This window comes from Bosea vaviloviae, from assembly GCF_001741865.1.
GTDB classification, from domain to species: domain Bacteria; phylum Pseudomonadota; class Alphaproteobacteria; order Rhizobiales; family Beijerinckiaceae; genus Allobosea; species Allobosea vaviloviae.
The window spans coordinates 5,550,981-5,666,323 of sequence record NZ_CP017147.1 but is presented as its reverse complement, the minus strand read 5'-3'; the positions used below and the strand labels follow the sequence as shown (position 1 = coordinate 5,666,323).

Annotated in this window: 96 protein-coding genes, 2 tRNA genes and 3 pseudogenes (1 of these 101 only partly in view); 52 read left to right on the top strand and 49 right to left on the bottom strand. The window is 65.0% G+C overall.

Features of this window, described 5'->3' with window-relative positions:
- A protein-coding gene (gene carA / locus BHK69_RS26100) for a glutamine-hydrolyzing carbamoyl-phosphate synthase small subunit (RefSeq protein ID WP_069692651.1) crosses the window boundary here: on the bottom strand, positions 1 to 975 show its 5' portion. The gene continues 234 nt to the left of window position 1, outside the view; only the first 975 of its 1,209 coding nucleotides appear in the window; the start codon lies at positions 973 to 975; the stop codon falls past the left edge of the window.
- A gap of 175 nt (positions 976 to 1,150) precedes the next feature.
- Between carA and BHK69_RS26095 the strand changes: the two genes are divergently transcribed.
- Positions 1,151 to 1,612, top strand: a complete 462-nt coding sequence (locus BHK69_RS26095; protein ID WP_069692650.1) for a GatB/YqeY domain-containing protein — start codon at positions 1,151 to 1,153, stop codon at positions 1,610 to 1,612.
- A 14-nt stretch (positions 1,613 to 1,626) separates the two neighbouring features.
- Here the strand turns inward: BHK69_RS26095 and BHK69_RS26090 are convergent, their stop codons facing one another.
- Positions 1,627 to 2,016: a type II toxin-antitoxin system VapC family toxin gene (locus BHK69_RS26090; RefSeq protein ID WP_069692649.1), complete on the bottom strand. Its 390-nt coding sequence runs from the start codon at positions 2,014 to 2,016 to the stop codon at positions 1,627 to 1,629.
- Positions 2,013 to 2,288 carry a type II toxin-antitoxin system VapB family antitoxin gene (locus tag BHK69_RS26085; protein WP_069692648.1) on the bottom strand — a complete coding sequence of 92 codons (276 nt, stop codon included), beginning with the start codon at positions 2,286 to 2,288 and terminating at the stop codon, positions 2,013 to 2,015. The genes BHK69_RS26090 and BHK69_RS26085 overlap by 4 nt, the downstream gene beginning before the upstream one ends.
- Before the next feature lie 117 nt (positions 2,289 to 2,405).
- On the opposite strand from BHK69_RS26085, the gene dnaG reads away from it, so the two are divergent.
- The 3 genes from dnaG to BHK69_RS26070 all read left to right on the top strand — a co-directional run bounded on the left by dnaG (position 2,406) and on the right by BHK69_RS26070 (position 6,879).
- The gene (gene dnaG / locus BHK69_RS26080) at positions 2,406 to 4,310 is read left to right on the top strand and encodes a DNA primase (protein ID WP_069692647.1); all 1,905 of its coding nucleotides are present in this window, start codon (positions 2,406 to 2,408) and stop codon (positions 4,308 to 4,310) included.
- 203 nt (positions 4,311 to 4,513) lie between these two features.
- Positions 4,514 to 6,541, top strand: a complete 2,028-nt coding sequence (gene rpoD / locus BHK69_RS26075) for an RNA polymerase sigma factor RpoD (RefSeq protein WP_069692646.1) — start codon at positions 4,514 to 4,516, stop codon at positions 6,539 to 6,541.
- 92 nt (positions 6,542 to 6,633) lie between these two features.
- Complete coding sequence (locus BHK69_RS26070; RefSeq protein ID WP_069692645.1) at positions 6,634 to 6,879, top strand: hypothetical protein; 246 nt, start codon at positions 6,634 to 6,636, stop codon at positions 6,877 to 6,879.
- A 165-nt stretch (positions 6,880 to 7,044) separates the two neighbouring features.
- Here BHK69_RS26070 and BHK69_RS26065 read toward each other — a convergent pair whose 3' ends face one another.
- Positions 7,045 to 7,476: a winged helix-turn-helix transcriptional regulator gene (locus tag BHK69_RS26065; protein WP_069693974.1), complete on the bottom strand. Its 432-nt coding sequence runs from the start codon at positions 7,474 to 7,476 to the stop codon at positions 7,045 to 7,047.
- 89 nt (positions 7,477 to 7,565) lie between these two features.
- Between BHK69_RS26065 and BHK69_RS26060 the strand changes: the two genes are divergently transcribed.
- The 3 genes from BHK69_RS26060 (at position 7,566) to BHK69_RS26050 (ending at position 9,771) form a co-directional block, all read left to right on the top strand.
- The gene (locus BHK69_RS26060) at positions 7,566 to 8,381 is read left to right on the top strand and encodes an oxidoreductase (RefSeq protein ID WP_069692644.1); all 816 of its coding nucleotides are present in this window, start codon (positions 7,566 to 7,568) and stop codon (positions 8,379 to 8,381) included.
- Between the two features lie 338 nt (positions 8,382 to 8,719).
- The gene (locus tag BHK69_RS26055) at positions 8,720 to 9,331 is read left to right on the top strand and encodes a LysE family translocator (protein WP_069692643.1); all 612 of its coding nucleotides are present in this window, start codon (positions 8,720 to 8,722) and stop codon (positions 9,329 to 9,331) included.
- Between the two features lie 14 nt (positions 9,332 to 9,345).
- A complete protein-coding gene (locus tag BHK69_RS26050; protein WP_069692642.1) occupies positions 9,346 to 9,771 on the top strand; it encodes a secondary thiamine-phosphate synthase enzyme YjbQ in 426 nt (141 codons plus the stop codon).
- A gap of 21 nt (positions 9,772 to 9,792) precedes the next feature.
- Here the strand turns inward: BHK69_RS26050 and BHK69_RS26045 are convergent, their stop codons facing one another.
- Together BHK69_RS26045 and BHK69_RS26040 are read right to left on the bottom strand one after the other, a co-directional pair.
- On the bottom strand, positions 9,793 to 10,047 hold the full coding sequence (locus BHK69_RS26045; RefSeq protein ID WP_069692641.1) for a DUF2798 domain-containing protein: 255 nt from the start codon (positions 10,045 to 10,047) through the stop codon (positions 9,793 to 9,795).
- A gap of 264 nt (positions 10,048 to 10,311) precedes the next feature.
- A complete protein-coding gene (locus BHK69_RS26040) occupies positions 10,312 to 10,650 on the bottom strand; it encodes a hypothetical protein (protein ID WP_069692640.1) in 339 nt (112 codons plus the stop codon).
- 329 nt (positions 10,651 to 10,979) lie between these two features.
- On the opposite strand from BHK69_RS26040, the gene BHK69_RS26035 reads away from it, so the two are divergent.
- The 3 genes from BHK69_RS26035 to BHK69_RS26025 all read left to right on the top strand — a co-directional run bounded on the left by BHK69_RS26035 (position 10,980) and on the right by BHK69_RS26025 (position 14,913).
- Positions 10,980 to 11,267: an HlyU family transcriptional regulator gene (locus tag BHK69_RS26035; protein WP_069692639.1), complete on the top strand. Its 288-nt coding sequence runs from the start codon at positions 10,980 to 10,982 to the stop codon at positions 11,265 to 11,267.
- A 264-nt stretch (positions 11,268 to 11,531) separates the two neighbouring features.
- Positions 11,532 to 13,340 carry a putative bifunctional diguanylate cyclase/phosphodiesterase gene (locus tag BHK69_RS26030; protein WP_083269693.1) on the top strand — a complete coding sequence of 603 codons (1,809 nt, stop codon included), beginning with the start codon at positions 11,532 to 11,534 and terminating at the stop codon, positions 13,338 to 13,340.
- 328 nt (positions 13,341 to 13,668) lie between these two features.
- The gene (locus BHK69_RS26025) at positions 13,669 to 14,913 is read left to right on the top strand and encodes an MFS transporter (protein WP_069692638.1); all 1,245 of its coding nucleotides are present in this window, start codon (positions 13,669 to 13,671) and stop codon (positions 14,911 to 14,913) included.
- A 273-nt stretch (positions 14,914 to 15,186) separates the two neighbouring features.
- Here the strand turns inward: BHK69_RS26025 and BHK69_RS26020 are convergent, their stop codons facing one another.
- Positions 15,187 to 15,609, bottom strand: a complete 423-nt coding sequence (locus BHK69_RS26020; RefSeq protein ID WP_069692637.1) for a VOC family protein — start codon at positions 15,607 to 15,609, stop codon at positions 15,187 to 15,189.
- Positions 15,610 to 15,711: 102 nt separating this feature from the next.
- Here BHK69_RS26020 and BHK69_RS26015 point away from each other — a divergent pair, with 102 nt between their 5' ends.
- From BHK69_RS26015 to BHK69_RS26000, 4 genes are all read left to right on the top strand, one after another.
- Entirely contained in the window at positions 15,712 to 16,071 is a 360-nt protein-coding gene (locus tag BHK69_RS26015; protein WP_069692636.1) for a hypothetical protein, read from the top strand.
- A complete protein-coding gene (locus tag BHK69_RS26010) occupies positions 16,064 to 16,474 on the top strand; it encodes an acyl-CoA thioesterase (RefSeq protein ID WP_069692635.1) in 411 nt (136 codons plus the stop codon). Before BHK69_RS26015 ends, BHK69_RS26010 begins: the two co-directional genes overlap by 8 nt.
- A gap of 307 nt (positions 16,475 to 16,781) precedes the next feature.
- On the top strand, positions 16,782 to 19,193 hold the full coding sequence (locus BHK69_RS33465) for a methyl-accepting chemotaxis protein (RefSeq protein ID WP_069692634.1): 2,412 nt from the start codon (positions 16,782 to 16,784) through the stop codon (positions 19,191 to 19,193).
- A gap of 433 nt (positions 19,194 to 19,626) precedes the next feature.
- Positions 19,627 to 19,702 (top strand) — tRNA-Ile (locus BHK69_RS26000).
- 114 nt (positions 19,703 to 19,816) lie between these two features.
- Here BHK69_RS26000 and BHK69_RS25995 read toward each other — a convergent pair.
- A pseudogene (locus BHK69_RS25995) lies at positions 19,817 to 20,119 on the bottom strand (ATP-binding cassette domain-containing protein); the annotation flags it as partial.
- Positions 20,120 to 20,348: 229 nt separating this feature from the next.
- Positions 20,349 to 20,837, bottom strand: coding sequence for a helix-turn-helix domain-containing protein (locus tag BHK69_RS25990; RefSeq protein ID WP_158516281.1), 489 nt, complete (start codon positions 20,835 to 20,837; stop codon positions 20,349 to 20,351).
- A gap of 287 nt (positions 20,838 to 21,124) precedes the next feature.
- Between BHK69_RS25990 and BHK69_RS25985 the strand changes: the two genes are divergently transcribed.
- From BHK69_RS25985 to BHK69_RS25970, 5 genes are all read left to right on the top strand, one after another.
- Positions 21,125 to 21,625, top strand: a complete 501-nt coding sequence (locus tag BHK69_RS25985; RefSeq protein WP_069692633.1) for an MOSC domain-containing protein — start codon at positions 21,125 to 21,127, stop codon at positions 21,623 to 21,625.
- 4 nt (positions 21,626 to 21,629) lie between these two features.
- Positions 21,630 to 22,583: a PDR/VanB family oxidoreductase gene (locus BHK69_RS25980; protein ID WP_069692632.1), complete on the top strand. Its 954-nt coding sequence runs from the start codon at positions 21,630 to 21,632 to the stop codon at positions 22,581 to 22,583.
- A gap of 33 nt (positions 22,584 to 22,616) precedes the next feature.
- The gene (locus tag BHK69_RS25975; RefSeq protein ID WP_069692631.1) at positions 22,617 to 23,834 is read left to right on the top strand and encodes a trans-sulfuration enzyme family protein; all 1,218 of its coding nucleotides are present in this window, start codon (positions 22,617 to 22,619) and stop codon (positions 23,832 to 23,834) included.
- A 107-nt stretch (positions 23,835 to 23,941) separates the two neighbouring features.
- Complete coding sequence (locus tag BHK69_RS31695; protein WP_425285530.1) at positions 23,942 to 24,103, top strand: hypothetical protein; 162 nt, start codon at positions 23,942 to 23,944, stop codon at positions 24,101 to 24,103.
- 91 nt (positions 24,104 to 24,194) lie between these two features.
- On the top strand, positions 24,195 to 25,886 hold the full coding sequence (locus BHK69_RS25970; protein ID WP_069692630.1) for a cyclic nucleotide-binding domain-containing thioredoxin-disulfide reductase: 1,692 nt from the start codon (positions 24,195 to 24,197) through the stop codon (positions 25,884 to 25,886).
- An 88-nt stretch (positions 25,887 to 25,974) separates the two neighbouring features.
- Here the strand turns inward: BHK69_RS25970 and BHK69_RS32380 are convergent.
- The 3 genes and pseudogenes from BHK69_RS32380 to BHK69_RS25960 form a co-directional block, all read right to left on the bottom strand.
- Positions 25,975 to 26,073, bottom strand: a pseudogene (locus BHK69_RS32380) (alpha/beta fold hydrolase); the annotation flags it as partial.
- Positions 26,074 to 26,139: 66 nt separating this feature from the next.
- Positions 26,140 to 28,446, bottom strand: coding sequence for a S8 family peptidase (locus BHK69_RS25965; protein ID WP_158516280.1), 2,307 nt, complete (start codon positions 28,444 to 28,446; stop codon positions 26,140 to 26,142).
- Between the two features lie 175 nt (positions 28,447 to 28,621).
- A complete protein-coding gene (locus BHK69_RS25960; RefSeq protein ID WP_083269691.1) occupies positions 28,622 to 29,623 on the bottom strand; it encodes an AAA family ATPase in 1,002 nt (333 codons plus the stop codon).
- A 519-nt stretch (positions 29,624 to 30,142) separates the two neighbouring features.
- On the opposite strand from BHK69_RS25960, the pseudogene BHK69_RS33660 reads away from it, so the two are divergent.
- Positions 30,143 to 30,436 (top strand): annotated as a pseudogene (locus BHK69_RS33660) (restriction endonuclease); the annotation flags it as partial.
- A gap of 42 nt (positions 30,437 to 30,478) precedes the next feature.
- On the opposite strand, the gene BHK69_RS33280 reads toward BHK69_RS33660, so the two are convergent.
- Both BHK69_RS33280 and BHK69_RS25950 read right to left on the bottom strand, forming a co-directional pair.
- Positions 30,479 to 30,697 carry a hypothetical protein gene (locus BHK69_RS33280; RefSeq protein ID WP_244548328.1) on the bottom strand — a complete coding sequence of 73 codons (219 nt, stop codon included), beginning with the start codon at positions 30,695 to 30,697 and terminating at the stop codon, positions 30,479 to 30,481.
- A 340-nt stretch (positions 30,698 to 31,037) separates the two neighbouring features.
- Positions 31,038 to 31,868, bottom strand: a complete 831-nt coding sequence (locus tag BHK69_RS25950) for an alpha/beta fold hydrolase (protein ID WP_069692626.1) — start codon at positions 31,866 to 31,868, stop codon at positions 31,038 to 31,040.
- Between the two features lie 119 nt (positions 31,869 to 31,987).
- Between BHK69_RS25950 and BHK69_RS25945 the strand changes: the two genes are divergently transcribed.
- Positions 31,988 to 33,034: a GlxA family transcriptional regulator gene (locus BHK69_RS25945; protein WP_069692625.1), complete on the top strand. Its 1,047-nt coding sequence runs from the start codon at positions 31,988 to 31,990 to the stop codon at positions 33,032 to 33,034.
- Between the two features lie 114 nt (positions 33,035 to 33,148).
- Here BHK69_RS25945 and htpG read toward each other — a convergent pair whose 3' ends face one another.
- Entirely contained in the window at positions 33,149 to 35,023 is a 1,875-nt protein-coding gene (gene htpG, locus BHK69_RS25940; protein WP_069693971.1) for a molecular chaperone HtpG, read from the bottom strand.
- A gap of 229 nt (positions 35,024 to 35,252) precedes the next feature.
- On the opposite strand from htpG, the gene BHK69_RS25935 reads away from it, so the two are divergent.
- Entirely contained in the window at positions 35,253 to 36,026 is a 774-nt protein-coding gene (locus tag BHK69_RS25935; RefSeq protein ID WP_069692624.1) for a sterol desaturase family protein, read from the top strand.
- 112 nt (positions 36,027 to 36,138) lie between these two features.
- On the opposite strand, the gene BHK69_RS25930 is transcribed toward BHK69_RS25935, so the two are convergent.
- Both BHK69_RS25930 and BHK69_RS25925 read right to left on the bottom strand, forming a co-directional pair.
- On the bottom strand, positions 36,139 to 36,420 hold the full coding sequence (locus BHK69_RS25930; RefSeq protein WP_069692623.1) for an acyl carrier protein: 282 nt from the start codon (positions 36,418 to 36,420) through the stop codon (positions 36,139 to 36,141).
- Positions 36,421 to 36,450: 30 nt separating this feature from the next.
- Positions 36,451 to 38,211, bottom strand: a complete 1,761-nt coding sequence (locus BHK69_RS25925; protein WP_069692622.1) for a fatty acyl-AMP ligase — start codon at positions 38,209 to 38,211, stop codon at positions 36,451 to 36,453.
- 254 nt (positions 38,212 to 38,465) lie between these two features.
- Here BHK69_RS25925 and BHK69_RS25915 point away from each other — a divergent pair, with 254 nt between their 5' ends.
- Complete coding sequence (locus tag BHK69_RS25915; protein ID WP_069692620.1) at positions 38,466 to 40,241, top strand: WcbI family polysaccharide biosynthesis putative acetyltransferase; 1,776 nt, start codon at positions 38,466 to 38,468, stop codon at positions 40,239 to 40,241.
- Positions 40,242 to 40,290: 49 nt separating this feature from the next.
- Here the strand turns inward: BHK69_RS25915 and BHK69_RS25910 are convergent, their stop codons facing one another.
- From BHK69_RS25910 to BHK69_RS25900, 3 genes are all read right to left on the bottom strand, one after another.
- The gene (locus BHK69_RS25910; protein ID WP_069692619.1) at positions 40,291 to 40,797 is read right to left on the bottom strand and encodes a GNAT family N-acetyltransferase; all 507 of its coding nucleotides are present in this window, start codon (positions 40,795 to 40,797) and stop codon (positions 40,291 to 40,293) included.
- Positions 40,794 to 41,081, bottom strand: a complete 288-nt coding sequence (locus BHK69_RS25905; protein ID WP_069692618.1) for a type II toxin-antitoxin system TacA family antitoxin — start codon at positions 41,079 to 41,081, stop codon at positions 40,794 to 40,796. Before BHK69_RS25905 ends, BHK69_RS25910 begins: the two co-directional genes overlap by 4 nt.
- Positions 41,082 to 41,242: 161 nt before the next feature.
- The gene (locus BHK69_RS25900) at positions 41,243 to 41,929 is read right to left on the bottom strand and encodes a CDP-alcohol phosphatidyltransferase family protein (protein WP_069692617.1); all 687 of its coding nucleotides are present in this window, start codon (positions 41,927 to 41,929) and stop codon (positions 41,243 to 41,245) included.
- A gap of 181 nt (positions 41,930 to 42,110) precedes the next feature.
- Between BHK69_RS25900 and BHK69_RS25895 the strand changes: the two genes are divergently transcribed.
- The 4 genes from BHK69_RS25895 to BHK69_RS25880 all read left to right on the top strand — a co-directional run bounded on the left by BHK69_RS25895 (position 42,111) and on the right by BHK69_RS25880 (position 53,947).
- On the top strand, positions 42,111 to 43,388 hold the full coding sequence (locus BHK69_RS25895) for a glycosyltransferase family 4 protein (protein WP_148663593.1): 1,278 nt from the start codon (positions 42,111 to 42,113) through the stop codon (positions 43,386 to 43,388).
- Between the two features lie 32 nt (positions 43,389 to 43,420).
- Positions 43,421 to 50,998 (top strand): type I polyketide synthase, encoded by a 7,578-nt coding sequence (locus BHK69_RS25890; protein WP_148663592.1) that lies wholly within the window; start codon positions 43,421 to 43,423, stop codon positions 50,996 to 50,998.
- A gap of 56 nt (positions 50,999 to 51,054) precedes the next feature.
- Positions 51,055 to 52,350, top strand: coding sequence for an aminotransferase class I/II-fold pyridoxal phosphate-dependent enzyme (locus tag BHK69_RS25885; RefSeq protein WP_244548327.1), 1,296 nt, complete (start codon positions 51,055 to 51,057; stop codon positions 52,348 to 52,350).
- A gap of 271 nt (positions 52,351 to 52,621) precedes the next feature.
- Positions 52,622 to 53,947 carry a glycosyltransferase family 4 protein gene (locus tag BHK69_RS25880; RefSeq protein WP_158516279.1) on the top strand — a complete coding sequence of 442 codons (1,326 nt, stop codon included), beginning with the start codon at positions 52,622 to 52,624 and terminating at the stop codon, positions 53,945 to 53,947.
- 53 nt (positions 53,948 to 54,000) lie between these two features.
- Here BHK69_RS25880 and BHK69_RS25875 read toward each other — a convergent pair whose 3' ends face one another.
- From BHK69_RS25875 to BHK69_RS25865, 4 genes are all read right to left on the bottom strand, one after another.
- Positions 54,001 to 54,789, bottom strand: a complete 789-nt coding sequence (locus BHK69_RS25875) for a hypothetical protein (RefSeq protein ID WP_069692613.1) — start codon at positions 54,787 to 54,789, stop codon at positions 54,001 to 54,003.
- A gap of 61 nt (positions 54,790 to 54,850) precedes the next feature.
- Complete coding sequence (locus BHK69_RS25870; protein ID WP_069692612.1) at positions 54,851 to 55,675, bottom strand: SDR family oxidoreductase; 825 nt, start codon at positions 55,673 to 55,675, stop codon at positions 54,851 to 54,853.
- On the bottom strand, positions 55,654 to 55,815 hold the full coding sequence (locus BHK69_RS32755; RefSeq protein ID WP_158516277.1) for a hypothetical protein: 162 nt from the start codon (positions 55,813 to 55,815) through the stop codon (positions 55,654 to 55,656). Before BHK69_RS32755 ends, BHK69_RS25870 begins: the two co-directional genes overlap by 22 nt.
- Before the next feature lie 17 nt (positions 55,816 to 55,832).
- Complete coding sequence (locus BHK69_RS25865) at positions 55,833 to 57,344, bottom strand: cytochrome P450 (RefSeq protein ID WP_244548326.1); 1,512 nt, start codon at positions 57,342 to 57,344, stop codon at positions 55,833 to 55,835.
- A 258-nt stretch (positions 57,345 to 57,602) separates the two neighbouring features.
- Between BHK69_RS25865 and cysD the strand changes: the two genes are divergently transcribed.
- The 3 genes from cysD to BHK69_RS25850 all read left to right on the top strand — a co-directional run bounded on the left by cysD (position 57,603) and on the right by BHK69_RS25850 (position 61,008).
- The gene (gene cysD, locus BHK69_RS25860) at positions 57,603 to 58,496 is read left to right on the top strand and encodes a sulfate adenylyltransferase subunit CysD (RefSeq protein ID WP_069692611.1); all 894 of its coding nucleotides are present in this window, start codon (positions 57,603 to 57,605) and stop codon (positions 58,494 to 58,496) included.
- Positions 58,496 to 60,397 (top strand): sulfate adenylyltransferase subunit CysN, encoded by a 1,902-nt coding sequence (cysN, locus tag BHK69_RS25855; protein WP_069692610.1) that lies wholly within the window; start codon positions 58,496 to 58,498, stop codon positions 60,395 to 60,397. The genes cysD and cysN overlap by 1 nt, the downstream gene beginning before the upstream one ends.
- A 206-nt stretch (positions 60,398 to 60,603) precedes the next feature.
- A complete protein-coding gene (locus BHK69_RS25850; RefSeq protein WP_069692609.1) occupies positions 60,604 to 61,008 on the top strand; it encodes a baeRF12 domain-containing protein in 405 nt (134 codons plus the stop codon).
- Positions 61,009 to 61,315: 307 nt separating this feature from the next.
- On the opposite strand, the gene BHK69_RS25845 is transcribed toward BHK69_RS25850, so the two are convergent.
- The 11 genes from BHK69_RS25845 to BHK69_RS25795 form a co-directional block, all read right to left on the bottom strand.
- Entirely contained in the window at positions 61,316 to 62,557 is a 1,242-nt protein-coding gene (locus BHK69_RS25845) for an allantoate amidohydrolase (RefSeq protein WP_158516276.1), read from the bottom strand.
- A 221-nt stretch (positions 62,558 to 62,778) separates the two neighbouring features.
- A complete protein-coding gene (locus tag BHK69_RS25840; RefSeq protein WP_069692607.1) occupies positions 62,779 to 64,482 on the bottom strand; it encodes a flotillin family protein in 1,704 nt (567 codons plus the stop codon).
- Positions 64,479 to 65,147 (bottom strand): OB-fold-containig protein, encoded by a 669-nt coding sequence (locus BHK69_RS25835; protein WP_069692606.1) that lies wholly within the window; start codon positions 65,145 to 65,147, stop codon positions 64,479 to 64,481. Before BHK69_RS25835 ends, BHK69_RS25840 begins: the two co-directional genes overlap by 4 nt.
- On the bottom strand, positions 65,147 to 66,274 hold the full coding sequence (locus tag BHK69_RS25830; RefSeq protein WP_069692605.1) for a PspA/IM30 family protein: 1,128 nt from the start codon (positions 66,272 to 66,274) through the stop codon (positions 65,147 to 65,149). Before BHK69_RS25830 ends, BHK69_RS25835 begins: the two co-directional genes overlap by 1 nt.
- A gap of 105 nt (positions 66,275 to 66,379) precedes the next feature.
- The gene (locus tag BHK69_RS25825) at positions 66,380 to 67,807 is read right to left on the bottom strand and encodes an AMP-binding protein (protein ID WP_069692604.1); all 1,428 of its coding nucleotides are present in this window, start codon (positions 67,805 to 67,807) and stop codon (positions 66,380 to 66,382) included.
- A 4-nt stretch (positions 67,808 to 67,811) separates the two neighbouring features.
- The gene (locus BHK69_RS32375; RefSeq protein ID WP_148663591.1) at positions 67,812 to 68,681 is read right to left on the bottom strand and encodes a hypothetical protein; all 870 of its coding nucleotides are present in this window, start codon (positions 68,679 to 68,681) and stop codon (positions 67,812 to 67,814) included.
- Positions 68,678 to 69,991: a diacylglycerol/polyprenol kinase family protein gene (locus BHK69_RS25815; RefSeq protein ID WP_069692602.1), complete on the bottom strand. Its 1,314-nt coding sequence runs from the start codon at positions 69,989 to 69,991 to the stop codon at positions 68,678 to 68,680. The genes BHK69_RS32375 and BHK69_RS25815 overlap by 4 nt, the downstream gene beginning before the upstream one ends.
- The gene (locus BHK69_RS25810) at positions 69,988 to 71,091 is read right to left on the bottom strand and encodes a BtaA family protein (protein WP_069692601.1); all 1,104 of its coding nucleotides are present in this window, start codon (positions 71,089 to 71,091) and stop codon (positions 69,988 to 69,990) included. Before BHK69_RS25810 ends, BHK69_RS25815 begins: the two co-directional genes overlap by 4 nt.
- On the bottom strand, positions 71,084 to 73,552 hold the full coding sequence (locus tag BHK69_RS25805; protein ID WP_069692600.1) for a PEP/pyruvate-binding domain-containing protein: 2,469 nt from the start codon (positions 73,550 to 73,552) through the stop codon (positions 71,084 to 71,086). The genes BHK69_RS25810 and BHK69_RS25805 overlap by 8 nt, the downstream gene beginning before the upstream one ends.
- Positions 73,549 to 74,493 carry a UbiA family prenyltransferase gene (locus BHK69_RS25800; protein ID WP_199578984.1) on the bottom strand — a complete coding sequence of 315 codons (945 nt, stop codon included), beginning with the start codon at positions 74,491 to 74,493 and terminating at the stop codon, positions 73,549 to 73,551. The genes BHK69_RS25805 and BHK69_RS25800 overlap by 4 nt, the downstream gene beginning before the upstream one ends.
- Positions 74,490 to 75,770, bottom strand: coding sequence for a hydroxymethylglutaryl-CoA reductase (locus tag BHK69_RS25795; RefSeq protein WP_069692599.1), 1,281 nt, complete (start codon positions 75,768 to 75,770; stop codon positions 74,490 to 74,492). Before BHK69_RS25795 ends, BHK69_RS25800 begins: the two co-directional genes overlap by 4 nt.
- A 499-nt stretch (positions 75,771 to 76,269) precedes the next feature.
- On the opposite strand from BHK69_RS25795, the gene BHK69_RS25790 reads away from it, so the two are divergent.
- A complete protein-coding gene (locus tag BHK69_RS25790; RefSeq protein ID WP_069692598.1) occupies positions 76,270 to 77,328 on the top strand; it encodes a DUF2252 family protein in 1,059 nt (352 codons plus the stop codon).
- Positions 77,329 to 77,496: 168 nt separating this feature from the next.
- Here BHK69_RS25790 and BHK69_RS25785 read toward each other — a convergent pair whose 3' ends face one another.
- Positions 77,497 to 77,787, bottom strand: a complete 291-nt coding sequence (locus BHK69_RS25785; RefSeq protein ID WP_148663590.1) for a hypothetical protein — start codon at positions 77,785 to 77,787, stop codon at positions 77,497 to 77,499.
- 59 nt (positions 77,788 to 77,846) lie between these two features.
- Here BHK69_RS25785 and BHK69_RS25780 point away from each other — a divergent pair, with 59 nt between their 5' ends.
- Both BHK69_RS25780 and gst read left to right on the top strand, forming a co-directional pair.
- Complete coding sequence (locus tag BHK69_RS25780) at positions 77,847 to 78,125, top strand: hypothetical protein (protein ID WP_148663589.1); 279 nt, start codon at positions 77,847 to 77,849, stop codon at positions 78,123 to 78,125.
- Between the two features lie 523 nt (positions 78,126 to 78,648).
- On the top strand, positions 78,649 to 79,368 hold the full coding sequence (gst, locus tag BHK69_RS25775) for a glutathione transferase, Atu5508 family (RefSeq protein ID WP_069692595.1): 720 nt from the start codon (positions 78,649 to 78,651) through the stop codon (positions 79,366 to 79,368).
- A gap of 515 nt (positions 79,369 to 79,883) precedes the next feature.
- Here gst and BHK69_RS25765 read toward each other — a convergent pair.
- From BHK69_RS25765 to BHK69_RS25740, 6 genes are all read right to left on the bottom strand, one after another.
- Positions 79,884 to 79,958, bottom strand: a tRNA-Thr gene (locus BHK69_RS25765).
- A 116-nt stretch (positions 79,959 to 80,074) separates the two neighbouring features.
- Positions 80,075 to 80,785, bottom strand: a complete 711-nt coding sequence (gene pdeM, locus BHK69_RS25760) for a ligase-associated DNA damage response endonuclease PdeM (RefSeq protein ID WP_069693967.1) — start codon at positions 80,783 to 80,785, stop codon at positions 80,075 to 80,077.
- Positions 80,786 to 80,790: 5 nt separating this feature from the next.
- Positions 80,791 to 83,292, bottom strand: coding sequence for a ligase-associated DNA damage response DEXH box helicase (locus BHK69_RS25755; protein WP_069692593.1), 2,502 nt, complete (start codon positions 83,290 to 83,292; stop codon positions 80,791 to 80,793).
- A 46-nt stretch (positions 83,293 to 83,338) separates the two neighbouring features.
- The gene (locus BHK69_RS25750; protein WP_069692592.1) at positions 83,339 to 83,650 is read right to left on the bottom strand and encodes a type II toxin-antitoxin system RelE/ParE family toxin; all 312 of its coding nucleotides are present in this window, start codon (positions 83,648 to 83,650) and stop codon (positions 83,339 to 83,341) included.
- Positions 83,650 to 83,901: a type II toxin-antitoxin system ParD family antitoxin gene (locus BHK69_RS25745; RefSeq protein ID WP_069692591.1), complete on the bottom strand. Its 252-nt coding sequence runs from the start codon at positions 83,899 to 83,901 to the stop codon at positions 83,650 to 83,652. Before BHK69_RS25745 ends, BHK69_RS25750 begins: the two co-directional genes overlap by 1 nt.
- A gap of 68 nt (positions 83,902 to 83,969) precedes the next feature.
- Positions 83,970 to 84,929, bottom strand: coding sequence for a class I SAM-dependent DNA methyltransferase (locus BHK69_RS25740; protein WP_069692590.1), 960 nt, complete (start codon positions 84,927 to 84,929; stop codon positions 83,970 to 83,972).
- A gap of 23 nt (positions 84,930 to 84,952) precedes the next feature.
- Between BHK69_RS25740 and BHK69_RS25735 the strand changes: the two genes are divergently transcribed.
- A complete protein-coding gene (locus BHK69_RS25735) occupies positions 84,953 to 86,026 on the top strand; it encodes a ligase-associated DNA damage response exonuclease (protein ID WP_069692589.1) in 1,074 nt (357 codons plus the stop codon).
- 7 nt (positions 86,027 to 86,033) lie between these two features.
- Here the strand turns inward: BHK69_RS25735 and BHK69_RS25730 are convergent, their stop codons facing one another.
- The gene (locus BHK69_RS25730; RefSeq protein ID WP_158516275.1) at positions 86,034 to 86,807 is read right to left on the bottom strand and encodes an SGNH/GDSL hydrolase family protein; all 774 of its coding nucleotides are present in this window, start codon (positions 86,805 to 86,807) and stop codon (positions 86,034 to 86,036) included.
- A gap of 113 nt (positions 86,808 to 86,920) precedes the next feature.
- On the opposite strand from BHK69_RS25730, the gene BHK69_RS25725 reads away from it, so the two are divergent.
- The 3 genes from BHK69_RS25725 (at position 86,921) to BHK69_RS25715 (ending at position 89,779) form a co-directional block, all read left to right on the top strand.
- On the top strand, positions 86,921 to 88,555 hold the full coding sequence (locus tag BHK69_RS25725) for a cisplatin damage response ATP-dependent DNA ligase (protein ID WP_069692588.1): 1,635 nt from the start codon (positions 86,921 to 86,923) through the stop codon (positions 88,553 to 88,555).
- A gap of 184 nt (positions 88,556 to 88,739) precedes the next feature.
- Entirely contained in the window at positions 88,740 to 89,420 is a 681-nt protein-coding gene (locus BHK69_RS25720; protein WP_069692587.1) for a response regulator, read from the top strand.
- A gap of 89 nt (positions 89,421 to 89,509) precedes the next feature.
- A complete protein-coding gene (locus BHK69_RS25715; RefSeq protein WP_069692586.1) occupies positions 89,510 to 89,779 on the top strand; it encodes a DUF6460 domain-containing protein in 270 nt (89 codons plus the stop codon).
- Between the two features lie 238 nt (positions 89,780 to 90,017).
- Here BHK69_RS25715 and BHK69_RS25710 read toward each other — a convergent pair whose 3' ends face one another.
- Both BHK69_RS25710 and BHK69_RS25705 read right to left on the bottom strand, forming a co-directional pair.
- Positions 90,018 to 91,115, bottom strand: a complete 1,098-nt coding sequence (locus BHK69_RS25710) for a quinone-dependent dihydroorotate dehydrogenase (protein WP_069692585.1) — start codon at positions 91,113 to 91,115, stop codon at positions 90,018 to 90,020.
- Positions 91,112 to 91,456: a DUF952 domain-containing protein gene (locus BHK69_RS25705; protein ID WP_069693965.1), complete on the bottom strand. Its 345-nt coding sequence runs from the start codon at positions 91,454 to 91,456 to the stop codon at positions 91,112 to 91,114. Before BHK69_RS25705 ends, BHK69_RS25710 begins: the two co-directional genes overlap by 4 nt.
- Before the next feature lie 222 nt (positions 91,457 to 91,678).
- Between BHK69_RS25705 and BHK69_RS25700 the strand changes: the two genes are divergently transcribed.
- Positions 91,679 to 92,308: a S24 family peptidase gene (locus BHK69_RS25700; RefSeq protein ID WP_069692584.1), complete on the top strand. Its 630-nt coding sequence runs from the start codon at positions 91,679 to 91,681 to the stop codon at positions 92,306 to 92,308.
- 42 nt (positions 92,309 to 92,350) lie between these two features.
- Here BHK69_RS25700 and BHK69_RS25695 read toward each other — a convergent pair whose 3' ends face one another.
- From BHK69_RS25695 to BHK69_RS25680, 4 genes are all read right to left on the bottom strand, one after another.
- Positions 92,351 to 93,808, bottom strand: a complete 1,458-nt coding sequence (locus BHK69_RS25695) for a sensor histidine kinase (protein WP_083269681.1) — start codon at positions 93,806 to 93,808, stop codon at positions 92,351 to 92,353.
- Between the two features lie 11 nt (positions 93,809 to 93,819).
- A complete protein-coding gene (locus BHK69_RS25690) occupies positions 93,820 to 95,319 on the bottom strand; it encodes a dihydrolipoyl dehydrogenase family protein (RefSeq protein WP_244548325.1) in 1,500 nt (499 codons plus the stop codon).
- Positions 95,320 to 95,481: 162 nt separating this feature from the next.
- Positions 95,482 to 97,773 carry a putative bifunctional diguanylate cyclase/phosphodiesterase gene (locus BHK69_RS25685; protein WP_158516274.1) on the bottom strand — a complete coding sequence of 764 codons (2,292 nt, stop codon included), beginning with the start codon at positions 97,771 to 97,773 and terminating at the stop codon, positions 95,482 to 95,484.
- 180 nt (positions 97,774 to 97,953) lie between these two features.
- On the bottom strand, positions 97,954 to 98,916 hold the full coding sequence (locus tag BHK69_RS25680; protein ID WP_069692582.1) for an enoyl-CoA hydratase-related protein: 963 nt from the start codon (positions 98,914 to 98,916) through the stop codon (positions 97,954 to 97,956).
- A gap of 762 nt (positions 98,917 to 99,678) precedes the next feature.
- On the opposite strand from BHK69_RS25680, the gene murA reads away from it, so the two are divergent.
- From murA to BHK69_RS25610, 14 genes are all read left to right on the top strand, one after another.
- Entirely contained in the window at positions 99,679 to 100,968 is a 1,290-nt protein-coding gene (gene murA / locus BHK69_RS25675; RefSeq protein ID WP_069692581.1) for a UDP-N-acetylglucosamine 1-carboxyvinyltransferase, read from the top strand.
- A gap of 31 nt (positions 100,969 to 100,999) precedes the next feature.
- Positions 101,000 to 101,446: a DUF2948 family protein gene (locus BHK69_RS25670; protein WP_069692580.1), complete on the top strand. Its 447-nt coding sequence runs from the start codon at positions 101,000 to 101,002 to the stop codon at positions 101,444 to 101,446.
- 33 nt (positions 101,447 to 101,479) lie between these two features.
- Positions 101,480 to 102,772, top strand: coding sequence for a histidinol dehydrogenase (hisD, locus tag BHK69_RS25665; RefSeq protein ID WP_069692579.1), 1,293 nt, complete (start codon positions 101,480 to 101,482; stop codon positions 102,770 to 102,772).
- Between the two features lie 39 nt (positions 102,773 to 102,811).
- Complete coding sequence (locus tag BHK69_RS25660) at positions 102,812 to 103,285, top strand: UPF0262 family protein (RefSeq protein WP_069692578.1); 474 nt, start codon at positions 102,812 to 102,814, stop codon at positions 103,283 to 103,285.
- Positions 103,286 to 103,332: 47 nt separating this feature from the next.
- Entirely contained in the window at positions 103,333 to 103,737 is a 405-nt protein-coding gene (locus tag BHK69_RS25655; RefSeq protein WP_069693962.1) for an arsenate-mycothiol transferase ArsC, read from the top strand.
- 414 nt (positions 103,738 to 104,151) lie between these two features.
- Positions 104,152 to 105,165 (top strand): iron ABC transporter substrate-binding protein, encoded by a 1,014-nt coding sequence (locus BHK69_RS25650; RefSeq protein WP_069692577.1) that lies wholly within the window; start codon positions 104,152 to 104,154, stop codon positions 105,163 to 105,165.
- A 79-nt stretch (positions 105,166 to 105,244) separates the two neighbouring features.
- A complete protein-coding gene (locus BHK69_RS25645; RefSeq protein WP_083269679.1) occupies positions 105,245 to 106,837 on the top strand; it encodes an ABC transporter permease in 1,593 nt (530 codons plus the stop codon).
- Positions 106,834 to 107,889: an ABC transporter ATP-binding protein gene (locus tag BHK69_RS25640; protein ID WP_069692576.1), complete on the top strand. Its 1,056-nt coding sequence runs from the start codon at positions 106,834 to 106,836 to the stop codon at positions 107,887 to 107,889. Before BHK69_RS25645 ends, BHK69_RS25640 begins: the two co-directional genes overlap by 4 nt.
- A 388-nt stretch (positions 107,890 to 108,277) precedes the next feature.
- Positions 108,278 to 109,873: an ABC transporter substrate-binding protein gene (locus BHK69_RS25635; protein WP_069692575.1), complete on the top strand. Its 1,596-nt coding sequence runs from the start codon at positions 108,278 to 108,280 to the stop codon at positions 109,871 to 109,873.
- A gap of 196 nt (positions 109,874 to 110,069) precedes the next feature.
- The gene (locus tag BHK69_RS25630) at positions 110,070 to 111,083 is read left to right on the top strand and encodes an ABC transporter permease (protein ID WP_069693960.1); all 1,014 of its coding nucleotides are present in this window, start codon (positions 110,070 to 110,072) and stop codon (positions 111,081 to 111,083) included.
- 13 nt (positions 111,084 to 111,096) lie between these two features.
- Positions 111,097 to 112,050, top strand: coding sequence for an ABC transporter permease (locus tag BHK69_RS25625; RefSeq protein ID WP_083269905.1), 954 nt, complete (start codon positions 111,097 to 111,099; stop codon positions 112,048 to 112,050).
- A 178-nt stretch (positions 112,051 to 112,228) separates the two neighbouring features.
- The gene (locus BHK69_RS25620; protein WP_069692574.1) at positions 112,229 to 113,929 is read left to right on the top strand and encodes a dipeptide ABC transporter ATP-binding protein; all 1,701 of its coding nucleotides are present in this window, start codon (positions 112,229 to 112,231) and stop codon (positions 113,927 to 113,929) included.
- Between the two features lie 114 nt (positions 113,930 to 114,043).
- Positions 114,044 to 114,424 (top strand): oxalurate catabolism protein HpxZ, encoded by a 381-nt coding sequence (hpxZ, locus tag BHK69_RS25615; protein ID WP_069692573.1) that lies wholly within the window; start codon positions 114,044 to 114,046, stop codon positions 114,422 to 114,424.
- Positions 114,425 to 114,630: 206 nt separating this feature from the next.
- On the top strand, positions 114,631 to 115,311 hold the full coding sequence (locus BHK69_RS25610) for a GntR family transcriptional regulator (RefSeq protein WP_069692572.1): 681 nt from the start codon (positions 114,631 to 114,633) through the stop codon (positions 115,309 to 115,311).
- Positions 115,312 to 115,343: the final 32 nt, after the last annotated feature.

Sequence of the window (115,343 nt, the reverse complement as noted above, 5' to 3'; positions counted from 1 at the left end):
CTCGACCTTGCCCGTGGTCTTGTCCTGCACAGGGTGGTTGGCGCCGTGGTGGCCCTGCTTCATCTTCATGGTCTGGCCGCCGATGGCGAGCGCCATCATCTGGTGGCCGAGGCAGATGCCGAAGGTCGGGATCTTCTTGTCGAGCAGCGCCTTGATCACCGGCACGGCATATTCGCCTGTTGCGGCCGGGTCGCCCGGTCCGTTCGAGAGGAAGATGCCATCGGGCTGCAGCGCCAGGATGTCCTCGGCGCTGGCGGTCGAGGGCACGACGGTGACCTCGCAGCCGGCCTTGGAGAGCAGGCGCAGGATGTTGCGCTTCACGCCGTAGTCGATCGCGACGACCTTGTGGACCACGCTCTCGCGCTTGCCATAGCCCACGGGCCAGACCCAGGGCGTCTCGTCCCAGCTATAGCGCTGGGCGGCGGTGACCAGCGGCACGAGGTCGAGCCCGGCCATGTCGGGCAGGGCCGCGGCCTCGCGCTTGAGCCGCTCGATATCGAAGACGCCGTCGGGGCTGTGGGCGATGATCGCGTTGGGCATGCCGTTGTCGCGGATCAGGGCGGTCAGCGCGCGGGTGTCGATGCCGCTGATGCCGACGATGTTGCGGGCCTTCAGCCAGGCGTCGAAATGCCGGTTGGCGCGCCAGTTCGAGGGCTCGGTGATCGCGGCATGCAGCACGAGGCCGCGAACGCCCGAGGAGGCGGCGGCGTTGACCGTCTCGACGTCGTCCTCGTTGACGCCGACATTGCCGATATGGGGGAAGGTGAAGGTGATGATCTGCCCGGCATAGGACGGGTCGGTCAGGATCTCCTGATAGCCGGTCATCGCCGTGTTGAAGCAGAGTTCGCCGGGCGCCTGGCCGGTCGCGCCCAGGCCGAAGCCCTCGAGCACCATGCCGTTGGCCAGCACCAGGAGCGCGGTCGCGCGCGGCTCGATCCAGCCGCCGGTCGCGGGGTTTCCTTCGGGAGCGGTCATGTCTATGTCTCGGTCCAGGCCGCGAAAGCGCGGCGATGTTTCAGGCGGGACAGCGGTTCTGCGCTTGCGCCCATGTCTGGAGCGCGAGCCTTAAAGACGTGGTTCCGCCCCGTCAATCGAAGCAGGCGCAGAGTCTCTGCAAAACGAGCCTGCGGCACAAAAAGGGAATATCACCATGACAAGCCTGCGCGAGCGCTTCACGGCCGATCTCAAGGAGGCGATGAAGGCCGGCGAGAAGGGCAAGGTCTCGACCATCCGGCTGATCACCTCGGCACTGAAGGACAAGGACATCGAGGCGCGCGGCCTGGGCAAGCCGGAGACGACGCCCGACGAAATCCTCGCCTTGCTGCAGAAGATGATCAAGCAGCGCCAGGAATCGATCGCGATCTACGACGCCAATGGCCGCCCCGAGCTCGCCGCAGGCGAGCGCGCCGAGGTCGAGGTCATCAACGCCTATCTGCCCAAGCAGATGTCGGAGGACGAGGTCAAGGCCGTGATCGCGGCGGCCGTGACCGAGAGCGGCGCAGCGTCCGTCAAGGACATGGGCAAGGTCATCGCGATCCTGCGCGCGAAATTCGCCGGCCAGATGGATTTCGCCAAAGCGAGCGGGCTGGTGAAGGCGGCGCTGGGCGACTGATTACGGGGGCGGGCTCAGGCCCGCTCGATATCCGTCAGCGAAAAATCCTCGCCCTTGAACAGAAGCGGCCAGCCACGCGCTTTTGCCAGCGCGTAGGCGGCGCAATCGCCCATGTTGAGCTTGGCGGGATGTCTGCCCTTGCCGAAGCGGCGATAGGCGTCGAAGGCGAGATCGGAGAGGGCTGAGTCGAACGGGACAACGGCGACGTCATAGTCTGCGAGGAAGTCGTCGATCAACGAGACGGGCAGCGCCTTCGCGAAGGCGATAACGAGGCGTGCTTCCAGCAGATTGACCGCCGAGACGACCCGCTCGTTGGCCAACTGCAGGCGGTCGACGAAAATCGTTCGCTCGGCTTCGCCGGTCAGGCACGCGACGATCGCTGACGTGTCGACGACGAGCTTCACCAGAAGCCGTTCTCGTCATAGCCGATGGCGTCGTCCATCTCCTGCTTGGTCATGCTGTGGTCGGTCGGCGTGATATTGTATTTCCTATACAGGGCGGCAAGTTTGCGGCGTCCCTCGGCAATCCTGTGCGCTTTCTCCTCCTCGGACATCGCATCCTTCTCAAGCTCGTTGCCAACAGCCTGGCGCACGGCTTCCGTCAGTGTCAGGCCGCGCCGGCGCGCAAGGGTACGCACGAACCGCTCCGTCTCCGGATCCTTGATGTTGAGGGCCACAGCTTTCTTCCTTTTGCCGCTCTTTCTTTATCATGGCGCTGTGGATTGCGCCAATAATGCGGTCGGCGGCTACATCCATGATTGGCTTCCGCCGCGCACACGCCCACATAGAAGATCATGAAGTTCCCGCCCTCCATCCTGGAAGAGATCAAGGCGCGGCTGCCGGTCTCGGCGGTCGTGGGCAAGCGCGTGCGCCTGGCCAAATCAGGCCGCGAATGGAAGGGCCTGTCGCCCTTCAACGCGGAGAAGACGCCCTCCTTCTTCGTCAATGACCAGAAGGGCTCATTCTTCGATTTCTCCTCGGGCAAGAACGGCGACATCTTCAAATTCGTGATGGAGACGGAAGGGCTTTCCTTCCCGGAAGCCGTCGAGAAGCTCGCTTCCGAAGCCGGCGTGACGCTGCCCAAGATCACGCATGAGGCGCAGGTCCAGGAAGAGAAGCGCAAGGGCTTGCATGAGGTCGTCGAGCTCGCGGCGCGTTTCTTCGAGGCCGAGCTCATGGGCGATCGCGGTTCAGGCGCGCGGCGCTATCTCTCGGGCCGGGGGCTGGAGGGCGAGGCGCGCAAGCTCTTCCGCATGGGCTATGGTCCGCCGGACCGCTTCGCCCTGCGCGATCACCTCGCAGCCAAGGGCGTCGACGCCGCGCTGATGATGGAGACGGGGCTGCTCGTGCATGGCGACGAGATCGCCGTGCCCTATGACCGTTTCCGTGACCGCATCATGTTCCCGATCCATGATGCGCGCGGCCGGGTGATCGCTTTCGGCGGCCGGGCGATGAGCGCCGAGGTCTCGGCGAAATATCTGAACTCGCCGGAGACGCCGCTCTTCCACAAGGGCTCGCTGCTGTTCAACCACCACAATGCGCGCAAGGGCTCGCATGACACCGGCCAGGTGATCGTCGTCGAGGGCTATGTCGACGTGATCGCGATGACGCTGGCGGGCTTTCCGCAGACGGTCGCGCCGCTGGGCACGGCGCTGACCGAGGATCAGCTCGGCCTGCTCTGGCGCATGGCCGACGAGCCGGTGATCTGCCTCGACGGCGACAAGGCCGGGCGCAAGGCGGCGAGCCGCGCGATCGACCTCGCGCTACCCATGTTGGAGCCGGGCAAGTCGCTCGCTTTCGCGACCTTGCCTGACGGGCAGGATCCCGACGATCTGGCGCGTTCGGGCGGCAAGATGGCGGTCGCCGAGGTGCTGCAGGCGGCGCGCCCGCTGGTCGACATGCTCTGGACGCGCGAGGTCGAGGCCGGCCCTCTCGACACGCCCGAGCGTCGCGCCGCCTTCGAGCGCCGGCTGAAGGAGCCGCTCGGCCAGATCAAGGACGAGGCGACGCGCCGGCATTACCGCCGCGAGATGGATGAGCGCCTGAGCCAGCTTTTCGCCAGCGCCGCTCCCGCGCGGGCCGAGCGTGGCCGTGACGGCGGCTTTCAGCGCGGCCGCCCTCAAGGCGGCGGTGCCGGGCGCGGCGGTTTCCGGCAGGCCGTGGCGCCCTGGGCTGTCGGTCCGCTCAAGGCGAGCAGCCAGTTGACGCAGTCGCGGATGATGGCGGGCCGCCGTGGCGAGGATGTGCGCGAGGCCTTCATTTTGCTGGCGCTGGCGAGCCATCCCGATCTGATCTTGCGCTGCGCCGACGAGATTGCCGAGCTCGCGCTCGATGGCCCCGCCGCCGAGCGCTTCCGCCAGGTGCTGCTCGAGGCTGCCATGGATGACAGCCTCGACGAGAATGCGCTTGCCGATCGCCTGCTCCAACCGCGTGTGCAGGAGGCCCAAAGCGCGCTATTGGCGATCACCGGGCCGGCGGAGCGCCAAAAATTGACGCAAGCGGCTGATCCAGAATCGGTTTTCGACTCAATTCGACAGGCTATCGTCTTGCATCATCGCGCGCGAACGTTACATAGCGAGCTGAAGGCAGCCGAGCGCGCATTGGCTGACGAAGCGACCGAAGCCAATTTTGCCTGGATCAAGGACGTCAAGGCCCGCCTCGAGACGATCGAGGGCACGGAGGCCATGTCCGGAGATTGAGGGCTAGCTGCTCCGGCTTCCGCCGTCATGCTGTGCGTGCCGATTGCAGGTGGTTTACGATTCATCAACGATGATCGGCGCCATCTGGCCGAAGTGATTTGGGTGGGGTGAGCGCGCCGGACCAGCGGCCGCGCCGCCCTTTTATGCGTCTGCATGTGGCTTCTTCCGAGCCGTGGCGACGCGCGAGTGCGGAGCGCTGATTGATGGCGACAAAAGCGAGCGAACGGGAAAAGACCGACCAGGTCGCGCCGGAAGCCCCCCCGACGTCCGATGGACCGTTGCTCGATCTGACCGATCAGGCCGTAAGGCGGATGATCAAGCTCGCTAAGAAGCGCGGCTATGTCACCTATGACGAACTGAACGAAGTCCTGCCCTCGGAGGAGTTCTCCTCCGAGCAGATCGAGGATGTGCTCGGCCAGCTCAGCGAGCAGGGCATCAACGTTGTCGACAATGAAGACCCCGAAGCCTCGGGCGAGGAGCGCGCGGCTGCGCGCACCGGCACGAATGGCGACGAGGAGGAGAGCGAGGGCGAGCTCGTCGAGACGCAGCGCTCGGCGTTGCCCGTCGAGGTCAAGCGCAATCTCGAGCCGACCGAGCGCACCGACGATCCGGTGCGGATGTATCTGCGCGAGATGGGCTCGGTCGAATTGCTCTCCCGCGAGGGCGAAATCGCCATCGCCAAGCGCATCGAGGCCGGCCGCGAGGCGATGATCGCGGGGCTCTGCGAGAGTCCGCTGACCTTCCAGGCCATCATCATCTGGCGCGACGAGCTTGTCGAAGGCAAGGTGCTGCTGCGCGACATCATCGATCTGGAAGCGACCTATGCCGGCCCCGACGGCAAGAATCCGTCGCAACTGCCCGGCGAAGGCGAGGAGGGCGAGCCCGCTGAGGCCGCTGCGCCTGCCGGCGAGGTGCCGGAAGGCGAATTGCCGTCCGACATGGACGATGACGACATCGAGAACAACGTCTCGCTCTCGGCCATGGAAGCCGAGCTCAAGCCGCGCGTGCTCGAGACCTTCGATTCGATCGCCGACAACTACAAGAAGCTGCGCCGCCTGCAGGACCAGGATATCGCCAACCGGCTGGAGAACACCAAGCTCTCGCCATCGCAGGACCGCAAATACAAGAAGCTGAAAGACGACATCATCACTGCGGTGAAGTCGCTCTCGCTCAACAACAACCGCATCGAGGCGCTGGTCGAGCAGCTCTACGACATCAACAAGCGGCTCATCTCGCACGAGACGCGCCTGCTACGGCTCGCCGAGAGCTATGGCGTCGGCCGCGAGGACTTCCTCAAGCAGCATGTCGGCGGCGAGCTCGACCCGAAATGGGTTCTGCGCGTCTCCAAGCTGGGCTCGCGCGGCTGGCGCGAATTCGTCGGTGCCGAGCTCGACCGGATCAAGCAGCTGCGCGAGGAGATCCATACGCTGGCCTCCGAGACCGGCCTGGAGATCCAAGAGTTCCGCAAGATCGTGCTGATGGTCCAGAAGGGCGAGCGCGAGGCCCGGCAGGCGAAGAAGGAGATGATCGAGGCCAATCTGCGCCTCGTGATCTCGATCGCCAAGAAGTACACGAACCGCGGCCTGCAATTCCTGGATCTGATCCAGGAAGGCAATATCGGCCTGATGAAGGCGGTCGACAAGTTCGAGTACCGCCGCGGCTACAAGTTCTCAACCTACGCGACATGGTGGATCCGCCAGGCGATCACGCGTTCGATCGCCGACCAGGCCCGCACCATCCGCATCCCGGTGCATATGATCGAGACGATCAACAAGATCGTCCGGACCTCGCGCCAGATGCTGCACGAGATCGGCCGCGAGCCGACCCCGGAGGAGCTGGCCGAGAAGCTCGCCATGCCGCTGGAGAAGGTGCGCAAGGTCCTCAAGATCGCCAAGGAGCCGATCTCGCTCGAAACCCCGATCGGCGACGAGGAAGACAGCCATCTCGGCGACTTCATCGAGGACAAGAACGCGATCCTGCCGATCGACGCGGCGATCCAGAGCAATCTGCGCGAGACGACGACGCGGGTGCTGGCTTCGCTGACGCCGCGCGAGGAGCGCGTGCTGCGCATGCGCTTCGGCATCGGCATGAACACCGACCACACGCTGGAAGAGGTCGGCCAGCAGTTCAGCGTCACGCGCGAACGTATCCGCCAGATCGAGGCGAAGGCGCTCAGGAAGCTGAAGCATCCGAGCCGGAGCCGGAAGCTCAGGAGCTTCCTGGACAATTGAGGTGATCAAGGCGGGTCGAGAGACCCGCCTTTTTTCTTGGCCTTTTTTCTAGGCCGGGACGGTGCCAAGATGGCGGCTTCAGGGGGGCAGCTATGACCGACAAGCCTGATCTGACGGAGATCGAAGCGGCGGTGCAGGCCGCCCAAGTGCAAGCCGAAGCGCAGCGGAAGCAGCCCGCCGCGGCGAGCGATACGGGCAGCACGGCGAGCGATGGCGTCGGCGACGTCGTCAGCGCCGTCCTTGACGGCACGCTCGAAACCGTCGGCAGCGTACTCTCCAGCGCCGGCGAAGCCGCCGCTTCGGTGATCGGCGGCATCTTCGAAGGCCTGGGCTCCTGATCTGACCTGCGGCTCGCACGTTTGGACGCTTGGCGCCGTGCCGGGCAGACCATCGGTGCGCGCAACATCCCCTATCTCAAGGCGCTGTTCGCACCTTATCTCCACCTGCCGGGACAGCCGATCGTCTGATCCGCCGCGCCCTGGCTTGATCTGCCGTGGGGCGATTCATTCGGCTGCAGCGATGCGAATGTGGCGTGTTCCGATCGGAGCGCCGGTCTCCCGGTCGATGGTGACGGCATCGATCTCGGTTCCGGTCTCTGCGTCGAAGAACCGTGTCACCTTGCCCCCGCCGCGATGCTTGCGTCCCCAGGCGCCGATCGCAAACAGCACCGGCAGAAAGTCGCGGCCGGCTTCCGTCAGCACATATTCGTCCCGCGGCGGACGCTCGGAATAGCGGCGTTTCTCCAGCATCCCCTCTTCGGTCAGGGCCGAAAGTCGCACCGTCAGCATCGTTGGCGCGATGCCGAGGCTTTTGCGGAAATCATCGAAGCGGGTCAGCCCCGCATGGGCGTCTCGCATGATCAGCATGCTCCACGCGTCCCCCACGAGTGCCAGGCTCCGGGCGATCAGGCATGGCTGGTTCGAAAGATTCTTCATGTCCATATCTTTTTGATAGTGACTTAGTACTGATTTGATAGTAACAGGGCGCCCATCGCAATTCCACGGAAAAATGAAAGCGAAATCCGATGAGCAAGACAGAACGCGGCATTGCCCTGGTCACGGGGGCGTCCTCCGGCATCGGGCTGGTGACGGCACAAGCGCTGCGGCGCGATGGCTATCGTGTCTTCGGCACCAGCCGGAAGCCGGCACCCGATACCGCGGACGGGGTCACGATGCTGATCTGCGACGTGATCGACGATGCATCCGTGCAGGGCGCCGTCGACGAGGTGCTGAGCCGGGCAGGGCGGATCGATCTTCTCGTCAACAATGCCGGCATCGGCTTGCTGGGCGGCGCCGAGGAATCCACGACGGCACAGGCGAAAGCGGTGTTCGACGTGAACGTCTTCGGCACCATGCGCATGACGAATGCGGTTCTGCCCGTGATGAGGCGGCAGCGTGGCGGCCGGATCGTCAACCTCAGCTCCATACTCGGGCTGATCCCTGCGCCCTATAACGCGCTCTACGCATCGACCAAGCACGCCATCGAAGGCTACTCGGAATCGCTCGACCACGAAGTGCGAACGCAAGGCATCCGCGTCGTGCTCGTCGAGCCCGGCGTGACCCGCACATCCTTTGAGGAGAACATCACACGGCCGGACCGGCCGCTGGCCGTCTACGATACGGCTCGCACCGAGGCGGAGAAGCTGATGCGCGCGATCGTGGCAAAAGGCGATGCCCCCGAGGTGGTTGCCGCCGCCGTCGTCAGGGCCGCCAATGCGGCCTCGCCCAGGAGACGCTACACGGCCGGAAAAGCCGCAGGGCAGATTCGCTTCATGCGCCGCTTCCTGCCTGAAGCCTTCGTCGACAAGAACCTTCGGAAATTCAACGGGCTTCCCGCTTGAGCCGTCACCGCTGCATAGCCGGTGCTGCCGGCTCACCACGGGGGCGCGCGAAGGGTAAAGTCGTCGTCAGAGTGAAGTAAGGTTCGACAATCACACCCCGGCTGACGCGATATCGAAGCGTCAGACCGGGGCGCTTCGACGTCTCTCGAGGTCTCGTTTGGTGTCGTCCTGGGCTGCCTGTGCATCAGCGCGGGGTTCCTCGATCAACCGTCGGAGCCGCCCGCAATTGATCGGCGAGGCAGCCACATCCTATCAGCAGTTGCAGGGAAGGCCGCTTGGCATTTGAATGAGGGCTGACCTTCGCGCGGGCGATCTCGACCGCAGCAGCCGGAGCCGCCATGTCCCCCGAATTCCTTCTGACCTCGCTGATCATCGTCGCTTCGCCCGGCACGGGCGCGATCTATACGATCGCGGCGGGCCTCACGCGCGGCTCCCGCGCCAGCGTGTTGGCGGCCTTCGCCTGCACGCTCGGCATCGTGCCGCATCTCATCGCTGCGATGATGGGGCTGGCGGCGCTGCTGCATGCGAGTGCGCTGGCCTTCGAGATCGTGAAATATGCCGGCGTCGCCTATCTGCTCTGGATGGCCTGGCAGACATTGCGTGAGCAGGGCGCGCTCAAGGTCGAGACCCAGGCCGATCCGCGCTCAGGGCTGCGCGTGCTGACCGACGGCATCGCGATCAACGTGCTCAATCCGAAGCTTTCGATCTTCTTCGTCGCCTTCCTGCCGCAGTTCATCGCCGCCGACGAGGCCGCGCCGCTCGCGCGCATGCTGGAACTCTCCGGCGTCTTCATGGCGATGACCTTCGTGGTCTTCGCGCTCTACGGCCTCTTCGCTGCTGCGATGCGCGACAAGGTCGTCAGCCGTCCAGCCGTGATGGCCTGGCTGCGCCGCAGCTTTGCCGCCGCCTTTGTCGCGCTGGGCGCCAAGCTCGCGTTGACCGAGCGCTGACGGCCGCGGCGGGAATGAGCTCGCAATCGGTCGTCACCATCGAGACGCATGGCGCAGGGCTCTATGAGTTCACGGACCGCGTCATGGTCTTCATCCGCTCGGCGCGTATCGAAAGCGGGCTGCTGACGCTGTTCCTGCGCCATACCTCCTGCTCGCTGCTGATCCAGGAAAATGCCGATCCCGATGTGCGGCGCGATCTCGACGCGTTCTTCCGTCGTTTGGTGCCACAAGCCGATGATCCGGCGATGGCCTATCTGACGCATCGGGCGGAGGGGCCCGACGACATGCCGGCCCATATCAAGGCGGCCTTGATGCCGGTCTCCCTCTCGATTCCGGTCATGGACGGACGCCTTGCGCTGGGAACCTGGCAAGGCGTCTATCTGTTCGAGCATCGCCGCAGGCCACATCGGCGCGAGGTCGTGCTGCATCTGGGCGGTTAGAGGTTGTTAGGGGCTCTGCCGTCAGCCGGGCGGCGCCACGATCAGCGCCATGATCCGCCGCACCAGCGGCAGGATCAGAAGCAGCGTCGGGAAGGCGACCAGCCAGGACAGGCCCCAGGAGACCGGCCAGGTCGAGAGGAAGTCCGGGGAGGGGCCGAGCGCCCGCAGCGTCGCGATGGCCGAGACGACGAAGGTCATCACGATCGACAGCAGGAAGGGCAGCACGACAGTGCCGTAGCGCGCCGGAAGCCGGCGACGGGACGATAGGTTGGACATGGGACGATAAGCTTTCGTAAGCGGGCCGTGCCGTGGGGGATTGCAAGGCACTTTGGCAAGACATCTTGGCAAGGCATCCTGACGGCGACAGCCGGGTTGGATGCGTTGTCTGACGTGAGACGCTTACGACCGGCCTATCAGGCCGATGCCGCCTTCTAGCGGCTGCCGGGCCTGTCGCCAAGCCTTTCCTTACTCGCCAAGTCTTTCCTTACTCGCCAAGTCTTTCCTTACTCGCCAAGTCCTGCCTTGCCGCGCTTCGCCTCTTCATTCGCGCCCGGCGAAGATGTCGGGCTTTGGCACCGGTTCCCAGGCCTCGCCGGCTGCGATGAAGCAGCTCATGCCTTGCGGCGTGGTGGCGATGAGGGTCCAGGAGCCGGACCGGCCGGCGAGGATCTCGAAGACGAAACCGCCATTGGCGAGGCCGCGGCCGATGACCATCTCGCCGAAGGAATTGTGCAATTGCGCGATCAATTGGGTGCGATCGATGCAAGGCGGGCCGCGCGGCGCCTGGGGTTGCGCGGCGCTGGACAGGCTGAGCGCGATCAGGCCGAGTCCCGCGAACGACAGAGATTTTGCGAACGACAGAGATTTGATGAGTCTCATGACCACCTCCCTATTCAGGGGTGGCCGCGGGAGCAGGTTGGGCGTAAAGGGGCCGTGCGGTCGCCCTGAACACCCTGAATCTGGGGATTTTGCCGCTGTTCTTCAAGTCCTGCGGTGTATCTCGGGTCGGGCGCTCCGATCGTGGACGAGTGCAAACTGGGCTCCCCTTGGCGTCGATCCTGCTCTCGATCACGTCGCATTCGGACGGTTCCGTCCGAATGCGAAAAACGTGATCGACACTAAAGTTTAGAGCATTGCTCCCGCGAAAAACCGGTGCCCATTTTTTCGCGCAATGCTCTATATCAAGTCGCAATGAATGCGGAGGCTCCATGTCGTTTTTGAAATCCCTGTTCGGGCTGGGCGGCAAGGCCAGCGAGACGCCGGCCGGCCCGCTCAAGAGCATCGAGCATAATGGTTTCACCATCCATGCGACGCCCTATCAGGAGGGCGGGCAGCACCAGCTCTGCGGCGTGGTCGAGAAGGAGATCGACGGGGAGCTCCGCCAGCATCGCTTCGTGCGGGCCGACCGCTTTCCCGGCGCCGAGGAGGCCGCGGATTTCGCGCTGGTGAAGGGCAAGCAGCTCGTCGATGAGCAAGGCGACGCGCTCTTCAAATAAATCGGCTGCGGCGCTGCTGCAGGGTGATGCCGATTACGTTAAGGCATACCGGCGTACTGCTCTGCGGCATAGAAGATAATTTCTGGACCGTTTCTTTAATTTTTTGAGATTTTCATTTTTTATTGATATCCTTGCTTCATCCTTTAGAATGAGAGGCAATCCCGCTGAAGTGGCCCGCTGGGCTGCTGCTTTAAGCATTTGTTGTGATCTCTACGGCTTCTATCGAAAGCGCAGAGTTTCAAGAATGTTCAGCGGATTGCCCCAATGTCCAAGGCTGTCACCAGCCCCGACGCAGCTGCCTATCGCCGGTTCTCCGCCGATCGTCAGATCGCGTCGGGCTTCGCGGCGCTGAGGGAAGGTGGTGTCGATCTCTCCCAGATCGCGCCAGCGGCGGCGAAGAACGACAAGCCGGCCCATCGCGACGCCTGGTTCGAGGGCGTGCTCGATCAACTGCCGATCTGCGTCTATATGACCGATGCCGAGGGGCGGGTCACCTATGTCAACCGCGCCGCCGGCGCCTTTGTCGGGCGCGAGCCGCGCATCGGCGCGGATCGCTGGTGCGTCACGCACAAGCTCTTCACCATCGAGGGCGCGCCGCTCGCGCCCCAGGACGGCCCGATGGCGGTCGCGCTGCGCGAAAGCCGGCCGGTGCGCGGCGTCGAGGCCATGCTCGAACGCCCGGACGGGACGCGGACGCCCGTCCTGACCTATCCGACGCCGCTGTTCGGGGATGACGGCGCGCTGACCGGCGGTTTCAACCTGCTGGTCGACATCAGCAAGCGCAAGCAGGCCGAGCAGAAGCTGGCGGACACGCTGCATCACGACGGGCTGACCGGGCTGCACAACCGCCCGGCACTGAGCGCCCATCTCGACCGGAGGCTGATCCAGGCGCGGCTCGCCGGCGAGGGGCTGGTCGTGATGCGCATGGACCTCGACGGCTTCAAGGCGCTGAACGACGAGCATGGCCATGCAGTGGGCGATGCCATCCTGGTCGAGGCGGCGCAGCGTCTGCGGACCAGCGCCGGTGATGCTTTCCTGGCGCGGATCGGCGGCGACGAGTTCATGCTGGTCTCGGGCGCGCTGCAGACCGAGGGCGAGGCGCGGGCGCAGGCCGAGCGTGTGCGCTGTGCCTTTGCGCAAGAGTTCTTCACAGGCGACCATTCCTTCAAGATCAGCGTCAGCGCCGGCTGTGCGCGCTTTCCGGGGGATGGCGAGGATCAGATCCGCCTGATCGCTGCCGCCAACGCCGCCTTGAACCTCGCCAAATCCGAGGGGCCGGGCGCGATGCGCATGTTCGATCTCGCCGAGCAGGCGCGCGAACAGGAGCGCCTTACCTTCAGCCGGCATCTGCGCCAGGCGATCGAGCGCAACGAGATCCATCCGCATTACCAGCCGCTGTTCCGGGCCGATGGCGCGATTGCGGGCTTCGAGGCGCTGGCGCGCTGGAAGGATCCGGTGCGCGGCATCGTCGCGCCGGCGAGCTTCATTCCGGCGGCGGAGGAGGGCGGTCTCATCGCCAAGCTCGACGCCTATGTGCTGCGCAGCGCCTGCATCGAGGCGGCGCGCTGGACACAGCCCTTGCGGATTTCCGTCAACATCTCGGCGCTGGAGTTCCAGTCCGGCGACCTGCCCGGCCGTGTGGCGGCGGTGCTGGCCGAAACCGGCCTCGACCCCGAGCGGCTCGAGCTCGAGATCACCGAGGGCGTCATGGTCACCGATGCCGACCGCGCCATGGCGACCTTCGGCAAATTGCGCGCGCTCGGCGTGCGCATCGCGCTCGATGATTTCGGCACCGGCTATTCCTCGCTCTCCTATCTGCATCGCTTCCCGCTGACGACGCTGAAGATCGACCGCAGCTTCATCGCCAAGCTCGGCGTGACGCTGGAATCGGTTGCGATCACGCGCGCCGTCATCCAGCTCGGCCATGCGCTCGGCATCGAGGTGGTGGCCGAAGGCGTCGAGACGCCCGAGCAGCTCGACTTCCTGATCCAGGAAGGCTGCGACCTGACGCAAGGCTTCCTGCTCGGCCGCCCGCTGGACGCCAGCGCCTACGCGCATGTGACGGGCGCCTGAGAGGGCTCTGCTCGAAGTCCAGTACGCGCGGGGAACCCTCTCCCGTAGGGAGAGGGCAGGGTGAGGGGTCGGCCGTTTGACGCTGTGGCCGTAACCTCACCGCTGCTTCGCTGTGGGGTTTCCACTCAACTGGTCCAGGGGCCTACACCTCACCCCTGCCCCTCTCCTTACAGGAGAGGGGTTCCCCGCGCCTTTCCGTTATGGCCAGGCACATCTCTTCCGCCAACGCCGTCCCGCCCTGCGGGGCGTGCGCTTGTCGCTCGAGGCGTCCCCGCCTAATCCTCGCTCCTGGAAAAGTCGTTCTCTGAAAACGACGGCGCGAGGAAACATGGCTTCCCTGGATGCGCGTTATGCGCCGGATTCCTCCTATGCCTGGCTCAGGCTGGCGATGTCGCTGCTGCTCGGCACTGTCGCTTGCGTCGGCACCTGGTCGGTCGTGGTCGTGCTGCCTTCGGTGCAGGCCGAGTTCGGCACGCTCAGGGCAGGTGCTGCGCTGCCCTATACCTGCGTGATGATCGGCTTCGGCTTCGGCAACATCGCCATGGGCCGCATCGCCGATCGCTACGGCATCGTCGTGCCGGTGGTGATGGGCGCGCTCCTGCTCGGCAGCGGCTATCTGCTGGCGGCGCTGGCGCAATCGCTCTGGCAGTTCGCGCTCGTCCATCTCGTCCTGATCGGCATCGGCGGCGGAGCCGGCTTCTCCCCGCTGATCGCCGATCTGTCGCATTGGTTCCGCAGGCATCGCGGGCTTGCCGTGGTGTTCGGCGCATCGGGAAGCTATCTCGCCGGGGTGATCTGGCCGCAGCTCATCACCTGGGGCGTGGCGCATCATGGCTGGCGGACGACGCATGTCGCCATCGGGCTGACGGTGCTCATCATCATGCTGCCGATGTCGCTGTTCTTCCGGCGGCGTCCCTCGGTCGAGCACATGGCTGCCGACGATGCGGCGAGCAGCAGCGCGCGCGGCGATCTCGGCCTCTCGGCGAACCAATTGCAATGGCTGCTCGCGACCGCCGGCTTCTGTTGCTGCGTCGCCATGGCGATGCCGCAGGTCCATATCGTCGCCTATTGTGGCGATCTCGGTTACGGCGTGGCGCGCGGCGCGGAAATGCTCTCGCTCATGCTGCTGCTGGGCATCATCAGCCGCATCGGCTCAGGCTTCGTCGCCGACCGCATCGGCGGAACGGCGACGCTGGCATTGGGCTCGGCGATGCAGGGCGCGGCGCTTTTCCTCTATCTCTGGTTCGACGGTCTGACCTCGCTCTACATCGTCACCGCCATCTTCGGCCTGTTCCAGGGCGGCATCGTGCCGATGTATGCGGTCATCATCCGCGAATACCTGCCGGCCAAGGAGGCGGGCGTGCGCATCGGCATCGTGATGTCGGCGACGGTCTTAGGGATGGCCTTCGGCGGTTATGTCTCGGGCGCGATCTTCGACTATTTCGCCTCCTACCGCGTCGCCTTCCTCAACGGACTGGCCTGGAACCTCGTCAATCTCGGGCTGGTGTGCTGGCTGATGATGCGGGCGCGACCGCGGAATTCGCTTGGACACTCTACTCCGGCGGCTGTCTGACACGGCTTTCTGCGCTTCCGGTGCTCACGGACGAAAAGTCCGCTCCGCGCCGGTTCTCGAAAGCCACGCCAGTCGACTCGCCGGAGCGAGTTCCAAATCGAATTCCGGGCCGGTGGTGGCGTGACGCGCCACCCGTCATTGCGAGCGCAGCGAAGCAATCCAGCGTCTCGCGCTACGCCCCCTAGATTGCTTCGCGGAGCCTGTACTCGGGCTTGCCGAAGGCAAGACCCGGGTGCTCGCAATGACGGTGAGGGTATGTCGCTGGTTTGCGCCTCACGCCGGCTTGTCTCCCGGCCGGTACGTCCCAAAGCACCAGATATGCCCTTCCGGGTCCTTGCAGATGAAGTCGCGGCTGCCATAGGGCTGGTCGGTCGGCTCCATGCAGATTTCGGCTCCGGCCGCGCGGGCGCGCTCGCAACGGGCATCGATGTCGTCGGTGGCGATATAGGGCGAGGCGGTGGTGCCGCCGAGTTCGGCGGGCCTTGCGACCAGCTTGCCGAATTCGTTGTTCTCGGCCGAGCCCAGCATGACGAAGCTCTCGCCCATGCGTAGCTCGCCATGCAGCAGGGTTTTGCCGTCCGGCGAGTAGTAGGCGGCGTGTTTCTCGAAGCCCAGGGCCTCGATCAGCCAGTCGTACATTCTGGGCGCATCGGCATAGCGTAGCGAGACGCAGATCATGGCGGGCGATGCAGTCATGGCGCTTGTCCTCCCACGGGGTTTTGCGGTCTTCGCCGCGCTTGACGCAGCATGCCGCGTCCTCAATGTCGGCTCAACCGGCAAGGCCTGAAGGGAGCGGCGATGAAGGGCGTGACGCAGTTCGAGCATCGCACCCAGACGGTGATCCCCGCGCACCGCTTCGCCTGGCGCATGGGGCGCGCCATGCTGACCTATGTGGGGCTGGCCACGGTCGGCATGGCGGGCTACATGGCGACCGAGGGCATGAGCGCCGTCGACGCCTTCGTCAACGCGGCGATGATCCTGTCGGGCATGGGGCCCGTCGACCAGCTCAAGACCGATGGCGGCAAGCTCTTCGCCGGCGCCTATGCCTTGTTCTCGGGATTGTTCGTGGTGATCGCGACCGGTTTCGTGCTGGCGCCGGTGCTGCATCGTGTGCTCCATTCCTTCCATGTCGAACAGGGGAAGAGCAGCGATGATTGAGCCGGGCCTGACGCCAGATGAAGCACCGCGCGGTAGTCTCACCGTGCGCGTCAACGCCATGCCGGCCGACACCAACGCCAATGGCGACATCTTCGGCGGCTGGGTGATGTCGCGGATGGACGCCGCCGGCGGCATCGCCGGGGTGGACCGGGCGCAAGGGCGCGTGGTCACGATCGCGGTCGATGCGATGACCTTCATCAGGCCGGTCAAGGTCGGCGATGTGCTCAGCGTCTATACCGAGGTCGAGTCGGTCGGTCGGACCTCGATGAAGATCCATGTCGAGGCCTGGGCGCGCCGCTTCCGCACGACGCTGCACGAGAAGGTCACCGACGCGACCTTCACCTTCGTGGCGATCGACGAGGAGGGCCGGCCGCGCCCGGTGCCGAAGCCGCCGGAGGCGTGAGGCCAGGCCTCGCGCCCGCCGCCTCGCTTCCGCCGCACAGCCTAACGAATGCTGAAGCGTTGGTGCGGGCGAGTGATTCAGAAGAATCCGCCCGCTTAAACGTTCCTTAAGTGCATATCCGCGATCTTCAGCTTCGGAAGGCCTTGTCCTGCCTTCTGAAATCGGGGCTGTGCACGCATGCGCGATCGTCGCGAGGTTCTCGCTCTGCGCGAACCTGCGCCTGGTGGCCGGCGGCGCGGTCTGCCGCTTTCCGTCCATATTTCCTGATTCTTTCCACGCGTTGCGTCAGCATTTCGGAGAGCGATTCATGACCAAGGCTACGAAGCCCGCGCGCCAGCGCACGCCGCTTCGCATCGGCATCGCTGCGCGCATCTATGCAGCGCTCGGCCTGCTCACGGTGCTGACGATCGTGGCCTCGCTGGTGGCATGGTTCTCCTATGATCGCGTCAACCAGACCGTCTCCGAGACGGTCGAGCGCAAGATGCCGACGGTGGAGCTTTCGCTCGAGCTTTCGCAGGCAGCGACGCAGTCGACGGCGCTGGCGCCCCGCTTCATGGATGTCACCACGGTGCAGCAGCGCGCGAAGCTGACCGGCGAGCTCGACACCATCGAGGCCCGCCAGTTCGATCTCATCCGCCGCATCGCCACGCTCGACGCCATCGACATGAAGCCGATCCAGACCGGCGTCGATGAATTGTCGCGCCAGATCAACGACATCAACGACCTGACTGGAGAGCGGCTGCGCAATGCGGCGGCGATGCAGGCCTCGCTCGAACAATTGTCGAAGGCGCGGGGCGTTTTCGTCGGAGTGGTCGGGGCCGAGGCGGATGAGGCCCGGTTCAACATCCTGATGGGGATGGAAAGCGTCAAGGGCCTGACCGGAGACGATCTCAATGCCTCGATCCAGGGGCTGATCGAGCGCGATTTCCAGGCTTTCGACCTGGCGCGGAAGCTGGAGGCACAGGTCAATGAATTGATCGGCCTGCTGCGCGAGATCGCGCAGATCGACGACAAGGCAAAGCTGAGCGCAGCGCGCGACCGCTTCACTGCCATCGTGGCGCGCATCCGCAAGGATCTGTCGGCGATCGAGAAGATCGTCCCCAACAAGGTGCGCGTCGGCGCCATCAACACGGTCATCGATGTCGGCGAGGGCAGCGAAGGCGTCCTCAGCGTGCGCCAGCGTGACCTTTCCACGCAGGAGGGAATCACTGCGAGCCTGCGCGGCGTGGGCAGCGCGGCCGAGGCGCTGCGCGGGCAGGTCGACAAGCTCGTCAAGAGCGCGCGCGGCGAGGCCGTCGCCTCCAGCACCTCGACCCGCACGCTGATCGAGCAGAGCAAGCTCTGGCTCGGCGCGGTCGGCATCGGCTCGCTCCTCGTCGCGCTGGCTTTGTCGCTGCTCTATGTCCGCCCGATGATCGTCGGCCGCCTGAACCGGCTCTGGGCCGCGACGCGCGCGATCGCCGATGGCCAGCTCGAGACGGTCGTGCAGACCAAGGGCAATGACGAGATTGCCGACATCTCCAAGAGCGTGCTGCTGTTCCGCGACAATGCGGTCGCGCTGCGCGCGGCGGAAGCGGCCAAGATCGAGGACGAGGCAAAGGCCCAGCAGCAGCGCCGCGAGATGATGGCCGAGCTCGGCGCGGCCTTCGGCGAGGTCGTCGCCGCCGCCGCCGCCGGCGATTTCAACCCGCGTGTCGCCGCGACCTTCGCCGATGCCGAGCTCAACGCGCTGGCCGATTCGGTCAATGCGCTGCTCGAGACCGTCCAGGCCGGCCTGTCGGAAACCTGCGACGTGCTGGCCGAGCTCTCGGTCGGTCATCTCTCGACCCGCGTCGAGGGGCGCTATCAGGGCGCCTTCGCCGAGCTCAAGAACGGCACCAACAGCCTGGCCGAAGAGTTCGAGAGCACGCTGGCGCGGCTCTCCAACACGGTCGCGGCCGTGCGCAGCGCCACCAGCGAGATTCTCGACGGCGTCACCGACCTCGCCGAGCGCACCAGCGAGGAGAGCAACGCCGTCTCGATGGCGACGAACCAGCTCACCGCCTTCGCCGGCACCGTCAAGAAGACCGCTGCCGAGGCCGCTCAGGCGACCGGCATGGCCGAGGGCGCCGAGAGCCAGGCCCAGCAGGGCGAGAAGGTCGTGGCCTCCGCGCTGGAGGCGATGCACCGCATCCGCTCTTCCTCGAACAAGATCTCCGAGGTCATCGCGATGATCGACGAGATTGCCTTCCAGACCAATCTGCTGGCGCTCAATGCGGCGGTGGAGGCAGCCCGCGCCGGCGATAGCGGCCGCGGCTTCGCCGTCGTCGCGACCGAGGTGCGCAGCCTGGCCAAGCGCTCGGCCGACGCCTCCAACGACGTCAAGAAGCTGGTCGAGGCCGCCCATGGCGACGTCAAGGTCGGCGTCGGCCTGGTCGAGGAGACCTCGGCGATGTTCGAGGCCATCGTCGCCTCGGTCAACGATCTGACCGGGCTGATGAACGGCATCTCGCAGACCGCCAGGAGCCAGGCCACCGACGTCTCGGCGATCAACAATGAGATCGACGGCATCGGCACCATGGCTCATCAGAATGCGGCGCTGGTCGAGGAGACCAATGCGGCGCTGGCCCTGACCGACGAGCAGACCCGCGCGCTGACCGAGCATATCGGCCGCTTCAAGTTCCGCGAGGGCCATATCGCCGACCATGGCGAGGATCCCCGGATCGCGGAAGCCGCCTGAGACCGGCGGCCTAACCCCAAGGCGAAGCCCTTCACGCCCCCGCTGCCGCAAGGCGGCGGGGGCATTCGTTTTGCGCTGGAACTTGCGTTTTGCGCTGGAGCGCGACGATCTGATTTGGAACCACCGCCGTCATTCCGGGGCGATCCGCAGGATCGAGCCCGGAACCCAGAGCCGCTGGAGCAACGTCATGCTCGGGCTTGACCCGAGCATCTCTTGCCCGAGATTCTCGGGTCTCCACTCCGCTGCGCCCGAGAATGACTCCTCGTGTTAATGGGTTCCAGGCTCAGGCCTTCGGCCTGAGCCTGGAATGACGGATTGGTTCCCGCTTAAATCGTCAGACGTTAGCCCCAATGGTTTTGCGCATATCGTCAAACTGGCCTTTGCGCTCAGACCGGCCTTGCCCGAAGCGCGGCTGCGATGTTACGCGGGGTGTGGGCCGGTAGCTCAATGGTTAGAGCTCGCTGCTCATAACAGCGCCGGTGCCGGTTCGAGTCCGGCCCGGCCCACCATTTCCGATCAGAATTGCGAACCGGCCCGCGGCCGGCGGCATGGCTCCGCAAGTTCCTGTCGAAGTTGTCGTTTCTACCGATGAGGCGGATTTTTTCGGGCTCGACCAAGATGGCCCAGATCGGTGCCAGCCTCAGGTTCTCGGGAATCGCCAGATGCGGGAACAGGTTGAAATGCTGGAAGACCGTTCCGACGTCGCGGCTGATCTCGTGGATCTTCCGGAGATCGTTGGTGAACTCCGTGCCGTCGACCATGATCTGGCCCTTCTGGTGTTCTGCCACGCGGTTGATGCAGCGGATCATCGTCGACTTGCCTGAGCCCGATAGCCCGCCGATCACGAGCTTCTCACCGCGGGACACCTTCAGATTGATGTCGCGCAACACGTGAACCTCGCCGGACCACGTGTTGGCGCTGATCATCTGAACCGCCGTAGGCGTGTTCCAATGAGGTTGGTTTCGGCGCACCCAAGGATTTATCTCCCCACTATCATGAGTTCCGCCTCCAGGAACCTGTTAGGCAACAGGTTGTCTAAGACATCATCGCGAACGCGCCTGGTCAAGCGAGGCCCGGCCTAGCGAGGGCAGAGGTCTGATAGCCCGCAGCAAGACAACGTGTGGCGGGTTCGAGGAGCCTGAAGCGGAGGGGCTTCTACTTCTCCCTGGTGACCGCGACGAGTGCGCTGCTGCCGCCGTCCAAAGCCCTGAGCTGGTGCGCGAGATGGCCGGGAAACTGGAGGAAATCGCCAGTGCCAAGCGTCACCGAGCGATCTGAAAACTGAATCTCGATCTTGCCCGAAACGACAAAGATAATTTCAGTTCCGCCATGGTCGACCCTGCCGTCCGGTCCGAAGTCGCGGCTCGGGTAGAGCAGGAAGGCTTCGACTCCACCGGCTGCTTGGCTCAACGGCTCAAAATATGCCTCAGCGGGCTGGTTTGCGGGAGCGGCGCGGTCATGCGACCTGACAATATGTATCGTCGTTTCGTCGACAGCCTCCCCGAAGAGAGCGGAAACCGAGACGGCGAACGCCTGGGAGAGCTTCAACGCCGTCGCAATCGATGGCGTCTTCTCTCCCCTCTCGACACGCGACAGGTATCCTTTGTTGAGACCCGTCATGCCCGCGAGATGATCAAGCGTCATTTTGCGAGAGCGTCTCATCGCGGCCATGTGAAGGCCAAATGAGCGCGCTGCGTCGCGGTTGGTCGACACCGCGACGTCTTCGATCGATTTAACCCTGGGAGGCAATTTCCGCTCCAGTTCCACTGCGCAGGTGCAGCCTATCAGTATGTCACCTACTGGCCGGTGACTAGGTCTCGGGGCACGCGCGCAATCGAGCCGGCGGTGCCTGAATCTCTCCAATTGCAGCGTCAAGAAAAGTCTGCTAGCCAGTGGGGCAACAAGTTGTCTGATGTATCTAAGAGGCAGGAATGATCGCGCAAGGCTGGTCTGGGGAGCTTCGTCATATCCACATCGCTCCCGCCGCTTCCTACGAGATGGAAGAGCTGTCCCAGGCAAATTTGATCGCCGGGAAGGGGATCGAAGGCGATCGGTATTATGTCGGCACCGGGACGTATTCCGCGAGGCCGGCGGTGCGCGAGGTGACTCTGATCGAGGCCGAGGTGCTCGATCATCTGGAGGTCGGGGAGCCGCAGGTTCCCGGCATAAAGCTGAAACTCGCCCCCGCCGATCATCGCCGCAATCTGACGACGAGGGGCGTCCCGCTGAACCACCTCGTCGGTAAGCGTTTCAAGGTCGGGGACGTGGTGCTTCGGGGCGCGCGGCTGAACTTCCCCTGCAAGTATATCGAGGAGCTGCTCGGAATACCGAGGCTGTTCGAGTCGCTGTTGAACCGGTCAGGCCTCAACTGCGCGATCGAGGTCGGGGGCGTCATTCGCCCCGGCGATCGCATCGTTCCCCTGGAGAGTTAGAGTAATGGCTGCCCCGCGTCTCATCATGAAGATGGAGGTTGTAGACCTTCACCGCGGGCCCGGTGACGTGAACGTCGTCGAGTTCCGCCACCCGAGGCGCCCCCTGCTGCCCGCTTTCGACGCTGGGTCGCATGTCGACGTGCACCTGCCTGACGGGAGAGTTCGACAGTATTCGCTGATGGGCAACCCCGCGGACCTGTCAAAATACGTGATCGGGGTAAAACGAGAAGATGGTGGTCGAGGCGGCTCCGCCTGGATTCACGCGAATTTGAATGTCGGTGACGTCGTCGCTGTCTCGACGCCACGCAATCATTTCAAACTGCACGACGCAGCCAAGTCCCATCTCCTGCTGGCAGGAGGTATCGGTGTCACGCCGATGATATCTATGGCGCGAGCGCTGAAATGGGACGGACGAGCTTTTGTTCTTCACTTCTTCGCCAGAAGTCGCTCCTCCGCTCCCTTGTTGGCGGAACTCGAAGCCGAGATACCCAGCTGCTCGCTCAAGCTTCATTTTGACGACGACCCCAATACCGTCATCAACATGGCGGACCTGCTGAAGGATCAGCCAAACGGGATGCACCTCTACTACTGTGGTCCGCCGGGCTTCATGGCTTGGACGAAGGCCAGCGCGGCTCATTGGCAAGCCAATACGGTCCATTTCGAGGCCTTTCAGCCCGACACTGACCCCGATTTCGTGCCGACGGCGTTCACGATGAAGTTGCGCTCAAGCGGGCGCGACTTGGAGGTTCCTGCCAATGTTTCGGCTCTGACCGTGCTGCGCGCCGCAGGCGTTCCCCTTCTTTCGTCCTGCGAGAATGGCGTCTGCGGAAGTTGCGAGTGCGGCTTTGTCAGCGGAGAGCCCATCCACCGCGACGCCGTGCTGACCCCGGAGGCCAAAAGCCACAGGTTCGTACCTTGCGTGTCCCGAGCCACCGGTCAGATCGTCCTGGATCTGTGAGCCGCCGCTGTTCTTTCTCCCCTGGAGCTTGCCATGCCGCATCCCAACAGTACTGCCGCCGGCTCGAACGAACGCGTTGACGGCTTCGCGACACGGGCGATCCATTTTGGCTATGACCCGACCCTATACGGCGGCGCGGTCGCGCCTCCGGTGTTCTTCACGTCGACCTACGGTTTCGAGAGCATGGGAGAGATGGATGCTGCGGCGTCCTTGGGCGGCAAGCTTTACGCACGAGAACATAACCCCACCACTGAGATCCTCGAGGCCCGCCTCGCGAATTTGGAGGGCGCCGAAGCCGCTCTCACCGTCGCCACCGGCATGGCGGCTGCCGGGACCTTGATGCTCGGGCTGCTTTCGCAGGGCGACGAGATCATCGTCCATCAGACGCTATACTCGAACACCGTGGCCCTGACACGGGACGGCATCCCGCGCTTCGGCATCAAGGTGATCCCGGTCGACCTGTCGGATCCTGCCAATCTGGACGCGGCCCTGACGCCGAAGACGAAGCTCGTGTATTTCGAGACGCCGGTTAACCCGACCTCCGAAATACTCGACATCGCAGCCATCTCAGCTCGCGCGGCGAAGGTCGGCGCGAAGGTCGTCGTAGACAGCACCTTCGCTTCGCCGGCGCTTCAGCGGCCGCTGGAGCACGGGGCCCATATCGTCCTTCATTCGCTGACCAAATACATCAACGGCCACGGCGACGTGCTGGGCGGGGTGCTGCTGGGTGATCGGGGCACGATCGCCCACCTCCACAGTCATGGTCTGCGGTACCTGACAGGGGCGACGCTATCGCCGATGACTGCGGGCCTCATCATGCGGGGCTTGAAGACTCTGCCGCTCCGCATGGAGCGCCATAGCCGGTCCGCATTGACGATCGCGGAAAAGTTGGCTGATCATCGCGCGGTCGCCTGGGTGCGCTATCCCTACCTGGAAGGATCGCCGGGCTACGAGATCGCCAGGAAGCAGATGAGCGGTGGCTCGGGGATGCTTTCCTTCGGTCTCAAGAATGGCTTCGACGGCGCCCGTAGGGTGTTGGATCGCCTGGAGCTTGCCAGCCGGGGCGTTAGCCTTGGCGATGTCGAGACCTTGGTCATGCATCCGGCGAGCATCCTGCGCGCCCGTCAGACGGTCAGGCCGGAAGCCAAGCCTGTTGAGGGAGTAGGCGACGACCTCATCCGTTTTTCCGTCGGTCTCGAGGACGAGGCCGACATATGGGATGATCTCGCCCAGGCCCTTGAAGGCGCATAAGCCGACAACAGCTGACGCATTCTCCGCATGTCGGGCTGCATGCGTGTGGTAAATTTCAAGGCCGATGCAGGTCACCTGCGCGCTCTCCGCCCACGCTGATGGGCGCCATGAACCTCGCGGCGCTCAATGTCGCCAACGCCATCGGCGCCTGGGCGGGCAGCACGACGATTGCGGCCGGCTACGGCCTGCTGTCCGCCGTATGGGCGGGCTTCGGGCTGAAGCTCCTGGGCCTTCTCGTCTTCGCGCTCACCTTGCCGAAGGCGCGCTAGCTCGCGCCCGCGTGATTGCGGTCAAGCTCCTCATCTGGTCGGATGGTGTCGCGCACGAGACGTGACATAGGCCCGATACGGAGGTCACCCCATGGCAATCGGCGATGCTCGGCGAGAGCAGATCTTTCCGACACTCTCCGCCCTTCAGATCGCGATGGCGCATCGCTTCGCGAGCGGCGCACCGCGCCGCTTTGGTCCTCGTGAGGTCGTCTACGAGATCGGCGTCCGCGACGCCCCTTGCTGGCTGATCCTCGATGGCTCGGCTGACGCGATCCGGCGCGGCGCAGCCGGCCGGTCGTCGCTGGTCACGACCTATGGTCCCGGCCAGTTCACCGGCGAGACCAATCAGCTCTCGGGCCGTCCATCCCTGATGTCGGTCGTGTCGGGTGACACTGGCGCGGTCGCGATCCCCTTTGATGCGCCGCATCTGCGTGCGCTTGTCATCGGATCGGCGGATGTCGGTGAAACGATCATGCGCGCCTTCATCCTCCGGCGCGTCATGCTGATCGAGGAGGGGCAGACCGGCGGCGCAGGGTCGATCCTGGTCGGACGCCGCGATGATCCGGGCATCGTCGAGTTGTCGGGATTTCTCACCCGCAACGGTTACCCCCACACCGTCATTGCCGCGTGCGAGCCGGAGGGGCGCGAGCTCGTCGAACGGCTCGGCGTCGCCCCCGAAGATCTGCCGCTGATGATCTGCCCGAACGGCACATTGCTCAGAAGCCCGAGCAATGCCGATGCCGCGTCCTGTCTCGGCATCACACCGGATCTCGATCCGAAGACTATCCATGACGTGGCGGTCATCGGGGCCGGGCCGGCTGGGCTTGCCACTGCCGTCTATGGCGCGTCCGAAGGGTTGTCCGTCCTGGTCCTGGACAGCCGCGCCTTCGGCGGCCAGGCGGGCGCATCCGCCCGGATCGAAAATTATCTCGGCTTTCCCACCGGCATCTCCGGACAAGCCCTCGCGGGGCGGGCCTTCAATCAGGCGGCGAAGTTCGGCGCCGAACTCGCCATTCCGCTGACCGTCGGATTGCTCCGCTGTCACGGAGCGGATGCGGAAGCCCCGTTCACCCTCGAACTCAGCAACGGTGGCACTGCGCGGTCGCGCGCCATCGTGATCGCTTCGGGAGCGCGCTACCGGCAGCCCGACATTCCCAACATCGAAGCGCTGGAAGGGGCCGGCGTTTCCTACTGGGCATCGCCCGTCGAGGCGCGATTATGTGCCGGCGAGGACGTCGTCCTGGTCGGCGGAGGCAACTCGGCGGGCCAGGCGGTTGCCTATCTCGCACCGCAGGTCAGGCATCTGCACCTGGTGGTGCGCCGCCCCCTCGAGCAGACCATGTCCCGGTACCTGATCGATCGGATCGCGGCGCTGCCCAATGTCGAACTGCATGTGGACAGCGAGATCGTCGATTTGCACGGCGACCGGGCGACAGGCCTGACCGGGACGACGTTTCGGGACCGCCGGACAGGTGCGATCCGGGAGTGCACCTCGCGCCACCTCTTCCTGTTCATCGGTGCCGACCCCAATACGCACTGGCTCGACGGCTGTGTGGCGCTCGACGCAACCGGCTTCGTCCTCACGGGCGAGCGCGCCGGCGACGGCGAGCGGCTGCCGCTCGAAACCAGTTGCCCAGGCATCTTTGCCGTCGGAGACGTGCGTGCCGGCTCGACAAAGCGGGTCGCAGCCGCCGTCGGCGAAGGTGCCGCCGTCATCGCACAGATTCATTCCGTCCTGGCACGGAACGTCGGACGCGCCTTGGAGGCGGCGCGGCAAGCATGAGGAAACCTGGCCTTTCCGTGCCAGTCCCCTCCCAGCTTGCGCCCAGCAGCCCCGGCCCTACGAGCCGAGGCTGCCTCGCTCCCAGAGATCAGCCGTTGATGAAGGCGAGCAGGTCCGGATTGATGATGTCCGGATGCGTCGTGCACATGCCGTGCGGCAGGCCTTCATAGATCTTGAGCGCTCCATCTGCCCCTGAGGATCCCATGACCGAAGGAGATGATGCTCTCCCTCGGAACCCACCGAAGGCCCCCGATCAAACCTCAATCGGAACGGCAGTCCGGATATCGACGCTTGCCGCGATCGGGGTGTACAGATCGATGTCCACATTGCGCGTCTTCATGGTGATGATGAGCGCGTAGCGGGTCGCCTTGTTGCAATATTCGGCAGATGCCCTGGTGCGCCACCAGCCGTTCACCGGCTTGATGCAGAGCTTGTCCCGCCCGAGCAATTCGATCGCGGGGCCGCTCCAGACATCGCAATGCAAAGACCCCGCTGAGATGCTCTGCGGACCGAGTAGCCAGCGATTGTCATCGGGCTCGGCACGCGGCGCCACGCGAGGATCTTCGCGCTCCGAAGCGTTTACTCGCTTCTGAAAATTCGAGATCGACTCGTTCTTACGGCGAAGATCGAAGCGTAGCCCATGCGACTGATAGCGCTGTGGATCGACATTGGCGGAAAGGCCCGGATTCGGATCAATGAAATACGACAACGTGACCTTCATCTCGACCGGCTCATTGCCCAATTCTTCAAGCGTCCGGCGGGGGAGAGGGAGATCGTAATAATGACACTCGTTGAATTTCCGGCCCCCTTGAAGCCGGAAGGGCTGAATCGGGCTTTGCGATATCAGCGCCAAATGGTTTCGCGAGGATGCCGCCGCGCGTTCAAGGCTCGGTACGCCATAGCCGAAGCGCCGAACCAGCTCGTAGTTGTTTTTCTTCCCGGCGGCGGTTGCGAAAGCCGCAAGCATCGGCTGCGTCCACTCGGCGCTGTGAATGATGAGCGCGCGAATGGTTTCTGGCCAATAGTCGAGGTGTGCGGCGCTCAGTTGCGCTGCCAACCGTCCCGCTTGCGCCGTGGCGGCGCTCGTCGCCTGAAACGGCACCAACGGCTGCTTGTCGACATCTCTTCCCGTCGACAGCAGCGATAATGAGTCGACGGTCAGCACTTCTGTTCCGGAAGGGCTCACCGCGCGATTGCCCGCTTCCAGCACTATCTCCGGCTTGAACGGGGCACGGCCCTGCGGCCACGCGACTGACGTCCGGCTATACGGGCTTAGTTGCCCGGCGGCGCAGAAAGGCTGCCAATCCTCATACCCGGCGTCGTTTACATCAATCAGGTCAGTGTACCCGCCGACCGTCAGCGCGTTCCACGCTTGTGCGGGATCTTCGACGGGATAGAAATCCTGCGATCGGATACGCCGAAATTCGATCTCTGGGGCGATGTTTCCGGTCGAGACGACGAAAAGCCGTCTTGGAGAGCTGGCATCGTCGCCGATCATCGTTCCGGCCGCCGCTTGATCGACGGCGGCGCTCCAGGTCGTAGCCATCGAACCGGACACATCCTTGTTCGTGACGGCCATGCAGAACACACGGGCTCGCTCGGGCGCAGTGATTTCCGGCAGCGATATGGCTGTTTGTGTGAGCACGCCGTAGCTGTGCGGATCATTGGCTTCGAATCCGTCAGGGGGCAGGATCTTGACCGATTCCAGGCGATGCTGAAGCACCCGCTCGGACTGATCGCCCAGTTGGGCGGTGAGATCACCGTGCAAGGCGAGGCCGGCCATCGCAGTCCCGTGACCCATTCCGTCGTGATCGTCCGTTCCCCAGTCCCGATCAATCACATGCATGTCGGCATTCGCGAGAGCAGGCTCGATCAGCATATGTGCCCTGTTGACGCCCGTATCGAGCAGACAGACGGAAGGCGCCGTCGACGGCGGCCAGATGACCCTCGTTGCGAGGTCCTCCGTCCATTCATGCTGGTTATCGCGCACCTCGTCCGTGAAAAACACCGGCGAGTCGCTGGCCCTGCGCAATTCTGCGATCGCGCCGGTCGCAAACAGCATCAACTCGATATCGGCCCGCGTTGCCAGAACCGGAATAACCACGGCCTCGGGAAAATAGAGCCTTCTGTCTCTGTTCGCCGCCCGGACTCCGAGCCGTTCGCAGACCTCCTCGATCTTCGCTTCGCTATTCTTCCAGCACCAAAGCGCCCACCAAATCTGGTCGCGCGGATTCTTGGGTAAGGCCTCGGGATCATCGGTCCAGAATGTCTCAAGCCTCGCGCGCCGGAACGCTTCGATCGGCTCCACGAAGGATTTCATCGGGGGCTGCCCCGCAACCACCGACAGCGGTCCGTTGGTGTAATCTTCTAAAATCCGCTCTAATGCGCCCCGTGCATGATCGGGGACATAGAGCGCGACGGTCCTCTGGTCATCCGGCTTGACCGCTCCTGGCCGAACGCCGTCCGTCTTGCGTTCCAGAATGTCTGCCTTCGTTCCTCGGCGAAGTTCGACCTCTAGAAACGTGCCTTCGGGAGGCTCCAGCCGATCGTCCGACGGCATGGCCGCATCCGCTGCCGCGAACGCAACGTTCAATTCATTTTGAAGGCGCCGGCCATGCTCGCCCCGTATCCGAACCGCGCTTCCGCCATTCGGAGAGCCTGAGCCAGCATAGGGGCTGGAAGATCGAAACGCCGCGATGTCGATATGAGGTAGATCAAAGCGGGTCGGCATAAACTTAGGACCTGCCGGCTTCTAAAAATGCCACCCGCATTTCCTGACGTTCGTGAAGCCGTAAAAGCAGATCGTCAGTCGTGATCTGATTGCGCTCGTCCAGAATGGCAGTTTTGACCGCATCATCAGCAGCGCGAACGATCTCCGACTGGCTCAGATTCACAGCCGCTTCGATGATTTTTTTCCAGGCGAGCCGCTGCGATTTCATCGGACGCAGGTTTGCGCCGATGATTTCCTTGATCTGCTCATCCGATGGAGCCTCAAACTCCAAGACCTGATCGTATCGGCGAAGCAAGGCACGATCGAGCAACGACGGATGGTTCGTGGAGCACACAATCAGGCTGTCGGTCGAATTGCCCTCCTCCATGAACTGGAGGAAAGAATTCAGAACGCGGCGCATTTCCGCGACATCGTTGGTCGCGGTTCTCTGACCGCCGACGGCGTCAAACTCATCGAACAGATAAACGCCGCGATGCTTGGCCGTTTCGTCGAAGATCAGGCGCAGCTTTGCGGCCGTCTCGCCCATGAAGCGCGTTATGAGCGTCTCGAGGCGAATAACAAAGAGCGGCAGATTGAGTTCTCCTGCCAGCGCTTCTGCCGACATTGTTTTTCCTGACCCCGGGGGACCGACGAACAGGATGCGCCGAACAGGCGTTTTGCCGTGCTCCCGGAGCCAATCCCGCTTGCGCTGCTGGCGAAGGATGTCGGAGATTCGTCCGAGCAGACGTTCGTTGAGAACCACGTCCTTGAGCTTGAACCGCGCCTGGCGCATTTCGAGCAATCCTTCGAGATTGCCGCGCGGCAGCGAGAAGGAGATCGCAACAGACGCCCCGGTCGATTTTTTTGTACGAGCCTTGTCGATTTCGGCGCGCATATCTTCGGCAGTTTGCCTGCGCCCCTGACGAGCTTCGGCAGCAGCCACCTGGAGAGCGATCGAGAAAAACGTCTCGTCATCACCCTCGGCGCGGCTTCTGAGCATAGCCAGTATTTGTTTTGCGCTCGACACTTGCGGCGGGCCTCCTAGTCCTACCGAATCTTACTATAAATTTGCCCAGGAACGAACATGAGTTTTTGAGCCATCCCCTTTAATGAGGCCGAGCTATATTATATTTATCTGTTATTTATCAATCCGTTAGGTGAAGTGAGTAGGTTGCCGTCTTCGCCGATATGGGCGGGTCGCGCTCTACTCCGCCGGGCTCGGGTCTCTCCAGCCTCCACCGAACCCGCGCAGAAGCGACTTTGGCCCATGCGGATGACAATCGCTGATGGGAAGACATAGAGATCCCTATAGGTACGCCTGACAGATAATCGCCAAGCGTGGTGCTGCGGTGATTGTTTGTTGTCGGATCAACGGAAATAATTTTCCTTGATTCTTGAGTTCGATCGGAATTTGCGAGGGTCTTGATTTGGTGGCTGTAGCGCAATTGAACTACGTGTGCTTGTTCGCGGAGGTTGGCGGCCTCCGATCTTGGGGCAGCAATGCGCGGGCCCACCCTGGACTCAGTAGAACGGAAGACCAGCAGTAATGACCGTTCGACAGAGCTGGGAGGTTTACGAGCGAATGATTGCTCGGCTGATGGCTGATCAGCTGACGACGGAACTTTGTGTGACTCCGAATGCCCGCTTGGTTGGTGAGATAAGCCGCAGGAGCCGACAGATCGACGTGCTGATCGACTCGCGGCACGATAACGATCCATCCCGCAGGGTTGTTGTCGATGCCAAGAAGAGGAAGCGCAAGATCGACGTTACCGACGTTGAGGCATTCCGCGGATTGATGGAGGATGTTGGGGCAAGTCACGGCTTCTTGGTTTGTCCTGCGGGCCATACAAAGGCAGCCGAGAAGCGAGCGCAACTGGCGGTGTCAATCTGCCTCGTGCCCTTGGATCATATCCCCAATTTTGATCCTATGGCTTGGCCCCGTTGCACCGATACGCGATGCTTGCACGGTCGCATATTCTGGGACGGGTACCCAGAATTCAGCGTTAAAGCGCTTCCCATTGGAGGTCTCGCCCAGGGCGGTGCAAAGATATTCACTTATGTGCACCATGTGGGCAAATGCGACCGCTGCGGCCAGTTTCATGTTCTTTGCCTGAGCTGTGCCCAAATCCTCTCCGTGCCAGAGGGAGCGCTAACCGGAGTCGGAGTTCGCTGCCGATGCCAGATGCCTTGGTTCTGGAGGACGTCGGCTCAGCACGACAGAAGAGGTAGTCTCTTTGCAGAACTCCGCGTGACGCTCGCCACTGGGGAAATCAAGACCGTGGATCGACGACCTTTTTGAAGAATGTGCCGCGCATCGGCGCTTTTGCGACGAGCTTTGTGGCGAAGAGTAGCTGCCTTGATACGGTTCAGGCTCTCCAGCCCGGCCCACCGGTCTGCGACAGCCCCGGCCCTACGAGCCGGGGCTGCTTTGCTGCGAGAGATCAGCCCTTGATGAAGGCGAGCAGGTCCGGGTTGATGATGTCCGGATGGGTCGTGCACATGCCGTGCGGCAGGCCCTCATAGATCTTGAGCGTGCCGTGCTTCACGAGCTTGGCCGCGAGCAGGGCCGAATCCGCGATCGGGACGATCTGGTCGTCGTCGCCGTGCAGGATCAGGACCGGCACGTCGATCGCCTTCAGATCCTCGGTGAAATCGGTCTCCGAGAAGGCCTTGATGCAATCGTAATGGGCCTTGGCGCCGCCCATCATGCCCTGCCGCCACCAGTTGTCGATGGCGCCCTGGGACACGCTCGCGCCTGCCCGGTTGAAGCCGTAGAACGGGCCGGTGGGAACATCGATGTAGAACTGCGCGCGGTTGGCGACGAGCGCAGCACGGAAGCCGTCGAAGACCTCGATCGGCAGGCCGCCGGGGTTCGTCTCTGACTTCACCATCACCGGCGGCACCGCGCCGATCAGCACCGCCTTGGCGACGCGGCCGGGCTCGGCGCGGGCGACATAATGGGCGACCTCGCCACCGCCGGTGGAGTGGCCAATATGGACGGCGTTCGTGAGGTCGAGCGCAGCGGCAAGCTCGGCGACGTCGGCGGCGTAGGTGTCCATCTCGTTGCCGGTCGCGGTTTGGGTCGAGCGGCCGTGGCCGCGGCGATCATGCGCGATCACCCGGTAGCCCTGCTCAAGGAAGAACAGCATCTGGTTGTCCCAGTCATCGGCGCTGAGCGGCCAGCCATGGTGGAAGACGATCGGCTGCGCGTCCTTGGAACCCCAATCCTTGTAGTAGATTTCCGTGCCGTCACGGGTGGTGATCGTGCTCATCGTCTAGTCCTTTCAGTTGCCGGGCAGTGGGATCGCCGCCCGCGATGTAGACGGTATAGCCGCGCCGTTGCATGCTGCCGCTTGGCGGAACCGACATTATGCGAGGCGAAACTGACAGCATGACGACTGCTCAGAGGATCAAAGCCGAAATCGGGCTGCTGCTCTATCCCGATGTGCAATTGGCGGCCGTCCATGGCCTGACCGATCTGTTCCGCATCGCCAGCGACATGAGCGCGGCGCATGGCGATCCGCAGGCGCCCGCGATCCGCGTCAGCCATTGGCGGCAGGTAGTGCAAGAGAATACGGTGCAAGAGAACGCGGCCCAGGCCCGTGCGGGGCAAGGGGATGCGAGGCAAGACGATACGGCAGTCGAATGCGTCTTCGACAGCCATCCGGGCCCGGCGCACAAGCTTGGCCATCTGATCGCCCCGCCGAGCCTGGTGATGCCGGCCAGAATGCAGCCAATGGCGGGCTTTGCGGCCTGGCTGACTGAGCGCCATGGCGAGGGGGCGACGCTGTGCTCGGTCTGCGCAGGCGCCTTCCTGCTCGGCGAGACCGGATTGCTCGCGGGCCGCGAAGCGACGACGCATTGGGCCTTCGCCGAGGCGCTGGCGGCGCGCTTCCCGGCGATCCGCGTCGATAGCGCTCGCATGGTGATCGACGAGGGCGACATCATCACCGCCGGCGGCATCCTAGCCTGGACCGATCTCGGCCTGACCCTGGTCGAGCGCCTGCTGGGGCCAAGCGTGATGCTGGAGACCGCGCGCTTCCTGCTGATCGATCCGCCGGGGCGGATGCAGCAGCCCTATGGGCGCTTCGTGCCGCGCCTCGACCACGGCGATGCGGCGGTGCTGAAGGTGCAGCACTGGCTCCAGGCGACGGGCGCCAAGGACCATGCCGTGCCGGCGCTGGCGGCGCGCGCCGGGCTCGAGGAGCGGACCTTCCTGCGCCGCTTCCGCAAGGCGACCGGCCTGCGCCCGACGGAATATGCCCAGCACGTCAGGATCGCCAAAGCGCGCGAGGCGCTCGAGCAGAGCCGCCGCCCGGTCGCGCAGATCGCCTGGGAGGTGGGCTATGGCGATGCCTCGGCCTTCCGCAAGCTGTTCCAGCGCGTCACCGGGCTCGCGCCGGCGGATTATCGCCGCCGCTTCGGCGTCGCGGCCTGAGCTGGGGGGATCTTGACGGAGATCGCGCCCGACTCGCGCGAGCGCCAGTTGATGCTGGTCGACAACCTCCAAGTGATGTTCAACTTCGCCTGAACAGCGCCTGGAGGGCCGGGTTCAGGCCAGCCCCTTGGCGATCAGCCGGGTCAGGCGATCGGAGAAGGCCTTGGCGTCGCTCGGCCGCTCGCCATCGAGGATGCGCGCCTCATCGAGGAGCAGATGGGCGATGTCGCTGCGCAGCGGCTCGTCCTGCGATCCGGCGAGGCGGATGATCAGGTCGTGCTGCGGATTGACCTCGAGGACCGGCTTGGCGGCGCCGTCGAGGCGGCCGGCGGCGGAGAGCAGGCGCTCGAACTGGCGGTCGGGGCCCTTATCGGTCGCAACCAGGCAGACCGCGCTGTCGGTCAAGCGGTCGGAGGCGCGGACATCCTCGACCTCAGCCGCCAGCGTCTGCTTCATCACGCTAAGCAGCGCCGTGACTTCGGCGCTGGTTTCGAGCTGCGGCTTCGCCTCGCCGTCGAGCAGCGGGATCAGGCCGAGATCGGCCGCGCCCTGCGTCACGGATTTGAACGGCTTGCCGTCATGGTCGGGCGCGTTCGACACCCAGAAGCTGTCGACCGGGTCGCTCAGCAGCAGGACTTCGATGCCGCGGGCGCGGAAGCCCTCGAGCTGGGGCGAGGCGGCAATGCGCGCGGGATCGTCGCCGGCGATGTAGTAGATCGCCGTCTGGTTCTCCTTCAGCGCCGCGACATAGTCCTTGAGGCTGCGCCAGCTTTCGCCGGAGGTGGTGGTCTTGAAGCGCGCGAGGCCGAGCAACTGTTCGCGCCGCTCGAAATCCTCGTAGAGGCCTTCCTTGATGACCGGGCCGAAATTCTCCCAGATCCCGGTGAAGGCCTCGCCATCCTGCTCCGCGAGCTTGCCGAGATCGGTGAGGATGCGGCTGGTCACGCCCTTCTTGATGGCGCCCAGCAGCGGGCTGTCCTGGATCATCTCGCGCGAGACGTTGAGCGGCAGGTCGGCGGTGTCGACGAGGCCGCGCACGAAGCGCAGATAGCGCGGTAGGAGCTCAGCTTCATCGGTGATGAAGACGCGCTTCACATAGAGCTTCATCCGGCCCTTGCGGTCGGCGTCGAAGAGATCGAACGGCTTGCCGCCCGGCACGAAGGCGAGCGCGGTATATTCGTGGCGCCCCTCGGCGCGGAAATGGATCGTCGCGGCGGGCTCGTCGTACTGGCCCGCCACGCTGCGGTAGAAGTCGGCATAATCCTCGGGCTTGATCTCGCTTTTCGGCCGGGTCCAGAGCGCGGCTCCGTCGGCGAGCGAGGTTGCCTCAGCGCCGGGCTTCTCGACAAGGGAGATCGGCACCGGGACATGGCCGGACTGCGCCTTGACGATGCGTTCCAGCGTCCAGCGTTCGGCATAGCTCTTGGCGTCGTCGAGCAGCGAGAGGGTGACGCGCGTGCCGCGGGCGGGAGCTTCCTCCAACGCGGCCGGCGCAACGGAGAACTCGCCCTTGCCGTCGGAGGACCAGCGCCAGGCTTCCTCGCTGCCGGCGTGGCGGCTGACGACCTCGACCTGGCCCGCCACCATGAAGGCCGAATAGAAGCCGACGCCGAACTGGCCGATGAGTTGCGCGCCCTCCTTGCCCTGGGCTGCCTCGACGCGATCCATGAAGGCGCGGGTGCCGGAACGGGCGATCGTGCCGAGCGCCTCGATCATCTCGTCGCGGGTCATGCCGATGCCGTTATCGGCGATCGAGAGCGTCCCGGCCTCGGCATCGGCGGCAATCGTGATCGCGAGCCTGGGATCCTCGCCGATCAGCTCCGGCCTGGCGATCGCCTCGTAACGCAGCTTCTCGCAGGCATCGGCGGCGTTGGAGATCAATTCGCGCAGGAAGACGTCCCGGTCCGAATAGACCGAATGCACCATCATATGGAGCAGGCGCGAGACGTCGGCTTCGAAACTGCGGTTCTCGGTGGTGGTCGTGGTCATGCTGAAAAGCTCTTTGAACGGATCATCGTCGCGCCAGCGATTTGGCCGCAAAGCGGCGCGGTTTCAAGGTGCGTCAGGCCATTTGCAGCGTCGTCCTAGAGGTTGCTAGGGGCTCTGGGTTACGTGCTCAAGCGTTCCGCACATTCCCCGACCCGAGGGCTGGCGACATTTTCCGCAGCAGACTAGCCTTGGTCGCAGAAGAGCAGATTGCCAGAGGCCAGTTCAGACCGTGACGCTTCTCATCGCGTTCCTTTCGCTTTTTGCCATCGTCGTCGGCGCCATCGTGCTGGTCATGCTGCTGACCGGCCTGTTTTTCGAAATCATGAATGCACGCCATCCCGAGCGGCGCATTCAGAAGGATCGCGTGAACAATCGCAAATGGCAGGAACTCAAGCAGGCGCCGGTGTCGATATTGACGCTGACAAGCTGCTTCGTGTTCGGCCTCTTCGCCCAGCAGCAAGGCTGGACGATTGCGCCGCTCGAACTCTCCTGGTGGTCGGGTCCGCTGATGCTCCTCGCTTCGGTCGTGCTGTACGATGCCTGGTTCTACTGGGTTCACCGCCTCCTGCACCGCAAGCCCTTCTATCGCTTCCACGCTCTGCACCATAAGAGCGTGGCGCCGACCGTCTGGAGCAATCATCACGAAAGCTTCGTCGAAGCGCTGCTGAACCAAGCCTATTACGCGCTCGTCGTCTTCGTCCTGCCGATGCCCTGGCAGATGCTGGTCTTGCAGAAGCTCTATGATCAAATCAGCGGCATGCTGGGCCATGCGGGTTACGAGCACTTCGCTTCACCTGCTGGACGCTCCCCCTGGCCGCTCGCCAGCACAGTGTTCCACGACCAGCATCATGGAACTTTTCGATTCAATTTCGGGCATACGTTTTCGTTTTGGGACCGCTGGATGGGCACGCTGCATCCGCGTTACGATGAAACGCTCAAGACCTTCGAGGCGGGAGATGTGGCTGCGTCGCCGCAGCCTCAGATGGGGCCGGAACGGCGCTGAGGGCTGCGCCGCGGAGTTCCGGCTTTGCCTTACGATCGGTTTTTAATTTGCCGGCAAAGATGCTGCGGCCTTCTGATAGCGGCGGGCAACCGCAATGCTCCAGGAGCCGATGTCAGGAAGTCCCGACGCGTCGGCCGAGATAGGCGGCGAATTCCGCGACGGTCGGATAGTCGTGGGTGACGCCCGGATAGAGCTCGATCCCTATCCTCTGCTCGGTCTCCAGGACGAAATGGACAGCTGCAGCTGAATCCAGGCCCAGGCTGGCGAATGTCGTAGAAGGCAGAATCTCGTTCTCGTCGATGTCGAGCATCTCAGCCAGACATGATTTGCAGAACTGCTCCGTTTCGGAATCCGAAGGCATGAAGATCCTGTCAGCGAGTGAGGCCGGGTCCATGATCTCGACTGCGGCGACCGACGCGAAACGTCAATGCGAATCGGCGGGCTGATCGGCGGGCTGGTTGGCGCTGTTCCATGGTTCCAGCTCCCCATCCAGCCAGCGCCGCTTGGTGAGGCTGCGCTGGATCTTGCCGCTGGTCGTCTTTGGCAGCGTTCCCGGCCGGATCAGCACGATCTTGTGCAGGGCGATATCGTGGTTGTTCACCACGGCCGCCTGCACGGCAGCCGCCACCTCGGGAGCCGAGAGGCTGTGTCGCTGCGTTCGTTCAACTTCCTGCACGACGACGATTAGCTCGGCGCCCTCATCATCGAGGATCGCAAAGGCCGCGCCGTGGTCCCGCCGCAGGGACGGATGGCTGGCAGCAACGGTCGCCTCGATGTCCTGCGGGTAATGATTGACCCCCCTGACGATCATCACATCCTTCAGGCGCCCGACGACATAGAGTTCGCCATCGGTGTCGATATGGCCGAGATCTCCGGTGCGTAGCCAGCTATTCTCTTGCCCGGGTGGACGCTCCGAATCCGCCTCGATGCGGGCGCGAAAGGTCGCCTCGCTTTCGGCGGGGCGCTCCCAATAGCCGCAGGCGACCGAAGAGGCTTGAAGCCAGATCTCACCGATCCGGCCCGGCGGCAGCCGGCGCCTTGTCTCCGGATCGACGACGGCCAGAGACAAGCCGGCCATGGCGGAACCGCAGCTTGCGATCCGGGAGATATCGTCGAGATGTTCGGGCGCTGCGACACGAGCGTCCTTCAAACCGCTGGCGCTGACGTCGCGGATGCGCGTTTCGGCTCCTCGGTCCGCTGCACTGACCAGCAGGGTGGCTTCGGCGAGGCCATAGGCCGGGCGCATCGCGCGAGCGTCGAAACCATAGGGCTCGAAGGTGGCGGTGAAGCGCTCGAGCGTGGCGGCCCGCACCGGCTCGGCGCCGTTGAGGGCAATCTTCCAGCTGCTGAGGTCGACGCCTTCCATCTGCTCCGACCGGAAGCGATCAACGCATAAATCATAGGCGAAATTCGGGGCGGCAGCGACCTCGGCTCCATGTTCATGGATTGCCCGCAGCCAGTTCAGCGGCCGGTGCATGAAGCCCGAAGGAGTCATCAGGACGCAAGGCGCACCGAGATAGATCGGCTGCAGCAGGTTCATGATGAGGCCGAGGTCGTGATACAGCGGGATCCAGCTCACATGCGCCGAATCCGTGTGATTGCCGAGGCGCGCCCGCATCATCTCGAGATTGTCGAGCAGGTTCTTATGGCTGACCATCACCCCCTTGGGCGTCGAGGTGGAGCCGGAGGTGTATTGCAGGAAAGCGAGTTCCGTGGCGTCGCGGAGCCACCCTCGAGCCACGACCGGTTCGGGCGCCAGGGCGACCGGGACGTGGCGTATGCCTCGCTCAGTCAGGCGCTCCCTTAATGTGCCACGCGGATCGGAATCCTTGGTAGGGCTGAGCGCCAGGCGCGGCGTACAGTCGGCCATGATGGCCGCACTGGCATCGTGATTCGCATTGCGGCGCGGCGGCATCATCGGCACCGCCACCACGCCGGCCATGAGACAGGCGAAATAGGCGACGACGAATTCCAGGCAGGACGGGAAAATCAGCAAGGCCCGGTCTCCGGGCACGGTCTGCGCGGCCAACTGGTCCGCCAGGCAAGCGGCCTGCGCATGGAGCCCTGCGAAGGTCAACGATGGCCGTTCACCCGGTCGGTCGGAATAGACCGTCACCGCAGCGACATCGGGTCGTTGGACGGCCTGGTGCTGCAATACCTCGGCAAGGGACGAAAATCCGCGCATCTCACCCTGTCTTGAAAGGAAGCATCGCTGATTGCCGAGGGGGCGGGGCTTTGCGACCGGCCTCCGCGGAGCCGTCCAGGATGGCGCCCGGCACGCGATTGGCATGTAAAAGGAGGCTGGTCGAGTGAAGCTTGTCCGGATCGGTGGTCAACATCGACAAGCTTCTGATCGTCCGCTGCATACGCTTGCAAGTGATACCTGCAAGTGATGTTAGACGACATGCGGTTGCGGGATCAAATCTGGCGGAACAGACGATGAGCGCGACGGCTGCAGCCGGAATGACGCAAGGGACGGAGCAGGAGCGCCCGTCTGCCGATGCGTGGCGGCTGCTTCCGTCGATGGAAGTGCATGAGCCGGCACGGCGCTGGGCCGATGGTTCCGTTTCCGTCCTCCTGCTGATACCGGCGCGAACGTTCCTCTATGGCCCGTTCCTGCGCCTTGCGCAGGGGCGATATCGCATCTCCTTCCGCTGTGGGGTGCGGATGCCGTTGCAAGGCGATCACCCCGTGCTCGGCCTCGAAGTCGTCGCGCAAAACCGGATTCTGTGCGCCTGGCGTGATTTCACCGCGGCGGATCTGCGTAGCGGCGAGCAGAGCGTGACGTTCGACGTGCCGTCGGATCTGAGCATCGAGGGCGGGGCCGACGCGCCCTTCGAGTTCCGCTACAGCCATTTCGGGAACGCCTGGCTGACGATGCTCGACGTCACGCTGCACAGCGAGGCGCCGGGCGATCCCGCGGACAGCCAGCCTGCGGCAATCGAGGCCTGGCGGCTGCTGGGGCGGTTGCGCACCTTGCCGCGCCCTGGCGGCGTGAGCTTGTCTCCGGTCTCGATCAACTGGCTGAAACTTGGCCGCAGTTCGGCGACCCTGCGCCTCCCGATGGGGACCTATCGCGTCGATCTGGCCTGCGATCTCAAGGGCGCGCGGCGCCAGGCGGATCCGGCTCTCGAGATCGCCGTCAGGACCCGCGACGGCACCCCGCTCGGCCTCGGCCGGTTCAACGCGAGCGATCTCGCGAAAGGCCATGTCTCGTTCGAGTTCGGCGTGCCGATGGATCTGAGCATGGATGTCGGTGTCCCGCGCGCCATCGATTTCCGGATACGCCATTTCCGCAATGCCTCGCTCCTGCTGAGATCGTTCGACCTGCACAGGCTGTCCCCGCAGGTCGTGGTGCCTTCCATGCTGGAGCGGGATCAGCCGCGGCTCGCCTACCATCCGACGAAGAAACGGATCGTGATTTTCGGCAATTGCCAGGGCAACCTGCTGGCTGAGGCGTTGCGCGACCATTCCGGCTTCTCGCGCCAGTTCTCGGTCAAGCACCACTACATGGAGTTGCCTGCCTATCTGCACGAGCAGGGGCGACGGGACCTGGAGGAGTGCGACATGCTGCTGATCCAGGACATCCGGGAATGGGAGCAATATCCGTTGCGTGACTATGTGCCGGAACAGTTGCCGACCTTGCGCTACCCATGCGTTCGCTTTGCCTCGCTCTGGCCCTTCGACGCCTTCAACGGGCCGGACGACAAGCTGGCGCGCAATCGCGATTTCCCGAATTTCGAGTTCACCTATTTCGACGGGCTGCTGGCGCGCTTGCGAAAGGAACTCCCCGATCATGAACGCCGCTTCAAGGCCTATGAATCGCTGCAGATCGAACGCGTGGTCGATTTCAAGCGTCTTCATACGTTCGAAGAGCGCCGCCTGGAGGAGATGGACCGCAAATTCACAGTCGGTATCGGCGCCTATATCCTCGACAACTTCAGGAACAGGCAGGTGTTCTACACCACGGCCCATCCGAATGGCGCGATCATGAAGATGCTGGTGAAGCATGTGACCCGAGAGCTCGGCCTCTCCCTGCATTTCTGGCTGCCGGGCTCGCTGAACTCGCTGCGCCGATTGCAGGTTCCGGTCCACCCCAAGGTCGCGGCCGCCCTCGGAGTCAAATGGGCCGATGCCCAGCGGACATACCTTGTCCGCGGCGAGTGGATCACCTGGGAGGAGTATGTCAGGAAGTATATCTCCTACTATGGCTAGAATGCCCGTCTATAGGTCATGGGATTAGTCGATACGCTGCAGTCATCAGTCAGATCTTCAGCAGCTTCATCGCTGTGGCGACGGGCAGGAACAGGCTCATCGGTCGGTTGGCGAAAGGCATAAACCCAAAATGTTGGTAGAAAGCCGCGGCGTCTTCGTCCTTGGCGTCCACGATCATCGCGAATACCGCAGGCTCGGCGCGCGCCGCACGCTGGATCGCGTCGAACAGGAGTGCGCCACCAAGATTCCGCCTGCGGTACTGGCGATCAACGGCGAGCCTGCCGATCAGAGCCGTCGGAAGCACAGGATAGCGCGGCAGGCGCTTGGTTTCGGCTTCAGGTAGATCGAGCACCGGCACGCTGGCGGCCGCCAGCATATAGTACCCGGCGATGGCGGCGCTCTCCACCGGGGACGCGACGAAGCAGTTAGAGATATGGCGGCGCACGTCCTGGCTGGCTTGGTTCTGCAGATAGCGGTCGAGCGCATCGACGCCGCAGGAAAAAGCCAGGCGATCGTGTTCGGGCGCAAGGGACTGAATAACGAATGAGGCCGTCACTGCGAATCCAGCACCAAGCGGTGATGGGCGTCGCGGGCACCGTGCAAAGCGGGTGTAGGCACGGGCGGATTGAGTAGTGATTGCGCAAGTGCGCGTTGGTCGTCGACGGAAAGCCGGATGATCTGCGTTTCAGCGATCGTCTTCTGTGCTGCCTCCTGGGCTGCCGCCACGACAAAGTCGCTAAGGCTGCGCCCTTGGATTTCAGCGGCCCGCTTCAGGACGGTAAGTGCGTCCGGCGAGATCCGCGCTTCAAGGCGGGTGGAACGCGTGGTCGTCTGGGGCATTGATTTTCTCCTCTCTATAATGTACGGTAATTTACCGGACATTTCAAGAAAACCATTTACCTCTTACGTGACAGCGAATCTCCTTGATATGTGTAGCGCTAGACGCTTCGCATGGTGCGAATGAAGATCGAAGCGACACGTTCTCGCGAGCTGCGCGAAGCCTAGCTGCGCGTGCCTTCCGACGAAGTCTCCGCGCGGCTGGGTTCTTCCCGCGCGAGCTCGCTGGCGTAACTCGCCAGAAAATAGCCAAAGGTGACGAAATAGCCGGCGGCCATCAGGAATACCGTGACGTCGCACCATGTCATCGCGACACCGCTGACCACGAACTGAGGCGCGCCAAAAAAGAAGATCATCGTGTTCATCATGATGATGAGCAACCGCGTCTCGGTCGGTCCCGTCCCGGCAAGCGAAACGTGGAATTCGCCGGAAACGCAGGCGCGCACGAGCGAGTAGATCGACAAGGCATGGTAGCCCGCCATCGCGAGCAGCGCCGCGTCCATACGAACATAGGCCGTCAGCCCCATCCCTACGCAGATCAGGAGATTGCCGATCACGTCGATCGTCTGATCGAGAAAATACCCGTATCTCGGCCGCTCGATCTTCCTGAAACGCGCAAGGCTGCCATCGAGCGAATCGCCGAACCAGTGAAACACCAGGCCAAGCGAGGCCAACCAAAGAAAGGCGGGTGACCAAGCTGTCAGCGCATAGCTGACAAGGGTCACGAAGGCACCAAAGATACCAAAGGCTGTCAGGCCATCAGGGGTGACACGCGCAGGAATGCGCCTGACGAGCCAAGCCAGCGCCTGCCGCTCGACACCGCCTACAAGGCTGTTATGGATCCGAATCAATGATGTCTGCTGTGTTGGCGGAAATATCGAAGCCACCTATCACTGAGCATGGCGACCGTTTCAAGGGTGTCGCGGCGCGCACGAACCACGACGAATATGCTGCAGCTAAAGTCCCCATTCTTGAGACGCGATCCACGTCGACCCCAACCCTGTTCAGCCCACCGTAAAGTAGGACCGCGCTGTGCCGATCGCGTATGATGCGACACGATTGTTCCTCGGACCGTTGTCGCTGACTCCTCGCGGAATCGACCGGGTAGAACTGGCTTATGCACGCCATTTCTTCCAGGATTCGAGCGAAGAATGCTGCGCGTTGCTTCCGACGGCCTGGGGTGTCCGGGCTTTTCCACGGGAGCGCGTTCTGCGCGGATTGACCCGGCTGGAGGAGCTTTGGTCCGAAAACAAGCGGCATGACGAGGACGAAGCCTGGAGCCATCTGAAGCTGCGCCTGCAAGGCCAGGCGGCTCCCTCGCGGCGGCCTGCGGGCAGTTCCCTTGCTCTTGCGCAAAGGATGACGTCGTTGCTGCGGGCGACCGGGTTCGGATTGGGCGACAGCGACGCGCTCAAGCCCGGTACGGTTTATGTCAATATCGGGCAGATCGGGCTCGCATTTCCGCTCCTGCTGCGCTGGCTGGACCGCCGTCCCGACATACGGCCGATCTTCATGCTGCATGACGTGATCCCCCTGGAAACGCCCGAATACGTGTCGGCGACCGCGGCGAAGGGGCACTCGGCCATGGTCGACCAAACGGCGCGGCGCGCTGCGGGCGTGATCGTGACGACCCGCACTGCGCAGGCCGCTGTCCAAGCGGAGCTGGGCCGCCGGGGAGCGCATGCGCTGCCGACGCTTGCACTGCCATTGCCCGTGCCGGCGCTGTTTCGCGAGCCGCCCGATCCAGAGCCCGCACTCGCCGGCATTGCTTACTTTGTGGTGTGCGGAGCCATCGAGCCGCGCAAGAACCACGCATTGCTGCTCGAGGTCTGGAAGCGTCTCCACCGCAAGCTCGGACAAGCGACGCCTCATCTGGTCGTCGCAGGGGCAGCGGGCTGGCAGGGACAGCAGATTCGCGACGGAATGCAGCGTTCCGGCGCGGTCAGCGCGCATATTCACATCGTCAGTGGCCTTTCGACGCCAGCGCTGAAGCGATTGATCAGCGGTGCCCACGCTTTGCTCATGCCCTCGTTCATCGAAGGATTCGGCTTGCCGGTTGTCGAGGCCGCTTCGGTCGGTACGCCCGTGGTGGCGTCTGACATCCCCGCGCATCGCGAAGTCGCCCATCCCGCGACGGTTTTCGTCGATCCGATCGACGGCCCTGGTTGGGAAAAGGCGATTCTGCGTTTCATGGACGACAACGCGGCGCCGACACGCCTCTCCCGGGACTTTTCTCCCTACACGTGGAGCGAGTATTTCGCGACACTCTCGGCCTTCATTCGAATGATCGAGAGCGAGGGGGGGCGTTAGCTGGCGTTGTTGTCCTCGAAGAAAACCGCCGGTTGAGAGAAGCCCGTTTTTCGCGGATTGTCATTGGCCGCTCTTTTGCTTATCGGTCAGTTGAACGGCTGGTCAATGTCGGGACGGGGGCGACCGATCGGTTGCGATTGAGAGAGACGCCAGGACAGCTCGGTAACTTCATGCCTCGTTCAATCCAGCCGCCTGCCGAGGAGGTAGCCATCTTCGGCGCCTCCTGTATACTTCCGGGGGCGAGCTCGCTCGAAGAATTCTGGAAGTTATTACTGGCAGAGCGCAATGTGATCTCGCCGCGTCCCCATGGGCGGTGGAATGTCGAGCGCTTCCTGAGGCCCGGCAAGCCGACAGCCGGTTTCTCCTATACGTTTGCGGGTGGCTATCTCGACGACGCCTTTGCGTTCGATCCCATCCCTTTTGGCATTTCGCCGCGAGAGGCGCAGCAGATGGATCCGCAGCAGCGCCTGCTGCTCTGCGCGACCTGGCGGGCGTTTGAGGATGCCGGTTTGCCGCCCTCATCCGTGGCCGGCCAGAATGTGGGCGTGTATGTCGGCGCATCGGCCGCTGATTATCAAAGCGTGGGGGCGTTCGATCCGGCGGTGATCGGCAGCCATTTCATGACTGGCAATGCCCTGTCGATCTTCGCAAACAGGGTATCTTATGTCTTCGATCTGAAAGGTCCGAGCTTCACCGTCGACACGGCGTGCTCCTCCTCCTTCGTCGCGCTTGCCCAGGCGATGGCTGCCCTGCGCGCCGGCGATGTCGACATGGCGATCGTCGGCGGCGTGAATATGCTGCTTTCGCCGGTGCCGTTCATCGGCTTTTCGCAAGCGCGCATGCTTTCGCCGACCGGGCTCTGCCGGCCGTTTTCCGACGAGGCTGATGGCTATGTTCGCTCAGAGGGCGCGGTCGTTCTGGTTCTGCAGCGATTATCCGACGCATCCGTGCCGGGCCGGCGTGTGCGCAGCATCGTCGTCGCCGCCGCTACGAATTCCGATGGTCGTACGAACGGCATTTCGCTGCCTTCGCAACAATCACAGCAGCAGCTCATCGAGACTGTCTATGCGGCGGCGCAGATAGACCCCGAAAACCTCGCCTTCGTCGAGGCGCACGGGACCGGAACGAAGATCGGCGACCCCATCGAGGCTGCCGCGATTGGTGAGGGGCTGGGGAAACGGCGCTCCGCACCTCTGCCGATTGGCTCGGTCAAATCGAATATCGGTCACCTGGAGGCGGCTTCAGGGCTAGCGGCGCTTTTGAAGGCCAGCATGGCGCTCGAGCATGGCGTGGTGCCTCGGTCCTTGTTTGCCGGCAGCCGGCATAGTGCAATCGATTTCGAGGGGCTGAACCTCACACCGATTACCGGCGCGCTGCCGGTGTCGGCCCGCGAGGGCAGCATCTTCGCCGGCGTCTGCAATTACGGCTTCGGCGGCACCAACGGTCATGCGATCCTTCGTTCGGCCTCTGTGGCGAAGGTCATCGCGGCGCGACCGCTATGGAAACGCGAGGCCGAAGTGCTGCTCGTCTCGGCAAGCACGGCGGAGGCCTTGCAGCTCCGTGCGCATCAAATTGCGAGGGTCCTTGCTTCGGGGCTCAAGGCGCCGCAGGTCGCGAGTGCTCTCGCTTATCAGCACGAGCTCATGCCGCACCGGCTGGCAATCCCGCTGTCGCCTTTGGGCGACGCGACGCGCGACGCTGCTGAGGCTCTTCATGCGTTCGGCGGGGGGGCGCTGCAGCACAGTCGAGCCTCCAGCGCGACCGTCCATGGCACGCCGCGCCGCGCAATCTTCGTCTTCAGCGGCAATGGCGGGCAATACCCGCAGATGGGCAAGCTCGCCTATCAGAGCAACGCAGCCTTCCGGCGGGAGATCGACGAGATCGACCATCTCTACCAACCCCTCGCGGGCTGGTCGATCGCGGAGCGTCTCCGCGATGGCGTCTCAATGGAGCAACTCGAGCAGACCTCTGTCGCCCAGCCCTTGATTTTCGCCGTCCAATCGGCCCTGTCGGCGGTTCTCAAGCAGTATGGCGTCGAGCCTCTGGCCGTGATCGGGCACAGCGTCGGCGAGATCGCCGCGGCCGAGTGCTGCGGCTTCATCTCCAGGGCCGATGCGCTCCGCATCCTGCAGATCAGGAGCGAGCACCAGGAATTCGTGCGTGGCATGGGGCGCATGTTGGTGCTGGCGACAGACCCGGCATCGGTTCAGGATCTGATCGACGGGGCAGGCGCGCCCGCCGTCGATTTCGCCGCCTATAACAGCGCGGCCTCGGTAACCCTCTCGGGCCCTGCCGACCAGATTGCCGCCATCGCCCAACTCGCGCGGCAGCGCCGGGTGGCGAGCGTGCTGCTGAATGTCGACTATCCCTTCCACTCCAGAGCGCTCGATGGCGTGGAAGCGAAAATCATCGAGGATCTGTCAGGCTTCGCCGCGTCCGTAGCGAATACGCCGCTCTTCTCGACCGTGACCGGCCGGCCCCTGGCTCATGACGAACTCGATGCACGCTATTGGTGGGACAATATCCGCCGTCCCGTTCGTTTCGTCGAAGCGGTGGAAGCGGCTTTGGCCGCATATCCCGAGGCGGCCGTCATAGAGCTGGCGCCACGCGCCATCCTGCTGGGGTCGATCTCGGATACCTTGCGGACGCGGGACGCGCAGAACCCGCTGTTGCAGACGTTATCTGTGAGCGATCCGGAAGCGCAGGATCCGATCCGGGGGATCGCCGCGCGGATCGCGGCCCATGGGCTGCAGCACGACACGGTGGCCGTCTTCGGCGATGCGCCGCGCGGCATCGAGCCCCTGCCGCCCTATCCTTTCCAGATGGGGGAGTATCGCTTCGAGGCGACTTCGGAGGCCCTGAGCGCCCATGGCCGCCTGATCGCGAGCGAGCCGCTGCATCCGCTCCTCGGCGCCCGCGTCTCGGATGGTTCTCTCGAATGGCGCAACCTGCTCGATCCGGTTCTTCTGCCTTACCTCGACGATCACAGGGTCGATGGCGGCGTCGTCCTGCCTGCTTCCGCGCTGATCGAGATGGCGTTGGCTGCCGGCGGCGACATGATGGGATCGGTCCCGCTCGAACTCGGCGAGTTCGATATCACCAGGGCGATGACATTTGGCGATGACGAGACCCGCGAGGTTTCGACCCGCTATTTCGAGCATACCGAAACCGTCGAGATCTGGAGCCGCCGGCGCTTCGCCGGCAATGATTGGCTCCTGCACGCCCGCGGAACGCTCCGGCGCGGGCCGGGCTTCGCCGGGACGCTACTGCCTGAGATTCCGAAAGTCGTCGAACCCATCCACAGTGAAGCGGTGGAAATCTATGCGGCGGCCGAGCGCGCTGGCCTGGGTTACGGACCACGGTTCCGCATCGTTACCTCGACGCATCGGGACGAGACCGTCGGTGAAAGCCGTCTGATCGTTCCGGCAGGCGGCGTCGGCGCCTATGACGACCTGCATGTTCTTCATCCGATTTCGCTGGACGGGAGCTTTCACGGCCTGTTCCTGGCGCGTCCTCAGCGGGACGGCGAACGCAAGGCGTATCTGCCGATCCGGTTCCGGCGCATCCGCATCTGGAAACCGGGGACGGCGATAACGCATTCGGTGACGAAGCTGCTGCGGGAAACGGAGCGCTTCAAGACCCTCTCGGTGGCGCTGCTCGACACGGATGGCGCCCTCGTCGCCTCGATCGAGGAGGCGGTCTTCCGATCGGTGCACCTGGTCAAGCCGTTCATGGCGGAACGGACCTTTCGGGAGGAAAGCATCGCGATCGGTGCGCTTTCCTTGCCTGCGGCCAAAATCGTTGGGGAAGACGACGGCACGAGCCGGTCGGAGGAAACCCGGCAGGTCGGATTGCTGCTCAAGGCTTTCTCCGTATCCCTGGCATGGACACTCTGCCAGGCGTTGCTGCCGGCCGGCGGGGACAACAGCTTTGCGGGAATCGCGGCCGATCGCACCATAGCGCCGGCGGCCCAGCCTCTCCTTGGAATGGCGCGCGACATTCTGGCGATGGCTGGCGGCCTGGACAGCACGGCCGATGGAACGCGCCTGTCGCAGGTCTTCGCCATACCGTCCCCGGAAGTGATCCTCGGCACGCTGCTGCAGCGCTTCCCCCGTGCGAACCGGGAGATACGGCTTGCGGCGCAGGCGCTGAGCGAAGCCGGGGAGTTTCTGCGGACAGGCAAGGCGGGACTGCGGTCTTCCAGCTTCGCTTACGACCAGTGGAGCCTGTGCACCCTTTCGGTCCCGTTGCGTCGCGTGGTTACGGGGGCGCTCGCTGCGTGGACGGCGTCGGCTCCACGAAAGCTACGGGTTCTCGTGGCCGGCGACTGGAACGGTGGTTTGACCGAAGCCTTGGTCGCGTTGGTGCAGCAGGGCAGGATTTCCGTGACGCTCGCCGTCGCGAACGCTGCAAGAGCCGAAGAGCAACGGCATTGGCCCGGAGTCGGAAGCCTTTTCGATATCCTCGTTCTCGACGGTAGCGAGAAGAGCGTCTTCGCAGGCTTCGACGCCCTGATCGGCTTCAGCATGCCGCTCTCGCCGTTCCACGCGACGAATGATGCGGCAGTGAGTGGTGCGCTCGACCTTCTGACTGAGGCTGCGCCGATCTTGCTCGCGGAGCCCAGCGACGACCTGTACCTGGCATTCCTGCTTGGCGCCTCGACCCCTGCTGTCTGGCAGGATCGGGAGGGTCCCAGCCGCGGTGTTCCAGATATGCTTCAGCAGCGTCTTGAGGCGGCCCGCGCTACCGACATCGTCACGCACCAGACGGGCGAGGGGGGCCTCAATCTGGCCAGCGCCCGGGCGGGCGGGCGTGAGGCTCCCGAGGCGAAGCCAGACCACATTGCGATCGTGGCAGAGCCTGCAGGCGGCGATCTCCGCGCTCGATACGGGTTGCCGACGGCGCAAGCCTTCGATCGGGACCAGATCGACGCGCTGGACTCCTGGCTCGCTGCGCTGCCGGCGGGCGAGCGTGCGACGGTCGTGGTCGCGCCGGAGGCGCAGGGTAGGACGCCGTGCGGCAGGCTTGCCACCCGCATCGAGGCGTTGGCCGCGCTGTTGAAGCTGCTGGGCGGCGTCGAGCGCCCCTGCCGAATGGTCGTCCTGACCGAGGCCGCGCGCGCCGGCACCATGGGCCGTGCCGGCGAGGATGCCGGCGTCTGGGCGTTCATGCGGGTCGCGATCAATGAGTTTCCGGAGATCGACCTGCGGCTGGTCGATGTCGAAAGCGCCTCGGTGGCCGCGCGCCTCAGCGAGATCTTGTCGCTCGATGATGCCGAGCGTGAGTTGCGGATCACGCCGACCGGTATCGAGGTCAACCGCATCAGGCGCGGCATGCTCAGCGACACGCCCCTTCGCCAGGACGAGCGCGCTGTGCTGCACTTCGCCGATGGCGTGGGGCTGGATGGCTTCGAGTGGCACAGGCAGCCTCGCCGTGCGCCCGTGGACGGCGAGATCGAGGTCGAGGTCGTCGCGGCAGGCCTGAACTACCGCGACGTGATGGTCGGGCTAGGCGTTCTGGACGACGATCTGCTCGGCGCCGGATTGACGCGCGCCGCGCTCGGCTTCGAATGCTCGGGGCGGGTTGTACGGGTCGGAGCCGGAGTGACGCAGCACCGCCCGGGCGATGCGGTGATGGGCTTTGCCGCAGGCGCCTTCGCTTCGCATATTGTCTGCCCGGACTGGCATTTCTTCCCTGTTCCCGACACGCTCGATCTGGAGGCGGCGGCGACGATTCCCGTCGTCTTCGCGACCGCCTGGTACGCCCTCGTGGAGCGGGGCCATATTCGCCCGGGAGACGACGTGCTGGTGCATGGCGCGGCCGGCGGGGTCGGCCTTGCGGCCATCCAGATCGCTAGGCTGCATCGGGCGCGGGCTCTGGGCACGGCCAGCAACGAAGCGCGGCGCGCCATCGCCAAGGCCGCCGGCGCGGATCAGGTTTTCGATTCGCGGCAAGAGCGGTTTGCAAGCGAAATCCGGGAGCATGTCGGGAGCGTCGATATCGTGCTCAATTCCCTGGCCGGCTCCGCCATGCTGGCCAGCTTCAAGCTGCTGAAGCCGTTCGGCCGCTTTCTCGAGCTCGGCAAGCGCGATTTCCTGGACAATACGCAGCTTGCGCTGCGGCCCTTCCTGCGCAACATCGGCTATAGCGGCATTGATCTCGATGAGTTGCTCGCAGCCGATCCAGGCCTGGTTCGCGAGATGATGTCGAAGCTCTCCGAGGCGTTCCGAAGCGGCGCCCTGCGGCCGCTCACTTACCGGAGCTTTGAAGCCTACGAGGTCGGCGCGGCGTTTCGGAGCATGCAGGCGTCCGAGCATGTCGGCAAGATCGTCATCCGGCCGCCATCCGCGGCGCGTGCCGATATCGCGTCGTTATCCTATAAGGTCAGCCCAGGCCTCTATGCCATTGTCGGCGGGACAGCGGGTCTCGGCTTCGCGACGGCGCAATGGCTGGCGCGGAAGGGGGCGTCGCATATCGCATTGTTGTCCCGGCGTGGGGTGGTCGAAGAGACGCTGGCGCCGCTTCTAGCCGAGATGCGAGCGAGCGGCACGCAGATCGTCGTCGAGGCGCTGGATGTCGGTGATGCCGCGGCGGTGCGAGAAGCCGTCACCCGGCTGACCGAGGCTCATGGCCCGCTTCGCGGCGTTGTTCATGCCGCCGTGCATCTCGATGACGGGCTGATCGCCAATCTCGCGCCCGCGCGCCTCCAGGCTGTCCTGCGTACGAAGGTGGACGGCATCGTCAATCTCGACGAGGCGACCAGTGATCAGCCGCTCGATTTCTTCGTGGCTTATTCGTCCGCAACGACGCTGGTGGGCAGCCCGGGGCAGGCCGCTTATGTCGCAGCCAATGGCTTTCTCGAAGGCTTCATGCGCCGCCGCCGCGAACTCGGAAAGCCGGCTTTGGCGATAGGCTGGGGTGCGATCTCGGATGTCGGGATCGTCGCTCGCGACAAGCAACTCGGACAGCGCCTGCGCCGGACGACCGGAGTCGTCCCCATGCGTTCTTTCGAGGCGCTCGCGCATCTGGGGCGGTTGCTGAGCCTCGGCAACAGCATCGCACCGGTTCAGTTCCTCTCCGGCATCGCCCCGGGAGGCGGAGCCGAGAAGCTGGCCTTGCTGAGGAGCGCGGCTTTCATCGATCTGGGCTTTCTCGACAGCGAGGCCAGGCGCGGTCAGACGGAGGAACTGGCTGCGGACCTGCATGGCAAGAACCGGGAGGAGGCGATCGAGATCGTCACCGGTATCCTGCGGCGCGAGGTGGCGGAGATCCTGCGCATGGCGGAAAGCAAGATCGACCTCGCACGCCCCCTGGCCGAGCTCGGCCTCGATTCGCTGATGGCGCTGGAGCTCCATATGGCGCTCGAGACGGCGATCGGCGTGCAGATTGCGGTGGTCGGGGCCGGCGACCGCAACCTCGGCGACATGGCCGCCGCAATCGTGGGGCAGCTCAATCAGGCGCAGGGCGAGGTCGAAGAACCCACGGGTGAGAGCATGCAGTCGACGATCGTCAGACTTGCGAGCGTGCATTCGACGATGGAATTGTCTCAGGAGGAGGCGAGCGAGCTTGAGCAGATGGTCCGCAAGTCGAATCGCGGTGTCGCACGATGACCACGGGCGACGGCAATCCGTTGTCTGATGATGCGTTGGCGGATCTGCTGGCGAGGATGAGCAAGACCCCGAAGGCTGCCCCAGTGACCCCCACGCGTCCAAGCCGGCCGGAGAAGCACTACAGCGTCGCCTTCGAAGACCATCCGCTCTATCAGCAGATGAAATTCCAGCGCGGCTTCGCCTCCTTCGCCGGATTGCAAAGCCCGTATTATCGACAGCACGATGTCAGGGCCGGCGCGGTTTCCGTCATCGAGGGCAAGCCTGTCGTCAACTTCGCCTCCTATGACTATCTGGGCCTCAACGGGCATCCCGAGATCACCCAGGCCATCGCGAAAGCGGCCGGTGAGTTCGGCAGTTCGGTGTCCGCCAGCCGGATCAGCGCGGGCGAGCGCAGCGTCCATCGCGAGTTGGAGCGGGCGATCGCGCGGAACTATGAGGCACAGGACTGCATTGCCTTCGTGTCCGGCCATGCCGGGGCGGTCTCGACGATTGCGACCCTGCTCGGGCCGAAAGACCTCCTCGTCCATGATGCCCTGATCCACAATTGCGTCGTGGTCGGCGCGCAGCTCGCCGGCTGCACGCGGCGGCTCTTTCCCCACAACGATCTCGACGCGCTCGAAGCGATGCTCGCGGCGGACCGCCATCGCTTCGAGCGTGTGCTCATCGTCAGCGAGGGATTGTTCTCGATGGATGGCGACGGGCCTGATCTCGGCCGCCTGATCGCCATCAAGCAGGGCTTCTCCGCCTGGCTGATGATCGACGACGCTCATGGGCTCGGCGTCCTCGGCACGGCTGGACGCGGCATCTTCGAGCATCAGCAGGTGGCGCCGGACGGGGTCGATCTTTGGCTCGGTACGCTCTCGAAGACCCTCGTCAGCTGCGGCGGCTATGTCGCCGGTTGCGAGGCCGTCGTCGATCTGCTCAAGCACCAGGCGCCTGGCTTCGTCTACAGCGTGGGCATGCCGGCACCGGCGGCCGTTGCCTCCACGGCGGCGCTGGGGCTGATGGAGCGCGAGCCGGAGCGTGTCGAGCGTCTGCAACGCCAGTCACAGCGCTTCCATGCGCGCGCCGTGGCAGCCGGGCTCGACACCGGTGAGAGTTGGGGCTTCGGCGTCGTGCCAATCATCATTGGCGAGACGGTTGCGACTCTGGTCCTTGCCGAACGGCTGCTCAGCCAGGGGATCAACGCCTTCCCGATCGTGCCGCCAGGCGTTCCGGAGAAGGCCGCGAGGCTGCGCTTCTTCATCAACGCAACGCATAGCGACCAGCAGATCGACGACGCGGTAGATTGTGTGGCGCGCGAGATCGGCGCTCTCGCCGGTTTCTCGCTGAAGGAGATCCTGCGTCGCTGAGCGAGGTGAGACCAGAGGCATTTGACTGGCTGCACGGCAGAGGGCGAAGGCTCGTTTGTCGAAGTTTGCCGCATTCCCCGATGCAGCAGGCCGCCTTCCTGCGCGTGACGAAGAGTTCTGGACAATTCACCCGACTGCGACGTGATCTAGAGTATTTTCGAGCGAAGTGGACACCGGTTCGCGTGAAGAAAATACGATAAAACAAGGACCTAGAGTATTTTCGCGATTCGGAGAAACGCGGAAATACTCTAGCGCAAAGAGGCGGCTACCGGTGTCAAAGAACATCCTTCTCGAAGCCCACGCCCTGACCCTGAAGCAGGGCACGGGGATAGCCACATATGCGCGCAATCTGGCTCACACGGCGGGCAGCCTCGGCCATGACGTCGAGCTGTTGATCGGCATCGACCGCGGCATCAACCGTCGGGATCCTCTGCTGTCGGAGGTCGCCCTGAGCGATGTCGTCGATCCGAAAGCCATCGACCCGCTGAAATGGGCCGGTCGCGCGGTCGACTGGACGATCGGCGTCCCCGGCGGGGCCAAGGCGCAGCGTTTGCCGGCGCCGCGCATCGTCCTCGATCCGGGATCGGGAACCGCGGCCGAAAGGCGGCATCCGACGCAAGGGGCCGTGCGGCTGTGGGAGCGCTCCTATCTGCATTTCAATCGCTTCGGCCGGCGCATGGCGATCGTGCCCGAGGGGCGCCATGATCTGTTTCATGCGACGCGTCCGACACCGGCTTTCGTGAAGAATTCAGCTAACGTCTATACTATTCATGATATTGTTCCGCTGCGGTTGCCTTACTCTACGCTCGATAACAAAAAATACTTCTACAATATGATCAAGCATATCGTGAATAAAGGCGACCATATCGTCACGGTTTCGGATTTCACGAGGCGGGACGTATTGGAGTTTTTTGATGTCCCGGAAGATCGGATAACCAATACATGGCAGTCCGTTTCGGTGGACAGCGCTGCTCGATCGATCTCGGATGACGATGCCGCGCGCGATATCGGCAATCGCTACGGGCTGAACTTCAAGGAGTATTTTCTGTTCCTGGGGGCGGTCGAGCCGAAGAAGAACATCTCGCGCATGGTCGAGGCCTTCGCCGCTTCCGGAACGACCCGCCCCCTCGTGCTCGTGGGCGGGCTCGGCTGGCAATATGAGCGTGATCTTGAAATGATCGAGGATGAGCGCCTGCTGAGCTGGCGCTTCGACGGCACGCATATCAAGCAGGAGCGTCGCGTCCAGCGCTTGCCCTATGTCCCGCGGGCGTCGCTCCTGTCGCTGATCCGTGGGGCCCGGGCGGTCATGTTTCCGTCATTATACGAGGGCTTCGGGCTGCCGGTTCTGGAGGCGATGCTGTTGGGGACGCCGACAATCACATCGAATACGAGTTCTCTTCCAGAGGTCGCCGGAGACGCTGCGATGCTGGTCAACCCCTACAAGATCGAGGACATCCGCGACGCCATCAAGGCGATCGACGCGGATGCGGATCTGCGCGCCGAATTGTCCAGCCGTGGACGGAAACGTGCGGAGTTCTTTTCCCCAGAGCGCTACGCTGAGCGGATGAAGGCGGTCTATGACCGCGTGCTCGGATAAGTGAATGCCTGATGGTCCTGGCTCAGCGCCAGATCCGTACCATCGCAATCAATTCAGAGGCGGAAGCGTCTTCTGAAATTGATCAGGCGCTGAGCCAGCTCTCCGGAGGGGCGCAGGGCGTGCCCCTTCTGCTCTGCCGCGATCCGGTGGGCGTTCGGGGTGTCGAATGCGAAGGCTTTATAGAATTCGGCATATCGCTCGAGAAAGATGCTTTGATCATCCGGACTCATTTCTGTGTATCTCAGCGCTTTGCCTTTGCTGAACTGACCGATGGTTGTCTTGCTTCTGAACTTATTTAAAACCTTATCGATATCGACTTCAGTGCCGATTTGGCTCACTATGCTCCTCACGACCGACGCGCTGTCGTGGCAGATATCGTTGTATTTGAAGATCCTGACGCCATCTATTTGCGCCCAGGCCTGGAAAAAACTGATCTGGATATCAAGAATGTCGAGCGTGTCGCTCACAGCGACGAACTCGGAAAAATCCGTGTTCTTCCATCGTCGAGAGCGCTCGCCGTGGTCGATCATCGACAATGCGATCTCCCGAGGGTCTCGAATCGATGAATTCGCCAGAATCCGCCCGGATGCGATGAGTTCAGCAACCTCCCTCAGCGGCGGGCCATGTGTTTTCAGGACGACATCCTGTCCCTTCACGTGTTCCTGGATTTCACTCAGCAGATTGAGATTGATGAAATCGAAATAATTTTCGACTGAGGTGCTCTCCTTGAGTGGCGGTCCAAGTCGTGTGATTCTACGACCAGCGGCGATAAAGGTTTCTTCCGTCAGTTGATAAAGGAACGTGCTCGCCGATTTCGTGATACCATAGCATATGTATATCATCCCGGCGTCCTTATACTATCTACCGCAGCACGAGACTTGCCGTAACCTGGCTCGAAGCGATTTATCTGGATGAGGCCCGCTGTGGCCCGAACCGTTTCAGCAGGCGTCGCTGCTGCCAGGCAAAGAGCCGCCCGTAAAGGCTATGACACCGCGCCAGGAATGCGACCGGTCCGGATGGGGCCAGGATGAACGCGCCCTTCTCCGCGCGGCTGATGATGCGTTCGGCCACTTGATCGGCCGTCATGGTCCCCCCTTGCTCCGCAATCAGGCGCGTCACCGGGGGGCGGCTTTGCCTCTCGCGCGCGAGCTGCGGCGTTTCGGTGTCGGGCGGGAAGGCGACGCTGATTGCAATGCCCTCGGGTTCGAGTTCCAGGCGCAGGATCTCCGCCAGTGCCCGAACCGCGAATTTGCTCGGCGCATAGGCGCTGTAACCGACAATGCCCAGGAAGGCTGCCCCGGATGACACCAGGGTGATCCTGCCGCCCATGGGGCGCATGACGGGGACCACGGCCTGGATCAGATGGAGCGTGCCGAAATAGTTGGTCTCCATCTGCGCCCGGTGGGTGGCGAGATCGAGATCGAGGAACATCCCCGGCTCGACAATCCCGGCTGAGGTGATGAGCCAGTCGATGTGCCCATAGCGATGCGTGACGGCCTCGATCGCAGCCTGACAGGAAGCCGGGTCGTCGACATCGGTCGGGATGAGTTCGACGGAGGCCGCGAAATCCGGTCCGAGCTCCGCCCGGGCGCTGTGGAGCTTGTCCATGACGCGGGCGAGCAGCACGACCTGGTAGCCCCGCGCCAGGAGACAGCGGGCGCAGGCCAGGCCTATTCCGCTTGACCCGCCGGAGATGACGGCGACCTTCACCGCTGGGGCCGCGGGCATCGGGCCTCCTCCGAGCGGGCGGGCAAGAGCCATCGGTAATACCACTGATCGAGATGCTTCAGGATGAGGGGCACGATCCCGTCATTGAGCAGCGCGACATCGGTGAGCGGGGCGCTGTCCGAGGTGAGCAGGAAGGGCATGCCGGCAGATCCCATCGTCACATGCGACGCTCGGTCGAGCGCTGCATCACGCGCGCCGGCAGTCCACCATTGGGGCGCAGCGTCAGCCTGCAGACCGGCTCGACCTTGTAGTCTTTACGTGGAATCACATCGAAGCGCTGCGCCAGTATCGCCAGGCAGAGCGTGGCTTCGTCCTGGCCGAAATTCATGCCCGGGCAGATCCGCGGGCCGACCGCGAAGGGGATGAAGGCGAAGGGGTTGATGCTGGCGCCATTGAGAAACCGCTCCGGCAGGAAATGGTTCGGCTTGTCCCAGAGATCGGCCGCACGGTGCAGCAGCCAGGGCGCGATCATGATCAGCGCCGATTTCTCGACGTTGATATGGCCTATCCTGTCGGCCTCGATCGCCTGCCTCGGCAGCAATGGCACAGGCGGATAGAGGCGTAAGGCCTCCTGTATGACCGCGCGGCACCAGCCTAGCTGCGGCAGGTCCGACAATGTCGGCGGGCGACTGCCGCAAACCGCCTCGATTTCCTCATGGAGCTTTTGCGCCACCCACGGTGCATTCGCCAGGAGATACCAGGCCCAGGTCAGCGTCGTCGCGGTCGTCTCATGCCCCGCCATGAAGATCGTCGCCGCCTCGTTGCGCAGGGCGGTGACGTCCAGCGGGGCGGCAGCGCTGCGCTGGTTGCGGCGGATCAGCAGATCGACCATCGAGCCTGCATCGCCCTCGCCGGCGAGATGGGCGTTGACGACGTTCTCGACCACGCCGTGCACCATCGCGATCGCCTGGCGTCGCTTCCTGCCGCCGAGGGCGGGCCAACCCTCATCCGCCCCGAGGAAATAGCCGAGATTGAACGAATCGGCGGCGCGTTGATAAGCGCTGAAGCCGTCGACGACCTGTTGCGCCGCCTCGCGGGCGATGCTCTTGCCGAAGACCGCGCGGGATATGATGGCGGCCGTGAGGCGCCCCATCTCTTCGGTCAGCTCGACTTCCGCCCCCTCCGGCAGGCGGGCCCATTCATCGGCGACGGAGAGGGCGGCCTCCTCCATCGTCTGGCCGAATTCCGGCAGGCGGCGCTTGTGGACGATGTCCGCGACGAGGGGGCGGCGCTTCTTCCAGACATCGCCGTCGCTGATGAAGAGGCCGTCCCCCAGCAAGGCTTCGAGCGCCCGCCGCATCTGCGGGCTCTTCCGCTCGAAATTGGCGTGCCGCGTGACGAGGACGTATTTGATGTATTCGGGCGAGTTGACGACGACGATCTGCCGGCGCGCGATGCGGAAGCTGTCGATTCCGGAGCGGTAATGCTCGGCCATCCACCCGCCGATCAGATTGTGGCGCGCGCCGAGCACGATCTGAACGAGATTGGGATCTTTCCGCAACGGCTCCGGATGGCAGGGAACGAATTCACCGGGGCCGCGCCGCTCGATGATCGGCGCCGGTCGATAGAGCCACGACGTCGCCTTGTTCCAGAGTGCGCCCGGCTTCGACAGGGAGCCCGCTGCGGCCAGGCCGCTGGGCGTTTCTGAGGCGGGGGGACGATCGTGCATGTAAGCCCGACAATTGCAGGGGCGATCCTTGAACGCCAAGGATTCCGCGTTAAGACACGATGCGCAGCCTGTCCACAAGCATGGCGGTAACGTCCTCCTTCAAGCGTTGCCGCCAGCCATCTATTCGGGCCGCGTCCGCGAACTATGCCTCCTCACCAGCGTCTTGGACCCTCCAGCTTGACGACCATGCCGAGAACCTCGCCGCCCCCATCGGCCCGCAGACCGGAGCGACCAGGCGCCCTCCCGAGCAGGGAGGCGATGACCCATCTCGACGCGCTGGAAGCCGAGTCGATTCACATCATGCGCGAGGTCGCAGCCGAGTTCCGCAAGCCGGTGATGCTCTATTCCATCGGCAAGGATTCCTCGGTCATGCTGCATCTCGCGGCAAAGGCCTTCCATCCCTCAAGACCGCCTTTTCCCCTCCTGCACGTCGATACCGGCTGGAAGTTCCGCGAGATGATCGCCTTCCGCGACGCCGCGGCGAAGCGGGCGGAGATGGAGCTCCTGGTCGCGCTCAACCGGGAAGGGCACGATGCCGGCGTGACGCCGTTCAGCCAGAGCTCCTCGGTCTACACCAACATCATGAAGACCGACGCCCTAAAGGAGGCGCTGACGCAGCACGGCTTCGACGCGGCGTTCGGCGGCGCCAGGCGCGACGAGGAAAAGAGCCGCGCGAAGGAAAGGATCTTCTCGTTCCGGACGCAACATCACGGCTGGGAGCCCAAGAACCAGCGGCCGGAACTCTGGAACCTCTACAATACGCGGATCGACAAGGGCGAATCGATCCGAGTCTTCCCGCTCTCGAACTGGACCGAGCTCGACATCTGGCAATACATCATGCGGGAGAGCATCCCGATCGTGCCGCTGTACTTCGCGGCCGAGCGGCCGGTCGTCGAGCGCGGCGGCCAGCTCATCATGGTCGATGACGAGCGCCTGCCGCTGCTGCCGGGCGAGCTGCCGCAGCTTCGCAGCATCCGCTTCCGGACGCTCGGCTGCTACCCGCTGACGGCGGCGATGCCCTCCTCGGCCTCGACGCTTCCCGAGATCGTGCAGGAAATGCTCGTCGCGCGCACCTCCGAGCGCTCGGGACGGCTGATCGACCACGACCAGGCCGGATCGATGGAGAAGAAGAAGCGCGAGGGCTATTTCTGATGTTCGCGGCCGACCTCCCAACCGCCACGGAGCCTCTGCCCGGCCTGAGCCAGCCCAAGGGCCTGCTGCGTTTCCTCACGTGCGGTTCGGTCGATGACGGCAAGTCGACGCTGATCGGGAGGCTGCTCTACGACACCAAGCTCCTCTTCGACGATCACTTGGCGACGCTCGAGCACGAGTCGAAGTCAAGCAGTGGCGCAGCTCAGGAGATCGATTTCTCCCTGCTCGTCGATGGGCTGGAGGCGGAGCGCGAGCAGGGCATCACGATCGACGTCGCCTACCGCTTCTTCGCGACGGCCAGGCGGAAATTCATCGTGGCGGACACGCCGGGCCATGAGCAATACACGCGCAACATGGCGACAGGCGCGTCCAATGCCGATCTTGCGATCATTCTCGTCGATGCTCGAAAGGGCGTGCTGACGCAGACGCGCCGGCATTCCTTCATCGCATCGCTGCTCGGGATACGGCACGTCGTCCTGGCGGTGAACAAGATCGATCTCGTCGGCTATTCCCAGTCGCGCTTCCAAGAGATCGTCGCGGATTACGAGGCTTTTGCCCGCGACCTCTCCTTCGAGACGATCAGGGCGATCCCGGTTTCGGCCAAGCTCGGCGACAATGTGACAAGCCGAGGCGCCAATCTCGATTGGCATGCCGGTCCGAGCCTGCTCGGATATCTCGAATCCGTCGACGTCGCGCGCGATGCGCGCAATCAGCCGTTCCGCTTGCCCGTTCAATGGATCAACCGGCCGAACATGGACTTCCGCGGCTATAGCGGCACGATCGCGAGCGGCAGCGTTGCGGTGGGCGATGAGGTCGTCGCCTCCCTGTCGGGACGCAAATCCACGATCCGCTCGATCTCGACCTATGACGGCGAGCTTCAAGACGCCCAGGCCGGCCAGGCCGTGACGATCACCTTCGACGACGAGATCGACGTGTCGCGCGGCGATGTGCTGAGCGACACGGATCAGAGGCCTGATGTCGCCGACCAGTTCGCGGCGCATGTCATCTGGATGCATGACGACCATCTCATCCCGGGTCGTCCCTATCTGCTGAAGATCGGCACCAAGACCGTCCTCTGCAGCGTCACCGAGATCAAATACAAGGTCGATGCCGACAATTTCCAGCACCTCGCCGCAAAAGACCTCGGCCTGAACGAGATCGGCGTCGTCAACATCTCGACTCGCGAGCCGGTCGCGTTCGATTCTTATGCCGCGAACCGGACGACCGGCGGCTTCATCCTGATCGACCGCGTCAGCAACCACTCGGTCGGCGCCGGCATGATCGACTTCGCGCTGCGGCGCGCGACGAATATCCACTGGCAGCCGGTCGACCTCGACAAGCAGCGGCGTGCGCAGGCCAAGAGCCAGCGGCCGGTGGTTTTGTGGTTCACCGGCTTGTCGGGTTCAGGCAAGTCGACGATCGCCAACCTGGTCGAGCAACGCCTTTTCGCGCTGGGTTGCCACACCTATCTGCTCGACGGAGACAATGTCCGCCACGGGCTCAATCGCGATCTCGGCTTCACGGAAGTCGATCGCGTCGAGAATATTCGCCGGGTGGCCGAGACGGCCAAACTCTTCGTCGATGCCGGGCTGATCGTGCTCGCCTCCTTCATCTCCCCCTTCCGCGCCGAACGCCGGATGGCGCGCGAGTGCCTGGAGCCCGGGGAATTCATCGAGATCTTCGTGGACGCGCCGCTCTCGGTGGCGGAGGGGCGCGATCCCAAGGGCCTCTACAAGCGGGCCCGCGCCGGGCAGATCAAGAACTTCACCGGGATCGACAGCCCCTATGAGCCGCCGGAGGTACCTGAAATCCACCTCGATACCGACAGGGTCGCAATCGAGCGATCGGCGGAGCTGATCATCGATTTCCTGAGAAAGGGGCGCTACCTCAAACCGGTCTGACGAGGTTGGACGCTGGCCGGCGCATGGCGTGTCGCCCGGGTCTCCGGAGTATGCTCGCCGCATTATTGGAACGATACGCTCTCAGGCTGGTTAGCCTTGACCAGGGTGAAGCTCTCCAGCCTTCCTGAAGATTCCCGCGATCGCTGGTCAGCATGCAGATGCTCTTGCTTCACGCCTAGTCAGACAGCCTGATTGAGGAGACACACATGCAGCTACCAAATGGTGCCGTTGTCGCGCTGGTCGATGGGAAGCATTTCGAGCTTCATCGCAACAGCGGCGATGAAGCGAGCCCGGTTCTCTCATCGATGGCATCGCCCGATCTCGACGAGACCAATAAGAGCGGGAGCTCGGGACGCGACTCCAGTTCTGCCAACCCGACAGGCCACCAGATCGATGAAGACGGCCACGCTGCCGCGGCAACCGAATGGCTCAATCAGCAGGTTCTCGGGCACAAGATTGAGAAGCTGGTCATTGTCGCCTCGCCCAGAACACTGGGGGAAATGCGGCGGCATTACCACAAACAGCTTCAAGTCGCTCTCGTGGCAGACCTATCGAAGGACCTCGTTGGAAAAAGCGGGCAGGAGCTGTTGGCCGCTCTTCAAGCCGCTTAAGCCAGCTAATGGCATCGGCGCGACTTTTCGGTCGCGTCGACGCTGCCCCGAACGCGTTTTGAAGACTCGGCTCTTACGGGGAGCGTTGCCGTTCAATGACACCTGGCGGAGGGAGCCGGTCCCTCAGAAGCTGGATTCGAGCGCCCAGCGCGCTGGAAATACATCACGAATGTCAGATAGTTCGGCGCCATGGGAACGCCGGAAAATCGATCTCGATCGGGGTTGGCACGACCACGCCACATTCGACGACAGGAGAGCTTGGCACCCGACAGCTAAGCTCACCTCATTCATCCCAGTCGCTGTTGACCTATCGATCACTCGCCCTGTTGGCGCGAGCATGCAGGGCGTGCAGAAGCACATTTGCCCCCGCTGCCACGTCGTCGCTCCGGCAATCCTCGAATTCGCTATGCGATATACCGTCCTTGCAGGGCACGAAGATCATCTGCGTGGGACAATAGGGAGCCATTCGGATGGCGTCATGTCCGGCGCGGGAGCGCAGGCGCATGGTGCTGAAGCCCTGCTGCGTCGCAATTTCCTCGACGAGCACGGCGAGAGCTGGATCGAAGTCGATCGCTTCGCGATCAGGCGACGCTTCAACATCGATGCGGATGCCGGTGCGACGCGCTATCGCGGCAGCAGCCTCGCCGATCTCGTGCCGCATCGAAGCCATGCCAGCGCGCTCAGGATGCGTGCCCGAGTAAGTGAACACCACGCGATGAGGAATGTTGATCCGGTTGTTGGGCCAAAGCCTCAACGACGCCACACCAGCCGACCCGACAGGAGCGTTGCGATGGCCAATCGCCTCGATCGCCGTAATCAATTCGGCGGCCGCGGCTAACGGGTTGCGTCGTTGGGCCATTGGGGTCGCCTGTGCGTGGCCGTTCTCGCCAATGCAGGTGATGTCGGCAAAGCAGTTGAATTCGCTGCCAATGACCACGCCGATCCTGTGCCCGGCCTGCTGCAGCCTGTCGCCCTGTTCGATGTGAAGCTCGAAATAGCTGTCGACCGGACGCTGCATGGGCGCATCGCCAAGATGGCGAATGCGCGTCAGCGCTTCGGCGACGGAGACGCCAGATGGATCCTTCGACGCATGGGCGGCAGCAAGATCGAGCTGTCCGGTGAAGACCGCAGATCCCATCAAGCCCGGAGCGAAGCGCGCGCCTTCCTCGTTGGTCCAGTTGACGACTTCGATTGGATAGCGGGTCTTTATGCCCGCCCGGTTGAGTGTGCGGATGCATTCGAGACCCGCCAAGACGCCCAGCACGCCGTCGAACTTACCACCTGGCGACTGGGTATCGATGTGACTGCCCACAAAGACCGGCGGCAGGCCAGGCTGAGTGCCCTCGCGCCGCCCGAAAACGTTCCCGATCGGGTCAACCGAAACGTTTAGCCCTGCCTGCTGGAACCAGTAGCGCAACAGGCTCCTGGCAGCCGCGTCTGCCTCGGTCAAGGCAAGGCGATCGCACCCTCCGTCGGGCAGAACACCGATCTGGGCCAGCGTCATGATGTCGGACCAGAGGCGTTCCTCGTCAACGGCAAGGTCGGGCAACGGCGTTCTCCAGATCAAGCGGCTCATGGGCTCGAGCGGCTCTGGGCAAGATCTACCTGACGCGCGACGCCGCCAGGGCTGATATGTTCGATTCCGTCGAGAGGTTCTACGACGCGATCCGCAGGCACTCGACCATCGGCCATCTCAGCCCGGTCGAGTTCGAAAAGAAGGTTGGATTAGCTTTAACCGGCCGTCCACAGAACCGGCAGCAGCCCAGATCGCTAATTCTTGGACGGGGTAGGATCGCCGGCCTCTTCGATAGCCTGCGCCTCTGCAGTCCTTTTTTGGGTCGCGCCCAGGAGTGCATCGACTGGATCGCCGCCGCGGAAGCCGGCTTGCGCCAGAATCTCGTCGATGATCGGCTTCTGTGCGCCGAAGCTGAGCAGCTGGCTGCTGAGGTCGGAGATCGGGCTCTGGCCGCTCTGCCCCGGCGAACCGCCGTTCATCGCGCCCAGCAGATTGCCGGCGCTGAAGATCCTGATGTCCGAGATCTTCTCGATTGGCTTCATCGCCTGTTCGAGCGCCTCGGGGATGATCGCGATGCGCTGCTTCGTGAGTTCGAAATCGACCATTTGCGGCGAGAGCGCATTGCGGGCTTCGTTGAGGACGCGTTCGCGCTTGGCCTCGGCATCGCCGAGCGCGATGATGCCGCTGGCCTTGATCTTGTTGGAGTCGGCGTCGGCCGTGGCTCTGGTGAGCATCGCCTGGGCAAGATTGTCGGCCGCCTCGCGCTCGGCCTGGGCGTTCACCGTGATGCGCGTGGCGTCGCGCTCGGCCTCGCGGCGGGCGTCGATGACCGCGATCTGCTTGGCGCGCTCGGCGATCTCGACGGCGCGCGCCGTCTCGACCTGTTCCTCGGCCGTCACCGCATCGGCCTTGGCGGATTCCGCCTTCGCCTTGGCCTGCGACTCCGCCTCGCTTTTCTCGGCGATGGCGATGGCAGCGTCGATCCGCGCCGTTTCCGTGGCCCGCTTCGCCAGCGCCTCGCTCTGGGCGATGCCTTTCTCGGCCTCGATCCGTGCCGTGGCCGTCGCCTGCTTGGCCTCGGCCTCGCTCTTGGCGATGCCGCGCTCGGCGTCGAGACGCGCGGTCTCTTCCGAGAGCCGGGCCGTCTGCTCGGCCCGCGCCTTCTCGGCGCGCGTCTCGGCGGTCTTGTTGGCGATGTCGCGTTCCTGGCTGAGCTCGGCGTCGCGCTGCTCGCGCTGAATCGTCAGACGCTGCAGGGCGGCCTCACGATCCTTGGCGGCGATCGTGACCTCGGTTTCGCGCAGGACGTCGTTGCGTTCGCGGCGCCTGGTCTCGGTGATCCGCGTCAGCGCCGTCAGGCCCTCGGCGTCGAAGGTGTTGTGTTCGTTGAAATGCTTGATGTCGGTCTGGTCGAGGCGCGTCAGCGAAACCGTCTCGAGTTCGAGGCCGTTGGACTGCAGATCGGCGGCAACCGCCTCCTGGACCGATTTGACGAACTCGGCCCGCTTCTCCTGCAGATCTTTCAGCGTCATCGTGGCAGCGACCGAGCGCAGCGCGTCGACGAACTTGGCCTCGACCAGCTTGCGCAGCAGGTCGGCGTCGTTGGTGCGGTCGCCCAGCGTCTGGGCGGCGAGGGCGATGTTCTCCTCGTCGGGCTTCACCCGGACATAGAACTCGGCGGTGATGTCGGCGCGCATGCGGTCGGCCGTGATCAGCGATTCCGCTTCGCTGCGCTGGACTTCGAGCCGCAGCGTGCTGAGCTGCACCCAGGCATAGGAGTGGAAGATCGGCAGGATCAGCGAACCGCCGTCGAGGACGACGCGTTTCCCGCCGAGGCCGGTGCGGACATAGGCCTTGTCGCGCGTCGAGCGGGTATACAGCGCAGCCATGACTACGCCGATGCCGACGATCAGCGCGACCGCGATACCCGCGATCGTGAGGATGGAGACGTAGTTCATGACTGTGTCGCCCCTGGTTTCAATGAATGGTCCGCGCCGAGCTCCGCCGGCGCGGGAATAGCTTCGAAGAGACCGCCCGTTCCATCGACGATGAGCACGGCTGCACCCTGGGCGATGATATGCGTGCCGGCAGCCTTCGTTCGCAGGACATGGACATTGCCATGGGCGTCCCTGACGCGAACCCGGCCGGGCATGCCCTGATCGAGCGGGCCGAGCACGACGGTTCCGGTCAGCCCGATGAACTCGGCCTGGCTGACGACGGAGGTTTCCTCACGGGGAATGATGCGAGCCGTCCAGCGCGACAATGTCCGCGTCGCGGGCGCGGCCAGCACCAGCGCGCCGAGGCTCGCAACGAGCGTCGGCAGCGTCGCAAAGACAGCCTGCGCAATGCCCTGGATGGCGAAGCCGGCGATGGCGAAGCAGGCCAGCCATATCATGATCAGAACCAGCAGCGGGACGCCGCCGGCATTGAGCCACGACATCCACGCCCCCAGCGGGCCATGCTCGGCATGACCCTCGATCGTGTGTCCGGGCAAGCCGTGATCGACGAAGGCGGAAACCGACATTCCGACGAGCATGGCGACGAGCTCGACGGCGACGAGGCCGACGAGAATCAGCGCCGCGATCGCGAAGGGATAAGTGCCGGCTCCCGCGAGCGCGTCCATCAGCCTCGGCTTCCCCTGTAGCTGTCGAGGCGGTCCTGTATCGCCTTCTCGCGCTGCAGGCGAGCCAGTTCCTCGACCTCGGAGGCTCCGGTCGCCGGGCGGCCGGGGACGCCGGTGACGCGCTCGATCGCGCCAAGCGAGCGGGCCAGACGGTTCTCGTTGCGCACGGAGGCGCTCTCGCTTTCGGCTGCGCCCGGTGCGCCCCTGCTCTTCTTGAGCGCGCTCAGGCGGGCGACGGCGTCCTGCCGCGCCGAGGCGACGGCCTGGAGCGCCTTGCCGGCCTCCTCGATCCGGTCGGAGACCTCGGCCAGCGCGGTTTCCAGGGCGGAACGCTGCGCCTCCAGATCGATCTGCAGGCCGACGACCGGCTTGACCAGATCCTCGCGGCCGCTGGCGAGCCCGGTTTCGATCTTGCCGGCAAGGTCGTCGATCTCGTCGTTGATCTCGGCGATCTTGGCCTTGATGCGATGCTCTTCGGCGCGCGCCTTGCCGGCGCTCGCCCGCGCTTCGTCGGCGACGGAGTCGATCTCGCGGATCGACTGTTCGACGGTGGCGGTGGCGTTTGCGCCTTCGAGCGTGTCGGCCGCGCCATGGGCGAGGCCTGCGATGACGCGTCCGATGCGCGACAGGATTCCTTCGGTGGCCATGCTGGTCTCCTTGGGTTTGGTGGCGGTGGCGATGCCGACGAGGATCAGCGTCTTGCCATCCTTGAGGACGAGGCGGGCTTCGGCGTGGTCGAACCAGCCCGGTTCGTAACCGGCTACGGCATAGGGGATCAGCCTGCGCCCCTCGACGGTGGAAAGGCTGAGATGCGTCGGGCTCTTGATTGCGTAGAGACGTCCGTCCAGCGGCAGGTCGTCGATTGCGGCGCCCGATCCCTGGCGGTTGGCATGGTCGCGCAGGCCCAGTGTGACGAGCCGCGCCGGCAGGCGGGTCTTCTCCCGGATCGGCGCATAGGCCTGTTCGTGCAATGCGACGAGATTGGAGCTTACGCCGCGTTCGCGCCCGAGCTCGTCGAGCACGCCCATCATCACACCATAGTCGTCGAGCGTGGCGCGGATGGCACGATCGTCCTCGGGCGAGGGCGTCAGCGTGTAGCTCATGGTCGATTGGAAGCGTCCGCTCATCCCAAAGACATAAAGCACGTCATTTGTGCTTTCAAGGGTTGGCGCCAAAATAACTGCCGCTAGGTTAGCTCGCGCGGGCTCACGCAGTGAGAGGGGTCGAACTGGCTATTTCGCCAGACCCTGCAATCTGGCACGAAGGGCGACGTAGTCGACCTTCGACCTGTGACGTTTGTCGAGGGGGATCTCGTCCATCCCGACCACGCGGACATCCCCGATCAGGGCAGCGGCCCGTGTCCAGACCGGCATCTTGTCCTGATCGCCCTCGACCGCGAGCTGCGACTTTCCGCCGATCTCCACCAGTGCGCTGCGGCGCACGCCCGGCCAGAATCGGGACGCCGCCTCGATGCCGAAGGGAAGAAGCTGCCCGGCCCGGCCGTCGAGCCGGCCACCGAGCCAAAGGCGGCCCTCTGCGTCGAGATGGCCGGCATCGCCGGTGCGATGCCAGATCTGGCCGGCGCGCTTCAGCTTGGTCGAGGCATCGTCGGCAGGGTCGAGATAGCCCTTGTTGACGTGGTCGCCGGTGACGACGATCTCATCGTCCAGGATCGCGAGCTGGACGGTGTCGACCGGGCGCCCCGCGAGCAGGCCTGCGCCTGATTTCATCGCGCTCCAATCGTTGGGACCGATATCGCGGTGGTGCAGATGGGCGATCGGTTCGGCCTCGGTCGAGCCGTAGACCGCCACGATCCCGGCTTCGGGAATTTTTGCCGAGAGGCGCTCCATGAGGTCTGGAAACACCGGTCCGCCCCCAGTGAAGACCGCGTCCAGCCGCAGCGGCGCATCACTGCGCGCCAGCGTTTCGCAGACCGACGGCGGCAGCAGGGCGCGCGTCACCTCCTGGAGTGAGATCTGCTCGGCGATGAGGCCGGCCTCGGCGCGGTCCTGGCGGCGCAGGTTCCAGCTCGGCAGCACCGAGGTCACGCCGAGGCCGAGATTGGCGACGACGAAGACGGGAAAGGCGACGAGGTCGGTCTCGTCCTCACGCCTGGGCGCCAGCAGATCGGCCAGCACGGCGCTCTGCGCCGCCAGGAAGCCATGGCTGCGCTGGATCGCCTTGGGGCGCCCGGTCGAGCCGCTGGTGAACGAGATCAGGGCCGGATGTTCGGGCGTCAGCGCCTCGAGCGGTTCGCCCGAAACTCTTGCATCGTCGGGCGTCAGCATGAGCCTGATCGGCCAGAGCTCCGGCACGAGATAGCGCAGCGCGCGAAACCAGCCGGCGCTCAGATAGGCTTTTGGGGCGGTCGCGCGCGCGGCGTGACGCAGGCCCGCGAGGCCAAGCGCCGGTTCCGGCAGCACCGCGACCGCGCCGATCCGCCAGAGCGCGGCCAGGCCTGCATAGAGCGAAGGCCCCAGCGGCATGGCGATCAGGACACGGTCACCCCTACCGATGCCGGCGCGGCGCCAGGCCGAAGCCAATGTCGAGGATGCCGTGATGAGGTCGGCGAAGCTGGTCCGGTCGCCGTTTCCTGCCACGATCGCGGTGCGGTCGCCGTGCTGCTCTGCACTTCGCAGGAAAGGGTCGAGCAGGTTCATGCGCTCAGGCGTCCAACCGGCGGCCGAGCAGGGCGTAGCGGCGGAAGACCGTTCCTGAATGCCGCGCGCTGCGTTCCAGCGAGATATTATCGACATGCATCAGCGCATGGATGGCGTGCGTGAATCCAGCCGCGCGCGCAGAGCGGTGGAAATGGTCGGCCAGGAGATGGCCGACACCGCGCTGGGCGCTGGCATAGGTCTTCAGGATGACGGTCCGAGGCGTTGCGCCTTCGAGCCGGTCGGGCATGCCGAACAGGAAGCCGACCAGCGCATCGGCCTCGTTGCGAGCGAACAGCACGAAGCGCGGATCGACCAGCGGCATGACGGGCTCGTAGAGCTTGAGGAAACCCTGCTCGTCGAGCGGCTTGAAGAACGCGTTGTTGCGGAAGGCCGCGGCCGACATGGCGTAAAGCTGGCGGACGAGCCCGGCGGCGTCGCTGCCGTCCCAAGCCTTCACCGAAACGCCTCCCTTCACCGAAACGCCCGCGATCGAAACCGCCTCGGGCGCGATCGCCGCGTCCAGCGTCGTCCGCGTCGAGACATAGCTCGACAATGGCGTGAAGCCGGCGGCCGTGAAGGCCTCGGTGTCGAAGGCGCCGCTCACCGGCTCCATCAGGAAGGGCGGCGAGCCGTCGCTCTCCGTCACCAGCCGGTAGCTGTGCCAGGTGTCGCCATCCATGGGGCCGATCAGCGCCTCGTAGCTCTCGGCAGCCAGATCAGCCGCGGCACGGGCGAGCAGATCGCGGCCCGCCGTGGCGCTATCACAGCGGAAACGCCCGACGCTGGCGGTGCGGCGCCCCTCCCAGGCGGGCGCGTCCCTGAAGATCAGGCAGGAGGCACCCTCGATCGCGCATTCCACGGGGATTTCCGTCATATCGTCGGCGTCCTCGTCGCAAGCTTGGCCAGGAACAGGGTCAGCGGGACGGCGAGCGAGAGCGCCATCACGCGTGCGGCGCGGTAGCGGTCGAACCGGGCCGGCATGGTCGCGATTGTGATGAAGCACAGCGCCATCGACCCCAGTGCCCAGGGCCAGAGCGGGCCGTGCCATTGGCTGTGGGCCGGATTGGCCGAGGCGACGAGGAACAGGATCGCGCCGATCGCGATGACGCCGAGCGCGGTCAGCAGCATCAGCCGGCGTGGCAGCAGCGCCAAAAACCCGATCGCGGCGCCGGCGAAGCCGAGATTATAGGCGTTGAGCGCGTTCTGGCCAGTATAATCGCCCAGGAACAGCCAGAACAGCGCCGCGCCGCTGACGGCGGCGATCAGGTCGAGATCCGGATAGGGTGATCGGCTCGGCCGTGCGTTGCGGGCGAGGAGATGGGTGAACACCGCCGCGACGGGTAGAACAGCGTTGTGCGGAGCGGTCACGCAGCAGATCAGGAAGACCAGCACGACATAGGCGCGTGCGGCATGGTTCGTGAGACCAAGCAGGGGCGCGAAGGCGATCACGAAGGCGAGCGTTGCAAGAAACGCCGCCACCATGAGCCCAAGTTGCAGCGGCTCGGTGCCGAGATTGTTGGCGAGCAGGAGATGGATGCCGATCGGCACGAAGAGATTATCGAACCCGCGCCAGGAATCGGCCTCCACCAGCGCCCCAAAAGCCGCGATCATGACCGAGAACAGCACGACCTTGGATCTGTCCATCTCCGTCATCAGCAGGAGCAGGATCAGCGCCAGGATCCAGGTGACCAGGAAGAACATGGTGACGCCCTCCCAGGTCTTGGTGCCGGCCTCGACCTGGAAATGCTTGCGGCCGTAGCGTGTGCCGGTGAGCGCGGCGGCCGCATCCGAAAGCGTCAGCACGAGGATCGGCAACGCGTAGAGCACCGGCTGTCCCTGCGAGGCGAAGAACAGGAAGCCGACGCTGAGCGCCAGGAACAGCTCGCCATAGGATTTCCGGGCGACGCCATGGACGGCCGAGCTGATGCCGTCGCCGGCGAAGCGGCGCAGGCGCAAGCCGAGCAGGACGACGAGCGAGAGGCTGATCAGCAGGACGGCCGGCCAGCGTTGCGAGAAGGTGAGCGGCAGGGTCAGCGCATAGAGCCCGGTGCCGATATGCACGCATTTGCGCTGCAGCTCGACCGACAGGCCATGGCGGCGGCCGAGCCATTTCGTCCCCGCCAGGAGGCCGAGCATGGCGGAGATCGAGCCTGCGACCAGCAGCAGGTTCACCGCCACGCTCACGCCCGCACCTCCTCGACGACGAAGTCGGAATAGAAGAACGCCTTGTCGGCCGCCTTGCCTGGCGCCTCGAGATCCGGCCGAGGCAGCATGCGGCCGGCATGGGCCGGCGGCAGGCGGCGCGGCGCCATCATGTTCCAGTAGACCAGCCTCGCGCCCGGATGGGCAGCAGTGACGACGCTGCCATAGACGGCCTCAAAAACCTGCGGGTTCATGTATTCGAAAATATCCGAGAGGTTGAAGCCGTCGGCCTTTTCGCCTGTCGAGACGAAGGCTTCGAGCGAGCCCTGGCGGATGTCGAGCCGGTCGAGCCGGCCGCGGATCGTCTCGTAATGCTCCGCGCGCCAGGCCATCGGCAGCGCCGCGCCATGGCTCCCGGTCAGGATCCAGCGCAGATAGGGGTTCAGGGCCGGGTCGAGATCGACAGCGGCGTGGCGGATGCGGCGGGCGACATGGGCGGCGACGCTGCCCTCGACATGGTCGAAGAAGGCGGGGTCGCGGCCGAGCCGTCCCATGGTGAAGCGCGAGAAGAAGCCGCGCAGTAGCAGGTTCCAGCGCCAGCTGTTCCAGCGCGTATCGAGGAAGTGCTCGCGCTCCCGCCGGCTCTTGCCCGGCTGGAAGATCGCCGCGATGGTCTCGCGGGAATGGACGAGCGGCAGCAGGTAACGCTGCATCACCCGGAAATAGCGCTCGAATTTGCCGATGCCGCCGAGCCCGTGGGCGATGATGTCCTCCCGCCTTGCCGCCCAGAAGGCGCGCTCGGCCTCCGGCAGACCTTGTATGAAGCGGTCCAGCAGGCCGCCGCGCCGCTCGCTCGGGCGGGAGCCCATCAGCTCCAGAAACGCGGCATGATCCAGTCCGCGATAGGCCGCGATGCGGATGCGCAGGCAGGCGATCTGCGCCGGCGACAGGTCGACGACCACGACGCGCGCGGGGTCGAGCGTCAGCATGGCGAGCGCGTTGTCGCCGGCCGAGCAGATCGAGACCAGCGTGGCGCCGGGCGGTGTGCCGAGCGCGGCGGTCAGCACATCGGCATCCTCCCAGAGCTGGGCATAGCGGATCGCCTCGAAGGAGGCTTTGCCGGCGATTTCGCTCTCAGCCATCGGCCTTCCTCACCTCGCCCGAAGCGCCATCGACGCTGATCATCTCGCCATCGACGATCCAGTCGAGTGCGCCCTTGAGCCCGACCACGCAGGGAATGCCCATCTCGCGCGCCACGATCGCCGAATGCGACAGCAGGCTGCCGCGCTCGACGACGATGGCCGAGGCGTTGCTGAACACCGCGATCCAGCCGGGATCGGTATGCCTCGCCACCAGAATCTCGCCCTGGACCAGCGCTTCCCGGCGCGGGTCGCGGATCAATCGTGCCCTGGCGCGCACCGTGCCGGCCGAACAGCCCGTGCCCTTGCGAACGGTCTCCGACGCATCGGTGAGTGTTGGCTCCAAAACGGTCACGCCTTCCGATCCGAGGCCGGCGGCGCCCGTCACGGTGACGCGCTCCGGCGGATCCGGTCGCTCAGTCGCCCGCGCCATTTCGGCCTTGCGGATCGTGACGAGACCCTTGAGATCGGCCGTCGTACCGAAGCCTTCGATCGCGCCGAGCAGTTCGGGGACGGTCAACAGAAAGACGTCGCGCGGAGCATCGATCGCATCCAGCGCGGCGAGCTGGCGCCCCATGGCAACCAGCACGCGCCTGGCGTGGCCGAAGATACGGGTGCGCTCGAAGCGCAGATTTTCGCGATCGCGGACCCGGTCGCGGGCCCAGCCCAGCATCAGGCGCGCGATCCTGCGCCGGATCGGACGATCCCCGAGGATGCGGTCCAGCGCCGCCGTCCCATCCGCGCTCCGGCCATGGGCTGCGCGCGGCGTCAGGGCGGCAGCGGCGATCGCTGCGAGCAGCGGCGCGGGGTCCTGGTCGAGCGTGATGCTCTCCAGCTTCAGCTCTTCCGTGCAACGGTCGGAGAATTTGGCGAGATAGGCGTCGATCTCGCGCCCGAGAGCAGCATCGGCCTTGCCTGCCGTCAGATCGCCACGCTGCAAGGCCTCGATCAGCTGCGGCTTGCCCGCAGCCAGCGCGCCCATCGTCGCGATGCGCCGGGCCGGTTCAGCCGAGACGATGTCGCCCTGTCCGATCATGACCGCGTTGTGGATCTCGACGCCATCGGGCCCGCACCAGCGCTCCAGCAGTTTTCGTGAAGCCCCGAAGGCGATCATGCAGAGGAAGTCGTTGACCAGGGGCGCGTCCCAGCGGTCAAGCAGGCCGGCCTCGATCGTTCGATACTCTGTCGCCAGCGCCGAGAGCGGCATGGCGGCGATGGCGTCGGGCTTGACCCGCAACGCGCCGTTGAGCCTGATATAGAAGCCCCGGATCGTCCGTGTCAGCCGCAGCGCCTCGAAGACGAGGCCCAAGCCCGCGCGGCCCATCCGGGCGTATTCGACAGCCCTGGCGAAGCCGCGCACCGGCCCCGGTCCGATGCTGGCGCTGATCGCGGCCGGCAACGGCTCGCTGACGCCCATCATCGTCTCCATATGGGCGCGGTTGAGGCTGAAGCCCGGTAGCAATGCCAGCGCGCGATACCAGTTGACGAGGTTGTAATAGACCCGCCCGTCGACGCGTCCGAGCATGTTGTCGAAGATCGGCGCGCTTTCGGCTATGCGGACAGGCGCGACGCCGAGCAGCGCGACGAAGCGGCGGTAGACGCGGGCATAGGCGTATTGCGCGAAGCTGTAGGTCAAAGGCGAGACGAGGCCGGGGTAGCTCTCGACGATGTTCGAGTTGTCGAAAATCGTCACAGTTGGGTCCGGCCAGGCCGGGTCCCGCAGCTGGGTCGTGATCGGGCGCGCCTGCAGCAGGAAGAGCCGATCGCCCTCGAACGACCATTCGATGTCCTGGGCCGAGCCTCTCGCGGCGGCGACCCGTGCGATCAGCCCGGTGAGCGCGGCGATGTCCGTGGTGCCGAGCACGCCGTCCCGGGGCCCCTCCAGCATGGTGCCCGTCGCGGCATCGATCACATAATCGTCGCCATCCGCCTCGCCGCCGACGAGCTTGTCGCCGAGGCCGGCGATGGCGGAAATGACGAAGCGATTGCGCCGACCGCCGACCGGATCGGCCGAGAAGGCGACGCCGGCCGCGCGCGCCTTGACCAGGCGTTGCACGATGATGGCGGGCGCCCCGCTGGCCGGATCGAGGCCGCGCGAGGCGCGATAGGCTTTCAGGCTGTCGGTGCTGCCCGAGCGCCAGACCTTCAGCGCGGCGGCAGCCAGTTCGGGCTCGGCCACGTCGAGCAGGGAGAGGAACTGCCCGGCATGAGAATGGCTCGCGCCATCCTCCTCGCGCCCGGAGGAGCGAACGGCGAACGGGCCAGGCCCAATGCCGGGCAATGCGGCCTGGAGACCCTTGCGTGTCTCCGCCTTGAGGCCGCGCGCGGACACGCCCTCGGGAAGGATGACCAGGAAGGGGGGAACGTCGAAACCCGCTTGTATCAGCGCCGAAAGCGCTGCGGCCTTGCCGCCGGCGGCAGCCGGGTCGCCTGCCTCATGCGCTTGAAGGATGAAACCGCTCACATCGTGCCTCCGGCCAGCAACGGCGCGAAGCCCGCCGCGCCATAGCAGACCAGCACCCAAAGGCCGGCCATCGCATCCACCGTCTTCTGTGTGCCGCCAACGGGGTTGCGGGCATAGCGAGCGGCGCAGGCCAATGTCGCCGCCAGCGCGACCGTCCCGATGATGGCGACCGGCAAAAAGGCCGAGACCGCATTGCCGACGCCGAGCAGGAGCCCATAGGCCAGGGCGGTGCAGGCGCTCCAGGCCAGAGCGGCGTGTTTGGGGCCCAGCAGAGCCGAATAGGTCTCGACGCCCGGTCGCTCATTCTCGCGACCATAGAGCTTGCGGCCGATCTCCAAGACGCAGCCATTGACGAAGCTGAGCGCCAGGAAGAGCCAGAGCCCCGGCGGCGGCGCACCGGCACGTGGCAGCCATTCGCAGGCGGTCACGAACAGGTCGATCAGCGGCATGATCGCCATATGCGAGACGAGATAGAGGAAGGGCCGTGCCTTCAGCCAGGCTGGCGCGAAGAACTCGAAACTCATCATCGCAAGCCAGGCCCAGACCAGAGCCAGCGGCCAGATCAGCGCAGGCGCAAACAGCACCGTCACTAATGCCGCGACGGGGACACCGGCGATGCCGAGATTGACGATCAGGCGCAAGCTCAGGAGGCCGCGTGGCACCGGGCGTTCCGGCCTGAAGCGGCGATCATCCTCGGCATCCTTGACCTCGTCGCAGGCGCGGAGCTGGAAGAAAACGATCCACGTCACCAGAAAGGCTGTCGCGAAGGCCGACCAGGCCGGCAGCGTGCGACCGCCGAGATGGGCCGAGACACTGATGCTCGCGGCGGTGAAGACCACGAGCAGGATCGACGTCTTCGCCAGCGGAAAGCGTTCGGCCTGGTAGATCCAGAGCCGGCGCAGCAAGGGCAGCGCCCGCTCGTTCGATAGGTCGGCCGTCACCTGCGCCTCGCAAGCTTGTCATGGGCGGACGCGAAATGCCCGGCAGCGATGGCGCCCATGATGGAGATCTCCCCGCATAGGCACAAAGCCGCTGCGACCTCCGCCAGCGCGGCGCCATGGCCGGTGCCCTTCAGCCCCAATAGCGAGAGCGCCGCCGACTGGCTTGGCAAGCCGGTGCCGCCGCCAACCGAACCGACCAGGATGTTGGGCAGCGTGACGGAGATGAAGAGATCTGCGCCGCGCCGCTCCATTCGGGTGAAGCCGACCGCCGATTCGGAGACGCATGCGGCGTCTTGCCCCGTCGCGATGTAGAAGGCTGCCAGCCCGTTGGCATAGTGCCCCTGCGCGCCGAGTTGCCCGCTGAGCAGGGCGCCGAGATTGGCCATCTCGCCATAGGCCATCATCCGGTCGACGCTGACATGCAGGTGCTTCTCGACGAGCGGGCCTGGAATGATGACGCTGGCGCTGACCTTCCGGCCGCGGCCGGTGAGCAGGCCGAGATAGGAGGCCTTCTTGTCACCGGAGAAATTGGCCTCGATGAACCAGTGAAGCGGCTTGATCGGGCAGGTTTCTTCGATCCGGCGGCAGAGCGCGTCAGTGGCGATCGTCACCATGTTCTGGCCGGCGGCATCGCCGGTCGTGTAACGGCAGAGCAGGAAGACGATGTCGTTGTCGATCATCGGTTCGAGTGAGATCAGCTTGCCGTGACGCGTGGTCGCCTCCGCCGCCGCCTGGAGATCGTCGACATTGCGCGTAACCCATTCCACGAAGAGGCCGGCATCGATGAGACCGGCGAACTTGAAGCCGGGGCTGCGCAGGACGCCCTCGTTCAACAGGGCCGTCGTCACGCCGCCTGACTTTGTCGCGACCGCCGCGCCGCGCGCATAGGATGCAACCAGCGCCGCTTCCGTGGTGGCCAGCGGCAGGTAGTAGGCGCCGTTGGCGTTGAGGCCATTGATCACGAGCGGACCGATGACACCCAGCGGCAGCTTCAGCGTCCCGATCATCGCCTCGATATTCGCGCAGTAAGCCGCGGCGTCGGTGAGCGTCTGCGTGTCTGCCAGAACCGGTTCGGCGGCTTCGGTCGCGACACCGGCCGCGTGCAGCTGCCGCCAGAGCGAGGCGATGCTGGCAGCATCCGTCACGCGTGATGAGCGCAGCGCACGCTGGGGCACCAGCTCGGCCCTATGGCTCATCCGGCTGCGCGCTTGCTCGACCGTATAGGACGCGCGCAAGCGGTCGAGCAGGCGCAGAACCGAAGATGGGATGATCGACATGCCTGGAAGCGCCTGGCTGGAGATGGAGTCTTGTCGGCCATAGCGCGCAGCTTGTAAATTTCTGGCATGTCGCTGCGGCAGGATGCCGGTATGCTGAAGAAATTCCTCAATCACAAGCTCGCATCGGACGCATGGCGCCATCGGCCATAAGCCGCCGATCTCATTGCGGAACGCAAGCGGCGCTCCCAGTTCGCCACTGTGACAAAGGCCGGAAAACACCAACCTCCGGCGGCCCGGAAAAGCGGACCAGATCAAGCCGACTATGTATCCGCGACAAGCTGATCGAGCATGGGCGCGATATCCGCGAGCACGGCGTCGACATGCCGGAGGTGCGCGAATGGTGCTGGGCTGCAAGTGCGTGAGCGCACAGCGATGGATCGCCGGTATACAGAAGACATGCCCGACGTCGCGAATGGTTCATAAGCGCCACGCGTTCGCCCTATGTTAAGGACACCGCGCCGGGGAGCCAACCTCAGTGTAACATCGGAAGGTCGCCGCAGTGAACACCATCAAGGCCTCGACGCGTGCCTATGAAACCTGGCTGAAAGCTCAGATCGGTCCAGACTTCGTCAAGGCCGGCCTCGCCGAAAAACATCGCAAGATGCACGACGGCCCTTTTTCATTCCTGCGCGCAACCTATTGGCGCTGGGCCGAGACGATCCTGGAAATCTGTCCCGAACTCGCCGACGCCCCCGAGATTCTGGCGATCGGCGACACCCATATCGAGAACTTCGGCACCTGGCGCGACGTCGAGGGCCGACTGATCTGGGGCGCCAACGACTTCGACGAAGCCGCCGTCATGCCCTATCCGCTCGATCTCGTCCGCCTCGCCACCAGCGCTCTCCTCGCTCGCGAGGACGGCCCGACCGCGTCCGTGATCTGCACCGCTCTCCTGGAGGGCTACACCCAGGGCCTTGCCGCTCCCGCCCCGCTGGTGCTGGAGCGCGACTACAAGTGGTTGCGCAAGGCGATCGTGCAGCCGGAGCCGGAGCGGGCGGCATTCTGGGAAAAAATCGACGCTCTCGCGCCCACCGCCATCCCACCGCGATACGAGAATGCCTTGCGCGCTGTCATGCCTGATCCGGCTACGCCCCTGGTGATGTCCCCCCGCACCGCCGGAACCGGGAGTCTCGGGCGGCCTCGTTTCGTCGCCAGCGGCACATGGCGCGGCGGACCTGTCCTGCGTGAAGCGAAAGCCATCGTCGTCTCGGCCTGGTCGCTGCGACATGCCCCCGGCACCACGACGATCCGCGTCGGCGAAATCGCTGCTGGCCGGTGCCGTGCGCCCGACCCGCACTATCAGGTCAGCAACGGAATCGTTGTGCGCCGCCTCTCGCCCAACAGCCGCAAGATCGAGGTGAAGGACGCCGCCGACGAGCTTCTGTTTCCCCGGATGCTCAAGCTCATGGGGCGGGAAATCGCGAACTGTCACGCCAACGACCCTGCTGTCCTGCCCATGATCCAGGAGGATCTCGCTCGTCGCGGTGGCGACTGGCTGCGGCAGGCTGCCAAGGTCGCGGCGCAAAGCGTCGCCCGGGAGCAGGCGGCGTTCGCCTGACGGGCACCTGGTAATCACCAGAGCATCGCGCGCCTCCGGGCATCATGACCCAGAACGTGCCAATGCGGAGACGGGCTGGTGCTGCGAGAGAGGATTGAACTCAGAATATCTATTTGAAATCAATATATTACATGCGTTATTGTGGCATTGGATTGGGTGGATTCTGTATCAATTCTGCTGTGGGCCATCGACAGTTATCTTGACGTTGCGTCGACAATGTTCCTTTTTTGTTCCAATGCAGGGGGCGCGGATCATCTCAGCCCAGCTGCTCCGGAACCAGATGATGTTGAGTGGGAGATTGCCAATCTCATTGCCGAATATGGCAGCGAGCACGTGGCGCTTCGTGCCTTCCTCATAGAGCGTGCTCTGGTTCTTGCCGAAGCCGATGGGTGCGTCTCGCGTGGATTCGTGCGCGGCTGGTTCCCGGATGGCGCTCGCGCGCCTATCGACGATGAGCAAGGGGGGCATCTCTGGTCCAGAGATCGAAGCGGTCGTTGTCCCCCGGCAAGATCCAAGAGATGCAGCGCGAGGTAACAGCCTTCGAGTGGAAGGTGGGGACTTGGGCGGCAGAGGTGCCGATCGGGGGAGCGGTCTATATCGGCCTCGATCCGCTCAATCACTCGCTACAGTTGATGACGCGCATCCTCAATGGCGAAAAGGATGGGCAAGGCTTCGAGCGCCGTTCGCTGGTTGACTGCTTGCGAGCGTCGCATCGGAACTGCGGCGACGGCTATTGGTTGATTGATGACATCGGGCAGGAGGGCGGGCGGGGGGCGCGGCAGTTGCTCTGGAGTTGACCCGCTTCCGATCGTCATCCCCGCTGGCCATGATTCATTGAGGAGGAAGCGATGAGGGACGGAAAAGGCGACAAACTTTCAACAGCCGAATTGGAGAAGGTCCACGCGGCCGTGAAGTCCGACACCGACCGGCCAAGCAGCGCAAAGAGCGGAAGTTTGCCAGACCGACAGGCTACAAGGTCCGAAAAGAGCGGTGGACAGGAGGAAATGCATAAATCCACACACCGTCTCGATAGCTCCATCATCGGCGATCCGGTGGAGGATGAGCCATGATGACGGACCGCAAAACGCCCGACCGCGAGGGGTAGCTTGAACCCACAGTTGCGCCCGCAGGCGGGAGAACATGGCGAGTTCGGGCGGGTGCGACCATTTGGGCCGGCAGCGCGGCCGCGGTCACCGCAAGGCGATCGGCTACAGCGCTGAAGCCCAGCCATTGCTCGACAAGGCCGGCGTCGTCAGTCGCCGAACAGAACGAGCGTCCGCGCGTTGCCTGGTCATGTTCAGATGACGAAAGGCCAGCCCTATGCCGGACTACACGCTCTACTATTGGTCGGTCCCATTCCGGGGACAGTTCGTGCGGGCGGTTTTGTCTTGGGCGGGCAAAACATGGCACGAAGCCGGCGACGACCAGATCCAGAAGCTCATGAAAGCGCAGGTCGAAGACATGCCGGTCCCCTTCATGGGGCCGCCGCTGTTGATCGACAACCCGAACGGTTTCGCGATCGCGGAAATGCCGGCGATCATTCTCTATCTTGGCGAAACGCTCGACCTGATGCCGACGACACCCTCGCTCAGGGCGTTGACCATGAAAATCGTCAACGATGCCAATGACGTGATCGACGAGATCACTCTTCAGGGCGGTCAGTCGATGTGGACGGAAGCACGATGGCGCGAATTCGTACCGCGCCTCAAGAAGTGGATGTCCTTCTGGGAGGAAACCGGGCGTCGGCATGGGCTTGAGGCGGAGAGCGGCTTTCTGTTGGGCGGAGAGGTGCCGGGAATTGCCGATGTCATCACCGCGACGTTGTGGACGACGATGGCTGATCGCTTTTCCGATATCGCGGCGATCTTCGACGACGCTGCGCCTCTCACGAGCGCTCTTGCCCGTCGCGTTTCCAACCTGCCGGCCCTGACCGAACTGGCCGACAAGGCCCGCACGGATTACGGCAACGCCTATTGTGGCGGGCACATCGAAGCTTCCTTGCGCAAGGTTGCCGATACATCAGCGCGGCGCCCGAACTGACAGAGCCGGGCCTTGCCGACCGGCCATGGCTGGGCAGCCGGCGAGCCGCCCCAACGTCGGCAGCATGGAACCGCCGCGGAAGCCGACCGTTCAGTGGCAGGGGCTTCAGGAGGTTGCCATGCGAGACGGAAACGGAAACCAGATGTCGCCCGAAGAGCAGCAGAAAGTGAAATCGATACAGGGCGCTCCTGACGAGCGCTCGTTGCGGAAAGTTTCGGTGGAACCGGGGCGTGAGGGGGCCGTGGTGAGCGCCGACAATGCGTCCGTTCCGCCCAGCCTTCCGCCCGGGTTGAAGGGCGAGGAATAGGGGCAGGCCTGCAAGAAGCAAGAAGAGTGAAGAAGGACGGACGGCGTCGAAGGTCAAATACGCTCGCCGTCAGATCGGCGGAGATTACCGCGGCTCTCCAGGAGATCGCGGATCAAGCCGGCGAAAGTGCGAACCACCTCTGTGTACCACCGAGGAGTTTGCCAACGCCTTGCAATGCAAGGAGTTCCTGAAATTTCAGGTGTTGTGCTGGTGCTGCGAGAGAGGATTGAACTCTCGACCTCTCCATTACCAATGGAGTGCTCTACCACTGAGCTACCGCAGCAGGATCGATGGGCCTTGAAGCGTCTGGCAAGTCGCGAGAAGCGATTGCCAGAGCGGGCGTCGTTCCGAAGCGGCGTCCTGATGCCACAAGCTCCCGGCCTATGCAACCCGGGAAGCTCAATCAGCTAGCAGCAACCGCTCATCAATGCGGAAGAGCCGGCCGTCGCCGAGCAGATGGGCGCTCAGGCCCTCCAGGAAAAGCGGCCGGAAGGCGGCGTCGCGCAGGTTCAGGCCGCCGGCATAGGCGCCCATCGCCGGCATGACGCAGCGGCGCGGCGACAGGGCAAAGCAGCGCCGCCGCAAGGCGCGCCCGCGCATCCTGACTTTCGCTGCGGGGTGGAGATGGCCGGCGATCTCGAAACCGGTCTCGCCGGAATCAGGCTCGTGGCGCAGGGCAACGCCTGCGATCTCGAGGCCGGCCGCCGTCTCGCCGCCCATGGCGGGGCCGATCTCGCGATCATGATTGCCGGTGATCCAGAGCCAGTCGCGGCCCTGCTGGAGCTGGCGCAATGTCGCGAGGTTGCCGGGCGCGATGCGGCTTTCGGCATGGATATCGTGAAAGCTGTCGCCGAGCGCGATCACGCGGGCAGGCGCGTGGCGCAGGATCGCGGCCGCGAGTGCAGCCAGCGTCGCAGCCGAATCATAGGGCGGCAGGAAGACGCCGCGTGCCGCATAGGCCGAGCCCTTCTCCAGATGCAGATCGGCGACGACGAGCGTGCGCTCATCCGGCAGCCAGAGCGCACCCGACAGATCGGGCACGAGCGCCAATCGCCCCAGCATGAAGGCTGTAGCCGATGCCTGCGCCTGGACCGCCTGAGATCGTGCCATCAAGGTCACGCCATCGCCTCCTCGATCAGCATCGCTTCGGCTTCCGCCAATATCTCGTCGGCCGCTTCGCCATAGACCGCCTCGCGCCCGATCTCGAGCATCACCGAGACTGAGAGCGGCGAAACATGGTCCAGCGGCTGATGCACGATATGGCCGCTGATTCGTGTCAGCATCTGACCAAGCCGCTGGATGTCGAGCAAGCCCGTGGCAGCGTCGGCGCGTGCGGCCTTGAGCAGCACATGCTCGGGCTCGTGCCGGCGCAGCACATCATAGACCAGGTCGGTCGACATCGTGACCTGGCGGCCGCTTTTTTCCTGGCCGGGAAAGCGCCGCTCGATCAGCCCCGCAATGACGGCGCAGCCGCGGAAGGTGCGCTTCATCAGGGCCGATTCGGCCAGCCACGCCTCCAGATCGTCGCCGAGCATGTCCTGCGCGAAGAGCTCATCGAGGCTGAGTGCCTCGCGCGCGATCGCGGCCGTCATGTCGCCGAGCCCCCAGACCGCGATGCCGTAATCATTGCAGACGAAGCCGAGCGGCCGCATCCGCCCCCGCTCCAGCCGCCGCGTCAGCAGCATGCCGAGCGTCTGATGGGCGAGGCGGCCCTCGAAGGGATAGGCGACGAGGTAGAACTTGCCGCCGCGCGGAAAGCTCTCGACCAGGAGTTCACCCGGCTTGGGCAAGCGCGATTTCAGACGCTGCGCATTGAGCCAGGCCGAGACCTCCTCGGGCAGCGAGGCCCATTCCTTGGGGTTCGCCAGCATGGCGCGGACCCGGGCGGCCAGAAAGGTCGAGAGCGGAAACTTGCCGCCATTATAGGAGGGGATCTTCGGGTCGGTGCCGGGCGGGGCGCGCGAGCAGATCGCCTCATTGCCATTGATGCCCTCGAAGCGCAGCACCTCGCCGGCGAAGATGAAGGTGTCGCCAGGCGTCATCGTCTCCGCGAAATACTCCTCGATCTCGCCGAGCATCCGCCCGCCGCTGGTGACCCGGGAGGGTTGGCCGGGCTTAGCCATTCGCGCCCGGCCAAGCCGGACCTTGAGCATGGTCGATTCGACGATGGTGCCGACATTCATGCGGTATTGCTGGATCACGCGGGCATGGCTCGCGCGCCAAAGCCCGACCTTGTCCTGCCGCAGCTTGGCGAAGCGTTCATAGGAGCGCAGCGCATAGCCCCCGGTCGCGACGAAGTTCACCACCGCGTCGAAATCGGCCCGCGTCAGCCCGGCATAGGGCGAGGCGGTGCGGATTTCCTCATAAAGCGCCCCGGCCTCGAAGCCGTCCGAGCAGGCGACGCCGAGCACATGCTGGGCCAGCACGTCGAGCGCCCCGATGCGCGGCTCGGCGGTATCCTGGGCGGCCTCCGCCACGGCCTCAATCGCGGCCTTGCACTCCAGCAGCTCGAAGCGGTTGGAGGGCACCAGCAAGGCCTGCGACGGCTCGTCCATGCGGTGGTTGGAGCGGCCGATGCGCTGCATCAACCGGCTCGCGCCCTTGGGCGCGCCGATATTGACGACGAGATCGACATCGCCCCAGTCGATGCCGAGATCGAGCGTCGCGGTGCAGACCACGGCCTTGAGCTTGCCCGCCGCCATCGCCGCCTCGACCTTGCGGCGCTGCGCGACATCGAGCGAGCCGTGATGCAAGGCTATCGGCAGATTGTCGTCGTTGATGCTCCACAGCGCCTGGAAGGCGAATTCCGCCTGCATGCGCGTGTTGACGAAGACCAGCGTCAGCTTGTGCCGGCCGATCGCCTTGTAGATCTCGCCCATGGCGTGGCCGGTGGTGTGGCCGGCGAGCGGCAGGCGGCTTGCGGTCTGCAGGATGCCGATGCGCGCCTTCGCCCCGCCGGTGACGGTGACGAGCCCTGCCGGGGTCTGCGTCCCCCCAAGGAAACGCTGCAGGTCCGCGGGCTCGCGCACCGTGGCGGAGAGACCGACGGCGCTGACCTGCGGCGCGAGCGTCCGCAGCCGGGCAAGGTCGAGCGAGAGCAGGTCGCCGCGTTTCGACGTCACGAGCGCGTGCAGTTCGTCGAGCACGATACGGCGTAAGCTTGCGAAAAAGGGTTTTGCGTCGCGATGCGAGACCAGCAGCGCCAATTGCTCGGGCGTCGTCAGCAGGATGTCGGGCGGCCGTTCCATCTGGCGGGTGCGCTTGGCCGCCGAGGTGTCGCCGGTGCGGGTCTCGACCTTGATGGGGAGGCCCATCTCCGCGATCGGCATTTCGAGATTGCGGGCGATATCGACGGCGAGCGCCTTCAGCGGCGAGATGTAGAGCGTATGCAGCCCCTCGCGCTCGCGGCCTTGCTCGGTGAGTTCGACCAGCGATGGCACGAAACCGGCGAGCGTCTTGCCGGCACCGGTCGGGGCGACGAGCAGGGTCGAGCGCCCGGCGCGGGCCTCCTCCAGCAGGGCAAGCTGATGCGGCCGCGCGCTCCAGCCGCGGCTGGCGAACCAGGCGGAGAAGGCGAGGGGCAAGAATGCAGGCGGCAAGGCGGCGGAGGCGCTCATTCCCGCCAGAGATAGGCGCTGGAGGCGGGGAGGGGAATGACCGGTATCAAGGTTGGTCGGTCTTGAACTCTGCCCCGATATCTCGATGACGTTCGAGGATATTGACGATCTCGACCGTGTCTTCGACATATCGGAAGAGGATGACATAGCCCTTGAAGGCAAAGCTCCGAAGGTCCGACTGAAGTTCGGAACGTGCGCGTCCTATCGTTCCCGGCAAGGCCGCGATCTTCTCGCACTGAATTCGGAAGGTGCCGACGAACGAACGCGCGATTTCGCTGCTGCCGCTACTCAGGCGAATATATCGCGCTATGGCGAGAAGGTCGTCTCGCGCGGCATCATTATAGCGAAGCTGCCGCATCAGCGGCTCGTTGCGGCCATGTCGATCTCGTCAAGGGCCGCTTCGACGGCCGCAGCGACCTCTTCACTTGTATGCGAGCCGCCACGCGCGATGGATTCCTCGACCATTTGACGCAGCGCCAGAAGCCGCTCCTCGCGCTCCTGCACGAGGCGCAGCCCCTCGGTGACGACGTCGCTGGCCGAGACATAACGGCCGGTCTCGACCGCAGCCGCGACGAAAGATTGCCAGCGCTCTCCGATTGGGACGTCCATCCGGCTGCCTCCTTCATTCATCCGCATAATAGCGCGAAATCTGGCGATGCTGCCAGCCTCGTCCGCGTTCAGCCCTTCTGCGCCACCACGATCAGCCCGGGCACGGCCACGCCGCGATCCTGCCTTGTGCTCGCGGCCCCGATCAGCAGCGGCGTCAGTCTCGCCTCAGCCAGCCTGTCGCGCAGCCAGCCCTCCGCATGGGCAAAGCGCCGGTCGGCTCCGACGATCACGCCTTCAGCCTCATGGCTCTGCACGGTAAAGGCGAGCAGGCCGCCAGGTTTCAGCACGCGCGCGCTCTGCGCGAAGGCGGCCGCAAGCTCGCCGAGATAGACGAAGACATCCGCCGCGACGACGAGGTCGGTCGAGGCGTCCGGCCGGCTCACCAGGAAGCTGGTCAGGCCGGCGACTGCGAGCTTGTCGTAGAGCGGCGCATCGTTGTCCTGCAGCTTCGCCCGCGCCCGCTCGATCATGCGCGGCGAGAGATCGCAGCCGGCGAGGAAACCGGTCTCGTTCCGGATCGCCTCGCCCATCAGCCCGGTGCCGCAGCCAAGATCATAGACGGTCTCGAAGCGGAAGGGGTTGCCCGTCTCCTGACAGATGCGGGCGAGCGCCTGCTGCAGAAGGGCAGGGGCATTGTAGCGGAGGGTCTCGACCAGATGGCTGTCGAAGCGCTCGGCATAGCCGTCGAAGAGCACGCCGGAGAAATTCTCCGAGGTCGCCTCCTCGGCCGACAGCGCGCCGATGCGGGCGAGGTCGAGCCTGGCGCCGAAATGGTCGTTGGGGTCGAGCGTCAGGCATTGCCGCCAGGCGGTGGCGGCGTCCTCATTGCGGCCGAGCGCCTCCTGCGCCAGCCCGTAGAGATGCCAGGCGGCGGTGAAATGGTAGGCTTGCGCCAAGGTCTGGTCGAGGATCTCGACGCAGGCTGCGGCATCGCCCTCCTTGAGCGCGGCCTTGGCCCAAGTATAGCGGCGGTCGAGCGTCGGATCGCCCGAGCTGGCGGAATGCGTGGCGGAACCCTTTTCGATCATGCGCGTCGGTCTATCTGAGGAGAATGACACTGGCCAGACAGCGCTCCCAGAACCTGCGCCCTTCGGAGCTGCTGATCCCGACGCCGGCCGGGCTCTATTGCCCGCTGGCCGACATCCATATCGATCCCATGCGCCCCGTGGCGCGGGCGCTGATCACGCATGGCCATTCCGATCATGCGCGCGCCGGCCACGGCGCGGTGCTGGCGACGCGCGAGACGCTCGCCATCATGGCGCTGCGCTATGGCGAGGGTTTCGCGGGCGAGCGGCAGGAGGCCGTTCCCGGTGCGGTGACGCGGATCGGCGCGGTCGATTTCCGCTTCGTGCCCGCCGGGCATGTGCTGGGCTCGGCCCAGATCGTGGTCGAGGCCAGGGGTCTGCGGATCGTCGTCTCCGGCGACTACAAACGCGAGCGCGACCCGACCTGCGCCGGTTTCGAGCCGGTGCCATGCGATATCTTCATCACCGAGGCGACCTTCGGCCTGCCGGTGTTCCGCCATCCGCCGGCGCATCTGGAGGTGGCGAAACTGCTGGAATCCGTCCGGCTCTTTCCGGAACGCACGCATATCGTCGGGGCCTATTCGCTGGGGAAGGCGCAGCGCGTCATGGCGCTGATCCGCGAGGCCGGGTTTGATCGCCCGATCTACATCCATGGCGCGATGGACAAGCTCACCGATTTCTACATGTCTGAGGGCGCGCAGCTCGGCCCTATCCGCAAGGTGATCGAAGCTGAGCGCAAAAGCCTGGGCGGCGAGATAGTGATCTGCCCGCCGAGCGCGATCCAGGATCTCTGGGCCCGCAAATTCCCCGATCCCGTCACCGCCTTCGCCTCAGGTTGGATGCGGATCAGGGCGCGCGCTCGGCAAAGGGGCGTCGAACTGCCCCTGATCATCTCCGACCATGCCGATTGGGACGCTCTCCAGGCGACGATCCGCGAGGTCCAGGCCGGGGAAATCTGGGTCACGCATGGCGAGGCCGATGCGCTGGTGCATTGGTGCGGTACGGTTGGCCTCAAGGCCAAGCCGCTGCACCTGGTCGGCTATGGCGATGAGGGTGAGGCCGAGCCGGCCGGGGAGACGGACAATGCCGTCACCGGCTGAAACGATGTTAGCGGGCCGTCTGCGCCATCACGGCGCGCGAAGGCGCGGTCATGCCGATGAGCGCGGTCGCCATGTCGCGGGCGAGGCAGTCATAGCCGGCATCGCTCATGTGGAAGCCGTCGGAGGACAGCGCGCTGGTGAAGGCCTGGGCGTCGTTGCGATACCATTCCCGCATGGCGTCGTAGCGGGTGAACACCGGCACGTTCTGGCCGCGCGCCGTGTTGGCGATGGCCGCGACGAAATCGCGATAGCGTTCCGGCTCGCGGACGCCGGGGAAGAATTGCGGATCGAGGAGGGCAAGGCTCACCCCTGCCTGCTTCACCATGGCGATGCCGTCGCCGACCATGGTCTTGAAGGCGCCGAGATCGCCGCCATTGACGGCGTCGTTGGTGCCGACCTGCCAGATCACGAGGTCGTACCGGCGCGCACTGAGCGCGGTTTTCAGGCGGATGAGCGTCTGCGGAGCGGTCTCGCCGCCGATGCCGGCATTGACGATCTCGATCGGGAGATTGGGCCAGGCCTTGCCGAGCAGCGCCCTGAGCCGGGCCGGATAGGTCTTGTCCTTGGCGGAGGCGCCGATGCCCTCGGTCGAGGAGGAGCCGATCGCCAGGATCGTGAGCGAAGGACCCTGCGCGACCCGCGCGGAGAGGGTCGAGAGAGAGGCGACAGGCTGCACGATCGGCGTTTCGCGGCAGGAGAAGGTGGCCGCCTGTGCGGTGGCCCCGGCCAACATCGTCGCTGCGAAGAGATTCAAGGCAAGGAACCGCATCGCGGCGCGCATCGGCAACATCCCCCCAAAGATGCCTTCGTCGGTAAGGTCTCCTTCCTGAATGGTAGCTGAACGATGCAGCGCAACATGTGGACACATCCCGGCCGTGGCGGGAGTGCGACGCGATGAACCGCTTCGCCTGGCTGCTCGACCGCCTGGCCTATGAGCCACGCCGCAACGCCAAGCTCGCCTTGATCGCCGATTACCTTCGCACGACGCCCGATCCCGATCGCGGCCTGGCGCTCGCGGCGATGACGGGCGGGCTGGTCTTCCGCAACGCCAAACCGGGCCTGATTCGCGCGCTGATCGCCGAGCGGGCCGATCCGGTCCTGTTTGCGCTGTCCTATGACTATGTCGGCGATCTCTCGGAGACGGTCGCATTGATGTGGCCGGCCAGGCACGGCGCCAATGATGTGCCGCATCTGCCTGATGTCGTCGCCGGCCTGCGCGAGGCCGGCAAGACCGATCTTCCTCGTCTTGTTGCAGGCTGGCTCGATGCGCTCGACGAGACCGGGCGCTGGGCTCTGCTCAAGCTTATCACCGGCGCGCTGCGCATCGGCGTCTCGGCGCGCCTGGCCAAGACCGCTGCCGCCAGCCTCGGTGGCGTGGCGCCCGACGAGGTCGAGCAGGTCTGGCATGGGTTGGAGCCGCCCTATATCGCGCTCTTCGCCTGGCTGGAGGGCAAGGCGCCGCGACCAGCGGCGAGTGATCCCGCGCCGTTCCGTCCGGTCATGCTGTCGCACCCGGTCGAGGAGGGCGATTTCGACAAACTCGACCCGGCCGATTTCAGCGCCGAATGGAAATGGGACGGCATCCGCGTCCAGGCGGTCAGCGGTACGCGCGCCGATGGCTCGCGCCTGACGCGGCTCTATTCCCGCACTGGCGAGGACATTGCCGGCGCCTTTCCCGATCTCGTCGAGGCGCTGACGCGCGACGGGGCGCTCGATGGCGAGTTGCTGGTGATGCGCGATGGCGCCGTGCAGAGCTTCAACACCTTGCAGCAGCGCCTGAACCGCAAGACGGTGACGACGAAGATGCTGGCGGAATTTCCCGCTCATATCCGCGTCTACGACCTGCTGGTCGATGGCGACGAGGATATCCGCGAGCTGCCATTGGAGGAGCGCCGCGCGCGGCTGGAGGCTTTCCTCGGCAAGCTCGACAGCGCGCGCTTCGATCTCTCGCGCGTCATTCCCTTCGAGAGCTGGGACGATCTGGCCGCCGCCCGCGCCGACCCTGCCGCTGCCGGCGCGGGCGCTGACGCAGAAGCCGTCGAAGGCTGCATGATCAAGCGCAGCGATTCGCCTTATCTGCCGGGCCGGCCCAAGGGCTATTGGTGGAAATGGAAGCGCGCGGCGCGGCTGGTCGATTGCGTGCTGATGTATGCCCAGCGCGGCCACGGCAAGCGCTCCTCGTTTTATTCCGACTACACCTTCGGCGTCTGGCGCGAGAGCCCGGAGGGGCAGGAGCTGGTGCCGGTCGGCAAGGCCTATTTCGGCTTCACCGATGAGGAGCTGGTCGAGATCGACCGCTATGTGCGCAAGAACACGCTGAACCGCTTCGGCCCGGTGCGGGAGGTCAGGCATGACGCCGAAAGCGGCCTCGTCTTCGAGGTCGCTTTTGAGGGTTTGCAGCGCTCGACCCGGCATAAATCCGGGCTCGCCATGCGTTTTCCCCGCATCAACCGCATCCGCTGGGACAAGCCGCCTGGAGAGGCTGACCGGATCGAGGCGCTGGAACGGCTCCTGCCGGCCGAAGGCTGAGCCGAGCCCGGCGGGAACTACGCCGAAAGTCCGCCTCCTGATTGCATTGCAACATGCGTCGATCTGGTTCAGAGCCTTCATGATCGCGCGCCGGCCTTGCGATAGTGGCAGGTCGGTGTGCTTGAGATCGCGGTCGCGACTGGGGCAGTATGGCGCGACCGGCAGACGAACAGGGATATGCGCGATGACGAAGCAGCCTTCGACGCGGATCGTGATCGCGGACGACCATCCCCTGTTCCGGGGCGCGTTGCGGCAGGCCGTCTCGCACGCGCTCGAGGGCGCGGATGTCAGCGAGGTCGGCTCACTGGAGTCATTGACCGAGGCCTTGTCGCAAGGGGCTGACGCCGATCTCGTCCTGCTCGACCTGACGATGCCGGGTGTGCAGGGCTTCTCCGGCCTGCTCTTCCTGCGCGCCGACCATCCCGAGGTGCCGGTCATCGTGGTCTCGGCCAATGACGAGCCGACCGTGATCCGCCGCTGCATCGAGTTCGGAGCGCTCGGTTTCCTGCCGAAGACGGCCGATGTCGAGCAGATGGGCGAGGCGATCCGCGCCGTGCTCGCCGGCAGCGTCTGGACGCCGCCGGGCGTCGATCTGTCTTCGCCGGTCGATATCGAGGTCGCCGACATGGTGCGCCGGCTCTCGACGCTGACGCCGCAGCAGGTGCGCGTGCTGATGATGCTGTCGGAGGGGTTGCTCAACAAGCAGATCGCCTATGAGCTCGGCGTCTCGGAGGCGACCGTGAAGGCGCATGTCTCCGCGATCCTGACCAAGCTCAATGTCGACAGCCGCACGCAGGCCGTGATCGCCGCCGCCAAGATCGCCGGCACGGCCTGGGCGACGGCAGGCGCATCCGCGACGATATGACGGTGGGGTGAAAGCGGGCCGTGCTGCCATTCAGCCCCGGTTCAACCGGGCGGTGGTCTGATCGGTTCGTGTTTGGGGGATTTTTCGCGATGGCGAATGGCAATATCGAACGTTTTCTCGGCGGCTCCGTACTCAGCGTCCTGGTCCGATTGATCTTCATCTCGCTGCTCGTGGGCGCGGCGATGGCGTTTCTCGGCTTGTCGCCGCGTGGGCTTTACGAGGTCGTGGCGCGCTTTGTCCGCTCGCTCGGGGATCTCGGCTTCGGGGCCGTCCGCGAGATCGGGCAATGGGTCATCGCCGGTGCGCTGATCGTGATACCGCTCTGGCTGCTCTCGCGCCTGTTCGCGGCGCGGCGCTAGAGCAGGATGATTTGGCTCGGAAACACCAGCGTCATTCCGGGGCGATCCGAAGGATCGAGCTCGGAACCCAGAGCCGATGCGGGTTCTCAATGATGCGCACGCATGGCGAGCCTCGAAGATCGAGCGCATCGGTTCTGGGTTCCGGGCTCAGGCCGGCGGTCTGCCCCGGAATGACGGTGTGGTTCAGACCATAGTCATCAGATCGCTAGAGCAGGATGCGAAAAACCGGTTCCCACTTCTAGCCTCCAAGCGTCTCGCCGCGCGCGATCGCGGCGGCATCGCGTCCGACAAGGGCGCTGAGCCTGCCGACGCCCGTCTTGCGGGCCTCGGCCGTGAGGCCTGCCTTGATGGTCGCGGCCAGCGCCGGCCCGTGGAAGACCAGGGCCGAGTAGAACTGCACGAGATCGGCGCCGGCCCGGATCTTGGCGAAGGCGGTCGCGGTCGAATCGATGCCGCCGACGCCGACCAGCGGGAACTGGCGCTCGACGCGCAGGAAGGTTTCGGCGAGCAGCCTGGTCGAAGGCAGGAAGAGCGGCTTGCCCGAGAGGCCGCCGGTCTCGGCCTTCGCCGTGTTGCGCAGGGTCGCTGGGCGCGCCACCGTCGTGTTCGAGACGATCATGCCGTCGATGCCGCGCTTGCGCGCCACCGCGACGATGCCGTCGAGCTCGGTCAGGCTCAGATCCGGCGCGATCTTGAGCAGCATCGGCGTAGCCCGGCCGGCGCTGCTCGCCGCCTCGTCCCGCGCGGCCAGCGCCCGTGCGATCAGGTCGTCGAGCGCCGATTCGGCCTGCAGATCGCGCAGGCCCGGCGTGTTGGGCGAGGAGATGTTGATCGTCAGGAAGTCGGCGACAGGCGCCAGCCGCCGCGCGAGCACGGCATAATCGGCGGAGCGGTCGGCGGAGTCCTTGTTGGCCCCGAGATTGACGCCGACGATGCCGTTGCGGCCGCGCCGCGCCTGGAGCCGCGCGGCGACCGCTTCCATGCCTTCGCTGTTGAGGCCGTAGCGGTTGATCACCGCCTCGTCCTCGGTCAATCGGAAGACGCGCGGGCGCGGATTGCCGGGCTGGGGCAGAGGCGTGACGCCGCCGACCTCGACGAAGCCGAAGCCCAGGCCCAGCGCCCCGTCCACCGCTTCGGCATGCTTGTCGAAGCCGGCTGCGAGGCCGACCGGGTTGGTGAAGGAGAGGCCGAAGGCCTGCGTCGCCAGGACTGGATCGTCGGCGGCCGGCCTCAGCGCCGGCGCGACGGCGAGCGCTGCGACCGTCATGCGATGAGCCGTCTCGGCGTCGAGCCGGTGGATCAGCGGGCGGGCGAGATTGAACAGGGCGCCGATCACGCGACATCCTCCGGAAAGAGATGGGTGCCGTCGGCTGCGAGCGGAAGCGGCGCGATCCAGCGGACGGATTTGGGGTCGAGCGGGGCGTAGAGATGCGGAAACAGCGCCCCGCCGCGCGAGGGCTCATGGCGCAAGGCTTCGCCGAGGCGTGAAGCGTCGACCGCGATCAGCAGCAGGTCGCGCTGGCCGACGAAGTGCTTCGCCGCTGTCTCCCGCGCCTGCGCTCCGGTCGAGAAATGGATGTAGCCGTCGGCGAGATCGATCGGCGCACCGTTGAAACGGCCGGAAAGCTCGGCTTCGCGCCACAAGGCTTCGGGGCAGATCTTGTAGATGAGCGGCACGCACAGCCTCGCCGGATTCGCACGGGCCTCGACATAGAGCACGATACGGAAAAGTGGGAGCCGGTTTTTCGCATTGATCCTGCTCTGACTCTTGGATGAGAGACGGCTGGCAGGAGGATAGCGCAAATCTTATCCGCGCTTCCGCAGAAATCGGATTGGAATCTTATCGGATAGGGGGTATTTCCTATTTCATAACGGCAACATCAGGAACGAGGCTCCGCGGTGCTGTCCCATGAGCAGATCTGGAGCGCCATCGATGCGCTCGCCCAGCGTTATGGCTTCACGGCTTCGGGGCTGGCCCGCAAGGCCGGGCTCGACGCGACCACCTTCAACCGCTCCAAGCGCCTCGGGCCCGATGGCCGCGAGCGCTGGCCCTCGACCGAATCGATCGCCAAGATCCTGGCGGCGACCGGCGCCTCGCTCGATGAATTCATCAGCGTGGTGATGGCGCGGGGGCCGGCGCCCTCGCGCACCATTCCCCTGATCGGCTTCGCCCAGGCGGGCTCGGGCGGCGTCTTCGACGATGACGGCCTTCCCGTCGGCGCCGGCTGGGAGGAGGTCGCCTTTCCCGGCGTCGCCGACGAGAAGGCCTATGCGCTGGAGATCGCCGGCGATGCGATGCTGCCGCTCTATCGCGACGGCGACACCATCATCGTCTCGCCGACGGCGGCAGTGCGGCGTGGCGACCGCGTCGTGGTCAAGACGGTCGAGGGCGAGATCCTGGCCAAGCAGCTCAGGCGCCAGACCGCCAAGACCGTCGAGCTCGCCTCGCTCAACCCCGAGCATCCCGACCGGGTGCTGGGCCTGAGCGAGATCGCTTTCATGGCGCGGGTGATCTGGGCGAGCCAGTAAACCTCGTCGTGGCGCTTGCAAAGACAGCGACGGCCGCCGACCTCAATTCCCGTTCGGCCGGCGGCCTGGCAGCGTCACCTTGAACACAGCCCCCGTTTCCGAGGGCTCGAGTTCGATCATGCCGCCATGCAGCCTGACGAGTTCGGCGGCGATGGCGAGGCCAAGCCCGGTCCCGCCGGGTGTGACCGAGCCGCGAAAGGCCTGGAACAGGTTGGCCTTCGCCCGCTGGGGCACGCCGGGGCCGTTATCGCTGACGCGCAGATGCAACGACCCGTCGAGCTGCTGCGCCTTGACCGTCAACATGGCTTGGCTGTCGCTCTCGCCTCCCTCTCGCGCCAGCGCCTGCACGGAGTTCCGCATCAGGTTGAGCAGGACACGCGCCATCTGGTCGGGGTCGCAGCGCGCGATCAATTCGGCTGGAACCTCGTTGACGAAGCTGAGCTGCTTGTTCTCGGGCAGGCCGAGCATCTCCGCCTGCTCGGCGACGAGCTGGCGCAGCGCGATCTCGCGCAGCAGCGGTGTCGCCTCCGCCGCGCGGCCATAGGCCAAGGTCGCCTGGCAGAACTCGATCGCCCGGCCGAGCGTCGCGATCAGGCGCGGTGCGAAGCGCCTGATCTTGGCGTCGCGGGTATCGACCAACTGGTCGGACATCAGCTGCGCCGAGGCCAGCATGTTGCGCAGGTCGTGATTGACCTTGCTGACGGCCAGCCCGAGCTCGGCGAGATGCTTCTTGGTGCGCAATTCGCCGGCCAGCGTCATCTGCATGCGCGCCAGCGCCCGTTCGGCCTCGCCGATCTCGTCGGCGCGCCGCGAGGGCTCGATGATCCGGTGCGGATTCTCCGGGTCGGCCTCGAACTCCATGACATTGGCGGCGAGCTGACGGATTGGCCCGACGATCATCCAGTTCAGCGCGAGATAGACCAGCCCCGCCGTCAGGACGGAGATCAGCAGCGAGATCAGCAGGATGTTGCCCGAGAAGACCAGCATCGCGCGCCGCAGCGGCGCCTCGTCGATGACGATCTCGACGAAGTCGGCCCCGCCCATGGCCTGGCCGATGACGCGGATCGGCATGTCGTGCGGCGGGGCCACCAGAATCTCGACCGCCTCCTTGAGCGCGGTCATCCAGCTCGCATCCCGCAGATCGACCTTGCGGGCAACCGTCGGCGGCATCGAATCGAGGCTGAGCAGGCGGCGCGCGCCACCAACGCGGGCGGCAATGGCGCGCGCGCCGACGCCCATCAGCAGCCGGGCTTCGCTCTCTTCCGGCAGGCGTTCATCGGGCGCGCCTTCCAGCACCAGCACCGCGACCTGGGCCGCGGCAAGCCGGTCGTTCAGCCAGTTGCGCCGGAAATTCGCGACCGATGGCAAGTAGATCAGAATTTCCGCCAGCATCACGAACAGCACGGTCAAAAGCAGCAGCTTGGCCGAGAGGCCGAGCCGCGTCAGGCCGCGCGGCAGGCTGACCGAGAGTTGCGTCGTGTCGAGATCAGGTTGCTGCATTGAATGGGAGCTTAGCCGAAACGGCTGAGAAAGCCGATGAGCCGTCGGATTCCCGGCTTTGCCGCCAATGGCGCGTAGAAGGACATCGCCGCCCGCTTCGAGGCCTCCGAGAAGGTCGGATAGGGCAAGGCGAGCCCCGCCATGTCCTGGACCGTCAGGCCCTTCCGCACGGCTATGCACCAGGGCGCGATCAACTCGCCTGCACCAGTGCCGACGATGGTGGCGCCGAGGACGCGGCCCCGCCGGTCAGCGACGAGCTTCACGAAACCATCGGTCTCGTGCTCGGCCTGGGCGCGGTCGTTTTCGGCATAAGGCCAGCGCAGGATGGTGATCGCATTGCTGCGTTTGCGCGCCTCGACTTCGGACAGGCCGACGCTGGCGAGCTCCGGATGGCAATAGGTCACGTGGGGGATCGCCGTTGCATTGGTCCTGACCGGGAGGCGGAACAAGGCGTTGCGCAAGACGAGTCCAGCCTGGTCATGCGCGGCATGGCTGGAGTGCGGCCCGCCGGCTGCCCCGCTGGCACAGTCGCCGATCGCGAAGACGCGGCGGTTGCCGGTGCGCAGCCCCTTGTCGACGATCACGCCCCCGATGTCGCTGTTGATGCCGCCAAGCTCGAGGTCGAGCGCCTCGATATTGGGTGAGCGCCCCGTCGCGACCAGAAGATGCGTCCCGTCGAGCTTATGGTCGGCCTCGCCATCGGGCCCCGCCAGCACCAGCCTGATGCCGCCCTTGACAGTCTCTGCGCGCAGCACCCGGGCCCGCTCGTGCAATGTGATGCCGTCGCGCAGCAGCGCGCGGCGCAAGATCAGCGCGGCCTCCGGATCGGCATGGGGCAAAAGGTGCCCGGCCTCGACGATGCTGACCGTGCTGCCGAGCCGAGCCATGGTCTGCGCGAGTTCGACACCGGTCGAGCCGCCGCCGAGAACCAGCAGGCGTTCGGGCCGGCGCGTCACTGAAAACAGGCTCTCGCTGGTCAGGAACGGGACCGCGTCGAGCCCGGGAAGCGGCGGGGCGGACGGCCGCGAGCCGGTTGCGATCACGAAGCGTCGCGCCTTGATCGCCTGGTCGCCGGCCATGACCGTGCTGCGGCTGATGAAGCGTGCCTCGCTCCTGATCAGGTGGACGCCGAGCGCAGCGAGGCGCTCCGCCGAATCATTGCGGGCGGTCGCGGCAACGACGCGCTGAACATGGTCGTGGACCCGCGCGTAGTTCACTTGCACGTCGTTTACTTGCACGTCGTTCACTTGCGACGCGCCGGCCGAGATCCCGAAGCGCCCGGCCTCTCGGACGGCCTGCGCCCGCGCGCCTGCGGCGCCGAGCGCCCTGGCCGATATGTCGCCGGCATTCGGATGACTGCCGCCCATGCTGCCGTGCTCGACGAGGACGACTGGCACGCGGAATGCAGCCGCGGCGGTGGCGAGCGACAGCCCGGCCGCACCTGCCCCGATCACGCAGATATCCGGCGTCAGCGGCGCAGGTCTCGGCGCTGTTGCTGTGGTCTCGCTCACGCCGCCCTCCTGATCCGCTCGATCACGTCGCATTCGGACGGTTCCGTCCGAATGCGACGTGATCGATTCTAAAAGTTGAGAGCAATGCTCCTGCAACTGCTGATGCGTCGCGAGGCCGCCGGAATCAAGGCCGCGCAAGCCGGAAGAGCGTCAGAGGGACATTCAGGCGATCTTGCGGCCCTTGTCGGGGGAGAATGCCGAGAGCGGCTCGGGCCGGCCGAAGAGATAGCCCTGGGCCCGCTGCGCGCCGAGCAATTGCACGGCGATGCGCTGCTGCTCGGTCTCGATGCCCTCGACCACGACATTCATCGAGAGTCGGCGCGCGAGCTGGCAGACCGCCTCGATGATCGCCTTCGAGGCCTCGTTGGTGTGGACGTTGCGGGTGAAGCTCTGGTCGATCTTCACCTGCGCGAACGGGTAGGTCGAGAGATAGGCGAGCGAGGAATAGCCGGTGCCGAAATCGTCGAGCGCGAAGCGCACGCCGAGCGCCCTGAGCTCGTCGATGACGGCAAGCGTGCTCTTGTTGTCCTCGATCAGCAGCGATTCCGTCACCTCCAGCGTCAGCCGATGCGAGCCGAGATGGGAGGCGATCAGCGCATCCTTCACCGTTTCGACGATGCGGCGCGGTTCGCGGAACTGCAGCGGCGAGATGTTGACGGAGACGCCGATCTCGTTGCCCCACTGCGCCGCATCCTTGCAGGCCTGCCGGATCGCCCAGTTCCCCATCGCCGCGATCAGGCCGGATTGCTCGGCGATCGGAATGAACACGCCGGGCGGGATCATGCCGCGCGTCGGGTGGTGCCAGCGCATCAGCGCCTCGCGCGTCACGATCTCATGCGTCTTCAGGTCGATGATCGGCTGGTAATAGAGTTCGAGCGCGCCATCGTCGCAGGCCTTGCGCAGATCGACCTCGATCTCGTGCCGGTCGAGCATCTCCTCCGCCATGGCCGGGTTGAAGAAGGTCAGCGTGTTGCGGCCGGCGGCCTTGGCCTTGTAGAGCGCGGTGTCGGCGTGCCGCAGCAGATCCACCGGTGTCGCACCATCATGGGGCGCCATGGCGATGCCGACGCTGGCCGTGACGTAGACGGTCTTGGTGTCGAGGTGGAAGACCTTGGACATCACGTCGATCATGCGCTGCGCGATACTGGTGACGACGGCGTGGCTGGCCGAGGGCAGGATCAGCAGGAACTCGTCGCCGCCGAAGCGGGCGAGCAGGTCGCCGCCGCGAATGGTGCTCTTCAGCCGGCTCGCCGTTTCGCTCAGCACGCGATCGCCGATATCGTGGCCGAGATTGTCGTTGACCTGCTTGAAGCCGTCCAGATCGACATAGAGCAGCGCGAAGGCCTCGCCCGTCCGCTCCAGCCGGCCGAAGGCCTCGGTGATGTGGTTGTTGAACTCGAAGCGGTTGGCGAGCCCGGTCAACTCGTCGAAGCGTGCCATCTGCTCGATGCGCGCCTCGGTCGCCTTCCGCTCGGTCGCGTCCTCGGTCAGCATCAGCACGCCGCCCTCGGCTGCCGGCGCGATGGTGATGATGAGCACGCGACCGCCCCGGGTTTGGAGCTCGCGGCTCATCGTCTGCTGCATGTCCTGCACCGCCACGAGAGCGCCCCTGACGTCGCGGACCTGCTCGGCGTCGATGATCTGGCGTTCGATCAGGAAACGGGCGATCGCGGTCAAGGGCGTGCCCGGCAGCGCGAGCGTTTCGGGAATGCCGTAGAGCGCGCGATAGGGCGCGTTGCTGACCGCGAGCTTCAGATCGCGGTCGAACATCGCAAGCCCGTGGATCATGGTGTTGAGGGCGGCATCCAGGGTCAGGTTCTGCGAATGCAGCGCCGAGGCCAGGGCCTTCGACTGCTTGGTCGCGTCGCTCAGCGCGAGCAGGTTGCGATGCAGCGAGTTGGTGATCGCGATATTGGCCGCGACATACAGAAAGGCGAAATAGCCGATATACTGGTAGTAGACGTTATGGGCCTGGATCAGGCCCACAGCCATCGGAATGCAGAAGGTCAGGATCTGCACCGCGACGAATTTCGGCCGCCCGGCATTGCGCGAGACATAGCCCGAGGCGAGCGCGATCGTCGAAGCGACCGAGGTGATATGCGCTGCCGCGTCGTCGGTCAGAGCCAGCGCGGCATAGCAGCTATAGCCGAGGACGGCGCTGAAGGCGGTGGCGCCGAAGAAATACTCGCGATCCCAGCGCCGCGTTGCGCGCAGGCCGTCCTCGGAATGGTCCTTCCGGCGATAGGAGATTACCGTCATCAATCGCAGCGAGACGATCAGCGCGACCAGAACGGTCAGATTCAGGAACAGCTGCTTGTCGCTCGAGAGCCAGCACAGATAGGGCGTCAGGATGCCGGCAATCCCGCCGGGGACGATCGAGGCCGGCGACGAGAAGAGCGAGCTGACGAGCAGGCGGTAGCCGGGCAGGTCGAAATCCTTGCCCGGATCGCTCAAGCCGCCATCCGCTGATCGCCTGAGGGCTTCCGCCATCGCTCCCGCCCTTTACGGCGACAAGCGGAGATCGCGCATCTCTCGCCACAAGTCGCTCCGTTTAAATGCTTTATGGCGGCAGAAGTAAATGTTTGGTGTGGGTGTTCTCCGAATTCAGAGGGGCCGTATGGCCTTAATGAGGCCTTAGCGGCCGCTCGAAGCGTTTGCTGCAACCGCAGGTGGGCGCTGGTAGACGCGGGCAAGCATGCGGTCCTGGGTCTGTGCGATGCGTTGCAGCTTCGAGATCGCGCTGGGGTTCAGCCGCAGCATGCAGTTGGTCCAGATCTCCCCAAGGTGTTCCAGCTCCTCCTTCAGATCGCCGGCGCGGCGGTTGAAGGCCGAGAACAGGGCGGTCTTGGCGGCATGCATAGGCAAGGAATCGGCGGCGTATTTGCGGATCCAGCTCTCGCCCGTTCCCGTCGGGACGACGGCTTCGAGGCCGCCCGCCGCCATGAAATCGCGGGCGCTGAGCTCCTCGCCGGAGAGCAGCATCTGCTCGGCAGCGCGTGGTCCCATGCGGCGCGACAGGATCGCGACCGCCGTGATCGGGAAATGGTTGAACTTGATTTCGGGGTAGACGAACGAGGCCTGCTCCTCGGCGATCATGATGTTGCAGGAGCGCGGCGCGTCGATGCCGCCGCCGATCGCCTTGGCGTGAATGGTCGAGAGCGTGACCACGAGGCCGTTCAGGCCGCTGGCGTTCAAGACCGCGCCTTCGATCGAGAGCCGCGCATATTCGGCCAGCGCCGCGCGATCATTCTTGGCCAGGCAGTCGAGATAGAAGTCGAGATCGCCGCCAAGCGTGAAGAACGGGCCCGTTCCGCGGAAGGCGAGAAAGCGGACCGGAGCGCGGTGATATTGGTCCGGCGCACCCCATAGCGCGAAGATCGCACGCTGAATCTTACCCAGGCTGTCGAGCAGTTGAAGCGTGAAAACCGGCTTCAGCTCCGGCCGGATCGTCACCCACAAGGTCAGGATGTCGGGTTCGTAGTCGATCTGCACCTCGGGCAGGAAACCGGCCTGATGCCGGATGGCGTCGATGACGTCGCAGCTGTCGAGAGTCGTCGCAAAACCAGCCTTCGGAACTGACGAAAGAGACTGGAACATGCCGCTGACCTCCCGGTTGCCGCGCGTCGAGAACGCCCGGTCAAGGTAGTTGAAGTTAAGAAACTGTAAACGGGATCCCGCGGAAATGGTTAATTTCGTTAAGCTTTATTCCGTATCGTCAACTCGGACCCGGTGTCGTGACCAAGGCCTTGAACGATGTGGAACAGTTCCCGATCGTGTCCTCGCCTTGAGCAAATCATGTGCTGCCCGGAGGGGCCGGGTCTGCGTCGCTCTGCGAAGGAAAGATTCGGGCGCGAGCTTCCTCCAAGGTGGAATAATCGGTCTCGGAGCTCGCTGATCGCGGCGGATCGTTTCTTTTTCGGGGGCGTGGCGTCCCGCGCGACGCCCGATGCGAAGCGAGGAGAATGCCGGGATGAGCCGCTGCGGCACGCAGGCCTGTCTCGAAATAGGACAAGGCCGGACAGCGGGCTGCGTCTTGCCGCGCGCTCACCTGCTTGTTCAAAACCACAACCGCAGCTAACTATGCGCCGCGAATTCGCCGCGATCCGAGCGTTGAAACGTTGATGCCGAGTTGATGCCGTGAACCGCCCACCATCCGCAGAAGACGAGAAGAGAGCGCGCCTTGCCGCCGCTCTCCGCGAGAACCTGAAGCGCCGCAAGGCTCAGGCTCGCGCTCGCCGCACGGATGAGGCGAAAGCGCAGGAACCGGTATCGCAAGCCCAGGCCGAAACCTCCCGGTCCTGATTCTCATATTCATGCGCCGCCCGGCCTTTCGCGGCGGCAGGCCAGCAGGTCATCACGATGGACAAGATCCGCATTACCGGCGGCCAGCGCCTCAATGGCAATATCCAGATCTCGGGTGCGAAAAACGCCGCTCTCCCGCTGATGATCGCAAGCCTGCTGACGGACGAGACTTTGACGCTGGTCAATGTGCCGCGCCTCTCCGACGTCACGGCGCTGTCGCGCATCCTGTCCAATCAGGGGGTCGATCGCACGGTCGCGGGCAAGCGCATTGGCCAGTCGGCCGAAAGCGGCCAGACCGTCTCACTGACGGCTCGCCAGATTACCGATACCTGCGCGCCCTATGAATTGGTCTCGACCATGCGGGCGAGCTTCTGGGTCATCGCGCCGATCCTGGCGCGCATGGGTGAGGCCAAGGTCTCGCTGCCCGGCGGCTGCGCCATCGGTACGCGCCCGGTCGATCTCCTATTGATGGCGCTGGAGAAACTCGGCGCGCAGATCACCATCGAGAACGGCTACGCCCTGGCGCGGGCGCCCAAGGGCCTGAAGGGCGCCGAGATCATCTTCCCTAAGGTCACGGTCGGCGGCACCCATACCGCCCTGATGGCTGCCGTGCTGGCCGATGGCACGACGGTCATCGAGAATGCCGCGCGCGAGCCGGAAGTGACCGACCTTGCCGCCTGCCTCGTCAAGATGGGGGCCAAGATCGAGGGGGCCGGCAGCTCGCGCATCGTCGTCACCGGCGTCGCTCGCCTTGGCGGTGCCCATCACGCAGTCCTGCCCGACCGTATCGAGACCGGCACCTATGCTATGGCCGTCGCGATGACGGGTGGCGACGTGCTGCTTGAAGGCGCGCGTGCCGACCTGCTGCAATCGGCGCTCGACGTCCTGACCAAGGCGGGCGTCGATATCAGCTCGACCAATGAGGGTATCCGCGTGCGCCGCAACGGCCAGGCGCTGAACGCCGTCGATGTCGACACCGATCCCTTTCCTGGTTTCCCGACCGATCTTCAGGCGCAGTTCATGGCTCTGATGACGCGGGCCAAGGGCACCTCGCGCATTCGCGAGACCATCTTCGAGAACCGCTTCATGCATGTGCAGGAGCTGGCGCGGCTGGGCGCCAAGATCAGGCTCGACGGCGATGCCGCCTATGTCGAGGGCGTCGCCAAGCTCACCGGCGCACCGGTGATGGCGACGGATCTGCGCGCCTCGGTTTCGCTCGTCATCGGCGGTCTTGCGGCCGAAGGCGACACCACGATCAACCGCGTCTACCATCTCGACCGCGGTTTCGAGGCGCTCGAAGCGAAACTGACGCGCTGCGGCGCCGAGGTCGAACGCATCAGCAGTTGACGTTGCCGCGCGGCCTCGCCAGAACATCGCGATGCCGATTGACGCCGCCGACCCGCTGAAGCTGATCGCACTCGACGCTGACGATCTCGCGATCCTGTCCGCTCATCTCCAGGATGCTGTCCTGAAGGTGACGGATATCGCCTATCTTCCCGGCGAGAAGCGTTTCGCGCTCGCGGCGCGCCGGTTCGATTGGGCGGGCGCGCAGGCCGGGCAGCGTCGGCGGCGTCTCGCCGCGCTGCATTTCGAGCGGGTCACCACGGCCCGCAGCACCGGGATCGACACAGCTGCCCCGGGCACGGTCCTGAACCTGCTCGCAATCACCTTCGAAGAGCGCGACGGCCCGACCGGCGACGTCACCTTGCACTTCTCGGACGGCGCCGCGATCCGGCTCGACGTCGAATGCATCGAAGCTCAGATGAAGGATCTCGGCCCGGTCTGGGAAGCGGTCGCGACGCCCGACCATCCCAACGGCGCCTGACCTCGTCCACGCCATAGCTCTTAAGGTTTTGCGATGCCGATCAGGCTCGACGACAGGGATGCACGCTTCGAGCAGGATTTTCAGACCCTGCTGGGCGCCAAGCGCGAGGTCTCCGAGGAGGTCGACCGCGTCGTCGCCGACATCATCGCCGAGGTCCGCACCGGGGGCGACGCAGCGCTCATCGCCTATACCAGCCGCTTCGACGGGCTCGACCTGACGCCGCAGACCCTGCGCGTCTCCGAAACGGAGATCGATGCCGCCGTCAAAGCCTGCCCGCCCGAGCAGCTCGCGGCGCTGGAAACGGCGCGCGCGCGCATCGAGGCCTATCACCTGCGCCAGAAGCCGCAGGATGCCTGGTTCACGGACGAGGCCGGGGTCGCGAGCGGCTGGCGCTGGAGCGCGATCGAGGCGGTCGGACTCTATGTGCCGGGCGGCACGGCGAGCTATCCGTCCTCGGTGCTGATGAACGCCGTTCCGGCCAAGGTCGCCGGTGTCGACCGGGTGGTGATGGTTGCGCCGAGCCCGCGCGGCGAAACCAACCCGCTGGTGCTGGCCGCGGCGCGGCTCGCCGGCGTCGACGAGGTCTATCGCATCGGTGGCGCGCAGGCCGTGGCCGCGCTCGCCTATGGCACGGCGATGATCGCCCCGGTCTCCAAGATCGTCGGCCCCGGCAACGCCTATGTCGCCGCCGCCAAGCGGCGCGTCTTCGGCCAGGTCGGCATCGACATGATCGCCGGTCCTTCCGAGGTGCTGGTCATCGCGGACGGTTCGGCAAATCCCGACTGGATCGCCGCCGACCTGCTGGCCCAGGCCGAGCACGACGTCTCGGCCCAGTCGATCCTGATGACGGACGATGCCGGTTTGGCCGGCGAGGTCGAGAAGGCGGTGATAGTGCAGCTCGCGACGCTCCCGCGCGCCGAGATCGCCGGCAAGAGCTGGGCTGATTACGGCGCGATCCTGCTGGTCGCGGATCTTGAGGCGGCGATCCCCCTGGTCGATCGCCTCGCGCCCGAGCATCTCGAGATCATGACGGCCGAGCCCGAACGCCTTGCGGCCAGGATCCGCAATGCAGGCGCGATCTTCATCGGCGGCCACACGCCCGAGGCCATCGGCGACTATGTCGGCGGGCCCAACCATGTCTTGCCGACGGCGCGCTCGGCCCGGTTCTCCTCCGGGCTGGGCGTTCTCGATTTCATGAAGCGAACCTCGCTGCTGCAATGCGGGCCCGAGGCGCTGCGCGCTCTCGCGCCGGCTGCCGTCCGGCTTGCCGAAGCGGAGGGCTTGCAGGCGCATGGTCGTTCCGTGACGATCAGACTGAATCTGTGAACGTATGTCCTAGCGCCGTCCGGTTCGATCGGAGACAGCATGTCGGAGACGAAATGCCTGATCGGCGTCACGCTCGACGAAGCCTCGCTTGGGCGTGGCTCGCCGGATCAGGAGCATGAGCGCGCGGTTGCGATCTACGATCTGATCGAACGCAATCGCTTCGCCCTTCCCGGCCATGATGGCGGGCCCTATCTGGCACATCTGGCGCTGATTGAGCGCCGGCTGGTCTTCGACGTCCGGCAGGCCGACGGCGTTCCCGTCGTCGCGCATCATCTTTCGCTGACGCCGCTGCGCCGCATCATCAAGGACTACGCGCTGGTCTGCGAGAGCTATTATGCCGCCATCCGCACCGCCACGCCCTCCCAGATCGAGTCGATCGATATGGGCCGGCGCGGCCTGCACGACGAGGCGGCGCACATCCTGGTGGACCGTCTCGCGAGCAAGGTCGAGATCGATTTCGATACGGCGCGGCGGCTGTTCACCCTGATCTACGCGTTGCACTGGAAGGGCTGAGGAGGGTGGAGCCCGCCGCCTCGCGCAAGGTTCAAAGTGTGCTGTTCATGTGCGCGCAGAACGCGGTGCGCTCGCCCATGGCCGAGGCGATGGCCAAGCACTTCTTCGGCAAATCGATCTATGTCCAGTCGGCCGGAGCCAGGCGCGGCGAGGTCGACGGCTTCATGCTCACGGTTCTCGACGAGATCGGCATCGACGCACACAAGCACAAGCCGAAATCGGTCGAGGAGCTCGAAGAGTGGGAGGGGTTGAATTTCGACCTGATCGTCTCGCTCTCGCCGGAAGCCCACCACAAGGCGCTCGATCTGACGCGCACGGTCGCTGCCGATGTCGAATACTGGCCGACGATCGACCCCACCGTCGTGCAGGGCTCGCGCGAGCAGGTGCTGGAGGCCTATCGCGAGGTGCGCGACGGGCTGATGCGGCGCATCAAGGACAGGTTGAGGGCCTGAGAGTGCCCTTGAAGCCATTTCCCCGCCAATTGGATCGGAAATGGCTTCAAGGTTTTTACAATAGCGCGTTTTCTTTACGCGAACCGGCGGCCACTTCGCTCGAAAATGCTCTAGGAAAAGGGTCTGGTCATTCGGGCGTAACGAAGCGCAGGCTCGGGGCGACCTGCACCCCGAACGCATTCTGCTTCAGAAGGTGCTGTTCATGCTCGTCGCACAAGTGATCAAGACAAGAGACGTTGCGTGATACGCTCTTTGCGCCAATTTTCGGTCAAATCACGAATTCGCGCGTCGGTTTCTCTCAGTTTATAATTATTACAAGGAAAAAACATAGAAATTGACAGCTTCCGGCAGCGGGAATCTAAGCCTCGATACTTGGTCCGCCTCCCCCACGGGACCGGAGTTGCAGAGGTTGTCATGACACTGATGCCGTCTTCCCTGATGCGCGCCGCCGCGCTCGCCTTGATCCTGTCCGGCGCGTCGCACGCCGTCCGCGCCGCCGACGAGGGCATCACCGTCTATAACGCGCAGCATGAAAGCCTGACCAAGGCCTGGGCCGACGGCTTCACCAAGGAAACCGGTATCAGGGTGACGATCCGCAAGGGCGGCGACACCGAACTCGCCAACCAGATCGTCCAGGAAGGCGCGGCTTCGCCCGCCGATGTCTTCGTCACCGAGAATTCGCCGGCGATGGTGCTGGTCGAGAAGGCCGGGCTGTTCGAGACCTTGCCCAAGGACGTGCTGGCGCAGGTGCCGGCGAATTTCCAGCCGTCGAGCGGGCGCTGGGTCGGCGTCGCGGCGCGCAGCACCGTCTTCGTCTATGACACGCGCAAGCTGAAGGAGGCCGACCTGCCGAAGTCGCTGCTCGATCTCGCCGACGCGAAGTGGAAGGGCCATTGGGCCGCCTCGCCCTCGGGCGCCGACTTCCAGGCGATCGTCGGCGCGCTGCTCGAGCTCAAGGGCGAGAAGGTCACGGCCGAATGGCTCAAGGCGATGAAGGCGAACTCCACCGCCTATCGCGGCAACAGCGTCGCCATGAAGGCGGTCAATGCCGGCGAGGTCGATGGCGCGGTGATCTACCATTACTATTACTTCGGTGATCAGGCGAAGACGGGCGAGAACAGCAGCAATGTCCGGCTGCACTATTTCCGCAACGGCGATCCGGGCGCCTTCCTCAGCACTTCCGGCGCCGGCGTGCTGGCTTCGAGCAAGCATAAGGAGCAGGCCGAGGCTTTCGTGAAGTGGATGGCGGGCAAGCATGGCCAGGCCGTGCTGCGGGACGGCGACAGCTTCGAATACGCCATCGCCACGGGTGCGGAATCGAACCCGAAGCTGGAGCCGATCGCGCAATTGCATGCGCCGAAGGTCGAGCCCTCCAAGCTCGACAGCAAGAAAGTCTCCGAACTGATGACGGCGGCCGGGCTGCTCTGAGGTCCAGGTCATAAGGCGACGGCGTGACTCGTGTCGCGCCGCCGTCCCATTTCGCCTTCTGGCTGGTTCGATAGCGTTCATGACCGTGCAGGCGCAGCCCTTGCGAACCTATCCCGTCCTCGCGGCGCAGCCCTTGCCGCTGCGCCGCGTCCGGCAACTCGCGGCCAAATCCCTGTTCGGGCTGGCGGCGCTGGTTTCGCTCGTCACGCTGCTGCCGCTCGGTTTCATCCTCTGGATCACGGTCCAGACCGGCGGGGAGACGGCGTCCGCCCTGATCTTCCGGGCGCGCGTTGGCGAATTGCTGGTCAATACCGCGCTGCTCGAAGCGCTGACCCTGCCGCCCTGCATCGCGCTGGCGGTGGCGCTCGCCTGGCTGACCGAGCGCAGCGATGTGCCGGGCGCGCGGCTCTGGTCCTGGCTCACGGTTGCGCCGCTGGCGGTCCCGGCCTTTGTGCAGTCCTATGCCTGGATCGGCGTCGCGCCGGGGATGCACGGGCTTTTCGCCGCCGTTTTCGTCTCGGTCCTGGCCTATCTGCCGTTTCTCTATCTGCCGGTCGCGGCGCAATTGCGCCGCCTCGACCCGGCGATGGAGGATGCCGCCGCTTCGCTCGGGCTTACGCCCTGGCGGGTGTTCCTGCGTGTCGTGCTGCCGCAATTGCGGATCGCGCTTTGCGGCGGCTCCTTGCTGATCGGCCTGCATCTGCTCGCCGAATACGGCCTCTACGCGATGATCCGCTTCGACACCTTCACCACTGCGATCGTCGACCAGTTCCAGTCGAGCTATAACGGGCCGGCCGCGAACATGCTGGCGGGCGTGCTCGTGGTCTCCTGCCTCGGCCTGCTCGGGCTCGAACTGTTGATCCGGGGCGATGCGCGCTATGCCCGGGTCGGGTCGGGCGCGCCGCGCCCGGCCTCGCGCCGCCGTCTTGGCCGGGCGCGCTGGGTTGCCATGCTCCTGCCGCTCGCGCTGAGCGGGCTTGCTCTCGGCGTGCCAGCCTATGCGCTCGGCCGCTGGCTCATCGCCGGCGGCAGCGGGATCTGGCAGGCGAGCGAGTTGGCGTCGGCCTTCGGCGAGACCTTGCTCTATGCCGCCGGCGGGGCGCTGGCGACGACGCTCGCGGCGATCCCGATGGCCTGGCTTTCGGTGCGCGCGCCGGGCCGGCTGCAGCGGGTTCTCGAAGGCTGCCATTACTATGTCGGCGCCTTGCCCGGCGTCGTGGTCGCGCTTGCCCTGGTCACGATCACGGTCAGGGTTGCCTTGCCGCTCTACCAGACGGTCGCGACCGTGCTGCTTGCCTATGGCTTGATGTTCCTGCCGCGCGCGCTGGTCGGCCTGCGCGCCGGCATTGCGCAGGTGCCGGTCGAGCTGGAGCGCGCGGCGATCGCGCTTGGGCGCAGGCCTGTCGGCGCGATCCTTTCGGTGACGATGCGGCTTGCGGCGCCGGGCGTCGCCGCCTGCATGGCGCTCGTCGCCATGGGCGTCACCACCGAGCTGACGGCGACGCTGATGCTCGCGCCCAATGGCACGCGTACGCTCGCGACCGAGTTCTGGGCGCTGACGAATGAGCTCGACTATGCCGCGGCCGCGCCTTATGCGGCGCTGATGATCGCCTTGTCCTTGCCCCTGACGGCGCTCCTGCATGCGCAATCGCGACGGGTGGCCGGACAGTGAGCCTTCTCGACGTCACCGGCCTGACCAAGCGCTACGGTCCGCAGATCGCACTGGAGGGCGTCGATCTCACTGTGCCGGCGCGCAGCCGCATGGCGATCGTCGGTCCCTCCGGCTCCGGCAAGACCACGCTGCTGCGCATCATCGCCGGTTTCGATGCGCCCGATGCCGGCCGCGTCATGCTGAACGGCCAGATGCTGGCGGACGGGCCATTGATCGCGCCGGCGCATCGGCGCGGCATCGGCTATGTGCCGCAGGACGGGGCACTGTTCCCGCATCTGAGCGTGGCCGAGAATATCGGCTTCGGGATCGAGGCGGGCGACCCGGAGCGCGACCAGCGCATCAATGAGCTGATGGAGATGGTCGAGCTCGATCGCGCCATGCTGCGCCGCCGCCCACATGAGCTCTCCGGCGGCCAGCAGCAGCGCGTGGCGCTGGCCCGGGCGCTGGCGCGCCGGCCGGCGCTGATGCTGCTCGACGAGCCGTTCTCGGCGCTCGACACCGGTCTGCGCGAGGCGGTGCGCAAATCGGTGATGCGGGTGCTGAGCCAGGCCGGCATCACCGCGATCATGGTGACGCATGACCAGGCCGAGGCCTTGTCCTTTGCCGATCAGGTCGCGGTGCTGCGGGGAGGGCGGTTGATGCAGGCCGGCGCGCCCGTCACGCTTTACTGGCAGCCGAAGGACCGCGAGACCGCGCTCTTCCTCGGCGATGCGACGATGCTGGAGGCGCAACTGGGCGAGGGCTTCGTCGATTGCGCGTTGGGGCGCATTCCAGCCGAGACCGGCGCGCGCCGTGGCTCCGGCGAAATCATGCTGCGCCCCGAGCAGATCAGTCTTTCACCCGCAACTGTCGGCGGGCAGGAGACTGGCGCCTGTCATGGCGAGGTCGAGGAGGTCGAGTTCGGCGGGGCGCTCTGCGCCATCACCGTGGGGGTCGTCTTCGGGGAGGCGCGGATCCGCATCCTCGTCCGCTCGCCGGGCCGCGATTTGCCTGCGACAGGCTCGCGCGTCCGGCTCGAGGTGCAGGGCGGCGCACATATCCTCGAGCGGTAGAGTCCGCGACCGGCAACGCCGTCCAGTCGTGCCTTCGATGCAGGCGGTTCCACAAATTGCTTATGAAATAGGCGATAACCGCCATCGTGCATACAAGATGCATGTAATCTGGCCAAGCGCCTGCCGCAGCGTGCATTGATGCGCTTCACTCGGCAAGCGCCGTCGATAGAGAGCTGAGACGCCGCTTCTGGCGCGAATGGGCAGCAATCACGGGAAAAATTGGCTTCTGCCGCGCGCGTGCGAGGTCGGATTTGGCCGCCGGCGCCGCGCTTGCGCTCGCGATTTGGGGCGGCACGCTCTGTGCATGAGAGGCGCATCTTTCCGCTGCCGGCGCCGTTCCAAGGCTGCTGGCGCATGCCAGCCTGTCCGCGCATCGAGGGATCGTTCCATGACAATCACACGCCGCACCGCCATCGCTGCCGGCCTCAGCCTACCCTTCGCCGCCCGCGGCGGCGCTGCGCAGGCCCAGGCGCCGAGCCGCAGCGAGACGCTGCTGCTGGTGCAGGAATACGGTCCCAACAGCCTGGACATGCAGGGCATCGGCTCGTCGCAGCCGGTCAATGGTGTGGCGCTGAACTGCTATGATCGGCTGCTGCGCTTCAAGCCGGTTCCGATTCCGGGCGGCGGTGGCAATACGATCGCGATGGGCGAGCTCGAGGGCGAGCTGGCGGAAAGCTGGCAGCTTGCCCCGGACGGCATGAGCTGCACCTTCAAGCTGCGCGACGCCACCTTCCATTCCGGACGCAAGGTCACGGCCAAGGACGTCAAATGGTCGCTCGACCGCGCGGTCTCGATCGGCGGTTTCGCCACGACGCAGATGAATGCCGGCTCGCTGGAGAAGCCCGAGCAGTTCGTCGTGGTCGACGACAAGACGCTGCGCATCGATTTCATCCGCAAGGACAAGATGACGCTGCCGAACCTGGCCGTCACCATCCCCTTCGTGTTCGACTCCGAGCTTGCCATCAAGAATGGCGGCGACGACCCCTGGGCCAAGGACTATCTCAAGAACAACATCGCCGGTTCCGGTGCCTACAAGGTCGAGAGCTGGAAGCCCGGCGTCGAGACCATCTATGTCCGCAATGACGCCTGGACCTGCGGCAAGCTGCCGAGCCTGCGCCGCATCATCGCGCGCGACATCGCCTCGCCCTCGACCCGCCGGGCGCTGATCGAGCGCGGCGACGCCGACATCTCCTACGGTCTGCCGCCAAAAGACTTCAAAGACCTGGCTGACGCCGGCAAGGTCAATGTCGTCGGCGTGCCGATCCCCAACGGCGTCTGGGGCTGCTATCTCAACACGCAGGTCGGGCCGTTCAAGGATGTCCGCCTGCGCCAGGCGGTCGCCTGGGTGATGCCCTATGAAAAGATGCTGCAGGCCTCATTGTTCGGCCGCGGCGTCGACATGTCCGGCGGGCCGGAGACGCCCAAGGTCGCCTGGCCGCAAGCCTTCCCCTACAAGACCGACGCCGCCAAGGCGAAGGCGCTGGTCGATGCGGCCGGCGGCGGCTTCTCGACGACGCTGCTGTTCGATGCCGGTAATGCGACGGTTGCCGAACCGATGTCGGTGCTGATCAAGGAGGCGCTCGCAACCATCGGCATCAATGTCGAGATCTCGAAGGTGCCCGGCGCGAATTTCCGCGGCGAAATCCAGAAGAAGACCAACCCGATGGTCCTCAACCGCTTCGCCGGCTGGCTCGACTATCCCGACTATTATCTGTTCTGGACGATGCACGGCAACAATTCGATCTTCAACATCGCCGCTTATCAGAACCCGGCGCTGGACAAGCTGGTCGACGAGGCCCGCTTCACCGCCGACAAGGCGGTTTACGACAAGAGCGTCGTGGAGTTCATCAAGCTGGTGAACGTCGAGGTGCCGATGGTGCCGATTGCCCAGCCGACCCATGACGTCGCCATGCAGAAGTCGATCGGCGGCTATCAGTTCCAGCCCTGCCGCGAGCCGGATTTCCGCTACCTGACGAAGGGGTGAGGAACTTGCTTGAGCTAGGAAACGCAACGTCATCCTGGACAAGCGGCGAAGCCGCGCAGCTCCGGGATCCATCGGAGGGCTCCGGAGCTCTCCGATGGATCCCGGCGCTCCGCTTCGCTCCGGCCAGGATGACGGTGTGTTTCCGCACTCGATCTGCACAGGTCGCCATCGCGCTGAGCCGGACGGGGAACATGCCATGCTCAAGATGATCGGCCAGCGCCTTATGACGACCATCCCGTCGATCATCGGCGTGATCATCGTCACCTTCCTGCTCACACGGGTCCTGCCGGGCGACACCGCCGCCTATTTCGCCGGGCCTGCGGCGTCACCGCAGGCCATTGCCGAGATCCGCGGCAAGCTTGGCCTCGATCAGCCGCTGCCGGTGCAGTTCGTCTCCTATGTCACGGCATTGCTGAAGGGCGATCTCGGCCAGTCGCTGACGACCGGCCAGCCGGTGACCAGGGACATTGCGGCGAGGCTTCCGGCTTCGGCCGAACTGACGCTTGTCGGCTTGCTGCTTGCCATGGCGGTGGCGCTGCCGCTTGGCGTGCTCGCCGCCGTCAAGCAGGGCTCCTGGGTCGACCATCTCTGCCGGATCGTCGCGACGGCGGGCGTCTCGTTGCCGGTGTTCTTCACCGGGCTCTTGCTGGTCTATGTCTTCTACTTCCTGCTCGGCTGGTCGCCGGCACCGCTCGGGCGGCTCGACGTCTTCGCCTCCGAGCCGCCTGGTGTCACCGGCTTCCTGCTGATCGACATGCTGCTTGCGCGCGATCTTGAGGGTTTCCGCGCCGCCTTCTCGCAGCTCATCCTGCCGGCCGTGACGCTCGCCATCTTCTCGCTCGCGCCGATCACGCGGATGACGCGGGCCTCGATGCTGGCCGTGCTTGGTGCCGATTTCGTCCGCACGGCGCGTGCCAGCGGCCTGACCAATAGCAAGGTCATCGGTACCTACGCCTTCCGCAACGCGATGCTGCCGGTGGTGACGACGCTCGGCATGGTGTTCTCCTTCCTGCTCGGCGCCAATGTGCTGGTCGAGAAGGTTTTTGCCTGGCCGGGCATCGGCTCCTATGCGGTCGAGGCGCTGATCGCTTCGGACTACGCCCCGATCCAGGGTTTCGTGCTGACCATGGCGGTGATGTATGTCGCGCTGAACCTCATGATCGACGTGCTCTACGGCGTCATCGATCCCCGCGTCAGGCTGGAGGGGTGAGGCCGTGAACGACATGCCCCAAATCCTCGAAAAAGAACCCGAGCCCGCTCCCGGCGAAGCCCTGCCTGCCGAATCTTTGCCGGTCGAATCCGTGCCTGCATTGCGCTTCGAGGCGCCGCCCTCGACCAGCCTGTGGGCGCATGCGCGCCATATCGTGGCGGAGAACCCGGTGACGGGGCTCGCCTTCGGGCTGTTTGCGCTGATCCTGCTGGCGGCGCTGATCGGCCCCTCGATCGTGCCTTATGATCCTCTCGCCTCGAACACCAATGCGGCGCTGCAGGCGCCGAGCCGTGCGCACTGGTTCGGCACGGACCAACTCGGCCGCGACATCTTCAGCCGCGTCATCGCAGCGACTAGGCTCGATTTCTCGATCGCGGTGTTCTCGGTCGCGCTCGTCTTCGTGCTCGGCGGGCTTGCCGGCATCATGGCCGGCTTCTTCGGCGGCTGGGTCGACAAGCTGGTTGGAAGGATCGCCGACACGATCATGGCGTTCCCGCTCTTCGTGCTGGCGATGGGCATCGTCGCAGCGCTCGGCAACAGCGTCACCAACATCGTGCTGGCGACGGCGATCATCAATTTCCCGCTCTATGCCCGCGTCGCCCGCGCCGAGGCGAATGTCCGCCGCGAGGCCGGTTTCGTGCAGGCGGCGCGGCTCTCGGGCAATTCCGACTGGCGGCTGCTGCTCACGCAAATCCTGCCCAACATCATGCCGATCATGGCGGTGCAGATGTCGCTGACCATGGGCTACGCCATCCTGAACGCGGCGGGCCTCTCCTTCATCGGCTTGGGCGTGCGCCCGCCGACACCTGAATGGGGCATCATGGTCGCGGAAGGGGCTGGTTTCATCGTCTCCGGGGAATGGTGGATCGCCTTCTTTCCGGGCTTGGCTCTGATGATCGCGGTGTTCTGCTTCAACCTGCTCGGCGACGGCGTGCGCGATCTCGTCGATCCGCAGCGGAGGAATTGATGGGTACGCTCATGAACCTCTCCGTCATTCCGGGGCTCGCACAGCGAGAGCCCGGAACCCAGAACCGCAGGCCGAACTCCAGCAATCATGACCGTCGCGTCCTGTCTTTTGTAACCTGCGGTTCTGGGTTCCGGGCTCGACGCTGCGCGTCGCCCCGGAATGACGGGGAGGTTCTGGCATGACCTCTCCTCCCCTCCTCGACATCAAGAACCTCACCGTCGAATTCGCCACGCGCCGCGGCGCCGTCCAGGCCGTCAAGTCGATCGACATCCAGGTCGCCAAGGGCGAGACGGTCGCGATCGTCGGCGAGTCCGGCTCGGGCAAGTCGGTGACCTCCTATGCCGTGGTGCGCATCCTCGATCGGGCAGGCCGCGTCGCCGAGGGCGCGATCTCGTTCTCCGGCATCGACCTCGTCACGGCCGATGAGGCGCAGATGCGCGATCTGCGCGGGCGCGAGATCTCGATGATCTTCCAAAACCCGCGCGCGGCGCTGAACCCGATCCGCAAGGTCGGCAGGCAGATCGAAGACGTGCTGCTCCAGCATGTCCAGGCGACGCGCGCGACCGCCAGGGAGAAGGCGATCGAGGCCCTGACCAAGGTCAAGATCGCCCGCCCCGAGGAGCGCTACGACGCCTATCCCTTCGAGCTTTCCGGCGGCATGTGCCAGCGCGTGGTGATCGCGCTCGCACTCGCCTGCCAGCCGCAATTGCTGATCGCTGACGAGCCGACGACGGGCCTCGATGTGACGACGCAGAAGGCGGTGATGGATCTGATCGTCGAGCTTACGCGCGAGCGGGCTATGTCGACGATCCTGATCACCCATGATCTCGGGCTGGCGGCGGCCTATTGCGACCGCGTCGTGGTGATGGAGAAGGGCAAGGTGGTGGAGACGGCCGCCGCTGCCGATATCTTCCGCAATCCGCAGCACCCCTATACCCGCAAGCTGATGCAGGCGACGCCGCGCATCGGCATGTCGCTTGCCGATCTGTTGCCGGATGCGCCAAAGGGGCCACCGGCCGAGGCGAGGGCGCCTCAGGTCACGCCCGCCGGAGACGCACCGCTTATGCGGGTCGAGAAGCTGGTCAAGGAGTATCCGCGCCCTTCGGCGGGCGGCGTCCTCGCCAAGCTCAGGGGCAAGGCGGAGCCGGAGAAATCCGCCTTCCGCGCGGTCGACGGCATCAGCTTCACGCTCGCCAGGGGCGAGACGCTTGGCCTGGTCGGCGAGTCCGGCTGCGGCAAGTCGACGACCTCGATGATGATCACGCGACTGATCGACCCCAGCGGCGGACGCATCATCTTCGACGGCGCCGATATCGGCGCGATCCCGGCCAGATCTTTCGCGGCCTCGCCGTATCGCCGGCGTATCCAGATGGTCTTCCAGGACCCAACCGACAGTCTCAATCCGCGCTTCACGGCCGAGCGGGCGATCGCCGATCCGATCCTGCGCATGGGCGGGATTTCGCGGCGCGATGCCTTGCGCGCCCGCTGCGAGGAGCTGGCGCGGCTTGTCGGCCTGCCGGTCGAACTGATCGACCGCTTCCCGCACCAGCTTTCGGGCGGGCAGAAGGCCCGTGTCGGTATCGCGCGCGCCATCGCGCTCGACCCCGATCTCGTCATCCTGGACGAGCCGACGGCGGCGCTCGATGTTTCGGTTCAGGCCGTGGTGCTGAATCTGCTGGAGGAGCTGAAGGGGCGGCTCGGCATGAGCTATCTCTTCGTCTCGCATGATCTCAACGTGGTGCGGCTGCTCTGCGACCGGGTCATCGTGATGAAGACCGGCGCGATCGTCGAGGAAGGTACTGCCGAAGAGGTGTTAGGCAACCCGCAGGCGGCGTACACCAAGGAATTGCTGACCGCGATTCCGCATCCGCCGATGTGAGGGCATCTCGTCGTCATTGCGAGCGTAGCGAAGCAATCCAGAGGCAGCGCGAGACGCTGGATTGCTTCGCTACGCTCGCAATGACGGGGAGGGGGAAACAAGGACGATACAGGAATGAAGATCAACGACCCCGCCGTGCTTGCCGAAGTCGAGGCCGCTTTTGCCGCCTATGAGAGAGCGCTGACGACCAATGACGTCACGACGCTGGATGCGCTGTTCAAGGACAGCCCGCAGACATTGCGCTACGGGGTCGGCGAAAATCTCTACGGCTATGCCGAGATCGCGGCCTTCCGTGCGGCGCGCTCGCCGGTCGGGGTGATGCGCACGATCGAGCGCACCGTCATCACCGCTTACGGCGATGCCATGGCCACGGCCAACACGCTGTTCCGGCGCGACAGCATGGTCGGCAAGATCGGGCGGCAAAGCCAGACCTGGGTCAAGTTCCCGGAAGGCTGGCGGGTCGTCAGCGCCCATGTCAGCGTGATCGCGGAATGACGCCCGGTTGCGCGGCGCCATGACCCTGTTGTGCCGGCCTGCTAGACCCGTTTCCGGTCCAATTGGATCGTTCAACCGCTCCAGCTTTTTTGTTCTATGGCGTTTTCTTCACGCGAACCCGTTTCTTCACGCGAACCAGTGTCCATTTCGCTCGAAAACGCTTTAAGCAGATGCTCGCGCTTCCGCTGAATCCTTGGTCCTGATCCATGCCGCCTCGCCGCGCCGCCGCCGTTGGACTTAAGCCCGCAGCCCCCACGCGCACGGAAAGCTTGCGGCTTCAGATCGCCGACGAGATCGTTTCGGGCGCGCTCGAGCCGGGCACGCCACTCGACGAGCAGGAGCTCGCCGCGCGCTTCGGCGTCTCGCGCACGCCGGTTCGCGAGGCGATCCGCCAGCTCTCAAGCTCGGGGCTGGTCAGCGTCAGGCCGCATCGCGGCGCGGTCGTGGCGCTGCCGACGCCGAGCCAGCTCCATGACATGTTCGAGGTTATGGCGGAGCTTGAAGGGCTCTGCGCCGGGCTTGCTGCCCGCAACATGACGGTGCCGGAGCGGCGCGGGCTCGAGGCGCTGCACCAGGCCTTGCGCACGCTCGTCCATGAGGGCGACCCGGCGCGCTATCACGAGACGAACGAGGCTTTCCACGCCGCGATCTATGCCGGCACGCATAATGGCTATCTCGCCGAACTCACCTTGATGACGCGGGCGCGCGTCGCGCCGTTTCGCCGGGCGCAGTTCCGCGCCACGGGGCGGTTGGGTGGCTCCTACCAGGAGCACGACACGATCGTGCAGGCGATCTTGCGCGGTGACCAAGCGGGGGCGAGCGAAGCAATGCGCGCCCATATCGGCATCGTGCGCGATGCCTTCAGCAGCTATGCCGAGGCGCGGTGAGGATGGTCCCGCCAAGTCGAACCGGCAGGTCG

Coding starts and splice junctions, on each gene's coding strand:
- BHK69_RS25915 (WP_069692620.1), top strand. CDS start 38,466: ATGAGCGCGACGGCTGCAGCCGGAATGACGCAAGGGACGGAGCAGGAG.
- BHK69_RS33465 (WP_069692634.1), top strand. CDS start 16,782: ATGACCAAGGCTACGAAGCCCGCGCGCCAGCGCACGCCGCTTCGCATC.
- BHK69_RS26030 (WP_083269693.1), top strand. CDS start 11,532: ATGTCCAAGGCTGTCACCAGCCCCGACGCAGCTGCCTATCGCCGGTTC.
- BHK69_RS26020 (WP_069692637.1), bottom strand. CDS start 15,609: ATGACTGCATCGCCCGCCATGATCTGCGTCTCGCTACGCTATGCCGAT.
- BHK69_RS25645 (WP_083269679.1), top strand. CDS start 105,245: ATGACCGTGCAGGCGCAGCCCTTGCGAACCTATCCCGTCCTCGCGGCG.
- BHK69_RS25830 (WP_069692605.1), bottom strand. CDS start 66,274: ATGAGCGGACGCTTCCAATCGACCATGAGCTACACGCTGACGCCCTCG.
- cysD (WP_069692611.1), top strand. CDS start 57,603: ATGACCCATCTCGACGCGCTGGAAGCCGAGTCGATTCACATCATGCGC.
- BHK69_RS25755 (WP_069692593.1), bottom strand. CDS start 83,292: ATGAGCGCCTCCGCCGCCTTGCCGCCTGCATTCTTGCCCCTCGCCTTC.
- BHK69_RS26035 (WP_069692639.1), top strand. CDS start 10,980: ATGTCGTTTTTGAAATCCCTGTTCGGGCTGGGCGGCAAGGCCAGCGAG.
- BHK69_RS26015 (WP_069692636.1), top strand. CDS start 15,712: ATGAAGGGCGTGACGCAGTTCGAGCATCGCACCCAGACGGTGATCCCC.
- BHK69_RS25840 (WP_069692607.1), bottom strand. CDS start 64,482: ATGAACTACGTCTCCATCCTCACGATCGCGGGTATCGCGGTCGCGCTG.
- BHK69_RS25650 (WP_069692577.1), top strand. CDS start 104,152: ATGACACTGATGCCGTCTTCCCTGATGCGCGCCGCCGCGCTCGCCTTG.
- BHK69_RS31695 (WP_425285530.1), top strand. CDS start 23,942: ATGAACCTCGCGGCGCTCAATGTCGCCAACGCCATCGGCGCCTGGGCG.
- BHK69_RS26050 (WP_069692642.1), top strand. CDS start 9,346: ATGAGCTCGCAATCGGTCGTCACCATCGAGACGCATGGCGCAGGGCTC.
- BHK69_RS25725 (WP_069692588.1), top strand. CDS start 86,921: ATGAACCGCTTCGCCTGGCTGCTCGACCGCCTGGCCTATGAGCCACGC.
- BHK69_RS25735 (WP_069692589.1), top strand. CDS start 84,953: ATGACACTGGCCAGACAGCGCTCCCAGAACCTGCGCCCTTCGGAGCTG.
- BHK69_RS25825 (WP_069692604.1), bottom strand. CDS start 67,807: ATGAACCTGCTCGACCCTTTCCTGCGAAGTGCAGAGCAGCACGGCGAC.
- BHK69_RS25695 (WP_083269681.1), bottom strand. CDS start 93,808: ATGCAGCAACCTGATCTCGACACGACGCAACTCTCGGTCAGCCTGCCG.
- BHK69_RS25865 (WP_244548326.1), bottom strand. CDS start 57,344: ATGCACGATCGTCCCCCCGCCTCAGAAACGCCCAGCGGCCTGGCCGCA.
- BHK69_RS26060 (WP_069692644.1), top strand. CDS start 7,566: ATGAGCAAGACAGAACGCGGCATTGCCCTGGTCACGGGGGCGTCCTCC.
- BHK69_RS25715 (WP_069692586.1), top strand. CDS start 89,510: ATGGCGAATGGCAATATCGAACGTTTTCTCGGCGGCTCCGTACTCAGC.
- pdeM (WP_069693967.1), bottom strand. CDS start 80,785: ATGGCACGATCTCAGGCGGTCCAGGCGCAGGCATCGGCTACAGCCTTC.
- dnaG (WP_069692647.1), top strand. CDS start 2,406: ATGAAGTTCCCGCCCTCCATCCTGGAAGAGATCAAGGCGCGGCTGCCG.
- BHK69_RS25970 (WP_069692630.1), top strand. CDS start 24,195: ATGGCAATCGGCGATGCTCGGCGAGAGCAGATCTTTCCGACACTCTCC.
- htpG (WP_069693971.1), bottom strand. CDS start 35,023: ATGACCACGACCACCACCGAGAACCGCAGTTTCGAAGCCGACGTCTCG.
- murA (WP_069692581.1), top strand. CDS start 99,679: ATGGACAAGATCCGCATTACCGGCGGCCAGCGCCTCAATGGCAATATC.
- BHK69_RS26065 (WP_069693974.1), bottom strand. CDS start 7,476: ATGAAGAATCTTTCGAACCAGCCATGCCTGATCGCCCGGAGCCTGGCA.
- BHK69_RS25990 (WP_158516281.1), bottom strand. CDS start 20,837: ATGACGCTTGATCATCTCGCGGGCATGACGGGTCTCAACAAAGGATAC.
- BHK69_RS25835 (WP_069692606.1), bottom strand. CDS start 65,147: ATGGACGCGCTCGCGGGAGCCGGCACTTATCCCTTCGCGATCGCGGCG.
- BHK69_RS32755 (WP_158516277.1), bottom strand. CDS start 55,815: ATGCCCTTCCTGCTCACCTCGGACAGCGCCCCGCTCACCGATGTCGCG.
- rpoD (WP_069692646.1), top strand. CDS start 4,514: ATGGCGACAAAAGCGAGCGAACGGGAAAAGACCGACCAGGTCGCGCCG.
- BHK69_RS25610 (WP_069692572.1), top strand. CDS start 114,631: ATGCCGCCTCGCCGCGCCGCCGCCGTTGGACTTAAGCCCGCAGCCCCC.
- BHK69_RS25930 (WP_069692623.1), bottom strand. CDS start 36,420: ATGGACCCGGCCTCACTCGCTGACAGGATCTTCATGCCTTCGGATTCC.
- BHK69_RS25810 (WP_069692601.1), bottom strand. CDS start 71,091: ATGGCTGAGAGCGAAATCGCCGGCAAAGCCTCCTTCGAGGCGATCCGC.
- BHK69_RS25740 (WP_069692590.1), bottom strand. CDS start 84,929: ATGATCGAAAAGGGTTCCGCCACGCATTCCGCCAGCTCGGGCGATCCG.
- BHK69_RS25795 (WP_069692599.1), bottom strand. CDS start 75,770: ATGTCGATCATCCCATCTTCGGTTCTGCGCCTGCTCGACCGCTTGCGC.
- BHK69_RS25985 (WP_069692633.1), top strand. CDS start 21,125: ATGATCGCGCAAGGCTGGTCTGGGGAGCTTCGTCATATCCACATCGCT.
- BHK69_RS25925 (WP_069692622.1), bottom strand. CDS start 38,211: ATGCGCGGATTTTCGTCCCTTGCCGAGGTATTGCAGCACCAGGCCGTC.
- BHK69_RS25945 (WP_069692625.1), top strand. CDS start 31,988: ATGACGACTGCTCAGAGGATCAAAGCCGAAATCGGGCTGCTGCTCTAT.
- BHK69_RS25620 (WP_069692574.1), top strand. CDS start 112,229: ATGACCTCTCCTCCCCTCCTCGACATCAAGAACCTCACCGTCGAATTC.
- BHK69_RS25950 (WP_069692626.1), bottom strand. CDS start 31,868: ATGAGCACGATCACCACCCGTGACGGCACGGAAATCTACTACAAGGAT.
- BHK69_RS25680 (WP_069692582.1), bottom strand. CDS start 98,916: ATGTTCCAGTCTCTTTCGTCAGTTCCGAAGGCTGGTTTTGCGACGACT.
- BHK69_RS25870 (WP_069692612.1), bottom strand. CDS start 55,675: ATGCCCGCGGCCCCAGCGGTGAAGGTCGCCGTCATCTCCGGCGGGTCA.
- BHK69_RS25905 (WP_069692618.1), bottom strand. CDS start 41,081: ATGCCCCAGACGACCACGCGTTCCACCCGCCTTGAAGCGCGGATCTCG.
- BHK69_RS26055 (WP_069692643.1), top strand. CDS start 8,720: ATGTCCCCCGAATTCCTTCTGACCTCGCTGATCATCGTCGCTTCGCCC.
- hpxZ (WP_069692573.1), top strand. CDS start 114,044: ATGAAGATCAACGACCCCGCCGTGCTTGCCGAAGTCGAGGCCGCTTTT.
- BHK69_RS25965 (WP_158516280.1), bottom strand. CDS start 28,446: ATGCCGTCGGACGATCGGCTGGAGCCTCCCGAAGGCACGTTTCTAGAG.
- BHK69_RS32375 (WP_148663591.1), bottom strand. CDS start 68,681: ATGACGGAAATCCCCGTGGAATGCGCGATCGAGGGTGCCTCCTGCCTG.
- BHK69_RS33280 (WP_244548328.1), bottom strand. CDS start 30,697: ATGAAACTGGCCGCAGCGGTCGCATTTGCCCACATGGTGCACATAAGT.
- BHK69_RS25625 (WP_083269905.1), top strand. CDS start 111,097: ATGCCCCAAATCCTCGAAAAAGAACCCGAGCCCGCTCCCGGCGAAGCC.
- BHK69_RS26040 (WP_069692640.1), bottom strand. CDS start 10,650: ATGAGACTCATCAAATCTCTGTCGTTCGCAAAATCTCTGTCGTTCGCG.
- BHK69_RS26045 (WP_069692641.1), bottom strand. CDS start 10,047: ATGTCCAACCTATCGTCCCGTCGCCGGCTTCCGGCGCGCTACGGCACT.
- BHK69_RS25720 (WP_069692587.1), top strand. CDS start 88,740: ATGACGAAGCAGCCTTCGACGCGGATCGTGATCGCGGACGACCATCCC.
- BHK69_RS25885 (WP_244548327.1), top strand. CDS start 51,055: ATGAGCAAGACCCCGAAGGCTGCCCCAGTGACCCCCACGCGTCCAAGC.
- cysN (WP_069692610.1), top strand. CDS start 58,496: ATGTTCGCGGCCGACCTCCCAACCGCCACGGAGCCTCTGCCCGGCCTG.
- BHK69_RS25730 (WP_158516275.1), bottom strand. CDS start 86,807: ATGCGCGCCGCGATGCGGTTCCTTGCCTTGAATCTCTTCGCAGCGACG.
- BHK69_RS25980 (WP_069692632.1), top strand. CDS start 21,630: ATGGCTGCCCCGCGTCTCATCATGAAGATGGAGGTTGTAGACCTTCAC.
- BHK69_RS25750 (WP_069692592.1), bottom strand. CDS start 83,650: ATGCGGCAGCTTCGCTATAATGATGCCGCGCGAGACGACCTTCTCGCC.
- BHK69_RS25850 (WP_069692609.1), top strand. CDS start 60,604: ATGCAGCTACCAAATGGTGCCGTTGTCGCGCTGGTCGATGGGAAGCAT.
- BHK69_RS25655 (WP_069693962.1), top strand. CDS start 103,333: ATGTGCGCGCAGAACGCGGTGCGCTCGCCCATGGCCGAGGCGATGGCC.
- BHK69_RS25975 (WP_069692631.1), top strand. CDS start 22,617: ATGCCGCATCCCAACAGTACTGCCGCCGGCTCGAACGAACGCGTTGAC.
- BHK69_RS25875 (WP_069692613.1), bottom strand. CDS start 54,789: ATGATATACATATGCTATGGTATCACGAAATCGGCGAGCACGTTCCTT.
- BHK69_RS25660 (WP_069692578.1), top strand. CDS start 102,812: ATGTCGGAGACGAAATGCCTGATCGGCGTCACGCTCGACGAAGCCTCG.
- BHK69_RS25635 (WP_069692575.1), top strand. CDS start 108,278: ATGACAATCACACGCCGCACCGCCATCGCTGCCGGCCTCAGCCTACCC.
- BHK69_RS26025 (WP_069692638.1), top strand. CDS start 13,669: ATGGCTTCCCTGGATGCGCGTTATGCGCCGGATTCCTCCTATGCCTGG.
- BHK69_RS26070 (WP_069692645.1), top strand. CDS start 6,634: ATGACCGACAAGCCTGATCTGACGGAGATCGAAGCGGCGGTGCAGGCC.
- BHK69_RS25745 (WP_069692591.1), bottom strand. CDS start 83,901: ATGGACGTCCCAATCGGAGAGCGCTGGCAATCTTTCGTCGCGGCTGCG.
- BHK69_RS26095 (WP_069692650.1), top strand. CDS start 1,151: ATGACAAGCCTGCGCGAGCGCTTCACGGCCGATCTCAAGGAGGCGATG.
- BHK69_RS26010 (WP_069692635.1), top strand. CDS start 16,064: ATGATTGAGCCGGGCCTGACGCCAGATGAAGCACCGCGCGGTAGTCTC.
- hisD (WP_069692579.1), top strand. CDS start 101,480: ATGCCGATCAGGCTCGACGACAGGGATGCACGCTTCGAGCAGGATTTT.
- BHK69_RS25630 (WP_069693960.1), top strand. CDS start 110,070: ATGCTCAAGATGATCGGCCAGCGCCTTATGACGACCATCCCGTCGATC.
- BHK69_RS25780 (WP_148663589.1), top strand. CDS start 77,847: ATGCAGCGCGAGGTAACAGCCTTCGAGTGGAAGGTGGGGACTTGGGCG.
- BHK69_RS25670 (WP_069692580.1), top strand. CDS start 101,000: ATGCCGATTGACGCCGCCGACCCGCTGAAGCTGATCGCACTCGACGCT.
- gst (WP_069692595.1), top strand. CDS start 78,649: ATGCCGGACTACACGCTCTACTATTGGTCGGTCCCATTCCGGGGACAG.